Source organism: Isoptericola sp. NPDC055881 (genome assembly GCF_053615895.1).
Genome location: NZ_JBSHCR010000001.1, coordinates 1 through 112,347 on the forward strand (window position 1 = coordinate 1; position 112,347 = coordinate 112,347).

Consider the following 112,347-nt stretch of genomic DNA (forward strand, 5'->3'; position numbering starts at 1 on the left):
CGTTCTGAACGCTCAGAACGTGCGCAACCACCTGTTCGGCGCTCGCTAGAAGACGACGACGGCGACCAGCCCGGCCAGTCCCAGCACGGCCGTGCCCGCGCACATGAGGACGATGCGCCGACCGTGGCGGAGGCGCGGCTCGGTCGTGTCCAGGTGTCGCGACGTGTGGCGCCGGTGCCGCGCGGCGAACCACCACAACGGCGGCGTCAGCACCAGGGCGACCGCCGCCGCGATCGCGAACGACGACGGTCCGTCGACACCGGGCAGCGTCTGCCACGCCACCGCGCACGCGGCGGTGAACGACAGCAGCGTGCGCCGCCACGCGAGGGCCGTGCGCTCCACCTGCAGGCCCCGGTCACGTTCGGGGCCGACGAGCGGCGGATCGGGTCGGTCGGCGGTCATCGGTGCCTCAGTGCAGCAGCAGGGCGAGCAGGACGAGGACGCCGACGACGAAGATCGTCAGCACCAGGAGGAACCCGGTGCTCGCGCCGGGCAGCGGGCCGTGCTCGCGCATCGCCCGCTCGGACCGCGCCCACTCGACCGCCGCGGCGACCGGGACGACCGCGCCCGCCACGAGCAGGACGATCGACGCCGCGAGGCGCAGGTTCGGCTCCATCGGCAGGTCGAGCGCCTCGAGAGCCGTACCGCCGGCGATCAGCCCCAGGGCGGTGCGCAGCCACGCGAGGATCGTGCGCTCGTTGGCGAGGGAGAACCGCGGGTCGGGTTCCGTGCCCTTCTCGTAGACCCACCGGGGGAAGCGCTCGCGGCTCACGAGGCCCGAGCCTAGCGACCGACGTCGCCCGGGGCGCGGCGGGCTCCGGACCGCCGTCGGTGGTCGTGGCTAGCGTCGGTGCCATGACGACGGACTTCCTCGCCCTGCACCGTCCCGGCGACCCGCTGCTGCTGCCGAACGCCTGGGACGCGGGGTCCGCACGCATCCTGCAGTCCCTCGGATTCGCCGCCGTCGCGACGACGAGCAGCGGGTTCGCCGCGACGCTGGGCCGCCCCGACGGCGCCGCGACCCGTGACGAGACGCTCGCGCACGCCGCCGCCCTCGTGGCCGCCGTCGACGTGCCGGTGAGCGCCGACCTCGAGGACGGCTTCGCCGACGCGCCCGCCGACGTCTCGTCGGTCGTCGCCGCCGCCCGGGCCACCGGGCTCGCAGGATGCTCGATCGAGGACGCGACGGGCCGCGCGGACCAGCCCGTCCACGACCGGGGACTCGCCGTCGAGCGGGTCGCCGCTGCCGCCGAGGCGGCCGGAGACGTCGTGCTCACGGCCCGCTGCGAGAACCACCTCTACGGCCGTGACGACCTCGCCGACACGATCGCACGGCTGCAGGCGTACCAGGAGGCGGGCGCCGACGTGCTGTACGCGCCCGGGCTGCACGACCTCACGCAGGTCGCGACCGTCTGCCGGGAGGTGGACCGGCCCGTCAACGCGCTGCTCGTGGCCGGCGGCCCTCCGCCCGGCGAGCTCGCGGAGGCCGGCGTCGCGCGGATCTCCGTGGGCGGCACGCTCGCGTGGGTCGCCCTGTCCGCGCTGGTCGACGCGGCGCGGGAGCTCCAGGACGGCGGGACCGGCTTCCTCGACCGCACCGGTCCGGCGCGCGAGATCATGCCCCGGGCGTTTCGGAGCTGACTGGCCGGGCGACCGGCGGCGGCGCTTTTCCACAGGTTGTGCACCACGCCGCGGGGAGCGGCTCGCGCCTGGCTAGGATCGAACGCATGTTCGAGGACGGTGGGAGCGGCGGCGGTCGCGAGGGCCAGGGCGAGGCGCCCGACAGCCCCGCGCCGTGGGACCCCCTGCTCTCGCCCGTGGGCGAGCCGACGGTGCACGACGTGTCCGCCGCACTCGACGACCTGGCGACCCTCCAGGCGCGGATCGACGCCCTGGAGGGCGAGAAGCTCCTGGCCGTGGAGCGGGCACGACGGACAGCCGGGCAGTGCGAGACCGCCCTCCTCGCGGATGAGGAGGTCCAGGTGCTGCGTGCGGGCGCGGACCGCCGGCACCAGCTGGCCCGCCGCGCGTTCGTCGCCGACGTGGCCACCACGCTCCGCCTCGGAGAGCAGCAGGCGCAGCATCTCGTCGACACGGCACAGACCCTGACGTCCGCCGGGTCCGCCACCCTGCACGAGCTGTGCCGGGGCAAGATCGGTGCGGCGCACGCACGGGCGACGGCTGACGCCCTCGTCGACCTGCCCGACGCCCCCGCCCGGGCAGCCGTGCAAGCCGCCACGCTGCCGGAGGCAGCGACCTCGACCCTTACGCAGTTCCGCGCCCGCCTGCGCCGCGCTCGCGACCGCGCGCACCCCGAGCCGTTCACCGCGCGACACGACAAGGCTCTCGAGAAGCGCGCCGTGTTCGTCGACCCCGCAGCCGACGGCATGGCTTGGCTCAGCGCCTGCCTCCCCGCCACGACGGCCCACGCGGCATACGACCGACTCACGCGTGCAGGCCGCGCGGCGCGAGACGCCGGCGACCCACGCTCGCTCCCCCAGCTGCGCGCGGACGCCTACGCCGCGCTCCTGCTCGCCGGAGCCGACGACGTCGCACCTCCAGCCGCCCCCGCGACGGCCCCGCGCCCGGTCAAGGCGGCCGCCACCACGACAGCGGCGGTCGACGACGGCGGCGTCCCGGACCTTGCCGACCAGGCCCGCCGGATCACGCCCCGGGTCCACGTCACCGTCCCGGTGATGGCGCTGCTCGACCGGTCGACCGACCCCGCCGAGCTCGCCGGACACGGCCCGATCGACCCGCGGGTGGCGTCGTCCCTGACGGCGGCGGCACCGTCGCTGCGCCGCCTGCTCGTGGACCCCACGTCCGGCACGGTCCTCGCGACCGACCCGGGCACCTACACCGTCCCCGCGGCACTGCGGGCGTACCTGGAGGCCCGCGACGGGCGCTGCCGCTTCCCCGGCTGCACCCGCGCCGCCGAGCACTGCGACGTCGACCACACGGTCGCGTGGGCTGACGGCGGGCGCACCGTCGCGGACAACCTGGCCCACCTCTGCCGCCGGCACCACGTCCTGAAGCACCAGACGCGCTGGTCGGCGACCCAGGCGCCTGACGGCACGATGGTCTGGACGTCGCCCACCGGCCGCGTCACCCGTGACCCGGTGGCCGACCCCGTCGACCTCACCGGGCGAGAGCTCCGCCCGCCCGACGCTCCCGACCCACCCTGAGGAACGCCCGCAGCTCCACCGTGTTGACGACGAGCGCCGGACGAGGGCCCGGGAGGCACGGGCACACCCGCCTGCCTCGTGCTGCATCCGGAACGCCCCTGCCGACCGAAGAGCAGACGGGTGCACCCGCACCCGGCGGCCGCAGGGCCGTGCCTCGAAGACCACGAAGGAGTCGATGACGATGAAGCTTCGAACTGCTGCCCGGACCACCTGGGCCGCCGCGTGCGTGGCGACGCTCGGCCTGCTGGGGACGGCCGCCGCCACGACCGCGACGGCGGCCCCTGCCGCCGGGACGATCAGCGCGGGGACGATCAGCGCGGGCACCGGCGACGCGGGCACGAACAGCCTGGCTGCGGTCCTCGCCGCCGACGGCGACACGTTCGACCACAACTGGTACGACTTCGACGTGGTCGACCAGGCGGTCGCCGCCGTGCTGGCCGCGAAGCCGGACAGCCCGGTGGCGGTCCTCGCCGACGGCACGGTCCCCCTGACCGCGTTCCTGCCGAACGACCGCGCCTTCCAGCTCCTCGCGTTCGACCTGACGCACCGCTGGGAGCGCACCGAGCAGGGTGTGCTGACCCGGATCGCCGGGGCGGTGGGGATCGACGCGGTGGAGGCGGTGCTGCTGTACCACGTCGTCCCGGGCGCGACGATCGACTCCCGCCAGGCACTGCGGTCGGACGACGCCCGCCTGACGACCGCACTGGGGCCGACGTTCCGCGTCGACGTCCTGAGCCGGAGGGTGCCGCTCGTGCGTCTCGTGGACCAGGACCGCAACGACTTCAACCCGTTCCTGGTGCCGAGCAAGCTGGACATCAACAAGGGCAACCTGCAGATCGCGCACGGCATCACCGCCGTGCTCCGGCCGATCGACCTCTGACGCCCTGACCGAGGGCCCCGTCGGTGCGCCGGCGGGGCCCTCGGCACGCACGACGAACATCGGCCCGAGTGCATCCGTCCGTACCTCTGCGACCGAAGGAGGGGTGTCAGGACAGGGCGGTCCGGGCACCGGACGCCACGATCACGGGAGGGACCATGGAACGCACCGCACGACGGAACGTCGTCCTGGTGGGAGTCACCACCTTCGCCACCCTCGGACTGTGCGCGGTCGGGCTCGCCCCGGCCGTCGCCGCAGACGACGGTGCCCAGCTGTCCGTCATGCACGGCGTCCCGGACACACCGGTCGATGTGTGGGTGGACGGCGACCTCACGGTCGACGACTTCCAGCCCGGAGACATGGCCGGACCGCTGGACCTGCCGGCAGGTACGTACTCCGTCGCCATCACCGCCCCGGACGCCGAGGACGCGAGCGACCCGGTGATCGGGCCGGTGGACCTCGACCTCGAGGCGGGCGGCAACTACACCGCCGTGGCCCACCTGGACACCGACGGCAAACCCACGGCCACCCTCTTCACCAACGACACGTCGGCGACCAAGGCCGGAGACGGGCGCCTCACCGTCCGGCACGTCGCCGCCGCACCGGCCGTGGACGTGCTGGCCGGAGGCGAGGCCGTGATCAGCGGGCTGGAGAACCCTGACGAGAAGGTCCTCGACCTTCCCGCCGGCACCGTCTCGGCCTCCGTGGCCGCGGCCGGCACCACCGACCCCCTGCTCGGGCCGACGGACGTCAAGGTCGCCGACGGCGTCAACACGATCGTCTACGCGTGGGGCAGCCTCGATGACGACACGCTCGCCCTCGCCACCCAGACCGTCGACGGGCTCCACTCGGCGCCCCACGGCGTGCCTGCGGGGATGTCCGGGCTCGCTGCCGACGCGCTGGCGCCGAGCACCACCTTCAGCGCCGGCGCCCTGCTCGCGGGCAGCGCCATCGTCGGGCTGTTCCTCACCGTCGCCACCGTGATGCTGGTCAAGGCAGCGCGCGAGCACGCCCGCGAGCACGCGCACCGTCCCGGCGCGGCCCGTCGATGACGTCGCACGCCAGCTCCGCCGCGGCGCGGCAGGTCGGCACCATCGCCGGCCGCGCCGCGGCGGTCGTGCTCGCGGTGACGCTGTCCGCGTGCTCCGCGGCTGCCCCGACAGCAGCTCCCGAGACCACGGCCACCGGCAACTCGGCCACCGGCACCTCGCCGCAGGTCGCCGCTCCCGCACCGGCCCGCCACACCGGCGCCCGCACGAACGTGGTTCCCGTGCGGCCCGCGCAGGACGTGCCGCCCCCGACCCCACCGGCCCCGACCCGGGTCCAGATCCCCGACCTCGCCGTCGACCTCCCGGTCCAGGCGGTCGGTGTCGACGAGCAGGACAGCATGGAGCTGCCCGGGTCCGCGGACGTCGCGGGGTGGTACCGGTTCGGCGCGGCCCCGGCGAGCCCCGCGGGCGCGACGACCATCGCCGCGCACGTCGACGACGTGGACAGCGTGGGCCCGTTCGCCCGGCTGCGCCGTGCCACGCCGGGAACCGCGGTGCGGGTCCGCACCGCCGACGGCACCACGCACAACTACACAGTGGAACGGGTCCAGGCCACGGCCAAGTCCGACGTCGTGGCCGACCGTCTCTTCGACCGGACGGGACGCCCGCGGCTCCTGCTCGTCACCTGCGGCGGCGAGTGGGACGCCCGGGCCCACTCCTACTCGGACAACGTCGTCGTGACCGCGGTACCTCAGGGGTGACCGCGGCGACGTCCCGCCGCGGCGGGCCGCCTGCCAACCGCTGGCCTGCCGGGGTCCGCCGCCCTACGATCGGCCGTGTCCCCCCGCGGACAGCCAGCTCGCCGCGGAACCGGCCCGATCCCGAGGACATGCCCTGAACCGCGACGACGCGCAGCACGACGAGTCGGACGTCGCCGTGCGGCGTCTGGGGCAACGCTTCGCCGCCGGGGACGAGGCGGCACTCGCGGAGGCCTACCAGCGGTGGTCGTCGCTCGTCCACACGATGGCCCTGCGTTCGCTCGGCTCGCGCACGGACGCCGAGGACGTCACGCAACAGGTCTTCGTCTCCGCGTGGCGGGGACGCGACCGCTACGACCCGACGAGGTCCCGGCTGCCCGCCTGGTTGGTGGGGATCACCCGGCACGCCGTCGCCGACGCGCACGAGGCCCGGGCTCGTGTCCGCCGGTCGCAGGACGCCGCGGCCCGGCAGGTGGCTCCCGCGGCCCCGGGGCCGGACTCGCCCGTCGACCGCGTCGCCGACCGGATCGTGATCGACGACGAGCTGCGGCGGCTGGGCGACCCCGCCGGCACGATCTTGCGCCTGGCGTTCTTCCGAGGACTCACCCACACGCAGATCGCGCAGGAGCTGGGGCTCCCGCTCGGTACGGTCAAGAGTCACGTACGACGGAGCCTGCTGAGGCTCCGGGACCGATTGGAGGTGGACGATGCCGCACGTGGATGACGAGTCGTTGGCGCTCTACGCGCTCGGCGAGGACGTGCTCGAGCCGGACCAGCGCGCCCACCTCGACACCTGTCCCACCTGCGCGCGGACGGTGCAGGAGCTGTCCCGCGTCACCTCCGGCGCGCGGACGGCGGAGGGAGACCCCGAGCTCGTGCCTCCCGCGCCGGACGTCTGGTCGCGGATCCATGCGGAGCTGGCGCTCACGGACGTCCCGGCGGTGCTGCCACGGCAGGAGCCTCCGGGCGCAACGGCTCCCGGGACCGCCGGCGCGCCCGTCACCCCCGGCGCGCCGCAGGACGAGCTGGCGTCGCGCCGCGCGCGGCGATCCTGGATGCCCGTTCTCGTCGCGGCGTGCACGGCGCTGGTGCTGGGTCTGGTCGGCGGTGTGCTCTGGGAGCGGCGCACCCTGGAGCCGCCGGAGACGACGATCGCCAGCGCGGTGCTGGAGCCGCTGCCGGACTGGGCCGGCTCCTCGGGAGAGGCTGTCGTCCGGACGACGGGTGACGGGCGACGCGAGATCGTCGTCTCGGTGGACGCGCCGGCGCCTGCGGGCACGTACCGCGAGGTGTGGCTGCTCCGGCCGGACGTGAGCGGCCTGGTCAGCCTCGGTGTGCTGGAGGGCGACCACGGGCAGTTCGAGGTGCCTGAGGGTCTCGACCTCGCCGACTATCCCGTGGTGGACGTCTCCGAGGAGCAGCTCGACGGCGACCCGGCGCACTCGGGGGACTCGGTGGTCCGCGGGTCGCTCGCCATCTGACCGCCTGCCCGCCCCGGCGCCCGCCGGGCGCGGTCAGTCGAGCGGGTCCCGGGAGAGGGGGCAGGTCATGCAGTGGCCGCCACCGCGGCCCCGGCCGAGCTCCGCGCCGACGATGGTGATGACCTCCACCCCGGCGCGGCGGAGCGCGGCGTTGGTCTGGGTGTTGCGGTCGTAGGTGAACACGACGCCGGGCTCGAGGGCGACGGCGTTGTTGCCGGAGTCCCACTGCTGCCGCTCGGAGGCGTACACGTCGCCGGCGGTCTCGACGACGCGCAGTCGCGGGAGGCCGAGCGACCGTGCCACGACGTCGACGAACGGGGTGTCGCCCTCGTCCGTGACCTCGACGCCGGGTGCCTTGTCGGAGGGGCGCAGGGTGAACGCGTGGATGCCGTCGACGATCGTCGGGTGCACCGTGACGAGGTCACGGTCGGCGAACGTGAAGACGGTGTCGAGGTGCATCGCCGCACGAAGTCGCGGCATCCCCGCGACGACCACCTGCTCGGCGGCGCCGCCGTCGAACAGCGCCTTCGCGAGCTGGGTGATGCCCTGCCGCGACGTGCGCTCGCTCATCCCGACGAGGACGGTGCCGTGCCCGGCGGGCATGACGTCCCCGCCCTCGACGGTGGCCTGCGCCCAGTCCTCCTCGGGGTCGCCCCACCAGACGGTGGAGTCCCGGTACTCGGGGTGGAAGGAGTAGATCGCCTTCATCAGGAGGGTCTCGTCCTTGCGCACCGGCCAGAACAGGGGGTTGAGGGTGAGCCCGCCGTAGACCCAGCACGTGGTGTCGCGCGTGTACAGCGTGTTGGGCAGTGGCGGCAGCAGGTACTCGGGCGTGCCGGTGGACTCGCGCGCGAGGTTCACGTAGTCGCTGCGGTAGTCCGGGGGCAGGTCGTGGGTGGACAGGCCGCCGAGGAGGAACCGCGACAGCTCGCGGTCGGTGAGGGACTCCAGGTAGGCGCGCGTGCCCTCCACGAGCCCCAGGCCGACCCGGTTCGGCACGACCTTGCGGTCGAGCAGCCACGAGCGGGCCTCGGGGATCGCCATGGTCTGCGCCAGCAGGTCGTGCAGCTCGACGACCTCCACCCCGCGGTTGGTGAGCTTGTTGACGAAGTCGAGGTGGTCACGCTGCGCGGACTCCACCCACATGACGTCGTCGAACAGCAGGTCGTCCGAGTTGGTGGGGGTGAGGCGCTCGTGGGCGAGGCCGGGCGAGCAGACCAGCACCTTCCGCAGGCGGCCGACCTCCGAGTGGACGCCGTGGGCGGGGACGGCGGGCTGCGCGGACGGTGCGGGCGGTGCGGAGGTCATGGCGGAACCTTTCGGTCGGCGGTGCGGTCGGTCGATGGCTAGATGCCGATCCAGCCCGCGGCGAGGCCGATCACCGCGACCACGGCGATCGCCGTCACCACCACGAACATGAGGAGCTCGGCAGGGGTGAACACCTGACGGCCCTGCTCTCGACGCGTCATGCGGAACAGGATCGTGGCGGGGGCGTAGAAGATGAAGGAGACGAGCACGAGGCCGAACCCGGCCGCGAAGACGAGGAACGCGGTGTAGAGCACCGCCAGGACGGCGATCACCATGTCGCCGGCGAGGGTGGACGGCATCGCGCCGCCGTAGGTCTCGCGGGTGACGCGCAGCTTGAGGGCGTACAGCGCGGCGAGCAGGAACGGGATGAGGGTCATGACGGCGGTCATGTCGAGGGCGAAGTCGAACGCGTCCTCGGAGAAGTAGGTGAGGATCAGCACGACCTGCGACAGGGACGTGCTCAGGAGCAGCGCGTTGACCGGCACGTCCTGCGCCGTCTGCCGGGCGAGGAAGCGCGGCATATCGCGGTCCTTGGCGGCGACGAACAGCACCTCGGCCGCCATGAGCGTCCACGCCAGGTAGGCGCCGAGCACCGAGATGATCAGCCCGACGGCGACGAAGACGCTGCCCCACTCGCCCACGGCCGCCTCGAGCACCCCCGCCATCGACGGCTGGCGCAGTTCGGCGATCTCGCTCATCGGCAGGATGCCGTAGGACACGATCGTCACCGACGCGAAGACGGCGAGCACGCTCGCGAACCCGAGGATGGTGGCGCGTCCCACGTCCTCGCGGCGCTTCGCGTGGCGGGAGTAGACGCTGGCGCCCTCGACGCCGAGGAACACGAACACGGTCACCAGCATGGTGCCGCGCACCTGCTCGAACAGGTTGCCCGCGTAGTCCGCGCCGCCCCAGTTCTCCGCGAAGGCCTGCGGGTCGAAGGCGAAGAGGGCCAGCAGGACGAACACGATGATCGGGATGAGCTTGGCGACGGTGACGATCCGGTTGATCGCCGTCGCCTCCTTGACGCCGCGCCGCACCAGGAGGAAGAACAGCCACAGCCCGACGGTGCCGCACGCGATCGCGAGCAGCGTGTCCCCCTCGCCGAGGGCCGGCACCCACTGCCCGAGCGTGGACGTGATGAGCACCCAGTAGGTGACGTTCCCGACGCACGCGCTGGCCCAGTAGCCCGCCGCGGCGAAGAACCCCGTGTACTCGCCGAAGCCGGCCTTCGCGTAGGCGTAGACCCCGGCGTCGAGCTCGGGCTTGCGGATCGCCAGCCGCTGGAACACGTACGCGAGCATGAGCATGCCGGCGCCGGCGACGACCCACGCGACGAGCGCCCCGACGACGCCCGTCTCTGCCGCGAACCGGCTCGGCAGCGAGAACACGCCGGCGCCCACCATGGAACCGACGACCATCGCGGTGAGCGTCAGCAGCGACACCTTCGTCGTCCCCGGGGCAGCGCTGCCCGTCGTCGCGGTGCCTTCGTGCGCCATCCTCGATGTCCTCCTGGGATCGACCCGGCCGGACCTGCCCCGAGCGTCTCGAAGCGCTTGCCGCGACCGATCGTCGCACCGCAGCGGCGGGACCGCGCGGCGAAGGGCGGGCTCAGCCGTGCGCGAGGACCTCGAGCCCCACGACCGCCGCCCCGAGCGCCACCTCGGCCAGCAGGAGCAGCCACTTCTGCCAGGCCGGGACGGCGACACGCCGCACGGCGACGTAGCCGACGACCCCCAGGCTCACGAGGAGGGCGGTCGTCGACGCCGTGAGGGCGCCCTCCACCGTCCACGCACCACGGCCGGCGCACCACAGGAAGACCAGGGGCAGCACGACGACGCCCCCGGCGCTCGCGACCACGCCGACCATGTGCCGCCCTTCGGCCCGTGTGGGGAGCGCGCCGTGGACGACCACGTGGGAGACGAGCTCGGCGACGAGGACGGCGAGCAGCGTGCCGCCGACGGTGATGACCAGGGTGGTCGCCGCCTTGCCGGCCGTGAGCCCTTCGACGTGGCCGCGCAGCGCGAGCACCACGGCGAGCGCGGCGAACGTGACGTAGACGCGCTCCTTCAGCCGGGCGGCGCGCTGGTCGGGGGTGAGCTCGTCGCGCCGCTGCTGACGACGTCGGCGACGACGACGACGTGGGCTGGTGTCGGACTCACGGCTCATCGGCCGGCTCATCGGCGCCCCATGGTGGCACGGTAGGCCCGCGGCCGCGGGGGCGCTCAGCGGGCGGCGACGGCGCTCTCGACGACGCGGCGCCAGTCGCGGACCGCGCGTGCGAGGGCGAGCACGCGCTCCCGCCACGAGGCCCGGCGCGCGCGGATCCGGAACGTGGTGGCCGCGGCGGCGTCGGACACGACCTCGGCCACACGGTCGGGGGCGCAGGCGCCGTACTTGGCGCGGTAGGCGTCGTCGAGCAGGCCGTGCAGCTCCGGCTCCACCTCGGCGAGGACGACGGGTCGCTCGAGCACGCCGACCGAGCCGGCGACGCGCACGCGACCCTGGCCGGCGACGACGCCGGCGGGCCAGCGGGCTCCGGGGGCGGAGCGGACGAACAGGTCGCCGCCCACCTGCACGACCCAGGTCGGCAGGGCGGCCGCGCCGTCGACGACGATCTTGACGGTGCGGGCGGTGGCGACGGGGACGAGGTCCGGCAGGGTGGCGGCGGGTGAGTTCACAGCGGTGCTCCTTGCGGGACCGGCGGGCCCGGGTAGCACGCCGCACGGGACAACCGTGACGTGGGCCACGTCTATTCCCGGCGGCGCACGGCGGTGGTGGTGCGGTCGGGCCTCAGCACGGTCCTGGCGTGGTCCTGGCGTGCTCCCGGCGTGGTCCTGGTGTGGTCCGGTTGCGGTCCGGCCAGGGCCGGGTGACGGTGCTCCCAGGCCGATCCTGCACCCTCCCGGAGGCACGATGTCGTACTCACCGAAAGACCCGACGCCGACCACCACGTCCGCTCTCGCCGCGGCCCGTGCGCGCTACGCCCTGGACGACCGGGAGGACTACGACACCGCGCGCCGGGGCAAGGTCGCAGACGTCCCGGGAGGGCAGGTCCGGCTGGCCGACGGCACGGTGAGCTACGACGCGGGCGCGCTGGCCTTCCTCGACGACGACCACCAGGACGCGCCCGGCACGGTGGACGCCAGCCTGTGGCGGCAGTCCCAGCTGGTGCACGAGGCGGGCCTGTACCGGGTGGTCGACCGGATCCACCAGGTCCGCAACATCGACATCGGCAACCTCACCGTGGTGGAGGGCGACGCCGGGCTCGTCGTCATCGACTGCTCGTCGTCGGTCGAGGCGGCGACGACGGCGATGGCGCTGTACCGGGAGCACGTGGTGGACAAGCCGGTGGCCGCGGTGATCTACACCCACACGCACATCGACCACTACGGGGGCGTCAAGGGCGTGGTCGACGAGGCGGACGTCGTCGCGGGGCGGGTGCCGATCATCGCGCCCGGCACGGTCGCGAGCTTCGACAAGCACGCGATCGGCGAGAACGTCATCGCAGGGAACGCGATGAGCCGCCGCGCTGCCTACGCGTTCGGCAGCCTCCTGGAGCGCGACCCGCGCCAGGCGGTGTCGTGCGGCATCGGGTCCGCGACGGCCGACGGACCCACGGTCTCGTACATCTCCCCGACCGACCCGATCACCGAGACGGGCCAGCGCCGCGTCATCGAGGGTCTGACGTTCGAGTTCCTGTACGCGCCAGACACCGAGGCGCCGGAGGAGATGCACATCTGGATCCCCGAGCTCAAGGCCCTCACCTGCGCGGAGAACGCGAACCACACGCTGCACAACATCCAGACGCTGCGCGGCGCGCGCACCCGCGACGCCCGGAACTTCGCGCGGTACCTGGACGAGACGCTCGTGCGATGGGGCGACGAGGTCGAGGTGCACTACGGCCCGCACACGTGGCCGGTGTGGGGCAACGCCGAGGTGGTGGAGTTCCTCGAGTCGCAGCGCGACACCTACAAGTACCTGCACGACCAGGCGTTGCGGCTGGCCAACAAGGGGTTCACGCCGCTCGAAGCAGCCGAGGTCGTGGCCCTGCCCGAGGCGCTGGACCGGCGGTGGTTCAACCACGGCTACCACGGCACGCTGCACCACGACGTGCGCGCCGTGTTCACCAAGGAGCTAGGGATGTGGGACGGCGACCCGGTGTCCCTGCACCCGCACCCGCCGGTGGGCACGGCGGAGCGGTACGTGGCCGCGTTCGGCCGGGACGCGATCCTCGCGGAGGGCCGCCGGGCGGTCGACGCGGGCGACTACCGGTGGGCGGCGCAGGTGCTGCACCACCTCGTGTTCGCAGACCCGGACGACGCGGAGGCCAAGGACCTGCAGGCGGACGCCTACGAGCAGCTGGGCTACCAGGCGGAGGGCCCGCAGTGGCGCGGCATCTTCCTCACGGCGGCGCGCGAGCTGCGCGAGGGCGTGCTCGCGGCGCGGTTCGCGACGGCGAGCCCCGACTCGGTGAGCCACATGCCGGTGGACATCTTGTTCGACTTCGTCGCGGTGCACGTGATCGGCGAGAAGGCCGCCGACGTGGACCTGCGGTTCGACGTGGAGTTCACCGATCTGGGCGAGACGTGGTCGGCGTGGGTGCGGCGGGGCGTGCTCCACGCGCGGCAGGGCGCGAGCGCCGACGCGCCTCTCACGGTGCGTGCCCCGCGCCCGCTGGCTGCGGCCGCGCTGCTGCAGCCCGCAACGGCGGGTCGTCTCGCCGCGGCGGGGAAGATCACGCTGGACGGCGACGCCGCGGTGCTGGACGGGCTCGGCGAGGTTCTCGACGAGTTCGACCCGGACTTCCCGATCGTCACGCCCTGACGGTCACACCTGGCACACCTGTCACACCCGGCGCGACCGCGCGCGCCCGACCGCCTTCACCACCTCGACGAGGAGGAACACCACCACCGCGAGGCCGAGGGTCTTGCCCCACTCCGCCCAGCCGATCGCGGCGGACTCGAACCAGGTGTGCATGAAGGGCGCGTAGACGAACACGCACTGCAGAGCCACCAGCGAGACGGCCGAGATCCACACGACGCGGTTGCCGCGCAGGACGTCCACGGTGAGGCTCGACCTGTTCAGGAACCGGCAGCTGAAGAGGTAGGCGAGCTGGCCGAGCGCCAGCATCGTGACCGCGGAGGTCTGTGCCTGCGCCAGGGTGCCGCCCTGGGCGCGCTCGGCGTAGAAGACGAGCAGCGTGGCGCCGCCGATGAGCAGGGAGACCACGAGGATCCTGCGCACGAACGCGGCGTCGAGGATGGACGCCTTCGGGTCGCGGGGCGGGCGGGACATGATGTCCGGCTCAGCCTTCTCGTACGCGAGGCCGAGAGACAGGGTGACCGCGGTGATCATGTTGACCCACAGCACCTGCACGGGCGAGAGCGGCAGCGCGAGGCCGAACAGGACGGCGACGAGGATGACCAGGGACTGCGCCCCGTTGGTGGGCAGCAGGAACAGCACCGACTTGCGGATGTTGTCGTAGATCCGGCGCCCCTCTTCCACGGCGCGCTCGATGGTGGCGAAGTTGTCGTCGGCGAGCACCACCTCGGCGGCCTCCTTGGTCGCCTCGGTGCCCTTGATGCCCATGGCGACGCCGACGTCGGCCTGCGTGAGCGCGGGCGCGTCGTTGACGCCGTCGCCCGTCATCGCGACCACCTCGCCGTGCGACTGCAGCGCCGACACGATGCGGATCTTGTGCTCGGGGCTGGTGCGTGCGTACACGGAGACGTCCCGCACGACGGCGCGCAGCTCGTCCTTGCTCATCGCCTCCAGCTCGGCGCCGGTGAGGACCGGCGCGGCCGCGCCGTCGGCGCCCGGGGGGTCGACGATCCCCATCTCGCGGCCGATCGCGACGGCCGTCCCGGCGTGGTCGCCCGTGATCATCGTGACCCGCACCCCTGCGGCGCGGCACTCGGCGATGGCGTCGATCGCCTCGGGGCGCGGCGGGTCGACGATGCCGACCAGGCCGCACAGCTCCAGGCCGGTCTCCACGTCGGACGACGTCAGCGTGGCCGTGCCGGCGGCGCGGCGTGCGCGGGCGGCGGCGAGCACCCGCAGGCCGCGGCCGCCGATCTCGTCGATCTGCGCCTCCCAGAACGCGCGGTCGAGCGGCTGCGCGGACCCGTCCACCGCCGTCTGCGTGGTGCAGCGGTCGAGCACCCGGTCCGGTGCGCCCTTGACGTGCACGAGCAGCGCGCCGTCGGGGGCCTGGTCCAGCGTGGCCATGTACTTGGTCTCGGACTCGAACGGCACGACGGCCAGGCGCCGCCAGCCCTGCGTGTCGAAGCCTGCCTTCATCCCGAGGCTGCGCAGGGCGCCCTCGGTCGGCTCGCCGACGAGCCGCCAGCCGGCGTCGCCGTCCGCGTCACCGGGCACCACGCGGGCGTCGTTGCACAGCATCATGGCCGCGACGACGGCGGCGAGGTCGCCGTCGTCGGCCAGGTCCGCGTGCCGGCTCGACGCCCCCTCACCGAGGGTGATCTCGCCGGCCGGGGCGTATCCCGCGCCCTCGACGTCGTAGGTGCGGCCCGCGGTACGCACGGTGCGGGCCGTCATCTCGTTCTTCGTGAGCGTGCCCGTCTTGTCCGAGCAGATGGTGGTGACCGAGCCGAGCGTCTCGACGGCGGGCAGCTTGCGCGTGATGGCACGGCGGCGCGCCATCTGCTGCACGCCGAGCGCCAGGGTGATCGTCACCAGTGCAGGCAGACCTTCCGGCACCGCGGCCACGGCGAAGCCGATCGACGCGGACACCAGCTCCGGCACGGAGAAGTCGTGCACCACCCGGCCGATGACGACCATGACGACGGCCATCGCGAGGATGAGGCCCGCGAGCAGCTTGCCGAACCGGTCGAGCTGCCGGGTGAGCGGCGTCTCCAGGCTCGTGACCTCGGAGATCATCGTCTGGATGCGCCCGATCTCGGTGCGCTCGGCGGTGGCCGTCACCACCCCGACGCCCTGCCCGGCGGCCACGAGGGTGCCGGAGAACAGCATGCTGGTGCGGTCCCCCACCCCGGCGTCCGGGGCGACGGCGTCGACGCGTTTGCTCGCCGCGACGGACTCGCCCGTGAGCGCCGACTCCTCGACGCGCAGGTTGACCGCCTCCAGCAGGCGGACGTCGGCGGGGACGCGGTCCCCGGAGCGCACCCGCACCACGTCGCCGGGCACGACGTCGTCGGCGTCGACCTTGGCCCACGCGCCGTCCCGGCGCGCCTCGGCATGGACGGACAGCATCTGGCGGATGCCGTCGAGCGCGCTCTCGGCGCGCCCCTCCTGGATGAAGCCGATCGCCGCGTTGACCACCGCGACCAGCAGGATCACGGTGAAGTCGACCCAGTCGCCGAGGATCGCCTTGAGCACCGCGGCGACGAGCAGGATGTAGATGAGCACGTCGTCGAAGTGCACCAGGATCCGCTTCCACAGCGGGTCCTTCTGCGGCGGGGGCAGCCGGTTGGGCCCCACCTCCGCGAGGCGCGCCGCGGCGTCGGCGGCGGTCAGCCCGCCGTCGTCGGCCCGCAGCGCGGCGAGCACCTCCTGCGGGGGCGAGGCCCACGGCGTCGGCTCCGCGATGACGTCCTGGGCCTGGTCCATGCTGCCCATTCCACTCGCGTTGCCCCGGTCGCGCGCGTCAGGCGCCGAACTCCTGGGCCCGCAGCCAGGCGAGGTGGGAGTGCACCAGCGGCAGCACGGAGGCGCCCTCGCCGCTGGCGGACGCGACGCGCTTCATGGAGCCGGCGCGCACGTCGCCGACGGCGAAGACGCCGCGCAGGGTGGTCTCCAGGCTGGCCGGCGGACGGCCGTCGGCCCAGTCCTCCTGCGGCACGTCCCGGCCGGTGAGGACGAAGCCGTGGTCGTCGCGCGCGAGCCCGTCGGGCAGCCAGCCGCAGTCCGGCTCGGCACCGAGCAGGCAGAACAGGCCGTCCGCGTGCGTCTTCGAGCGCTCGCCGGTATCCAGGTCCTCCGTGATCAGCCACTGCAGGCGCCCGTCGCCCCCGCCGTCCGTGACGACGGTCCGCGGCCGCACCGCGATGGTCGGCGTCGCCGCAATCTCCCGCACCAGGTAGTCCGACATCGTCTCGGCGAGGCTGCCGCGGCGCACGAGGATCGTCACCGACCCGGCGAACTTCGCCAGGTGCACGGCCGCCTGGCCCGCCGAGTTGCCGCCGCCCACCACGACCACGTCCCGGTCCGCCATCTCCCGCGCCATCGAGCTCGCGGCGCCGTAGTAGACCCCCGCGCCCACGAGGTCGTCGAGGCCGGGCACGCCGAGCCGCCGGTACGAGACCCCCGTCGCGAGCACCACCGTGCGCGCGCACAGCTGCGCGCCGTCCACGTGCACGTGGTGGTGCTCGGGCTCGCCCGCGGGGCCCGGCTCGATCCGCGCCGCCGCGCGACCGGTGTAGAAGCGCGCCCCGAACCGGCCGGCCTGCACGCGCGACCGCTGCGCCAGCCGCATCCCGGAGATCCCGCGCGGGAAGCCCAGGTAGTTCCGGATCATCGAGCTCGACCCCGCCTGACCGCCGATGGCGTCGCGCTCCAGCACCACGGTCGACAGGCCCTCGGACGCCGCGTACACCGCGGCAGCGAGGCCCGCGGGGCCCGCGCCGACCACGGCGACGTCGGCGATCTCCCCGGGCGGGATGGAGTCGTAGCCGCCGTACATCGTCTCGGCGACGGCGGCCGGCGTCGCGCCCGACACCACGCGGCCGGCGAACGTGCGCACCACCGGCAGCGCCGCGTCGGGGTCCGCCTCCGCGAGGATCGCGCGCGCGTCCGCGTCGTCCGGCGCGATGACCCGGTTCGGGACGCCGAGCCGCTCCAGCAGGTCACGGATCGCGGCCGCCTCCCGGTCCCCCGGGGCGGCGACGATCTCGGTGGACGTCACGGTGGGGCGGGCCACGGACCAGCCCCACTCCGACAGCAGCTCCACGAGCGCCGTGTGGAACTCCTCGTCGCGCGCCCCCCGCGGGATGCCGACGAACGTGTCCATGTCGCGGCGCAGCAGGGCCGCGCGCATCTCGTCGAGGGCGTCCGCGTACTCGTCGCCCGAGATCAGCGCCACGCGCCGCGCGGTGGACACCACCGCGGGGACCTGGTGCAGCAGCTCGACGCCCGTCGAGTCCGGCAGCCGGCGCTCCGCAGCGATCATCGCGACCGGCACGCGTCCTGCCACCAGCTCACGCAGCCGGTCCAGCGCGGCGTCGGCCGACCCCACCAGCTCGATCCGGTAGTCACGGTCGTAGCGGGCACGGAACTCCTGCTCCACCTGCGCGGCGTGCGCGTCCGCGACGAGCAGGACGACCGGACGGTCGAGGGGGGTGTCGGGCATGCGGCCCAGGGTAGGGGGCGCACGACGTCCCGGCGCGGAGGCGCCGAGCACACATCTTGATCCGATCTTGAGCCGAACCGCAGGTCAACCCGAGGCGGGGTCCGCATGATCGGTGGTGCCGGTACACCCGACCAGCCCCGGAGCGCCCATGACCACCCCGCCGGACGAGCTGTGGTGTCCTGAGGACGCCTGGGAGCAGCTCGCCGCCGACCTGCACGGGGACCGCGCGGCCCTCGTGGGGTTCGCGACGTCGTGGATCCGGCTCCTCCCGGGCCGGACGGCCGCCCTGGGCGACGCCCTGCGCGACCGCAACCTCGACGCCGCGCACGACCTGCTGCTCACGTTGCGCAGCACGGCGACGATGCTCGGCGTGGCCGACCTCGCGACGGCCGCCACCCAGGCCCTGGAGGCGCTGGGCTCCGGGGGTGTGGACGCGGGCTGGGACCACCTCGAGGCGGTCGCCGCGGCGGCGGACGCGGGCGCCGTCGTGATCGCCGGGCTGATCGCTCAGGAAGGCTGGTCGAACCGGTAGCCGACGCCGCGCACCGTCCGGATCCAGCGGGGGGCCGCCGGGTCGTCCCCGAGCTTGCGGCGCAGGTTGGCCATGTGCACCTCGACGCTGCGCCGGTCCGGGTCGGCCACCCGGGTGCCGGTGTCGTACTCGTCGCCCCACAGGACGCGCACCAGCGCGTCCTTAGACAGCACGCGGCCCGGCGCGCCACCCAGGGCGGCGAGCAGGTCGAACTCGCTGCGCGTGAGGTGCACCTCCGTGCCCTCCACGACCACGGTGCGGCCCGCCACGTCGACCACGAGACCGTCGACGACGATCTCGTGCGCGACGGCGGCCGGCCCCGACGGCGCTCCCGTGGTGGCCGACGGCGCCTGGCCGGCGGGCTCGGACGGCACCGGCACGGTGCGCCGCGGACGGCGGAGCATCGCCTCGATGCGCGCTCGCAGCTCGCGAGGCCGGAACGGCTTGGTCTGGTAGTCGTCGGCGCCGGCGTCGAGGCCCATCAGAGCGTCGATCTCGTCCGCGCGCGCCGTGAGCATCACGACGTACGTGTCCGACACCGCCCGGATGCGCCGGCACACCTCGAACCCGTCGATGTCGGGCAGGCCCACGTCGAGCGTCGTCACGAGCGGGTCGGTGCGCCGCACCAGCTCGACGCCCTCCAGCCCGGAGGCGGCGGTCGACGTCGCAAAGCCGGCCTGGGTCAGCACCGCGTCCAGAAGGTCCCGGACGTCCGGGTCGTCCTCCACGATCACCGCGGTGCGCTCGGGGCTCGCCTTCGCCTCGCTCGGGGACGGGGAACCTGCGGGCATGGCGACACGGTAGCGGCGCCCCGCCCTCGACGCACCGCGCCACCCCGGAGCCCTTGCCCGCGGCGCCCGTACGACGCACCCTGGTCGGTGCCCCGCGCGTCGCATCCTGCGTGCTGACTTGATCCTCAAACGGGCGGTTTGAGGATCAAGTCAGCACCGACGATGCCCGGCGTGCGCCCGCCGACGACGAGGACCGCGACATGACCAGCACCACCACCAGCACCTGCGAGCACCTGGACCAGATCGTCCCCGTCCCTCCCGAGACGACCGGCGAGTGCCCCGAGTGCGTGGCCGACGGCGGCACGTGGGTGCACCTGCGCGCGTGCGTGCAGTGCGGGCACGTCGGGTGCTGCGACTCGTCGCCCGCCAAGCACGCGACGGCCCACTTCCACACCACCGCGCACCCGGTGATGCGGTCGGTCGAGCCGGGCGAGTACTGGGGCTGGTGCTTCGTGGACGAGCTGCTGATCCCCGGGCGGGCGATGCCCGCGCTGTAGCCGGCCGCTCGTCAGGACGCCGCGGCCGCCTCGTCGTCCTCCTCGTCGTCCCGGCCCGCGCCGCGCTGGCTGCCCTGGCTGCCCTGGCTGCTCTGCACGGCGTCGGCGGTGAGCAGGTCGGAGACCGCCTGCGACTCCGTCTGCAGCGTGTCCGCGTCGACGAGGTCGGAGGCGTCGTCGGACAGCGTCGCGGTCAGCGAGTCGAGGTAGTCCTGCGCGTCGCCGCTGTCGTAGATCGACGCCGTGAGGTCCTCCACGGCGGACTCGTAGGCCGCCTTGAGGTCGTCGTTCGCCAGGAACCGCGTGACCAGCGGGTTCTCCGTGCCACCGAACCCGCCGCCGAACCCGCCGCCCCCGCCGCCAGCGGGGCCGCCCTGCCCGCCGTCCGGCAGGTCTGCGCCGTCCGGAAGGTCCGCGCCGTCCGGCGGCTGCATCCCGTCCGGGGCGCCCGAGGGGCGCGCACCGTCCTGACCGGCCTGACCACCCTGCCCGCCGGGACGACCGCCCGCCCCGCCCATGCCGCCGCCGAGGCCGCCGTAGGAGAGGTTCTGGTCCCACGCGACGACCTCCATGAGGCCGGTGTCCGGGTCGTAGTGCAGGTAGGAGTTGTTGCCGGGGCCGTCGATGTCGTCGGAGTTCGCCACCAGGTCCTGCACGGCGAGGTACCGGGCGAAGGAGTCGACGTCGAGGTGGTCGCCCAGCTTCGCGGCGAACTCGGCGTCGGACGAGTCGTTCACGAACTCCAGGAACTCCGCGAGCGGTGCGTACGCCGCGTCGTCGTCGGTCGAGCCCTCGCTGTCGTACTTCGCCTCGAACGCCTCGGCGTAGTCCGCGAGGGTGTCACGCACCGACCAGTCGCCGTCCGCGTCCGCCTTGTACGTGATCCCGCCGTCCGGGTACGTGTCCTCGTTCCACAGGTCGTCGTCCGGCAGGTCGATCACGAGGCGCAGCGCCTCGTCGCTGCCGTTCACGCTGAACCGCGCGTAGGTGGCCTGCTCCGACGGCACGTCGGCCAGCTCCAGCACCTTGAGCGCCACCGCCTCGTTGAGCGACGACTCCGTGGTGTTGCCGCGCACCACGAAGGAGGCGCGGCCGTCGTGCTCCTGGCCGTCGACGTACTTGTCCAGGCGGATCAGCCACGGCAGGCCCGCCGGGTCGTCCGCCGACGCCGAGCCGTCGCCCTCGCCGAAGCCGCCGGGCGCCTGCCCGCCGCCCTGCTGCCCGTCCTGCTGAGCGTCCTGCTGAGCGGTCGTGCCCGTGCCCCCGAGCCCGCGCAGGCTGGAGTTGCCCTTGAGCCGCAGCCCGACGTCGTCGTACTCCTCGCCGTCGATGGTGACGGTGGCCTTGATCCAGTCCTTGTCGCCGGTGTCGGCGTAGGTGTCGAGCATCTGCTGGTAGTCGTCCTCGTCGTAGTCGACGGAGACGGTGTGCACGGAGCTCGTGTCGAAGAAGTCGCCCACGTCGTCGGCGGAGGCGGTCGCGTCGCACGCGGCGAGGGTGCCCGCGAGCGCCACGACCCCCGCCCCGGCGGCGAACGGACGACGGAGGAGGGACCGGCCGGGGGTGCGGCCGGGCGGCATGGTCAGGTCTCGACGCATCATGCCGCCCACGTCATCATCTCGGGCTGGGAGGGCCCTCGACGGGTGGTGTGAGCTCCATCGGGTGTACGGCCGGGCGCACGGTCGGTTGCACGGCCGGGTGCACGGTCGGGCGCACCCAGTCGCCGGTGACGTGATGGGTTCCGGGTCCGACGGTGCGGACCGGTCCGTCCAGGGGCAGGTCGAGGTGCGCGGTGGTGCCGGGCGGCACGTCGAGCTCCAGCTCGAAGGTTCCGCCGGACAGCGTCCACGCGACGCGGACCGGGCCGTAGGGGCTGTCCAGCCGGGCCGACGCGCTGGTGAGGTGCCCGGTCACCAGGGGGCGCACCAGGATCTCGCGGTAGCCGGGTGCGGCGGGCGCGATCCCGGCGACGCTGCGGTGCAGCCAGTCCGCGACGGCGCCGTAGGCGTAGTGGTTGAACGAGGTCATCTCGCTGGGGTTGATCGACCCGTCGGGCAGCAGCGAGTCCCAGCGTTCCCAGATCGTGGTGGCGCCCATGCTCACGGGGTAGAGCCAGGAGGGCACGGTGCGGGTCAGGAGCATCTCGTGCGCGAGATCGGGGTGGCCGGCCGCGCACAGCGCGTCGAGGACGACGGGCGTGCCGAGGAACCCGGTGCTGACATGGTGGCCCGCGTCGCGGACCAGCCGGGCCAGGCGTTCGCCTGCGCCGCGGCGCTGCGCGTCGGTGCCGAGCAGGTCCCAGACGAGCGCGAGGGCGTACACGGTCTGGCAGTCGCTGCGGACGGTGCCGTCCGCGTCCACGTACGCGTCGCGGAACGCGTGCGCGACGTCGTCGGCCAGCTGCGCGTAGCGCCGGGCGTCGGCGTCGTGGCCCAGCACCTGGGCGGTGCGGGCCAGGAGGTGGGCGCTGCGCGCCAGGTACGCGGTGGCGACGACGGCGGGGTCGGCCTTCGCTGCGGCGGAGTCGTGCGGCGGGGCGTCGGGGTCGAGCCAGTCGCCGAACTGGAAGCCGGTGTCCCACAGGAGGGAGTCGCCGGCCAGCGCCCGCGACTTCTCGACCCAGGCGCGCATGGAGCCGTACTGCCGTTCCAGCACGCCGACGTCGCCGTAGCGCTGGTACAGCGTCCACGGCACGTGCACGGCGGCGTCCGCCCAGCCGGCGGCGGGGGTCTGTCGGCCGTCTTCCGGGCCGGGGCCGCGGAGCTCGCGCACGACGTCGGGCACGACGAAGGGTACGCCGCCGTCGGCCTGCTGCTCCGCGGCGAGGTCCTGCAGCCAGGAGCCGAGGAAGCCGCCCACGTCGAACAGGAAGGCTGCGGTGGGGGCGAACACCTGGATGTCGCCGGTCCATCCGAGCCGTTCGTCCCGCTGCGGGCAGTCGGTGGGGACGTCGACGAAGTTGCCGCGCATGCCCCACACGACGTTCTCGTGCAGCCGGTTCACGTCCGGTGCGGAGCACTCGAACCATCCGGTGCGGCGCAGGTCGGAGCTGACGACCACGGCGTGCGCGTCGTCGGGGACGACGTCGGCGCCCGTGACCTCTGCGTACCGGAACCCGTGGAAGGTGTAGCGGGGTTCGAGCACCTGCTCGCCCCCGGCGAGGACGTAGGTGTCCGTCGCCCGGGCGGCGCGCAGGGGCCGCACGCCCAGCTCGCCGTCCTCGAGCACCTCGGCGTGCCGCACGGTCACGGTGTCGCCTCGCTCCCCCGTCACGCGCAGACGCACCCACCCGACGACGTTCTGGCCGAAGTCGAGGATCTGCCGCCCGGCGGGCGAGGTGCGGACCTCGCGCGCGGGGACGGTCGCGACCTCGCGCACGGGCGGCCCGGTCGGGGCCACCAGCCGCCCGGTGTCGGCGTCGAGCACGTCGACCGGGCCGTCGGCGACGGCGTCGGGCGCGAGCGGTCGCCGCAGGTCCGTCGTCTGGCCGTCGTACAGGTCGTCGGCGAGCACGCCCGTCGTCCCGGCCCGCCAGCTCTCGTCGGTGACCACGGTCTTGCGGCGTCCGTCCGCGTAGGTGATCTCGAGCTGGGCCAGGAGCGCGAGCCGGTCCCCGTAGGAGTCGCGCTGGTGGGTCCACGTCAGCTGTCCGCGGTACCACCCGTTCCCCAGACCGACGGCGAGGCGGTGCGCGCCCGGCGCACGCAGGTGCTCGGTGACGTCGTAGGTCTGGTAGCGCAGGCGTGCGTCGTACGCGGTCCATCCCGGGTCGAGCAGGTGGTCGCCCACGCGCCGCCCGCCGATCCACGCGTCGTAGACGCCGTGCGCCGTGACGTACAGCCGCGCGGACGCCACCGGGCCCGCCAGCTCCAGGTCGCGGGCCAGCACCACGGCCCCGCCGTCCAGCCCGCCGACGTCGCGCGGGCTCACGAACCGCGCCTCGACGTCCTCCGGCGCGAGCAGGCCCGCCTCGAGCTCGAGGGCGTCGCTCCACGGCGTCCACCCGACGTCGGTCTGGGCGCGGACCTCGACGCGGACCCGCTCCCGCGAGCGCAGGTCGCGGAACGGCCAGGGCACCAGCACCTGGTCAGGGCCCGTGGCGTGCCCCACCTCGGTCGCGCCGTCGGCGGTGCGCAGCCGCACCTCGTACCCGTGCTGCACCCCGCCGCCGCCGGTCCTCGTCCACGACAGGCGGGGGGCGGCGGTGCCGATCCCCACCTGCGGTGCGCCGTACTCGGCCACGAGTCGTTCGATGCGCATCTGCACGCCTCCTTGCGGGCCTGGCCCGCCGTCGGGATCGGGCCTCCGGGCCGCGCGAGGCCCCACAATGGACCCAGGATCAGAGATCATATTCATTCGACTGTTCATGCGGTCCGAGGACGGGAGCTGGCTTGACGGACGCGCTGTACGCCCAGGTGCACGAGGCGCTGCGGGCACGCATCGTCGGCGGCGGGCTCGCCGTCGGCGACCGGCTGCCGACGCAGGCGGAGCTCGTCGAGGAGTTCTCGGTCAGCGCCATCACCATCAAGCGTGCGCTCGACATGCTGCGCGACGAGGGCTTCGTGACGCGACGCCCCCGCATCGGGACGATCGTCGTCTCCACGACCCCTGCGGGCCCGCCCCAGGACGAGGCCGGCCGCCTGCCGCTGGTGGGCTACGTCGTGCCGGGGTTCGACGACGCGTTCGGGTCGCACCTGCTCGGCGGGCTGCTGGAGGCCTCCCGGGAGCGCGCGCACGTCGTGGTGGCGATGTCCCGCGGCGACTCCGACCTCGAGGAGCGCCTCATCGAGGAGCAGCTGGACCGCGGCATCGACGGGCTGGTGCTGCTGCCCACGTCCTCGCAGGCCATCCCCCAGAGCGTCGCCGCGCTCGTCGGGCGCGGGTTCCCCCTCGTCATCGTCGACCGGACCCTGACGGGCGTGCCCGTCAGCACCGTGACCTCCGACAACGTCACCGGCGGCCGGCTGGCGGCGGAGTACCTGTTCGGTCTCGGCCACACGCGGATCGCGCTCGTCCAGTCCCCCAACGCCGTGTCGACCCTCGACGAGCGGAAGCGCGGGGTGGTGGCGGCTCACGCCGCCCACCAGGTGCGCCTCGAGGAGACGCAGGTGTACTCCGGGGTCCGCTCCGTGGTGCCGGGCTCCTCGGTCACGCCCGAGGAGGACGTCGAGGGCCTGGTCGAGTTCCTCGGCACGCACCCCGACCTGACCGCGTGCGTCGTGACCGAGTACCACTCGGCGCGCCTCGTGCTCCAGGCCGCGCAGCGGCTGGGCCGGTCGGTGCCGGGCGACCTCTCCGTGATCTGCTTCGACGCGCCGCCGGAGTACGTGGACGCGGCGATCCCCCTCACCCACGTGCAGCAGGACCAGGACGCGATCGGGGCGCGCGCCTTCGAGCTGGTCGAGCGGCAGCTCGCCGAGCGGGGCGACGTCGCACAGGACACCGTGCCCGTGCGGATCATGGACGGCGGTTCCACCGCCCCCGCGCCCCGCTCGGCGAGCTCCTAGCCGGACCGGCCCGTCAGTCGCGGCGGGCACGCACCTCGAGCGCCATGACCGCGCTCAGCAGCGTCGAGTACCCCACCTGGGTCGGGGCGGCGCAGGCCCAGTCGTCACCGGCGCGCAGCACCACGCCGGCGCCCCGCAGGCTCTCGACGGCGGCGGCCGGGGCGCCGTCCGCGGGGGGCACGGCGTCGAACGGCACGACGCCGTGCGCCCACAGGGCGTCGGTGCTCGACCGGAGGAGGTCCTCCACCTCGGGGACGGCGCGCTCGTCGAGCAGCTCCGCCGCGTACCGGTACCAGACCCCCTTGAACAGGCCGACGTCGCCGCCCGCCGTGTCGGGCACGTCGTCGTCGACGAGCTCCCCCTCCCGCCGGAAGACGCCGCCCGTGGCGAGCTCGCGCACCGACGTCACGGCCGTGCGCTCGGCACGGTCCAGCCAGCCGCTGTCCCCGGTGGACCTGAACAGCTCGACGCAGGCCCCGATGTACAGGCCCTGGTTGTAGGTGAAGCGCCAGTGCGTGTCGACGTCCGTCCCGCCCTCGCGCCCCATCCCGTCCTCGACGAAGCCGTCGGGGCCGACCAGGTGCTCCTCCAGCCACGCGACCGTGGTCAGCGCGCGGTCGAGGTACGCCTCGTCCCCGGTGCGCCGCGTCAGCCGCGCGCCGAGGATCGCGAGCGGCCCGTTGGCCGGCGTGTTCTTGTAGTCGGGCTGCTGCTTGCGCCACGACAGCGACGGGCCGTGGACGTCGTTCCACCCGTGCTCCACGACGTGCTCCCACAGCGCGAGGACGTCCGCCTCGACGGCGGCCCGCTCGGCGTCGTCCGGGGTCGCCTCGGCGAGCCGCAGCAGGGCGAGGGCGTACCAGAGCATGTCGTCGAAGTAGTCGTTGAACAGGCTGCCGTCGTTGCGCTCCCGGATGTTCGCCGCCGTCGCGCGCGCCGCGTCCAGCCACGCCACCTCGCCGGTGCGGGAGAACGCGTCGAGCCGGCAGTCGACGACGTGCGCCAGCCACCAGTAGTTGAAGGTGGTGTCGTCCGGCCGCGGGTGCGCGTTGTGGAGCAGCTGCGGGGCCGCGGCGCCGTAGAGCAGGTCGACGCTGAGCTGCGCGACGTCGGCCCGCCCCGCCCAGGTCTGCAGCGGCGCGGTGTCGGGGACGGTCGTGGTCATCGGTTGGCCTCCAGGATGCGGTCGCCCTGCGCGGCAGCCTCGGCGAGGGCGGCGGGGCCGCCCAGGGTGCCGGACATGACCTCCTGCAGGGCGGGGATGAGGGCGAGCGTCTCGACGTCCGAGTACCCGGGCACCGGGGGGCGGACCTTCGCGACCTCGATGGTCTTCACCAACGGGCCGAAGCGGTCGTCCACGGTGTGCACCGCGCGCTGGGACGCCTCGACGTTCGCCGGGATGTTCTTGCTGATCTTCGCGAACGCGAGGCTGTTCGCCTGGTCCACGGCCCACCACTTCATGAGCTCCCACGCCCCCTCGGGGCAGGGGGCGTCGGTGGGGACGACGAGCCCGAAGCCGCCCATGGAGGCGCCCGAGTCGCCGTGCGGCCCGACGACCGCGGGCACGACGCCGTACTCGAGCCCGTCGACGGCGTCCCAGGTCGGCAGGTTCCAGGGGCCGTCGTACTTCATCGACACGATGCCCTGCGCGAAGGCGTCGATGCCGTCGGAGAAGCCCAGCTCGTAGACGCCGCGCCGGTGCAGCAGGTCGTCCCAGAACTCCAGGACCTCCAGCCCCTGCGGGGAGTCGAACGCCGTGTACCGCTCGGTCGGGTCGAGGAGCCGCCCGCCGGCCTGACCGAGCCACATCGAGAACAGACCCACGTCCTGGATCTCGAACCCGGCCCGCTTCAGCCGCCCGCCCTCACGGACCGTCAGGGCCTCCGCGGCGTCGGCCAGCTCGGCCCACGTCGTCGGCGGCCGGATGCCGGCGTCGTCGAGGTGCGCCTTGTTGTAGAAGATCGCGCGCGTGTCGACGATCAGGGGCAGGCCGAACGCCTTCCCCTCCACGCTCATCTCGCGCACCGCCTCGGCGTAGAAGTCGCCGAGGTCCACGCCGTCGCGCGCGGCCCACGAGTCGATCTGCTGCAGCGCGCCCCGGCGGCCGTACTTCGCGGTCTGCCACCGGTCCCACAGCACGAGGTCGGGCACGTTGCCCGACGCGATGCCGGTGAGCATCTTCTCCTCGAGCGCACCCTGGGGCACGTAGTGGAACACGAAGTCGGACTGGGCCGCGTTGAACGCGTCGAGCTGGGTCTGGATCTGCGCGGCCTGGTCACCGGACCAGCTGCCCCACATGGTGAGGCGGCGTGCCCCGTCGGCGGTGTACCGCGGCTGGTTCGGCGCCGCGCAGGAGGACAGGACGGCGGCGCCGGCGCCCAGGCCGAGCGCCCGCAGCACCGCGCGGCGGCTAACGAGCGTTGACATGGGAGACCCCCTCGATGATGTAGCGCTGCGCGAAGACGAACAGGAGCAGCACGGGCAGGCTGGTGAGGACGGTGCCCGCCATGAGCGGGCCGTAGTCGGTGGCGTAGTCCGTGACGAACGAGGCGAGGCCCACCTGGACCGTCCACATCTCCTGGACGTTGAGCACGATGAGCGGCCACATGAAGGCGTTCCACCCGGCCTGGAAGGTGAGGATCGCCAGCACGGCCGCCCCCGCCTTCGCCAGCGGAAGGTACACCTGGGTGAAGATGCGGAACTCGGACGCGCCGTCGATCCGCGCGGCCTCCCCCAGCTCGTCCGGGATCGACGAGAAGAACTGCCGCATGAAGAACACGGCGAACGCCCCCGCGGCCCCCGGCAGGATGATCGCCCAGTACGTGTTGAGGAGGCCGACGCCGCCCTGGCCAATGACGTTGTTGCCGCCGGCGAACGGGATGGCGCGCAGCACCAGGAACGACGGCACCATGGTGACGATGCCGGGCACCATCAGCGACCCCAGCAGCGTGACGAACAGCGCCCGGCGGCCCCGGAACGTCAGCTTGGCGAACGCGTACCCGGCGAGGGAGCCGAAGAACAGGTTCAGCACCACGCCGCCGACGGCGAGGACCATCGAGTTGAGGAAGTACCGGCCGAACGGCACCTCGGTGACCACGCGCTCGTAGTTCTCGAGGGTCACGGTCCGCGGGATAAGGTCCAGCGCGCCCGACAGGATGTCGCCCGCGGGCTTGAGGGACGTGACCAGGGTCCAGAACAGCGGGAAGACGGTGAGGATCGCCACGAGGACGACGGCGACCCACCAGGCGACCGCGGCGACGCGCTGTGCCGGCGTCTTGCGCGTGGTGTGGGTCGGGGCGGGCCGGGACGTCCCGGCGGCGAGGGCTCCGGCAGTGGTGCCCGCGACGGACAGGCCGGATGCGGTCTGCGCGCTCACGTGTTGTCCCTTCCCGTGATGCGGGCGTTGATCACCGCGAAGACGGCGATGATGAGGAACAGCACGAAGGAGATCGCGGACGCGTACCCCATCTCGAGGTTCCCGAAGCCCTGCGTGTAGATGTAGTAGACGAGCGTGATCGTCGAGTTGCCCGGTCCGCCCTTGGTGAGCACGTAGGCCTGGTCGAAGACCTGGAACGCGCCGATGACCAGCAGCGTCGAGACGAGGAACGTCGTGCGCGACAGGCTCGGCATGACGATGTAGCGCAGCTGCGTCCACCAGCCGGCGCCGTCGATGCGGGCCGCCTCGTACAGCTGTGGCGGGATGCCCTGCAGCCCGCCCAGGTAGATCATCATGTTGGTGCCGAACCCGGCCCAGACGCTCATGATGACGATGGCCGGCATCGCCCAGTGCGAGTCGTACAGCCAGGCGGGCCCGTCGATGCCGAACCAGCCGAGCGCGACGTTCACCATGCCGAACTGCGGGTTGAGCAGCCACAGCCAGATCGTCGCGGTCGCGACCGTCGACGACACGACCGGCACGTAGAAGAACGTGCGGAACAACGACGCGACGCGCACGTTCCGGTTGAGCAGCAGCGCGGTGGCGAGCGCGACGACGATGCCGAGCGGCACGAACAGCAGCGTGTAGTACGCCGTGTTCCGCAGCGCGATGGCGAAGTAGGGGTCGAGGAAGAGCCGCCGGTAGTTGTCGAGGCCCAGCCACTGCGAGTCACCGATGACCGAGTAGCTGGTGAAGCTCATGACGAGCGCCATGCCCGCCGGGACGAGCACGAAGACCGCGAAGAGAAGCATCGGCAGGGCGACGAACAGCCACCCCCACCGTTCCTGGATCCGCCACTGCCGTGAGGCGCGGCGGCGCTCGGGCTTGACGGGCGGTGGTGCCGCCTCGTCGCGCCCGAGCGGCGCCGTCGCCGCTGTCGTGACCGTCATGATGCTGACCGCCTCCTTTGCCGATCCGCGCGACCGCTCCTATGCGGTGCGCGTGAGCCTGTCCGTCGCCGCGCCGGGGACCCGGTGGCCGACGATGTCGAGCACGAGCTCGCAGAACATCGAGTCCGCCCAGCTGAACCACTCCCGGGTGAACTCCTCGGGACGGTCGACGTGGTACGACTCGCTCATCCGCCCGCGCGCCGCGTTGGCGGCGAGCATCGACGCGACGAGGGCGCGCTTCTCGGCCGGGTCCGTCGAGGTCAGGCCCCGGACCGCGGCGGAGATCGGCCAGACGTAGCGCGGCGGCGTGTGCGGGCTGCCGAGGCCGTCGCCCGTCGCGCCGCGCACGTAGGTGGGGTTGTCGTCGCTGAAGATGAAGCGCCGCGTCGCGACGTAGAGCGGGTCGTCGACGTCGATGCCGCCGGTCAGCGGCAGGGAGAGCAGGCTCGGCATGTTCGAGTCGTCCATGAGCAGCCGGTGGCCGAGGCCGTCGACCTCGTAGGCGAAGATCCGCCCGTGCTCGGGGTGGTCGACGACGCCGTGGCGGCGGGTCGCGTCGTCCAGCTCGGCCGCGAGCGCCTCGGCCCGGGCGGCGAGACCGGTGTCGTCGAGCGGCCCGCGGGCGAGGTCGGCGAGGTCGCGCAGGGACGCGGCGGCGAACAGGTTGCCGGGCACGTTGTAGTGGTAGACGCAGGCGTCGTCGCTGGGCCGGAACGCGCTCCAGGTCATGCCGGTGACGCCGACGGGCGACCCGTGGCCGTCGCGGACCAGCGTGTCGGTGGGCGGGCAGTCGTCGCGCTCGAACCGGTAGGTGGACCGTGCGTCGTGGTCCTGCTCGGTCCGGAGGGTGGTGATGACGAGCTCGGCGGCCTGGCGGAAGGTGTCGTCGAGGTGGTCCGTGCGGCCTGTGGCGAGCCACAGCTGGTGCGCGAGCTGGAGGGGAAAGGCGAGCGAGTCGACCTCGTACTTGCGCTCCCAGACCCAGGGCGTCATCGCCGTGCGGTCGGCCTGGTGGCCGGCGCCGTCGGGCGTGCGGTTGAAGGCGTTGGCGTACGGGTCGTGCAGGATCTGGCCGCTCTGCCTCCGCACGAGGGCGGCGACGACGTCGCCGAGCCCGGGGTCGAGGTCCAGCAGCGCCAGGTACGGGCGGACCTGTGCGGCGCAGTCGCGCAGCCACATCGCGGGGATGTCGCCGGTGAGCACGAACGCCGTGCCGTCGGGCTCGAGGACGACGGCGTCGCGCAGGGTGCGGCGCATCGCCTCGGCGAAGACGGCGGCTGTCGGGGCGTCGAACGCGTCGGCGACGCGGTCGGTCACCTCCTGCAGCACGCGGTCGTCGAGCATCGTGGGGCCACCCTGGTACATGAAAAGCCGCTCCATCGTTTAGGTATATCTAATAGGTGGAACATATCAGAGACACCGTCATGGTGACCAGCGACACACGAAGGGCCCGTGGCGCGCCTGCGCCACGGGCCCTTGCCGTGTCCTGTCCTGCCCGCTCGGGGGCCGGGCGCAGCGCCTACCGCGCGCCCGTGCCGTAGCGCCGACGGAACTTCTCGACGCGACCGGCGGTGTCGACCACGCGCGCGGCACCCGTCCAGAACGGGTGGCTGGCGCTCGAGATCTCGACGTCGACCACAGGGTAGGTGCGGCCGTCCTCCCACTCGATCGTGCGGGCGGGGCGGCCCGGGCCGGACGCGGCGTCCCCGGCCAGCGTGGAGCGCGTCAGGAACGCGGTGCCCGCGCTGGTGTCACGGAAGACGACCGGGCCGTAGGTGGGGTGGATGGCGTTCTTCATCAGCGGGCCTCCCTGAAGTCGACGTGGCGGCGGACCGTGGGGTCGTACTTGCGCAGGACGACGCGGTCCGGGTCGTTGCGCCGGTTCTTGCGGGTGACGTACGTGAAGCCCGTCCCCGCCGTGGAGCGGAGGGTGATGATCGGGCGGAGCTCGGTGCGGGATGCCATCCGGGACCTCCTGGTGCCTGTCGCGTTGAGAACGATTCTCAGCTGCCGTGGTCCACAACCGGCGGTGGGCGCCGATCATTCCCGGGATTCCCGTGAACATTCCCGGGAACACCGGCGGCCCGGGTCGGTGTTCCCCCACGGCCGGCGGGGAGGGAGCGTCGTACGCTCCTCGCGGACCGGCACCCCTCACGGACGGAGACACGCATGGCGGCACGCGCGCTGGCCGAACGCCTGCGCACCGAGTCGGGCGCGGCGCTGCTGCTGGCGGCCGTGACCCTGCTGGCCCTGGTGTGGGCCAACTCGCCGCTGTCCGGCGCGTACGAGCAGCTGTGGGCCCTGCCGGTCAACGTCGACATCGGCGACCTGCGCTTCGACCTCGACCTGCACCACTGGGTCAACGACGGCCTCATGGTGCTGTTCTTCTTCGTGGTCGGGCTCGAGGTGCGCCAGGAGCTCGCGATCGGCTCGCTGCGCCAGCGCAGCCAGCGCCTCGTGCCGCTCGTGGCGGGCACGCTCGGCGTGGTCGTGCCCGCGCTGGTCTTCCTCGCCGTCGCCGGGCGGTCCGACCCGCACGGCTGGGGCGTCGTCGTCGGGACGGACACGGCGTTCCTGCTCGGGGCGCTCGCCCTCGTCGGGCCGGCGATGTCGAGCCAGCTGCGCGTCTTCCTGCTCACCCTGTCGGTGGTGGACGACTTCCTCGCCGTCGGCATCATCGGCGTCGTCTACTCCGAGGACGTGCACCTCGCGCCGCTGCTGGTCGCGGTCCTCGCGCTCGGCGCGCTGTGGCTGCTGGGCCGGATGCGCGAGTGGCGCAGCTCGCCCTACGTGCTCGTCGTCGTCGTGCTGTGGGGCGCGACCGTCCAGGCCGGCGTCCACCCGTCCCTCGCCGGCATGCTCGCCGGGCTGCTGGTGCCCGCCGTCGCGACGCGGCGTGACGACGTCCTCCAGGCCAAGAGCCTGTTCCGCGACTACTGGCAGTCGCCCAGCGCGGCCGTCGCGCGCAACGCCCGCGCCGGGCTGGCCCGCTCCATCTCGGTCAACCACCGCCTGCACGACGTGCTGCGCGGCCCCGTGTCCCTCGTCGTCGTGCCCCTGTTCGCCCTCGCCAACGCGGGGATCGATCTGCGCGGCGGCGCGCTGGGGGCGGCCCTCGGCTCGGTGATCACGTGGGGCGTGGTGGCTGGCCTCGTCGTGGGCAAGCTCGTGGGCATCAGCCTCGGCACGTGGGGCGCGCTGCGCGCCCGCCTCGGCACCCTGCCCGACGGCGTCGGTCCGGGCAGCGTGCTGGGCGGCGCCGCGCTCTCGGGCATCGGCTTCACGGTGTCGCTGCTCGTGGTCGACCTCGCGTTCGACGGCACGCCCGCCGGCCAGGCGGCCACGGTCGGCATCCTCATCGCGATGGTGCTGTCCGCGTTGCTCGGCTGGGCGATCTTCACCGTGGCCCGCGTGCGGTACGGCGAGGCGAGCGCGGACCTCCCCGTGCTGCTCACCCCCGCCGTCGACGCCACGCGCGACCACGCGAAGGGCGACGTCGACGCCGCGCACACCGTGGTCGAGTACCTCGACTTCGAGTGCCCGTTCTGCGCCCGCGCCACCGGCATGGGCGCCGAGCTGCGCGCGCACTTCGGCGACCGGGTCCGATACGTCGTGCGGCACCTGCCGCTGGTGGACGTGCACCCGCACGCCTACCTCGCCGCCGTCGCCGCGGAGGCCGCCGAGCGGCAGGGCCGGTTCTGGGAGATGCACGACCGCCTGTTCGCGCACCAGTCCCGGCTGGAGCCCGACGACCTGCGCGAGCACGCCGCGGAGCTCGGCCTCGACCTCGAGCAGTTCGACGCGGACATGGCCGACGAGTCCCTGCACGCCCGCGTCCGTGCTGACGAGGCGAGCGCCCTGGCCTCCGGCGCGCGCGGCACGCCCACGTTCTTCCTCGACGGCGTCCGCCACCGCGGCCCGCACGACGCCCGCACGCTCATCGCCGCGCTCGAGGCACGGGAGGGCGACCCGGCGCTGCGCCGCCGGTCGTGACCGCCCTGGCACCGCGCGCGAGGATGCACGACCCCGCCCGACGGTGATTGCCTGGGGAACATGAGCGACTCCCCTGGACCCGGAACGCCCGCCCGCAACCCCTGGACCTGGCGGCTGGTCGTGCTCGGCGCGGTCGTGGTCGTCGCCCTGGTCGTCTGGCTGGTCGCCGGGGGTGACGGCGGTGGCGAGCCCGGCGCGTCGTCGACCGCGACGTCCGCCGCGACGTCGGCCGCGACGTCGACCCAAGGCGCGACCGGTCCCGGCTCGCCCACCGCCTCCCCCGCCGTCCCCGGCAGGCCGGCGGGGGCCGGCTGCCCCGCCACCGACGGCAGCACGCCCGCCGGGGCGGACACGCACGAGTCGGTGGACGTGGACGGCGACGGGGAGGCCGACACCGCCTGGCTCACCGGCGGCGCCGACCGCCGGTTCGGCATCACCACGGCGTCGGGGGCCACGTTCTCCGTGGCGCTCGGGTCGGCGAGCCCGCAGCGCGCGTCCGCCGTCGTGAACGTCGTCGCGGCGGGCGACGGCACCGCGCCCGTCGCGCTGGTCGACACCGGGCGCGGCACCCAGCTGTTCTCCGCCGCCGAGTGCGACCTCGCCGCGACGCAGAACCTCGCGGGGGACGACTACACGTTCGACAAGGGGTTCACGGGCTACGGCACGGGCGTCGGCTGCACCGACGTCGACGGGGTGCTGCACCTCGCCGGGCTCGAGGCCGCCACCGACGACGGCGACTCCTTCACCGTGACGCGCACCTTCGTCGACCTGGACGACGGCGCCGCGACCGCCGCGAACGGCGAGGTGACGACCGTGGCGCGCGACGCCAGGCCCGACGACCCGGTGGTCGTCACCGCGCAGGAGACGAGCTGCGGCGACCTGGTCGCCGGCAAGGACGGGCCGGTCGAACCGCAGTCCTGACCACAGTCCTGACCACAGTCCTGACCAAAGTCCTGACCGCGCGGACCCGTCGGGGCCTTGCGCCGTGTATCGACATCGATCAATATGAGGCCATGCCCGTCACCCCCACCGGCGCCCGGCCGTCCGCCCTGTTCGTCTGCGTCCACAACGCCGGCCGCTCCCAGATGGCCGCCGGCTTCCTGCGCGCCCTGTCCGGCGGCGCCGCCGAGGTCCGCTCGGCCGGCTCGATGCCCGCCGACCGCATCAACCCCGCCGCGGTGGAGGCGATGGCCGAGGTCGGCATCGACCTCACCACCGAGCAGCCGAAGGTCCTCACCACGGACGCCGTCCAGGCCTCCGACGTCGTCATCACCATGGGCTGCGGGGACGCCTGCCCGATCTTCCCCGGCAAGCGGTACGAGGACTGGGAGCTCGACGACCCCGCCGGCCAGGGCCTCGACGCCGTCCGGCCGATCCGCGACGAGATCGAGCGGCGGGTGCGCGACCTGCTCGCCTCCCTCGACATCGAGCCGGTCACGCTGCCCGGCGCCTGATCGCAGCACCCGCCCCCCGCACGAACCACGATGCCGGCCACGCCTCGAAGGCGTGGCCGGCATCGCCGTGCCCGGTCGTGCTCGGTCGGGCTCGGTCGGGCTCGGTCGCGCTCGGTCCTGGGAGGTCAGGCGTCCTCGCCGTCACCCGCACGCCCGTGCGCGACCCCGGAGGCGAACCCGACCCCGGCCGGGGCGCCCACGCCCAGCGTGACCAGCTGCGGCTCAGCCGGAGCCGTGCCGCAGCACGACCCGCCAGCCGCACCGTCGGCCTCCAGGGCAAGGTCGCTGGAGCACACCCCGGTAGCGGGAAGGTTCAGCTCGACCGCGTCCGCGGCCGCGCGGTCGCCCGCCAGGGCCGCCGCGACGGAGCGCACCTGCTCGTACCCGGTGGCCAGGAGGAACGTCGGGGCGCGGCCGTAGGACTTCATCCCCACGACGTAGAAGCCGTCGTCCGGGTGCGCGAGCACCTGCTCGCCGTGGGGCGGCACGGTGCCGCACGAGTGCTGGTTCGGGTCGATCAGCGGCGCCAGAGCACTCGGAGCCTCCACGATCGGGTCGAGGTCGAGGCGCACCTCCCGCAGCATGTCCAGGTCGGGGCGGAACCCGGTCGCGTTGACGATCGCGTGCACGTCCAGGGTCAGCGGCTCGTCCTTCGCCGTCCCGAGCACCCGCACGGTGCCCGCGCCCGGGTCACCCTCCGGCACGAGCTGCTCGATCGACACGCGGGTCAGCAGCCGGAGCCGGCCGGCGTCGACGGCCTCGCGCAGGCGGCTGCCCAAGAGCCCGCGGGCAGGCAGCTCGTCGTCCGTGCCGCCGCCGAAGAGGCGGCGGGCGGAACCGCCCCGGATCGCCCACGTGACGATGGTGCCCGGCGCCGACTCCGACAGCTCCACCAGGCTCAACAGCGTGTTCGCCGCGGAGTGGCCCATGCCGACCACCAGCGTGTGCCTCCCGGCGAACCGGTCGCGCGACGCCCCCAGCACGTCCGGCAGGGGGCCGGTGACGAAGGGCGCGGCCTCGGCCTCGCCGGCGGCGGGCAGCCCGCTGACGCCCAGCGGGTTCGACGTCGAGAACGTCCCCGAGGCGTCGACCACGGCACGGGCGAGGACGTCCGTGACGCGCCCGTGGGCGTCGACGGTGCGCACCCGGTACGGCCGGCGCTCGCGGCCGAGGGACCGGGTCTTGTCCGCGCCGTCGCGGGCGACCGCCAGGACCCGGGTGCCGGTCCGCAGGCGCGAGGCGATCGGCGAGGTGGCCGCGAGCGGGGCGAGGTACCCGTCCACGAGCTCGCGGCCCGTCGGCAGGGTGTCGGGGTCGGGCTCCGTCCACCCGGTCGGCGCGAGCAGGCGGCGCGCCGCGGCGTCGACGTCGTACCGCCACGGCGAGAACAGGCGCACGTGCCCCCACGACGCGACCGCCGCGCCGGGGGCCTCCCCCGCCTCCAGCACCAAAGGCTCCAGGCCGCGCTCCAGGAGGTGCGCCGCTGCCGCCAGCCCCACCGGGCCGGCGCCGATCACGACCACCGGCAGCTCGCTCCGAGCAACCTCGCTCATCACCACTCCTCACCTCGGGACCGCCGGTCCCGCCGGGACGTCACATCCGGACGTCGCATCGAGAAACATCGATATGGCGATCTTGGAGCACCTATCGACGAATGTCAATGTGTGGCAGGATCAGGGTATGACGACGCACGCGCCCCTGCCTCTCGCCTCCGTCGACGACGGCTGCTGCACGCCGGCCGTCGCGCGCGCCGTCGAGCCGGACGTGGCCCACGACCTGGCCCGGACGTTCAAGGCCCTCGCCGACCCGGCGCGCGTACAGCTCCTGGCCATCGTCGCCGCTCAGCCGGGCGCCGAGGCGTGCGTCTGCGACCTCACCGAGCCGGTCGGCCTCTCCCAGCCGACGGTCAGCCACCACCTGAAGATCCTCGTCGAGGCCGGCCTGCTCGAGCGCGAGCAGCGCGGTCGCTGGGCCTACTTCTCCCTCGTGCCGGACGCCGTCGCCGGTCTCGCCGCGTCGCTGTCCTCCGCCGTCCCGACGCCCGTCGGCTGAGGGGGCTACCGCCCGACGGCGTCCTCGCACGGGTCGGACGGTTCGATGAAGACCCGCAGCTCCTCGTCGTAGAGGCCGACCTGCCGCCCGAGCGACGACCCGTCCGCCAGCGGGAAGTACGCCATGAGGATCTGGTAGGAGGACCCTCCGTCGTCGACCTCCCCGGACACGGGGCCACCGATCGTCTCGAACTCCACGTCGGCGTGGGGGTCGACGTCGGACATCGCCTCCAGCTCGGTCCGCAGGCAGACCGGGGGCAGCTCGCCACCCCCGACGACCGCGTCGCTGTCGTCGCTGAGTACGGAGTAGGCGGTGACCTTCGCGAGCTCGTCCGGCGAGGCGTCGGCCACGGCGTGCAGGTACTCGACGGCGACCGCCACCCCCTCCGGCCCTGGGCTCGGCGCAGGAGGCGGTGGAGCGTTGGTGCACCCGGCGGTGAGAAGCACGCCAGCGGACAAGGCCAACCTGCAGACGGTACGGAGACGGTCCATGTGCGCGGATCCTAGGTACGTCCCGCCCCCTGCGCGTCCTGGATTGCAGGATTCGCAACGAGGTCGTGCCGGCGCGCCAGGGCGTCAGCGGCGGACGACGCGGCGCCGGGCGACGAACAGCACGGGCACGAGCAGCAGCGACAGCACCCCGCCGGCGAGCGCCAGGGTGGCGTAGCTCGACCCGGCCACCACCAGGCCGGACATCGCGCCGCCGCCCGCGCCCGCGAGGGCGATGAGGACGTCGACGGTGCCCTGCGTGCGGGCGCGCGTGGCGGGGGTGGTCGCGTCGACGATGAGCGCGGTGCCGGCGATGAGCCCGAAGTTCCAGCCGAGGCCGAGCAGCGCGAGGGCCAGGATCAGCAGCCCCATCGAGTCGGCGGGTGCGGCAGCGCCCGTGATCCCGGCCAGCAGCAGCGTGACGCCGGCCGCCGCGGCCATCGGCACACGCCCCACGCGGTCGACGAGGACGCCCGTGACCAGCGAGGGCAGGAACATCGCGGCCACGTGGACGCCGATGACGAGGCCGACGTCGCCCAGGTCGTGCCCGTGGCCGCGCATGTGCACCGGCGTCATCGTCATGATCGCGACCATCGCCACCTGGGTCACCACCATCACGGTCGCGCCGACGAGCACGCCCGTGGGGACCTCTCGGCGCGCCGGGGCCTCGCCTGCCGCGCCCACCGCGCTGTCCACCGGGCCCGCCGTCGTGCCCGCCGTCGCGCGGTCGGTGCGCGCGAGCTGCTGGGCGACGAGGAACGGGTCAGGACGCAGGAAGCCGAACAGCGTCGCCCCGGCGGCGAGGAAGGCGACCGCCGCGAGGAGGAACGGGCCGGCGAGCGCCGGGAGGCCGAGCGACGTGGCGAGCCCGCCCAGCGGCTCCACGAGGTTGGGTCCCGCGACCGCGCCGAGCGTCGTCGAGACCATGGCGACGCTCGCCGCGGTGGCGCGCCGGTCCGGCGCGGCCAGGTCGGTGCCGGCGTAGCGGGCCTGCAGGTTGGTCGACGTGCCCGCACCGTAGACGAACAGCGACACCAGCAGCAGCGGGACCGTGTCGAGCGCCGCGGCCGTGACCACGCCGACGGCACCCAGGCCGCCCGCCGCGAAGCCCAGGCCGAGGCCGACGCGCCGTCCGGCACGCTGGGTGATCCGCCCGACGAGGAAGGCCGCGAGCGCCGAGCCGAGCGTGAACAGCGCCGTCGGCAGGCCGGCGAGGCCGGCGCCGCCCAGCATCTGCTGCGCGAGGAGCGCGCCGACGGTGACTCCGGCAGCGAGCCCCGCGCCGCCGAGCACCTGGCTCACGACGACGACGGTCAGGGTGCGGCGCTGCAGCACGCGCAGCCCGTCAGGAGAGGGCAGCAACGGAGTCTCCCGTCGGTCGGCGGCACCCGCAGCGTAGCCCGCCCACCCACTGAGCCCCGCCGAACAGGTGGTTGTTCACGTTCTGAGTGTTCAGAACGTGTACAACCACCTGTTCGGCAGGGTCACGACGGGTCAGACGGCGGCGACGACGGCGGGCGGGTGGTCCCGGTCGGGCCAGGCGACGCCGAGGCGGCGCGTCGCGCGCGGCCGCAGCGGCACGTAGACGGGGTCGGCGGCGTCGGGCCGCTCGGGGCGCGGCAGCACGGCGACGCCCAGGCCGGCGGCGACGAGGCCGCGGATGGTGTCGACCTCGCTGGACTCGAAGGCGATCTCGACGTCGACGCCGTGCTCGTCGAGCATGCCCTCGACGACGCCGCGCAGCTCGGTGGTGCGGGAGAACGCGACGAAGCGCTCCCCCTGCAGGTCGGCGATGCCCACGCCCGCGCGGGCGGCCAGCCGGTGGGCGGGCGGGACGGCGACGCACAGGACCTGCTCGTGCAGCGGCCGCCACCCGGTGCGGCGGCCCGGGGGCGGCGGCGTGACGAGCGCGAGGTCCAGGACGTCGTCGTCGAGCCAGCCGAACAGGTCCTGGGCGAAGCCCTGCCGCAGCTCGAAGCGACGGCCGGGGTCGTCGCGGCGCAGGTCGGCCACGATGCGCGGCACCCACCAGCGGGCCACGGACTGGAGGAAGCCGAGGCGCACGGTCCGTGCGCCGAGGGCCTCCTGGCGCACGTGCCGGCGGGCCACCTCGATCTCGTCCAGCACCCGTGCCGCGTCGGCCCGGAAGCCGAGACCGGCGCGGTTGAGCGCGATGCGCCGCCCGTGGCGGCGGAACAGCTCGACGCCGAGCCCCGCCTCCAGCCGGGCCAGCGTCCGCGAGACGGTCGACTGGTCGACCCGCAGCAGCGCCGCGGTGTCGCGCGTGCTCTCCGTCTCGCACAGGGACAGGAACACCCGCAGCGTCTGCTCGTCCATCCGGCACCTCCCTCGTCAGATGCGATCTTCGCATCAGGTGCAGCATCCGCATCATTTTGCGCATCGACGCCGCAGGTGCACCGTGGATCGGTGACCACCGCCCCCGCCGTCCAGGCCCCGCCCCTGACCGGCCACCGCCCCGGGTCGCGGGCGTACCGCCGCACGCTCCTGGGGCTCATGGCCGGCGGGCTCGCGAACTTCTCCCTCCTCTACTACGTGCAGCCGCTGCTGCCGCAGGTCGCGGCCCACTACGACGTCTCCGCGGGCGCGTCGGCGCAGGTCCTGTCGGTGACGACGGCGGCGATGGCGGTGGCGCTGCTCGCCGTCGGGCCGGTGGCGGACCGGTTCGGCCGGGTCGAGGTGATGCGCTGGTCGCTGCTCGCGTCCGGCGTCCTGGGGCTCGCCAGCGCGTTCGCGCCGACGTGGGGCAGCCTCCTCGTGCTGCGCGGCCTCGCAGGGGTCGCGCTGGCGGGCCTGCCCGCCGTCGCGCTCGCCTACCTGCGCGAGGAGATGCACCCGGGCGCCCACGCGCGCGCCAACGCCGCGTACATCGCGGGGACGGCGGTGGGCGGCGCGGTCGGCCGGCTGGTACCCGGCCCGCTCGCGGCGCTCGGCGGCTGGACCCTGGCCACGGAGGTCCTCGGTGTCACGACGCTCCTCGCCGCCGGAGCCCTGTGGGTGCTGGTCCCCCGGCCCGTCCGGTTCACGCCGCGGCCGCTGCGCCTTGCCAGCGTGGTCACCGGCACGGCCTCCGCGCTGCGGGACCCGGTCGTGGCACTCCTGTGCGCGGTGGGGTTCGCCAGCATGGGGACGTTCGTGGGCGTCTACAACGCCGTCGCGTTCCGGCTGGAGGCGCCGCCGTTCTCGTTGGGAAGCGCCGTCACCCTGGTGTACCTGGCGTACCCGGTCGGCATCGTCACCCCGTCCGTGGCCCAGCTGCTCGCCCGACGGCGCGGCCGCGGCACGGCTGTGGTGACCGGCCTGCTGCTCCTCGTCGTCGGGGTGGCGCTGACCGCGCCGCCGTCGGTGACGACCGTCGTCGTCGGCCTCGGCGTCCTCACCGTCGGGTTCTTCTGCGCGCACTCGCTCGTCAGCGGGTGGGCGGTGGACCGCGCGCACCGGCAGGGCCGCGGCACGGCGCAGGCGTCCAGCGCCTACCTCTTCGCCTACTACGTCGGCAGCGCCGTCATGGGCGCCGTGACCACGCACGTCTGGGAGGACGCCGGGTGGGCCGGCGTCGTCGCCGTGTCCTGCGCCGCGACCGCCGTCGCGATCACGGCGGCGGTCGCCGCGGCCCGCCTGGACCGGGCGCCGGGTCAGCGCGGCCTGGTCGCCGACAGGTAGGTCGTCGAGACGTAGCCGGTGCGCCCACCGACGGTGACCTTCTGCCAGCCCTTCGACGCCGCTCCGACGTGCGTCACCTTCGTCCCGCGTGCCAGCCGGGTCAGCACGGTGGACGACGTCGACGGCTTCGAGCGCAGGTTGAGCGACGGGACGGTGACGTACGAGTACCGGGCCGCGGGCGTCGTCGTGCCCGGCGTGGCCGACGGCGCCTTGGCCGTCAGGTAGGCCGTCGCCACGTAGCCCGTGCGCGTGCCCGCCTTGACCTTCACCCAGCCCTTGGACGGCGCCGCCACCTGCGTCACCTTCGTCCCGCGCGCCAGCCGGGCCAGCACCGTCGACGACGTCGACGCGCTCGACCGCAGGTTGAGCGACGACGTGTTCACGTACGCCACCGTGGCCGTCGGCGTGGTGGGGGTGGTCGGCGTCGTCGGCTTCGGCGCGGTCGACGTCAGGTATGCCGCCCACACGTAGCCCGTGCGCGTGCCCGCCTTGATCCTGACCCAGCCCTTCGACGACGTCGCCACCTGCGTCACCTTCGTCCCGCGCGCCAGCCGGGCCAGCACGGTGGACGACGTCGACGCGCTCGAGCGCAGGTTGAGCGACGCGACGGCCACGTACGACGTCTTCGTGACCGGGGCCGTGGGGGTCGCCGGCGCCGTGGTCGCGGGCCGACGGGGGCTGACGTAGGACGCGGAGACCCACCCGGTGCGCGACCCGTACCGCACCTGTCGCCAGGTGCCGGAGGCGGCGCCCGGCTTCGCCGTGAGCATCCCCGCCCGGGGCACGACGGCGAGCACGGCCGTCGACGTCGAGGGGCCGGAGCGCAGGTTGACCTGGCTGGTCGCCCAGTAGGTGCACGACGTGGGCGTGCTGCGCACGGCGACGCGGGTCGCGGTGGCACGGAGGTCGACGCCGCGACCCTTGAGGTAGGTGAGCGGGTCGGTGTGCGTCGCGCCCGCGCCGTACGTGCCGTTCCACACCTCCAGGTGCAGGTGCGGTCCGGTGGCGGTGCCGCTGGAGCCGACGTCGGCGATGCGCTGCCCGGCTCGTACCCGCTGGCCCGCGTGCACGTACCGGTCGCCGTCGACGACGTGCCCGTACACCGACGAGACGGTGCGCCCGCCGATGGTGTGCCGCACCACCACCCACTGCCCGAAGCCGGGGGTGGCGCCGGCCCGCAGCACGACGCCGTCGGCGATCGCGCTCACCCGCACCCCCCGGCCGGCGCCCATGTCCTGGCCGAGGTGCCAGGTCGAGGCGCCCGCGACGGGCATGCACCGGGGGCCGTAGTACGACGACAGCGAGTAGGTCCGCGCCGGCAGCGGCGCGACGACGCCGGAGGCGGCGTCTGCGGGAGGGGCGAGCAGCGCCGAGCCTCCGACGAGGCCGAGCGAGAGCGCTCCGGCCACCACGACTGCGCCGAGGCGCTGCTGAACCGACGATGTCTTCACGAGCGCCCCCTGGCACCATTCCGATCACGATCGACGTGTCGGGTTGACATCGTCATCAGGAAGGTATGTCGAAACGGTTCGTTGCGCGCGGCGAACGTCTCCCTCGACCGCCGGACCCTGGCGGGGGCGATCCCTGAGCGACCCTGAGCCCGCCGTCCTCCCCTGGTCGTACGAGCGCCCCGCGCAGTTCCGCTCGGGGGTCGATGCCGGGACCACCGGGGCGTTCGTAGCGTGCTGGACATGACGCACCAGCCCTCCTCGCCGCCCCATCCCGACTTCCGTGCCGCCCTCGCGGACGTCGCCACCTCCTCCGCCCGCCGCTACCGCGGCGTCGGCGCGCTGGCCGTCGCCGCCGTCGTCGCCGTCACCACCTCCGCGTGCGGCGCCATCACCGAGGCCCTGCAGGACCGGAACGCCGGGCACACCAAGGAGTTCTCCTACGACAGCGGCGCCAGCGGCAAGGCGGCCGACGTGCTGCCCGCGTGGGTGCCGGACGACGCCTCCGACGTCCGCGGCGTCTTCCGCACCACGGGCGACGAGGTCATCCTCACGATGGACGCCGACCTGGCCGACCTGCCCGCCGCGTGCTCGGCCGTGGACGCCGACCACCCGCTCGTCGCCGTCCCGGCCCGCGACGGCCTGACGGTCGAGGACTACCGCGTGGACTCCACGCTCAGGGCGACCTGGTGGACGACGGGGCAGGAGCAGGAGGCCACCCGCCTCTGCGACGCCTGGTGGGTGGGCGCCCAGGACGGCGCCCTGTTCGCGTTCACGCCCGAGCTCAAGGCCGTCAAGATCGAGGACCAGCCCGACCCGGTCTGACGTGCAGGAGCCGGACGGTTCGCACACCGGTCCGGCTGCCGCCGCTGCGGGACTTCACCCGGCGCAGCGGTCGGCGGGAGCAGCGTGCGCCGCGCGCCGGACGGATGCTGGAGAGGTCCGGCACCCTCGTGCGGCTCCCCACGCCCGGGGACCGGCGGCGCGAAGGAGTGGAACGGCGATGGACACGACTCGGCGCGGGTTCTCCAGCTTCTCGGTGGACGACCTCGACGCAGCCAGCAGCTTCTATGCGGACACCCTCGGGCTCCGCGTCACGACCCTCGACGAGGGCATGGGCCTGGTGCTCCACCTCGGCACCGGCGCCCCGGTGTTCGTGTACCCGAAGGAGGACCACGCCCCCGCGGCGTTCACGGTCTTCCACCTGGCGGTGGACGACGTCGACCCGGTGGTGGACGACCTCGTCGCGAAGGGCGTGACCCTCGAGCGGTACGACGGGTTCGACCAGGACGAGAAGGGCGTCGCGCGCGGCTTCATGGAGGGCGGCGACGGCGCGTGGTTCACCGACCCCGCGGGCAACGTCATCGGACTCATGGACGGCGAGGGGGTGCGGCAGCTCCTCGACGAGCTGGGCAGCTGACCGGCTGCCGCACCGCCCCCGCCGGCGTCGTCACTCGACGGTGACGGACTTCGCCAGGTTGCGCGGCCGGTCCACGTCCTCCCCGAGGGCGACGGCGGCGTGGTAGCCGAGCAGCTGGGTGGGGATGGTCAGCAGGATCGGGTCCAGCTCCACCTCGTTGCGCGGCACCTCGATGCGCCGGGTCGCGGCGTCCCCGAGCTCCACGCCCGGGTGCGTGATCGCGACGACGGCGCCACCACGGGCGCGGATCTCCTGCGCGGCGGTGATGTTGCGCTCCAGCAGGTCGTCGGCGGGCATGATCGCGACCGTCGGCAGCTCGGGGCTGATGAGGGCCAGCGGACCGTGCTTGAGCTCGCTGGTCGGGTACGCCTCCGCGTGACGGTAGGTGATCTCCTTGAACTTCTGCGCGCCCTCGCGCGCCACCGGGTAGCCGCGCACCCGGCCGATGAAGAACAGGCTCGGCGCCTCGGAGAGCACCTTCGCGGCGCTCGCGAGGTCCTCCTCGTCGCCCAGGATCTGCGAGATCTGGCCCGGGATCGCCCGCAGGCCAGCGATGATCCGCTTGCCGTCCGCGAACGACAGGTCGCGCACCCGGCCCAGCGCGAGCGCGAGGAGGGCGAACCCGACGCCCATGTGCGTGAGCGCCTTCGTCGACGCCACCGCCACCTCGGGGCCGGCGTGCAGGTAGATCCCGCCGTCCACCTCGCGCGCGATGGAGGAGCCGACGGCGTTGACGAGCCCGACGACGGTGCCGCCCTTGCGCTGCACCTCGCGGACGGCGAACAGCGTGTCCGCGGTCTCGCCGGACTGGCTGACCACGACGTACAGGGTGCTCGGCTCGATGATCGGGTTGCGGTAGCGGAACTCGCTCGCGGGCTCCGCGTCCGCGGGGATGCGGGCGAGGTCCTCGATCATCGACGCGCCGAGCTGACCGACGTAGTAGGCGGAGCCGCAGCCGAGGATCTTCACGCGCGCGAACCGACGCAGCTGGCGCGGGTCCAGGTTGAGGCCGTCCAGCTTGGCCGTGCCGAACCGGTCGTCGAGGCGGCCGGACAGCATCCGCTCCACGGACTCGGGCTGCTCGTGGATCTCCTTGTGCATGAAGTGGGCGTGGCCGCCGAGCTCCAGCTCCTCCACGGTGAGGTCGATCGTGACGGCGTCGCGCGCCGTGTGCTCCTCGTCCGCGGTGAAGGTGCGGAAGCCGTCGGCGGTGACGGAGGCGAAGTCGCCGTCGTCCAGGAGCACCACCTGGCTCGTGTGCCGCACGATCGCCGCGGCGTCGGAGGCCACGAACATCTCGCCGTCGCCGACGCCGAGGAGCAGGGGCGAGCCGTTGCGCGCCACGACCACGCGGTCGGGGGCCTGGACGTCGACCACCGCGAGCGCGTACGTGCCGTCGATGTGCCCGACGGCGGCGCGCACGGCGTCCTCGAAGTCGAGCCCCTTGCCGTCCTGACCTGCGAGCTCGCGCGCGACCAGGTGCGCCACGACCTCGGTGTCGGTGTCGGAGGTGAGCTCGACGCCGTCGGCCGTGAGGCGGGAGCGCAGCGCGTGGAAGTTGTCGATGATGCCGTTGTGCACCACGTGCACCCGGCCGTCGTACGAGGTGTGCGGGTGCGCGTTGCGCTCGCTCGGCTCGCCGTGGGTGGCCCAGCGGGTGTGGCCGATGCCGACGGTGCCGGCCAGGCGCGCCGGCAGCGCGGCCTCGAGGTCGCGCACGCGGCCCTTGGCCCGCACGACGCGCGACGGGTGCGCCGTCGAGCGCGGGTTGAGCACGGCGATGCCCGCCGAGTCGTAGCCGCGGTACTCCAGGCGCGTGAGGCCCTCGACGAGGACGGGTGCAGCCTGCTGGGGGCCGACGTAGCCGACGATTCCGCACATGGGACGGGTGCTCCTAGCCGTTGAGGTGTTGCCGTGGATGTCTAGCCGTAGATGGTGCGCCGGACCTGGCGCTCGGTGAGCGCGGGCGCCGCCACGAGGCGGTCCCGCAGCTCGGCGACGATCAGCGCGTAGATCTCCTCGTTGCGGTGCCCGTAGGTGCGCAGCGACGCGTGCCGGCGACGCACGTAGTCCTCGACCGGTTCGCGGTACCAGGCGAGGACGTCCTCGACGACGCGAGCAGCCTCGGCCGGGGAGAGTCCCGTGGAGGTCGCGATGCGCGCGACGAGATCAGCGTCGGTCACCGGGACATCATGCGCGTCCTCGCCGCGACATGCCACATGGTGCCCGAATTCGGGCAGAATCGAGGGCGCTGACCGGAGGGCGCCGGCACGTGCGGGCCGCGAAGGCCTTGCAAGATCTGCACGACACACAGGATCTGAAACGTGACGTGCGGGTCTTGCACGACGCCCGCACCGCCTCGCGGAGCGACCTAACGTCACCGCCATGACGACAACGACGAGACCCCCGGCACAGCGCCTCGCCACCGTGACCATCGCGACCCTGGCCCTGTTCGGCCTGATGTTCGCCGGCACCGTGACGACGGCACAGCCCGCGGACGCGGCGACGACGTACACCATGGTGGACAAGAAGCTCCGCAACAAGCGATACATCCAGTACCGACAGGAGCTCGGGTCGTGCTCCGTCTCGAAGTCGGGATATCGCTGCAGGATCAGTCACACCGACGGGGCGACGCGAACGATTGGACTCTCTCTTGGCTCCACGCGTAGCTGGGTCGCCGGGCAGTTGCACATCGACAAGTCCCGGACCGTTTCTTCTTCCGTCGCCTGCACCTCGGGCAAGATGAAGAAGGGCCAGGTGCTCCGCGCCTACCCAGTCGGGAAGCTGTACTCCTACAGGATCCGCAAGCTCTCCGTCCCGGTCGGCTGGGGCGGCTGGTTCTCCTACACGACAAGCAAGACCAAGTGGGCATTCGATCCTCAGAAGAACGGGATTCACTGCCGGTGATGCGCATCTTGACTGCGCTCGTCATGACTGCGGCTGCCGGACTGACTCTCGCAGCCTGTACGACCGACAACCAGACCGAGGCACGCCCCTTGGACTACTTCCTCGGACGCACGCTCGACGTCGCCTGGGGCGACCTCTCCACCGAAGGCGACATCGAGGTACGGGAAATCGACATGACTGCCCGGTTCGGCGGCGAGCCGAGTTTTGGTGACGGTGGACGTGGCCAAGAGGCGTACGGCGAGTGGACCGTCCTCGCACTCTGTGCCGACGCCACCACGGTGGCCGATGCCCATGCCGTCGAGTTCGGGATCATCCCGACGACGCTCGCGACGACCGAGGTGGTGAAGGATGCGGAGGCCGGCAGGTACGACCACGACATCACCTGCCTCGGCCTGACGCACCGGCCTGCGTAGAGGCCGGTACGTCGCCGTCGTCGGCGCTACAGGCCGGCGACGGCGACGACCGTCGCCAGCCCCGCGACGAGGGCGACGCCGACGGCCGCGACCACGTGCACCCGCGGCCGGCGGCGCAGCACCGCGACGAATTCGCGCAGGTACGCGCTGGGGAAGAAGTAGCCCGCCGTCGGCGCACCCACGGCGTGGACGTCGAGGCCCAGGTCCATCGCCTCGAGGGCGGCTCGGGGGGCGTGGTAGTTGTTCGTGGCCAGGAGGTACGGGCCGGGCGTCCCGTGCGCGCGCAGCAGGGCGACGCCGAGCGTGAGGTTCTCCCGCGTGGTGCGCGCGCGGTCCTCCACGAGCACCTGGTCGGCGGGCACGCCGCGCGCGACCAGCCACTCCCCCATGACGGCGCCCTCCGGCCGGTCCTCGTCCACCCCCTGGCCGCCGGACGGCACGATCGGCACGGGCGAGCCGTCCGCGCCGAGGCGTCGGGCTGCGGCGACGCCCGCGGCGAGGCGGGCCGCGAGAAGGGGCGGCACCCGGCTGCCCACCACCTTCGAGCCGAGCACGATCACCCCGTGCGCCGGCACCCCTGCCGCGTACCGCCGGTACAGCAGCGTCTGCGCGACGAAGCCCAGGAACACGAACCCCAGCCAGGCCGTGGCCAGCACCAGCCCGACGACGAGCCCGAGCGCCCAGGGGACGTTCAGCACCACGGGCGCGACGACGACGAACGGCGCTGCCAGCATCGCCAGCCCGACGAGCAGCGACAGCAGGTTGCCGAGGCTGCGCCGTTCCCGGCGCACCATCGTCAGCCCGTTGACGACGAGGAACACGGGCAGCGCCAGGAGCCCGAGCGCGAGCACCCCGAAGAGCGCGAGAGCGAGCCAGCCCAGGACGGTCGCGCCCCCGGGCGCCAGCGTGACGAGCTGACCGACCAGCCCCGCCCCGGTGTACACGACGGCGATGGCGAGGAACCCGTTGCGCAGCCGACGTCGGTCGGCGCGCAGCGACAGGGCGAGCCAGCCGCCCCAGAAGGCGAAGGCCGCCACCGACAGCACGACGGACCAGACGGTGGCGTTGACCTCGGCACTCACGCCCGCAGGATAGGCGGGCGAGGGCAGAAAGGCCTGGTGGGCGCCATGGAGCCGTGCTCTGATGCCTCCATGACCTCGCGCATCTCGCACACGACGTTCGACGCCCACGACGCCTACGCCCAGTCCGAGTGGTGGAAGCAGGTGCTCGGCTACACGGACGTGCCCGGCGACCCCAACCTGCCCGGGCACGTGGAGTGCATGATCGTGCCGCCGGCCGACCACGCCGCCCCCGCCGAGAGCCACGGCCGCGTGCTGTTCATCGAGGTGCCGGAGCCGAAAGAGGTCAAGAACCGCCTGCACCTCGACCTGCGGCCCACGGACCGCACGCGCGACGAGGAGGTCGATCGCCTCCTCGCCCTCGGCGCCACGCAGGTCGCGGACCGCAGGACCCCCGAGGGCGGCTGGGTGGTGCTGGCCGACCCGGAGGGCAACGAGTTCTGCATCCTGCGCAGCGACGCCGAGCTCGCTGCCGCCGGAGACGCCTGAGCCGTCAGCGCCGGGCGGCCGGTGAACGGCGCGTGCTCAGCACCGTCGCGGTGAGCACGACCACCAGGCCCGCGAGCGGGACGACGAGCAGTCCCGCGCGGATGCTGGTGGCGTCGGCGACGACCCCCACGAGGGGCGGCGTCAGCAGGAAGCCGAGACGCATCAGCCAGGTGACGACCGTCAGGCCGGTGCCGGCGCGCAGCCCTGGCAGCTCGTCGGCCGCGTGCATCGCCGCCGGGACCACGGTGGCGACACCAAACCCGGCGGTGGCGAAGCCGGCCACCGTGCCGGGCACCGACGGGAACGCCAGCGCGAGGCCCATCCCCAGGACGACGAGCACGCCGCCGGCGCGCACGACGGCGCGCTGGCCGAAGCGGTCGACGAGGCGGTCCCCCGTCGCCCGGCCCACGAACTGGGCCGCCATGAACGCCACGAACGCGGAGGCCGCCACGGCGCCCGCGGCGCCGAGCGCGTCCGACAGGTAGACCGCGGCCCACGAGTTGCCGGCCTCCTCGACGACTGTGCCACCGATGGCGAGGAGGACGAACGCACCGAGCACCAGCGTCGTCCGGCCGGACGGACGGCCCACGACCGCCGACGGGCGCACCTCGTCGGAGGCACCGTCGAGACTCTCGGCACTGTCGGCACTGTCGGCGTCGACAGGTCCGTGGTCCGCGACCCGGCCGTCGACCCCGGGCAGGCAGAAGCGCAGCGCGACGACGGCGACGGCGCTGAACAGCGCGCCGGTGATCGCGAGGTGCACGCCGCGAGGCAGGTCGAGCGCGATGGCGCCCGCCGCCAACGCGCCGCCGACCACGCACCCCACCGACCACAGGGCGTGGAAGGAGTTGAAGATCGAGCGGCCGTAGCGGCGCTGCACCCGGAGCCCGTGCGCGTTCTGGCCCACGTCGGTCAGGGCGTCCATCGCCCCGGCGGCGAACAGGGCGCCGACGAACGCGGCGGTCGTCGGCGCGACGCCCGCGCACAGCACGCCCACGCTCGTGACGACCGTGCCGAGCACCGCCACCCGGGCGGAGCCGAGCCGGCGCACCAGCATCCCCGCGAACAGGCCGGAGGCGATCGCGCCCGCCGGGAAGGCGATCACGGCGAGCCCGTACACGGTGTTGCTCAGCGCCAGGTCGGCCTTGATCTGCGGGTAACGGGGCAGGAGGTTGGCGAACAGCGCGCCGTTGGTGAGGAACAGTGCGGCGACCGCGACGCGCGCACGGCGTGCCACCTGGTCCGGTCCGCGCATCGCGGCGGGGGTGCTCATGGGGTCGTCCGCGGGGGCGCGGGGGCCGGCCCGGGCCCGCTCACGACGCGCAGGACGGCGTCGCGGACGTCGGTGTCCACCGGCGGCTTGCTGTCCAGGGCGCGATGGATCGTCATGCCCTCGATCAGCGCGTCGAGGATGCGTGTCGTCGTGGGGTCGAAGTGGCGCTCGAGCGCCGCCCGGCTGCGCCGCATCCAGGTGGAGGTGAGGGTGCGGTAGGCAGGCTCGCGCGCCGCGAGCGTGTACAGCTCGTGGGTGAGGACGAGGTCGCGCGACGTGCCGAAGACGTCGTGCGTGATGAGCCGGACGACGGCGTCGACGGCGGCGTCGCGGTCCGCGGCCTCGACCATGCGCCGCTCGAACGTCGCCGCGAACTGCTCGGCGAACCGTCCGAACGCCTCGCGGAGCAGGTCCTCCATCCCGTCGAAGTGGTACGTCATCGAGCCGAGCGGCACGTCCGCCGCGGCGGCGACCCGCCGGTGCGAGGTGCCGGCGACGCCGTGCTCCGCGACGACGGCGAGGCACGCGTCGATGATCCGGTCCCGGCGCGCGGGGTCAGCCCGACGCGCCCGTCGGGGGGTCCCGTCGTCGTCAGGCACGCGCTGCCTCGTCGACCTCGGCGATGTCCCGCACGACGCGGGCGGGGTTCCCCACCGCCACGACGTTCGCCGGCACGTCGCGCGTGACGACCGACCCGGCGCCGATGACGGAGTTGTCGCCGATGGTGACGCCCGGGCAGACGATGACGCCGCCGCCGAGCCACACGTTGTCGCCGAGGGTGATGGGCCGCGCCGCCTCGAGCTTGTCCCGGCGGGGCGTGGGTTCCACGGGGTGCGTCGGGGTGAGGAGCTGCACGTTCGGACCGATCTGGCAGTCCTCGCCGATGACGATCGGCGCGACGTCGAGTGCGGTGAGGTGGTAGTTGACGAACGTGCGCGCGCCGACGTGGAGGTTCTCCCCGTAGTCGACGAACAGGGGCGGGCGGATCACGGCGTCGTCGCCGAGCGTGCCGAGCAGTTCCTCCAGGACCTCGCGGCCCCCCTCGGGATCGCGCGGCGCGGTGCGCGCAAAGTCGTCCTGGAGGCGTGCGGCACGGCGAGCACGACGCTCGATCTCCGGGTCGTCCGCGACGTAGAGGTCGCCCGCGAGCATGCGCTCGTGGTTGCTGCGCGGGTCGCCGGCGAAGTGGTCGGTCGTCATGCGAGGAGAGTAGCGCGCACTATGTACGTTCGTACACACACGGGTGCCGCCCCACCTGGGAGGTGGGGCGGCACACCGTGAGCCCGCGCGGCGCCGGCGGGTGCCGCACCTGGGTCGTGCGACGGTCAGGCGGGCGGCCCGCCTGCTGTCAGGCCGACTGCCGGCGGCGCCAGAGCAGGAGGCCGAGGCCCGCCGCCGTCAGGAGGACGGCCGCACCCACGGCAGGCAGGGTGTTCGCACCGGTCTGCGCGAGCTCTCCACCACCGGCCGGGGAGTCTGCCGGCACTGCCGGGGTGTCGGCAGCGGCCGCGGTCGGGACGATGGTCTCGGCCGCGACACCGCACTCGCCGCGGTACAGCTCGGTACCGTCAGCGCCGGTCACGACCTCCACGAACCCGTACGTGGTGTCCTCGGCGACCTTCGTGATCACGAGGTCGCTCGACCGCCCGGACTTCGCCAGGGCCGACTTGTCGTCGGTGCTCAGCACCGGCTCGGTGCACACCGGCGCACCGTCGGAGTCCCACGAGTACAGCTCGAAGTCGATCGTCGCGCCCTCGGGCAGGGTGCCCGTGGCGGTGTACTCGTCGTAGACCGTCGCCTCGTCGCCCACGACGACGTCACCGGAGGACTTCGCCTCCGTGGTCACCGTGAAGTCCCCCGGCGCCGACGGGGTCTCGGCAGCGGCCGCGGTCGGGACGATGGTCTCGGCCGCGACACCGCACTCGCCGCGGTACAGCTCGGTACCGTCAGCGCCGGTCACGACCTCCACGAACCCGTACGTGGTGTCCTCGGCGACCTTCGTGATCACGAGGTCGCTCGACCGCCCGGACTTCGCCAGGGCCGACTTGTCGTCGGTGCTCAGCACCGGCTCGGTGCACACCGGCGCACCGTCGGAGTCCCACGAGTACAGCTCGAAGTCGATCGTCGCGCCCTCGGGCAGGGTGCCCGTGGCGGTGTACTCGTCGTAGACCGTCGCCTCGTCGCCCACGACGACGTCACCGGAGGACTTCGCCTCCGTGGTCACCGTGAAGCCGGAGGACTCCGGCGTCACCACGAGCTGCTCGGTGGTGTCCGTGACGCTGGAGGTGAAGGGAGCGACACGGTCGTCACCGGAGAAGTGGGTGACGAACACGTACGTGCCCGGGACCTTGACCTCGTTGCCGGCCTCGTCGGTCTCGGTGACGACCTTGAAGTCGTTGCTCCCGGTCGTCGGTCGGAAACCGTCGACGGCAGGCACGTCGATCGAGCCGATCGTCGTCGCCGCGTCGAGGTTGTCGTCGGCGATCTCGACACCCTCGGGGAAGAAGTACAGCGTCTGGTCGAGCTGCTTCACGTCCGCGTCGAAACCAGCACCGCCGGCGAAGTCGCCGTGGTCGTCAGGGAACCCGTCGACCCACATGTCGTCGACGAGGTAGAGACCCGACTTCGTCTCCCGGAACGACGCCGAGGTGTTGACGTCGATCTGGTGCCGCACGCTGGTGGTCTCGTCGGCCAGGCCGTAGGAGTCCGACCAGTCCGAGCGGATGTACGACGCGGCGTCCCCCTGCACCTCCTCGGTGTCGACGACCTGCCACACGAACGTGACCATCCCCGCCTCGGACGCAGCGCCGAAGTCGGCCTCGAACGTGCCGGGGCCGTCCGCCGTGATCGTCGCGGTGTCGATCACCTGCGCGTCCGCGGGGACCTCGTCGGCCGGCGTCCCGACCGGCACGTCGCCGGCGCGGTACGCGGTCCCGGTGAACACGACGTCGACAGGCTTGCCGTCGACGTCCAGCCAGGAGTCGCCGTCCGTGGCCACCCGGACGGTGTCGATGAGGGACTCGCCCTGCTCGATGACCTTCTCCTTGACCTTCGTGGTGACCACGGGCTGGAAGTCCAGGCGCAGGTTCTTCGCGTCGGCCGTGTGGCTCACGGAGACGGGGCGCGAGGCCGCGGCCACGGCCTGGATCTTCGCGATGCCCGGGTCGCCGACCTCGAGGGTCGTGGCCGGCAGGCCCTCGGCCGTGACCGACGCGGTGACCTTCGCCCGGGCCGCGGTCGTGTGCAGACCGAACGCCGCGCCGGCCGTCGACGAGTCGACGGTCATGGTCCGCTCGCCGTTCGCGTCCCACACCACGGCGTCCGAGCCCGTGTCCAGGAACAGCTTGAGTCCCGGCACGTAGTGACCCGCGCGGGACTTCACCCCCACGCCGGTGAACGTGCCCGTCCGACCGTCGTCGGCCAGGTCGACCTGCCCGGTGGCCGTGTAGCCGCCGGCGTACTTCGCAGCCTCCGCCTTCAGCTCGTTCACCTTGTCCCACACCTGCGGGTAGTCCGCCCGGAGGACCTGCTCCCACGACGCGCGCCGCTCGTCGGCGGTGACCTCGTCGGTACCCATGTCCCACGACAGGTGAACCCAGGCGCCGAGGGCGGCGCGCGTGAGCTTGTCCGCCTCGTCCTGGTGCGTCGTGATCGCGTACGCCAGCTCCGGGTCCTGGAGCTGCCCCGCCGAGTTCACGGGCAGGTCGGGCGAGATGTACCCCGACTGGATGCACCAGAACAGGAACGACGACGGCACGTCCAGGCCGCCCGTGTTCTCCAGCGCGCCTGCCCAGGTGAGCCCGTCGCCGAGCACACCGTCAATCTGGATTCCTGGCCCCGTGGTCGCGGCCGACGCCGCCGGCGCCACCCCCACGCCCAGGCCGAGCGCCGCCAACCCGGCGACGGTCGACGCCGCCACGACGCGGCGTCCCCGGCGTGCCGGGGATACTTGCACTTGTCTCACAGAACACGCTCCGATCTCACAGGGACGAGGGACGTGGGACAGCCCCGCCCTGCCCGGCGTTGCAGCGCCGGGCAGGGCAACCCTCTTGTCGTCTAATACATACGATGGTACGGCACACGCGTACCGTCGTGTTGCACCCTGTGCGCAAGGGGTCCCCGGCGGCGTCCGACCGGTAAGAATGTCCCTGTGCCCAAGAAGATCGCGCCGCCCGCGGACCGGCCCGAAGAGGTCGAGGTGGCCATCACGGTCTTCGGGAACGAGGTCAAGAACGAGATCGTCCGGTGCCTCGCCGGGTTCCCGGAGGGCGCCTTCCTCGGCGACGTCGTGACGAGGACCGCTCTGCCGCGGAGCACCGTGGCGCCGCACCTGGCGGAGCTGGAGCAGCTCGGGGTCGTCGGCGCCGACATCCCGCCCGGCCAGCGGCAGGGGCGGTCCGTCCGGTACTCGGTGACGAGGGCGCGCGTCGCCGAGCTGCTCACCACCTGGGTCACGCACACGTTCGGCCCCGGTGCCGTCGGCTATTTCCTGGGCGGCGGCTACCTCGGCGACCACGACGACGCGCCCGGCACCGCCAAGGGCATGCCTCCTAACGTCCTGCCCTGAGCCTGGACATGCGTTGGTTCTGATCCGTACCACAGTAATGATGGCTGGCCCGCCCTCCAGCTGATTCGCGAGGCTAGGCTCGCATCCTGCGCGCACCCAGCGTTGCTCGGGATGGAGGCTCGTCGTGGTCGATGTCTGCGTGCTCGGAGTCAGCGTTCAGGGGCCGCCCCCAGTTGGTTGGGTGCACCTGAAGCTCGATCCCGGTGTGCTCGCGCTGTATGGGAAGAACGGCGTCGGCAAGACGCGCCTACTAGGCGCGCTCAGCGACGCGCTTACTGGTGTCGCGCGGGACGAGCGCATCGGACTCGTACACATGCGGACGCCGGACCCGGAGGAGATCCGCACTATCCCGGCCGATCGAGAGCCCACCGACTGGCCTTCACAGATCGAGACTGCGGCAGCGGCGCATCTGAAGGAATCTCGGGCCATGTCCATCGACAGGATCGTTCGCTGGCGGGACGAATACTTCGCTCGGAACCTCGAGAACGAAGCGCCGTGGAACGCGATCAGCGAGTTTGCCGAAGAGCTCGCTCAGGAGGAGTACTCCCCGACTAGTCTTGCCGAGTCCATCAAGGCTCAGGTCGAGCTCCTACGTCGTGACCGTCAGGGAGTCGACGACCTCCGGGAAGCGTGGGCTGCTCTGGCTGATGAGCTCTCCACGGGCGGATTGGTTACCCTCCGGGCGACCGGCACACGCCTCGAACCCCGGTGGGACGTTTACACCTCAGCCGATCCGGCCATGGTCACCGCCTGGGGTGTCGTCGCCGATGCTCATCGGCAGCACAACCTCACCGCCAGGCTGTTGAAGGCGACGCTGGCCGGCGACACCTCCGAGGACGTCATCCGCGATCTGCTGAACAGCCCGAACCGTTACGACCAGATGGGCATCACGTTCCCCTGGGCTGGCGATCTCACGTTCGACTCTGCACACTTCGAGGGCTTCCCCACCGGCTTCAAAGACGCCATCACGCGCGGCGTCGCCCCGGAGGCTTGGCCGGAGTGGGCGCCCCGGCCCTTCGTCAAGGTCGCGGAGACAGATTCCTTGCCCATTCGAGTGCTCACCGAGAACGACGCGATCGATGATGTCGACAGCGTCACCCGAGCCGCCCTTTCGGACGCTGGCGGATCAGACCTGGTGGACATCGCCGACGGGCAGGAGGTCAGCTTCTCGCCACCCGTGACCGCGCTGGTACGCCAGATCGAACAACGGAGCAACGAGATCGTGTCGCGGATCCTTCAGCCTGCCCCGGTGCTGCGGTTCGCCCCTCGGACGGTCGGCGACTGGTTCGTCGGCAAACTGCCCCAATGGGAACTGAGCGACGACGGCACCTCGTGGTTCGAACTAGCCGACGCCTCCCAAGCACAGGCAAGGTGGGTGCGGTTGGCAATATCAATTGGGACTGAGCAGCAAAGAGCGAACAGCCGACCAGTGGTCCTGCTCTCCGATGAGCCGGAGCTGGGTCTGCACTCGCAGGCACAGGCACGGTTGCCCACTGTGCTGGGTGCACTCGCATCCGACCTGAAGGCCGTCGTCGTAACGGCCACCCACTCGCCCGCACTTCTCGACTCAACGTCCACGCAGCCGGTCCACGTGATGCGCAGCGGCGCGTATGCGGCTATCCGGGAGGTGCCGCCAGCGGGTGACGCATTGGAGCGCAGCTGGGCAGCCGAGCAACTGGGGCTGACGCGCTCGGCGATGCTGCAGCGAATCCGCACATTTGTCCTAGTCGAAGGTCCTCACGATCGCCTCGTCCTTGAAGGCCTCCTCGGCGACGCTCTCCGGGACTCCGGTGCACTTGTGCTGCCGATCGGTGGAGCGAAGCAGCTACCGAAGATGGCGAGCGCCGAGTGGATCTGGGAACTGACCGACGCAAGCATCGTCGTCGTCCTCGATGGCATTGCGTCGAGGGCCGTCATACCGATCTGGGACAAGGTCCGCGAGCTCGCCGAGAGGGACGACGTCGAAGGTGCCATCCGGGCGCTGCAGCCGCTCAGTCGAATGCCTGGAACTGAGCCGGGATGGCTGCAGACGTTCCTCGCGAACGTGGCAAAGGCGGGACGCTGGGACCGGGTAATGCCGGCACCTCTGAGCGAGCCGGACATCATCTGTTATCTGCCACCCGATCGATTCGTGCCAGGGATGACATGGGACGACATCCTCGGCCGGTGGCGGCAATCTCGGCGCACCGCACCTGCAGGGCAGAAGCCCAGCCTCAAGCCGTTCATCATCGACAAGCTGCGCGGTCGCGCCTCGATGAAGGCGATCAAGGAGGCCATCGAGGACGCGGTTCCGACGCAGGAGATCCTCGAGCTGAGCGAGACAATCCGGTCTGTTTCACGACATGGCGGTGGTCCTTCCCGTGCGCGATAGCGGCGCTATTGAGCGCAGGTCGTGAGCCGTGACGAAGGCACGTCCTTGACTCATGCAGCGTCCGCCAACGTCGGCGACGTCGGTCCCACGTGCCGCCCAGCGCTTCGGACGCGTCTCGCTCAGAGCCGCTGACGGTAGAGGGCGAGTGGGGCCGCGCGCACCGGTCACGTCCGCCGAGTGCCCAGGCGCATCTCTCCGGTGATACCGGTGTCTACTCCACTCCGAACCCGCATCCCAGTTCACCGGAGCACCAGACCCTCTGGGACTGGCGTCAGCACCGGTGGCTGCCACTCGTGAAACGGCTTAGTGACCGAACTGTGCTTCCAGAACCACCCTGGGCCGCGCCGACCATCATCCACGCGGGGGCTTCTTGGGCTGCCGCTCTTCGACCCCCTTGAACGGACCTGGCGTCGTCTTCGACTGGACGTGATTGCCGTCGCCGTCGTACTTGTCGTAGCGGTCCGTTCGCTCGTTGTACTGCTGGTACCGGTCCCGCACTTGGCCGCGCCGGAAACCCTCGCCCGTGTTCTTTGCCACCGCACACCTCCCGTACTTCATTGCGTCAGTTGTGCGCGACTGAGCGACCCAAACCAAACGTACCGGTCAGTCCCCGCTTGTCCGCGCGTCGGCAGCGTAATGGTCTAGTGGGATGCACTCTTCTGGCCGGTCGGGTGAAGTTTCACTGGCTATCCCGGGGGGCGCGCACGCGGCGCCCGGTATCGACCTCCACCGAACCCGGGGTGATTCAGTCAGGAGACCCCCTAGGGGCCGGCCCAGAGCTCCGCCCGGTCGACCGGGACGACACGGCACGTGAGCTGCCGCAGGGCCACGGACCCTGACAGCGGCACCGCGGTCAGGCGGCACGGGAGGTGACCACCCTCCTCGAGGGCGAGCCGGACGACGATCGACGCCGGGGCGTCACCGATGTCGACCATGAAGCGGACGAGGCGCTCGTGGTCGTCCGGGTGGGCCAGGTCGGCCAGGTCGCCGGCTGGGGTGTCACGGAGGCCGAGGGCGGACCAGCCCTCCCCCGCCTGACGCTCGAACGTCCCGTACGTCACGTCCAGCACCATGAACGCGGCCGTGCTGTCGAGCCGGGGGATGTCCAGGACCTGCAGCTCGGGCCGCGGCTCGTGCAGCGCCGGCAGCCGCTCGTGGACCGGCGACGTCACCGCGTGGCTCATCCCCCGCATGAAGACGCGGCCGCCCGTGCCGTGCGCCGTCCGGCCCACGAGGCGCATCGCCCTCGACGCGCCGCTCCCGTCGACGATCGAGTACCCGAGGATCCGCAGGTCGTCCGTCGGAAACCGGACGCCCTGCTCGATGAGGTCCGCGAGCCGGAGCCTGCTCGCCGGCGCGAGCCTGCTCGCGAACCAGGCCGCCACGTCCCGCGGCACGGCCGGGTCCGCGACCGGGTCGCCGTAGATCCGCGCGAGGACCGGGTCCCAGTAGGCCTGCCGGGTCGCCGTCTCGCCCGGGGCGACCACCCACTCCCAGAGCCCGACCTCCGGCAGCGGCTCGCCCGGCTCACCCGGCGGCGTGACCAGCCCGAGCGCACCGACCACCACGCCGGAGAACGGCGCGCGCAGGATCCGGGTCGTGACCGAGAGCTCCACGCCGTCGAACCGGGCGCTCTCGCTGAGGTGGGTCCCGAGCGCCAGGCCGCGCGCCATCGACGGGTACAGCAGCCGCACGCCGAGCACGTCCAGCGCCGACCGGTGGCTCAGCCCCGCCACGTCCTGGTCCCCGACACGCAGGACACCGCCCGACTGCGCGTCGACGAGGACCCAGCGGCGCACGACCCCGAGCCGCCGCATCAGGAGCCGAGGCCGGCCGCGTCCGGCGTACCTGAGGTCATCGGGCGTGCTCCTGGCGTCGGGGGAAGAGGGACCCCACGATGGAACCATCCGCGGAGCGGGTCCGAGGAGGCCGTGCAAGGTTTGCAACACGGCCCGTTTTGTCCGTTCTCAGGTTGCCGCCACGGCGCCCCATGACGCAGTGTCACCGCGACCCTCACTCTCGAGCAGGGGAGCGGTCACGCCCGTCCCACGCCTCCCCGGGAGTGACCTGCCCCGTGCTCGACGTCCTCACCGCTGCCGTCGCAGCGACCCACACCCTGCGCGCGATCGCGGCGCACGCCGGCCCGGTCGCGGCCGCCGACCTCCTGCGCGCGCCGGGCACGTCCTTCGACGAGGTACGCGCCCTGGTCGGCGCAGGGATCGTCGAGACCCTGGCCGACGGACGGCTGCAGCTCTCCGCTCCCGCGCTGGCGCTGCTGCGGGACCAGCTCCGTGCCGTCGGCCGCGGCGTCCCGGCGGCGTCGGACGGCGGCACGCCGTCCTCGTGACCGGGTGCGCCGCGCGGCTACCTCCAGAGCTGCGGCGGGAGGAACGCCGGCTCGGCCGGCGCGGGCTCCTGGCCGGTGGCGGTCGCGCGGACGGGGACGGGGGCCGCGTCGTGCGCCCCCGCGGTCGCCTCGCGGCGCGGAGGCACGTCGTCCGCCGGGTTCGCCCCGGCCTCTGCGGCCTCCTGCGGCGCGAGCCCGAGGCGCGACTCGAGAGCGGCAGCCACGGCGTCGTAGATCGGGGTCGGCTCGGGTCGGTCACGTTCCATGCCGGCCAGTCTGGGACGTCGCGACCGCTCGGGCTCGTCGGGGCGGCGGAACGTTGCGCACGTCACGCCGTCGCACGACGAATGCCGTCGCGACCGCCGAAACTCAGCAAGATACGTCCTCGCGCCGCCAGATGCAGCGACCTTGCATCTTTTGCAAGTACCCCACCGGGCCGGCCCGGCCGCCCTACCGTCGAGGCATGTCAACCCACCCGCCGACCCTGACGGGCACCGCCCTCGACGACCTCTTCTCCGACTGCGGCAAGCGCCTCAGCGCCGGCGACGTCGCCCAGCTTCTCGGCATGACGCACCAGGGCGTCCTCACGTGGCTGCGCACCGGCGTGATACCTGGCTACAAGCTCGGCGGCACGTGGTTCGTCATGCGCGACGAGCTCAAGGCAGCCATGTACGCCGGGATGAACCACTCCGCCGGGGGCTACGCGTCCTGACCGGAGGCGCTCACCTCTCGCGCGGCCTCGGCGCGCTGCCGCACCAGCTGAACGATCCGCCCGAGGTTGAGCGTCCAGCCGACGCCGAAGACGTGCGGGCTGACCAGGTGGTCGCCCTCCGGGTCCCAGACGCGCTCGCGGACGCGTTCCATGGTGGGCATCCGGAACTCGTAGGGGACGAACCCGGCGACGGTGCCGTGCCAGGTGCGGTCCTCCTTGTCCTTGCGCAGCTCCTTGGAGATCGCGGCGACCACCAGGCCGACCACGACGAGCTGCATCAGCTTCGGGCCGCCCCGCTTCCTGCCGTGCTCCTCAGCGTGCTGGGTGTCGTGCTGCTTGCCCATCTCGGCCTCCGCTCGTCGACGTCCTCCCCCATCGTGCACCACGAGGGCCCCCGCGGTCAGCCGGTACCCGCGGCCGTCGCCGCCCCGCCCGTCCGCGGACGCGCGAGCAGCACGACGACCGCGACCACGGCGCACACCACCGCCGTGGTCAGCAGGCCCACGGCGAAGCTGGTCCCCGCGGCGACGAAGCCGACCACGAGCGACCCGAGCCCGGTGCCGGCGTCGAACCCGATGTTCCACACGGCGCTGGCCGTGGCGTGGTGCCGCGCCGGCACGGCGGCGAACGCGGCGACGAGCGTCAGGTTCTGCAGGCTGCCGTAGGCGACGCCGACGGCCGTCATCCCCAGCACGAGCAGCACCGGCCGGGCCCCGCCGTCGGCGATCGCCACCGCGCACACCGTCAGCCCGCCCGCGCAGACGACGAGGAGCGGCGCGAGGAAGACGCGCGGACCGTGCCGGTCGGCGAGGCCGCCCACGCCCCAGCGCGCCAGCGCGGTCGCCGCCGTGAACCCGAGCAGTCCGGCGACGGCGGCGCTCGTGCCTCCGGCGAACTGCGGGGCGAACGTCAGGAGCGCTCCGCCCGGCGTCGTCACCGCGAGGAGCACGAGCGACGGCAGGACCAGCGCCAGCAGGGTCCCGGCCGTCCCCGGTCCGGCGCCGGCACCAGCGTCGGAGCGGTCACCAAGTCCGGCATCGTGGGCCCGGGCGGCGGACGCCGCCGCGTCGAGCCGTCGCCCCAGCAGCGCCGCGAACGGCACCGCGAGCACCGGCAGCGCACCCAGCGCGAACACCACCCGGAAGTCGAGCGTCTCGGCGACCCATGCCGCGCCGGGCACCAGCACGAGCTGCGGGAACGCGATGGACAGCCCGTACAGGCCGATCGCCCGTCCGTGCCGCGGCCCGTCCACGAGCGCGGCGACGGCGGACGACCCGCACACGGTCAGCACGGCGAAGCCGGTGCCGCGCACCGCGGACAGCGCGAGGACCCAGCTCAGCTGGTCGGAGGCCATGAGCAGCAACGACGGCACACCCAGCAGCACGACGCCGGCCACCATCGTCGGCCGCCACCCCACGCGTCGCAGCAGCCACGGCACCGTGGTCTGCGTGAGGACGGTGGCCAGCATGAGCACGGCGTTGACCAGACCCGCGCCGCCCTCCCCCGCCCCGCCGCGCACCGCCCACAGCGGCACGGACGGCAGCAGCAGCGCGTACCCGGAGAATCCCAGCGCCGACATCGCCAGCAGCGGCCGGAACCCCGGGACGCGGGCGAGGGGCGGCGACGGGAGGGGGGCGGGACGGCGCATCGGGCGAACCTATCGCGCCCGTCCGGCGTGCCGGCCGGGGCATCGCGCCGCCCCCCGCTGGCCGAGGTCACGCCCCGACGAGCGCCTCCCCGAGGGGCGTGCGCACGTGGAGCACGCGCGGGCCCTCGCGGTGCGAGTCGACCAGCCGCGCCGCGCGCAGCAGCGACAGGTGGTGGGACGCCGTCGAGATCGCGAGCCCGCCGGCCGCCGCCACCTCGCTCGTGGACAGCGGCCCGGCCAGGGCCAGCAGCACCCCTGCGCGGCCGGCGCCGAGGAGCTCCACGAGCGCCCCGGACGTGCCCGGGCCGTCGTCGGCCCACCGTTCGGAGATCCCCAGCGCCGGGTAGAAGAGCGTGGGCTGGGCGGGCGGCTCGGTCACGACCGAGCATCGCGGCGCCATCACCGACGGCACGAGGACGAGGCCGCCGCCGGCGCAGTCGAGCTCCTCGCCGTGCAGCCGCAGGCGCACCTGCACGGCGTCGGGGGCCCACGTCACGGCCTCGTGCAGGGTGTCGACCATGGCCCCCAGCCCGTGGGTCGTGATCCGGCGCGAGCGCGCGCCGATGTCCGCGCGCAGCAGTCGTTCGAGCGGGGGCCAGAACGGGGCGAGGACCGCGTCCCACACCTGGCTCCAGGCGTCGGCGGCGAGCGCCCGGGACCGCTCGGGGTCGTCGGCGAGGGCCCGTAGCACCCGCTGCTCCGCACCCTCGGTGCGGTCCACGCGCTTGAGGAGGTCGACCCGCACCGGCCCGAGGTCGGCCTCCCGCAGCCGCGCCACCTCCTCGTCGGGGCCGAGGTCCCAGCCGGGCGTGGAGGTGAGGAAGTCGGGCATGTAGCCGTCGGGCCCGACGAGCAGGCGCAGCAGCTCGAACGCGCGCCCCGGCACCTGGCCGCGCGCCCGGCGCAGCCACCCCCACTGCAGGGGGTGGTACTGCGGCCGGCCGAGCACGCGCACCGCGTGCGCGAGCTCGTGGCCGGGCGAGATGCCGAAGCGGATCGCGGAGACGTCGTCGGGGGCGAGGCGGAACTCCACGACGTTCCGGCTGCGGTGGCGGGGCACGCCGCCACCGTAGCCGTCCGTCGTCCGTCACCTCAGCATGTCGTTGACCTGGTCGTTCACCTCCGTGAGCGTGGAGACGTCCCGGTCGCCGATGTAGATCTCGTCCATGATCGGCGTCATGATCGAGTCGATCGCGCCGAACTGCTCGGTCACCGGGAAGAACAGCGTCTGCTTCTTCTCCACCAGGTCCGTGAACACCGAGACGTCCAGGCCGCGCTCGCCGAAGGCCTTGATCGCGGCCTCGGTGCCGACGGGCCGGGCGGGGAAGACGACGCCGGCCTCTCCCACGATGCGCTGGCAGTCGTCCGACCCGAGGAACGCCACCCAGCGGGCTGCCTCCTCAGGATCCGGCGACTGGGCGCTGATCGAGTCGGCGAGCCCGTTGTACATGGACACCGGGTGGCCGACGGGACCGCTCGGCAGGGACGCGATGCCGAGGTCGACGCCCTCGAGGTTGGCGTAGGTGCCGAGCATCCACGACCCGTTCGCGGAGATCGCGGCCCGGCCGGAACCGAGGGCCTGCTGCGGGTTCGGCTCGGTGCCCACCTCTTCGTACGGCGCCATGAACCCCTTGTCCACCAGCCCGAACAGCCACTTCAGCGACGCCTGGACCCGCGGGTCGTCGAAGTGGTACTCGGTGCCCCACACGTCCTTGTCGGTGAACGTCCAGCCGGTCGCTCCCGCGAGCCAGGACCACGCCGTCTGCCCGGAGGTGCCCCCGGACCCGTTCGACGCGAGCCCGTACACGGCCACGTGGTCGGGGTCGAACCCCTTCTCGTCGCCGCGGACCCCGTTCTCGTCCACGCTCAGGTGGGCGAGGACCTTCTCGAAGCTGCCGCCGTCCTGCGGGTTCCAGTCGAGGCCGTCGAGGTCCGCCGGGCTCATCCCCGCGTCGGCGACCACGTTCTTGTCGTAGAACAGGGCGACGGTGTCGAAGTCCTTGGGCATGCCGTACTGGGCGCCGTCCTGCCCTACCCACAGGTCCGCGAGCCCCTCCTGGAAGCCGCCGTAGTCGACGTCGGCGGTGGCGTCCAGGGTGTTCAGGTCCCGCAGCAACCCGCGCTTGGCGAAGCCGGGGTACTGGGTGAGGTGGTCGGTGAACACGTCCGGACCGGCGCCGGCCACGAACCCTGCCGTGAGCTTGCGCCAGTAGTCGTTCCAGCCGTACTGGCTGATCCGCACCTTCAGGTCCGGGTTCTGCTCCTCGAAGGCGTCCGCGCACCGCTGGTACGCGGGCAGCTGGTTGGCGTCCCAGAGCCAGTAGTCCACGACGACGGAGTCGTCCGGGGAGCCGGGTGCCGCGCACCCGGCGACGACGAGGGTGCCGGCGGTCAGGGCCGCGGCCAGGGCCGCGGTCTTTCGACGTGTGTGCTGCACGGTGCGCCGCCTCACTTGATCCCGTTGAAGCCGATGGAGTTGACGATCCGTCTCGCGAAGACGACGAAGAGCAGGATCATCGGCAGCGCGGCCACCAGGGTCGCGGCCATCAGCCCGGCCCAGTCCGGCCCCGTCTGCGGGGTCTGCGCGTTGAAGTTCCCCAGGGCCACCGTGAGCACCCGCGAGTCGTCGGTGTAGGAGACCATCAGCGGCCAGAAGTAGTCGTTCCAGGAGCCGATGTAGGTGAGGATCGCGATGGTCGCGATCGGTGCCACCGACATCGGGACGATCACCGCGAAGAACACCCGGACCTTGCTGGCCCCGTCGATCAGCGCGGCCTCCTCCACCTCCGTGGAGACGTTCATGAAGAACTGCCGCAGGAAGAAGATGGCGAACGGGGTCATGAACAGCCCCGGCAGCATGATGCCGAGCAGCGTGTCGATGAGCCCCAGCTCGCGGACCAGGACGAAGTTCGGCAGCAGGGTGAAGATCGCGGGCACCATCAGCGACAGCAGGAAGACGCTGAACACCGCGTCGCGTCCCCGCCAGTGCAGCCGGGAGAACGCGTAGGCGGCCATCGCGGAGAAGAACACCTGGCAGGCGGTGACCACCGTGGCCACCACCACCGAGTTCCGCAGGTAGAGCCAGAAGTCGATGGACGCGCCGGACCCGCCCTGGGCGATCGCCTCCTCGGTGCTCTGGAGCCCGAAGACCCGCTCGAAGCCGCCCCAGCTGAAGCCGACCGGCAGCAGGGAGGTGGAGTTCGCGTACAGGGCCCCGTTGCTGGACAGGGCCGTGCGCAGCATCCAGTAGAAGGGGAACAGGGTGACGAGCAGCAGCAGGATCATCACCGCCCAGGCCAGCACCCGGCCGATGCTGGGCGGGCGGCGGCGCCGGCGCCGCTCCGTCCCGTCGGGCGGGGCGAGGACGCCGGTGGTCAGGGGTTCGACGGGTGCCGTCGTGGTCTCGGTCATGGGTGCCGCCTCCCTAGCTCAGGTCCGTCTGGCCGGCCCGCGTCATGCGGTACTGGAAGAAGGTGACGACCACCAGGATCAGCAGCAGCGCGACGCTCAGCGCGGACGCGTAGCCGAAGTCGAACTGCCCGAACGCCTTGTCGTAGATGTAGAGCTGCAGCACCCGGCTGGCGTCCACCGGACCTCCGTCGGTCGTGACGGCCACGGTGTCGAAGACCTGGAACGAGCCGATCACCGAGATGATCAGCACCAGGCCGAGGATGGGTCGCAGCAACGGCAGTGTGATGCCGAAGAACATCCGCGGCTCGGAGGCGCCGTCCACCCGGGCCGCCTCGTAGGTGCTCTGCGGGATGGTCTGGAGCCCGGCGAAGATCAGCAGGGCGGTGTAGCCCATGTGCCGCCAGACGTTCACCACCGCGATGGTCGGGATGGCCCAGGCCTCGGAGGTGAAGAAGCCGATCCGGTCCAGCCCCATCCACTCCAGGACCTGGTTGCCGATGCCCAGCTGGTAGTCGAGGATCCACAGGAACACGAGGGCCGCGACCACGTTCGAGACGAGGTACGGCGCCAGCACGAGCGAGCGCAGCAGCGTGGAGCGGCTGAGCCGCTGCATGAGCACCGCGAGGACCAGGGCCACGACGGTCTGCAACCCGATGTTGATCACGACGTACAGCAGCGTGACGCGGACCGCGTTCCAGAACACCGGGTCCGCCACCATGGCGCGGTAGTTGTCCAGGCCGACGAACTCGGCGGGGCTGAGCAGGTCCCAGGAGGTGAAGCTCAGCCAGACGCCGCGGACCAGCGGCCAGAAGTAGAAGACCAGCAGGCCGATCGTGGCCGGCAGGATGAACAGCAGGGCGAGGCGCGTGTCGTCGCGGCGGCGCCTCCCCTGCGCTCGTCGGGGTGCCGGCGGGGGTGGTGCGGTCGGGGCCGCCGGTGCTGTCGGGGCGGTCGGGGCAGACATCGATGTACCTCCTTGCGTCGTTGCAAGCGGTGCTCGGGACGGCCCGGCGTCGTCGACGACGCCGGGCCGGTGGTGCTCAGCCGGTGCGCGGGCTCTCAGTCCCGCGCGGGCCCGCTCCCGAAGTCCGGGATGGGCAGTCGCTCGCCGCCCGCGAGCGCCGAGGCGTGCGCCACGATGCCGGGGGCGGTGAACAGCGCGGACCGCCAGGCGTCCACGGGCGGGTGCTCGCCGCTGACCACGCCGCGCACGAAGTCGTCGGCGAGGAAGTGGTGCGCGCCCTCGTGGCCGTTCGGCGCGTCGGCGTAGGTGGCGGGCAGCCGCGTCCGGTCGTGGACCGGTGCAGACCCGGACGTGAACGCCTCGCGCAGCGCCGGGTCCACGTCGGCGAGGTCCGCCTCGTCGGCGCCGCCGCGGACGGGGACGAAGTCGGCGGAGAGGTCCGTGGAGGTCTCCTTGTCGTTCCAGACGCTCTGGTGGGCGAGCTGTTCGAAGCTGGCCTCGGTGCCGAAGAAGCGGAACCGGGACTCCCGGATGTGGGAGGGGTAGCCCACCCGGCGCATCTCGTTGGTGCGCATCGCGCCGCCGTCGGACAGCTCGAACAGCGCCGTGGCGTTGGAGAAGCTGTTCCCGAACTGGCTGACCTCGCGGTCGAACACGCCGTCGCCGCGCTGGTCCTCGACGCCGATGCAGCTCACGCTGACGGCGCGGGTGGGCAGAGCGCCGAGGACGCCGCCGATCGCGTGCGTCGGGTAGAGCATGGGCGGGTAGCTGGCGGTGGCCTTCCAGTTCTCCCCGCCGCTGTACTGGTAGGCGGCGTAGAACCCGAGGTCCATGTCGTGGACGTAGTCGCCCTCGGCGTAGAACACCTGGCCGAGGGCGCCTTCGCGCACCTTCTGCCGGATGAAGACGGTGGCGGGGTTGTAGTAGCTCGTCTCGCCCATCATGTAGGTGAGCCCGGTGCGTTCGACGGCGGCGATGATCGCCTCGATGTCGGTGAGCTCGGTGGCCATCGGCACCGCCGAGTAGACGTGCTTGCCCGCCTCCAGCGCGGCGAGCACGAGCGGCGCGTGCGTCCACCGCTGGGTGAAGATCGCGACCGCGTCGACGTCCGAGTCGAGCATCTCCTCGAAGCTGTCGACGACGGTGGCGCGCTCGTAGCGGTCCGCCAGCGCCTTGGCCCGCTCGGGGACGAGGTCGGTGATCGTGAGCCGGTCGACGTTGGGGTGCAGGTCCCAGAGCGTCGCGAAGCTGCGGGAGAACTGGCCGGCGCCGACGATGCCGATGCTGATCGACCCGGCGTCCGGGGTGAGCGGGGCGGTCGGGTCGAGGGGAAGTGCGGACAACGGTGCCTCCTGGTGTGGCGGGTGTGTCAGGTGCCGTGCGTCAGGTGCTGGGTGGTCAGGTGCTGGGTGGTCAGGTGCGGGTGCCGCGTGCCGGTCCGGCGGGTGCGGGCGGGTCGACGAGCATCCACTGGCAGGCGACGACCGCCGCGCCGCGGGCCCACTCGTCGAACCCGGACGAGAAGGCCACGACCGTCGGTGGGGTGGCGTTCGGGTCGAGGTGCTGGGCGACGGCGGCGTCCATGGCGGTCCGGGCGTGGGCGAGCATCCCGAGCCCGTCGCCGGCGAGGATCACCGCGGGCAGACCGAGGATGTTCACGAGCTGGGCGACCAGCACCCCCAGGGCGTGGCCGGCGTCGTGGAAGACGCGCAGGGCGACCGGGTCGCCCTCGTCCGCGAGCGCGATGGCGGTCTCGAGGTCGACGTCGGACCGGCCGTGCGGCACGCCGACGGCCTGGGTGATGGCCGCCGTGGTGAGGAACGCCGAGGCGCAGCCGCGATGTCCGTGCCCGCACAGCGGGCCGGAGTCGGAGACGCGCACGTGCCCGATCCTGCCCACCCGGCCCGTCGGCCCGGCGAGCACCCGGTCGTCGAGGACGATGCCCAGGCCCACGCCGACGCCGACGGTCAGGACCGCGAGGTCGCTCATCCCGCGGCCCGGGCCGGACCACTGGACCCCGGCGGTCAGCGCGCGGGCGTCCTCGCTGAGCACGGTGGGGATCCCGGTGGCCTCCTCCAGGACGCCGGCCAGCGGCACCTGGTCCCAGCCGAGGAACGGGTTGGCGCGCACGGTGTCGTCGAACCGGGACATCTGGCCGGCCAGGCCGATCCCGAGCGCCTCGATCTCGTGCTGGCCGGCGAGTTCCTTCACCAGTTCAACAATCTGCCGGACGACGGTGGCCTGCTCGACGTCGGCCAGGGGACGGTGCCGCGAGGCCTCGACGCGCCCGGTGGCGTCCGTGCGGACCGCGTACACCTCGTCCGAGGTGACCTTGACGCCGAGGAACCGGTGGCGCGCGGCGCGCAGCGCGAGGGGGGCGCCCGGCCGGCCGGGGCTCTCCGCGGCGGGGGCGGTGTCCTCACTGATCAGGCCTGCGGCCAGCAGCGGCTGCGTGATCTTGGTGAGGCTGGCCGGGGAGCGCTCGAGTCGCCGGGCGAGCTCCGCGCGGGACAGCGGGCCGGCCAGCAGGAGGGTGCGCACCACCGCTCGGGCGGAAGGCCCGAGCGAGCCGAGGCGAGGGACGTCTGCGCGGCGCTGCACCCTCGTACCCTGGCGCCCATTCCTTCACCGTGTCAATGAATAGCGCCTGACCTTTCGACGCACGTCGAAACGCTCGTCCCGCGCCGGCACCGTCACGAGGCTGGTCCCGTCGCAGCACGGCCCGCGACGTCGACCGACCGAAGGAGCACACCCATGACCGCGGTGGTCACCGCCGACACGATCCGCATCCCCGGCTCGCGCACGCTCCGCTTCGAGGGGCGGCAGCACGGCTCGGGCGTCTCGTTCTTCCTCGTCACGAACGACCCGGGCCAGGGCCCGGACCTGCACCGCCACCCCTACACGGAGACGTGGTCGGTGCTGGAGGGGGAGGCGACGATCCGCATCGACGACCGCACGGTCGTCGCCCGCGCCGGCGACACCGCCGTCGTCGGACCGGACGTGTGGCACGGCTTCACCAACACGGGCGCCGGAGTGCTGCGCATGATGTGCATCCACGCCTCTGCCACGATGATCCAGCAGGACAAGCAGGACGAGACCATGCACGACGAGACGGAGGCCCACTGATGTCGTTCCAGGCATACCTCGACAACGTCGAGACCCGCACGGGCCTCACGCCCCGCCAGCTCGTCGACGCCGCCGCCGAGCAGGGGTTCGGGCCGGACAGCAAGACGATGCCGGTGATCACCTGGCTCAAGGAGACCTACGGGATCGGCCACGGCCACGCCCAGGCGGTGGCGCACGTGATCATCAAGGGCGACCGGATCCCCTCCAAGCACGTCGGGTCCGGCGGGTCGCACAGCGACGCGAGCGACCGGCTGTGGCTCGACGGCAAGGACACCCGTCCCGCGGACTGGTGACGACGCGGGACGGCGGCGGCCGGGCGGCTCAGTCGCCCGGCCACTCCCCCGTCCACCGCTCGAAGGCGCGCGCCCCGCCGCGGTCGATGACCGCCTTCACGACGGAGAAGATCGCGCCCTGCAGCAACGCGGCGAGCACGACCTCCCGGAAGCGGTACTCGGACTGCAGGGGCGTGGGCGCGTCGTCGGGATGGCCGGGCGCGACGCGCTTGTACACCTGCTTGAAGACCTGACCTGCCACGATCCCGCCGACGATCGAGCTCACGATCCCCACCGGCCGGTACAGGATCTTGGCGGCCTTGCCGCCGCTCTTCTCGGTGCGGTCGATGTCCTTGCTCATGGTCCGACGCTAGGCCCGGCACGCTGATCCCGCAGGACTCCCGACGCCCCGACCGTGGCCGGCGCGCCCGGACGGCCACCTCCTGCCGTGACCGTTTCGTGACTTGTCGCTGGTGGTGAGGTACCTTCGGCGCGGCGGTCCAGGCAACAAGAGAGGTCGCATGTCACCCCAGGTTCTTCGGGACACCGCGCGGCGCGGCGCCCCCTGCTCCCCGCGCGCGGACGAGCGGTCACGATGACGACCATCCACCCCGCGCCTGCCGCGGCCCCGCCCACGCGGACGTACCCCAGCCGTCGCGACCCCGGCCGCGGTGGTCGCAGCCGCTCCGTCGCCGCCCCCGCCGGGCCCCCCGCGGCGGAGACCCCGCTGCCCCGGCTGACGCCGGCACCTCGACCCGTGCGGCTCCCCGCACCTGCCCCGCACCCCGAGCCCGTGCGACCTCCCGAGCCGGTCCGGTCCGCCGAGCCCGTCCGGTCCGCCGAGCCCGTCCGGCCCGCCGAGCCCGTCCTGCCCCCGGCACCCGCGCCCGTCTTCCCGCACGCCCACGTGTTCGGGTCGGCCCGCGCGGCGGACGCCGGTCGCCCCGCCGGCCGCGCCCCCGCACGCGCTACGACGCGCAAGCCGGCCCGCAAGGCCCGTACGCCGAGCCGCTGGACGAGCCTCGGCGTCGGGCTGACGGTCGCCGTCGCCACGACGACGACGCTCACCGCCATCGCGCCCCAGGCCGGTGCCCCCGAGACGGACGACCAGCCCACGACGGGCGCGCTCGAGTCGATCACCGAAGCGGCGGCCGCCGCCGTCGACGGCCGCGACGACGCTGCCTCGCGCAGCGGGGCACGGACCTCCGGGGCGAAGGCCGGCGTGCAGGCCGGCGCGGTGAAGAAGACGGTGAAGGGCGGCGCGCAGATCACCGTCTCGGACAAGGCGACGATGTCGGTCGAGACCCTCGACGGCGGCGAGATCGAGGAAGCACCCCCGGTGCTGCCCGGGTGCTCCGGCGTGGCGACCGGGGCGGGCAGCAACGGCCTGATCGCCGCCACCGAGCTCTGCACCCTGTGGGACGGGCACACGCAGGTCCGCGCGGACGCGGCCGTGGCGCTCGCCCAGCTCAACGAGGCCTACCAGGCCGCGTGGGGCGAGCCGATGTGCATCACGGACGGCTTCCGCTCCTACTCCCAGCAGGTCGCGACCAAGGCCGCCAAGGGCTACCTCGCCGCCCCGCCCGGCACGTCCAACCACGGCTGGGGCCTCGCCGTCGACATCTGCCCCGAGACGTACGCGGGCGCCCGGTGGGCCTGGCTGGCCGCGAACGCCCCCACGTACGGGTGGGACAACCCCGACTGGGCCCGGCCGGGCGGCTCGAAGTACGAGCCCTGGCACTGGGAGTGGACGGACGCCGTCGCGCAGATGGGCTGACCGCCCTCAGCACGACACCGAGCAGCACACCGAGCACACGAAGGGCCTCCGGCCCGGGGACGTCCCCGGGCCGGAGGCCCTCGTCGTGGCGCCCGAGCGTCAGATGCGCGAGCTCGGGGTGGTCGTGCCGCCGGCGACCTTGGTGGTCGGCGCGATCGACAGGCGGTACTTGTACCGGTGCGACGTCGTGAACTTGTAGGTCTTGAGACCCTCGCTGTTCAGCGTGACGGTCTTGCGGGTCTTCCAGCCGCTGGAGGTCTTGTACTGGATCTTGACCTTGGCGTAGGAGTACGCGTTCCAGCCGCTCGGCGTGTACCGGCGGATGCCGATCTTCACGGTCTTGTGGCTGCCGCTCGCCGTCACGCGGATCGCGTTGTGGTACTTGAGCTTGCCGTCGATCGCGGACCGCATCTTGAACGCGCCGCCCGTGTAGGCGCCGTCCCGGACGAGGACGTCCTTCGCGGTGGTGCCGTAGGTGTCGACGAGGGCGCGGATGTTCTTCACCTTGAAGTCGCCACGGCCCCACCGGTTCTTGGCGACGATGTAGCCGTCCAGGCTCTTGTAGTTCTGGGACGCGACGACACCCAGCTTGACCCGGGACGCCACCCGGTGGCTGCCCCGGTACACGTCGGCGTAGATGTCCGCCCACCAGTACTCGCCCCAGGCGCTGACGTCACCGACCTTCACGGCCGTCCGCACGTCGTAGTACTTGGTCGCGGAGTTGGTCGCGATGCTCCCGTTGGACGGCGTGACCTTGATGGAGGTCACGTTGATCGGCGGGGCGGTCGCGGCCGACGCCGGCACGACGGCGGTGCCGAGCAGCAGCGACGCGGCCGCCACCGTGGTGACCGCGAGCTTGGACAGAAGGCGCATGAGGAACCTTTCGGGTGATGGAGGGGCTGCGCGGATCGTATTCAGGCGGGCGGGACGTGTGCCCGTCGAAATCAGTCGTGGCGCGAAATTTCACCCGCTGGCCGACTGATGGACGCCACCGGCGCCTGCCGGTGCCCCCTGTCCGATGTCCGTAGGCAGGTCTACGTTCAGGGCCATGACCTTCACCCACCCCCAGGGCACGCGCGGCGCGCGACAGCCGCGCGGCCCCGTCCTCGCCTGGATCAACCGCAGGATGGCGAGCCGGATCCGTCGCAAGGGCGGCCGCGCCGGGGGCGGGGACGCGATCGTCCTCACGACGATCGGCCGCAAGAGCGGCCAGGAGCGGCCCGTGCCGGTCGCCTCGTTCCCGAGCGACGACGGCGGCTGGTTCGTGGTGGCGTCGGCGGCGGGCGCTGCGAGCAACCCCGCGTGGTACCTCAACCTTGCGGCCCACCCCGATCGCGTGACGGTCGAGACCGCCGGCGAGAAGCTCGCCGTCTCGGCCACCGAGCTGCACGGCGCCGAGCGCGCGGCCGCCTGGGAGCGGATCACGGCGACGGCACCCGGGTTCGCCGGCTACGCCCAGAAGACGGACCGGGAGCTCCCGGTCATCCTGCTGACGCGACGCTGATCGGGCGGCCCGCCGGTGGGCGGGCCGCCGTCAGATCGCGGCGAGCGCGCGGTCGAGGTCGTCGACCTGGACGTCCGCGCCCTCGAGCCCGACGGACAGCCGGACCAGCCCTGCCGGGAGCCCGTCCGCCCGCAGCCGTTCTGCGTTGTCCGCCCGCACGGGCGAGCTGACCAGGCTCTCGTAGCCGCCCCAGCTCACGCCGATGCGGAACACCCGCAGGGCGTCGACGAACCGTGACACGGCGTCGAACGTGCCGTCCCGCAGCTCGAGGCTGAGCAGCCCGGAGAATCCCCTGAGCTGCGGACGGACGAGCTCGGCGTCCGGGCCGGGGTCGGCGTACGGGTGGTGCACGGCGGCCACCGCAGCCTGCCGCTGCAGGTGCTCGACGACGCGCAAGGCGTTCTCCTGGTGCTGCGCCATCCGCACGGGCAGGGTGCGCAGCCCGCGCAGGACCAGCGACGCCTCCATCGCCGACATCACGGACCCGAAGAGCTGGTGCCCGCGGTAGAAGACCTCACGGACCAGCTCGGCCGAGCCGACCACCGCTCCCCCGGTGACGTCGGAGTGCCCGCCCACGTACTTCGTGAGCGAGTGGATCACGAGGTCGACGCCGAGCTCGAGCGGCTTCTGGAACAGCGGCGTCGACCAGGTGTTGTCGATCGCGGTGCGGATCCCGCGGCTGCGGGCGAGCGCCGTCAGCGCGCGGAGGTCCACGAGCCGCATGAGCATCGTGCCGGGGCTCTCCACGTACACCAGGGCCGTGTTGTCCCGCAGGTGCTCCGCGAGGTCGGCACGCGGGTCGGTCACGACCGAGTGCTCGACGCCGAACCGCTCCAGGTGCCGCGCGAGCTCCAGGGTGGGGCCGTAGACGTTGTTGACGAACAGCACGTGGTCGCCGGCGCTCAGCAGCCCGCCGAGCACCGCGCCGACCGCGCCCATCCCGGAGCCGAAGCACTTGGCCGCCTCGCCCCGCTCCAGCAGGGCGAGCTGCCGCTCGAGGAACGCGACGGTCGGGTTGGTGCCGCGGCTGTAGACGAAGTTCTCGTGCTCGGCCGCCTGCTGCCGCACGAACTCCCCGAACGTGGGCTTGGTGAACAGGCTGGTCTGGAAGACCGGCGGTGCGACGGCCCCGGGCTCGCCGCCCGGACCGTCCCAGGCGGCCGCGCAGATCTCCCGGTCCAGGGCGTCGACGGTCACCGCTCCCCCGTCACGGCGCGCCGGATCCGCTCGACCGGGACCTTGGGCTCGCGCCCGGCGGTCAGGAGGCCGTTGGTCTCCTGCATCGTGTCGGTGAGCTGCGTCCAGCAGGACCCGGCGAGGAAGCTGCTCGCCCGGACGGCGTCGTAGAGCGCCGTGATCCGCGCGACCCAGTCGTCGCCGTCCTGCGCGGCCGTGTAGCCCCAGCCGTCCGCGCGCACGTCGCCGGTCTGGTAGTTGACGCCGCCGAACTCGGTGAGCATCACCGGCTGCCCGGCGTCGGCCCAGCCGCCGACGAGCTGGCGGCGCCCGGACGGGGCGATGCCGGTGACGATCCGCTCGCGCGCGGCGTCGTCGGCGTAGGTGCCGGCGAGGACCGCGCCGTCCCCCTCGTAGTCGTGCACGGTGAGGATGTCGGTGTTCTGCTGCTCCCACCCGTCGTTGGAGATCACGGGGCGGGAGGGGTCGAGGGCGCGCGTGAGGTCGGTCAGCGCCCGGGAGTACGCCTGCTGCGCCGGGTCGTCGGCGACGTGCTGCACGCCCCACGACTCGTTGAACGGCACCCACGTGACGATGGAGGGGTGCGAGACGTCACGGTCGACGGCCTCCATCCACTCGCGGGTCAGCCGCTGCACCGCCGTGGGCGAGAACTCGTACGCCCCGGGGGTCTCGCCCCACACGAGGATGCCGAGCCGGTCCGCCCAGTACAGGAAGCGGGGGTCCTCGATCTTCTGGTGGATGCGGCAGGCGTTGAACCCGAGCTCCTTGACGAGCTCGGCCTCGCGGCGCAGGGCGTCCGCCGAGGGGGCCGTCAGGTGGCTGTCGGGCCAGTAGCCCTGGTTGAGCACCGAGCGCACGTCGTAGGGGTAGCCGTTGAGGAGGAACGCCCCGCGGGCGACGCCGAGGCTCCGCACGCCCAGGTAGGACGAGACCGCGTCGAGGGTCGCACCGTCGGCGTCGTGCAGGGACACGACGGCGTCCACGAGGCGGGGACGCTCGGGCGACCAGGTGAGCTCGTCCTCCGCCTGGCCGTTGCGCTGCCGGGCGATCGGGACGCTGAGGTCCACGACGGACGACGCCCGGGCGGTCGTGACCTCCACGGTGCCGAGGTCCTCGTCGCGCTCGTCGAACCGGAGCGCGACACGCACCCGCGTCCCTGCGGGCACCGCACCGCGCAGCCGGACGGTGAGGTCGACGGCGGCCGGCCCGGCGGGGAGCCAGCGCAGGTGGTCGATGCTCGTGGTGGGTACCGCCTCCAGCCACACGGTCTGCCAGATGCCGGTGGTCCGGCGGTACCAGATGGCGTGGGCGTCCTCGTGCCAGTCCTGCTTGCCGCGCGGCTGGGTGAGGTCGTGGGGGTCGTCCTCGGCGCGGACCACCAGCTGGTGCTCGGCGTCGTCCGCGACGTGCGCGGTGAGGTCGAGGGTGAAGGGGGTGTGGCCGCCCTCGTGCTCGCCGACGAGCGCGCCGTCGACCCACACGGACGCGCGGTAGTCGACCGCACCGAGGTGCAGCAGGACGCGCGGGGCGGCGGCGGACCGGCCGGCGGCCTCGAGGTCGGCCGGGCGGATCGTGCGCGCGTACCAGACGACCGGGTGGAAGCCGGGCTCCGCGACGCCCGACGCGGGCGACTCCGGCGGGAACGGCACGGTGATGTCGCGGCTGGCGCCGAGGCCGGACGCCCAGCCGGAGGCGAGGCCCTCGTCGGCGTCGTCGTGCCGGAAGGCCCACACCCCGTCGAGCGAGGCCCACCCGGCGCGCATCAGCTGCGGCCGGGGGTAGGTGCCGTCCTGGCGGGAGGCGAGCGGGAGGCGGTCGAGCGCGGGGCCGGCGGTGGCTGCCGCGAGGGTCGTCGTGTCCACGGCGCGACTATACAGCGCTGTAAACCGTGCTGCTCGGACGCTACGGTGATCCCCGTGAAGAGAGTGACGCTCCAGGACGTCGCGGCGCACGCGGGCGTGTCGATGAAGACGGTGTCCAACGTCGTGCGCGACTACCAGCACGTCAGCCCGGGGATGCGCGAACGGGTGCGGGCCGCGATCGACGAGCTCGGCTACCGGCCCAACCTGCGCGGCCGCAGCCTCGCCACCGGCCGGTCGAGCATGCTCGCCCTCGCGTTCCCCGACCTGCGCCGACCGTACTTCGCGGAGCTGGCGCACGTCTTCGCCCGCGTCTGCGAGGCGCGCGGCTACCGGCTGCTGCTCGAGGAGACCGGGGGCACCCCGGAGGGCGAGCGCGCCGTCCTGCGCGACCGCGAGGCCGGCATCGTCGACGGCGTGGTGGTGCACCCGCAGGCGCTGCGCGCCACCGACCTGGAGGCGTTCCGGGAGGACACCCCCCTCGTCTTCCTCGGCGAGGACCCCCAGCCGTCGGGCGCCGACCAGGTCGCCATCGACAACGAGGCGGCCGCCGCGGACGCCGTCGCGCACCTCGTGGGGCTCGGGCGCCGCCGGATCGGCTTCCTCGGTCACGAGACGGGACCGTGGTCGTACACGTCGGCGCTGCGGCTCGACGGGTACCGGGCGGGGCTGGAACGCGCGGGCCACGCCTACGACGCGTCCCTGCTCGTGGCCCGTGGCGAGGGCGACGCGATCGGTGCGGAGGAGGCGCTGGGGGCGGCGCTCGACGCCGGCCTCGTCGTCGACGGGCTGCTGTGCCGCGACGACCTCGCGGCGATCGGCGCGCTCCGCGCCCTGCGTGTCCGCGGCTACGACGTGCCGGGCGACGTCGCCGTCGTCGGGTGGGACGCCACCGTCCTGACCGCGAGCACCGTCCCGAGCCTCACCAGCGTCGCCCCGGACACGCACGCGCTCGCGACCCGGGCGCTCGACCTGCTCCTCGAACGCATCGACGGGCTCACCACGCCCGGCCGGCACGTCACCGTCGGCCACCAGCTCCTGGTCCGCGAGAGCGCCCCCGAGCCTGCTCGCGAACCCGGCAGCGAGCCCGGTCCTCGCTGAGGCGTACCCCTCGGCCAGGACCGGGCCGTCTGCTCAGGCCGGCGCGTCCACCACGGTCGCGAGGAGCTCCACGACGGCGTCGCGCACGTCCTCGTGCAGGTCCACCGTGCCCAGCTCGGCGATCCGCTCCACGGTGCTGCGCCCGCTGCTGACGACCTCCCACGCGTCGAGCTTCGCCGGGTTCGCCGTCTGCGCCTGCTCCAGCACGGCGCGGACGGCCTCCCGGGGGTCGACGCCCACGCGCAGCGGCGCACCGACCCGCACGACGGCGCCGGTGGCGGACGGCGCGGTGAACGACACGCTCCACCGGCCGTCCTCGCCCGTCACCGGCACGACGACGCCGTCCACCGTGACCTCCGCGCCGGGGAGCAGCGCGAGGAAGGTGATCGTCCACGTGCGGCTCGCGGGCACGACGTCGGCGCGTCCCGCGACGGCGCCCACCCGCAGCTCGCGGCGGTCGTCGTCCCAGTGCAGCGACGTCGTCGCCGCGGACCCGTCCGTCGCCTCGCGGTCGTCCTCGGCGTCCTCGGCCAGGTCGAACCGGCCGGACGCGCCCGGCGCGACGAGCACCTCGAGCGCCTCCGGGTTGCGCGTCGCGTCCCGCTCGGTCGCGGCGGCCAGCGGCAGGATGCCGCCCGCGCGCAGCAGCACCGGCACCGAGTCGATCGACCGGTGCAGCTCGACGTGGCGGTCACCCGCGTAGACGGCGCCGGTGAAGACGTCCGTCCACCGGCCGACCGGCAGCCACGCCCGGGTGCGGCTGAGCAGCGAGACACCGCTGCGGGGCGTCACGACGGGGGCCACGAGCAGCTCGGACCCGAAGGCGTACTCGTTCGGCACCCCGTACGCCTCGCGGCGGTGCGGCTCCAGGTGGTACATGGGCCGGACGAGCGGCGTGCCGTCCGCCGCCCGGTGGTTCATCGTGTGCAGGTACGGGACCAGACGGTGCCGGAGCCGCAGCGCGTCGCCCATCGCCTGCCGGTGCTCCGCGGGGAAGACCCACGGCTCCTTGCGGATGAACGGGTTGTTCGCCGAGTGCAGCCGCATGATCGGCGAGAAGACGCCGTACTGCACCCACCGCGTCGCCAGCTCGTCGTCACGCACGCCGCGCGTGTGCCCGCCGATGTCGTGGCTCCACCAGCAGTAGCCGATGTTGGACGCCGTCGCCGTGAACTCGGGCTGGAAGGCCAGGGACTCCCAGGAGATCACCGCGTCCCCGGAGAACCCGACGGCGTAACGGTGGCTGCCGGGCCCCGCGTAGCGGGAGAACGTCATGCCCGGCTCGCCGTGACGTGCGGCGTCGAGGTGGTGGAAGTGGTTGAGCAGCCACAGCGGGTCCACGCCGCGCAGGCCCGACGTGCGGCCCTGCTGCCAGTCGATCCACCAGAAGTCCACGCCCTGCTCCTCGAGGGGGTGGTGCAGCAGCTCGAAGTAGGCGCGCAGGAAGTCCGGGTCAGTCGGGTCGAACGACACCGGCTGCCCGGACGCGGGGTCGACCCCGGTCGCCGCCGCGACCTGCGGGTAGGCGTCCTCGAAAGCGCGCACGCCGTCGGCCGGGTGCAGGTTCAGCGTGGTGCGCATGCCGCGCTCGTGGAGCGCACCCAGGAACGCCGCCGGGTCCGGGAAGAGCGTCGGCTCCCACGAGTACCCGGTCCAGCCGCTGCCGTGCTCCGGCGGCACCGAGCCCACGCGGTGCCAGTCCATGTCGATGACGGCGACCGAGAAGGGGACGTCCTCCTCGTCGAACCGGTCCATCAGCTGGAGGTACGACTCCGCGGAGTACGGGTGGTACCGGCTCCACCAGTTGCCCAGCGCCCAGCGCGGCAGCCGCATCGGGGAGCCGGAGACGGCGTAGAGCTCGCGGACCGCCCGCGCGTAGTCGCGGCCGTGCGCGAAGACGTACAGGTCGTGGCGCGTCCCGGTCCGGGTGCCGATCCAGCCGTCGTCGGTGAACAGGAACGACTCCGAGTCGTCCACCACCGTGATCCCGTCGGGGGACACGACGCCCGGCTCGAGGTCGGTCCGCCCGTCCACCTCGTCCAGCGTCCGCGCGGTGCCGCCCAGGTCGTGCGTCGGCTCGCCGTAGCGCCACCGCCCGTGGTCCGAGCCCACCAGCTCGACGACGAGCCCGTGCGCGGACGGCTCCAGGCCGTCGTAGCGCAGCCGCGCCCGCGCCGTCGTGATCTCGATGCCGTCGCCGAGCGGCCGGGCCGAGAACTCCGCCGCCCCGAGGTCGCGACGGATCGCGAACGTCGACGCGCGGTCCTCGAAGCCGCCGTCGGACGACCACTCGAGGCGGAAGAGGCAGTCGCTCAGCACGGTGACGCGCCAGTGCTCGCCCCGGACCTGCTGCTCCGCGCGGGCCTGCGGCGCCGCGTCGGGCAGGGGACGGACCACGGGCAGGGCCTGCTGCGTGGCGATGGTGTCGGTCAACGGAACTCCTCGGGTGGTGCGGTGCGGGCGGGGCTCGGTGCTGGCCGAGTGCGGGCCGAGTGCGGGACTAGTGCTTGACGGCGCCCTGGGTGATGCCGCTGATCACCCAGCGCTGGGCGAACAGGTAGACCACGATCGTGGGCGCCATCGCCATGAGGTAGGACGCGAACGCGACGTTGTAGTTGGTGCCGAACTGGCTCTGGAAGGCCTCCTGCACCACGGGCAACGTCTGCATCGTCGGGTCCGACGTGATCATCGACGGCAGCATGTAGTCGTTCCACGACGCCAGGAAGGCGAAGATCCCGACCGTGGCGTTCATCGGACCCAGGAGTGGCAGGATGATCCGCCAGAAGATCTGGCCCGTCGTGGCGCCGTCGATCCGCGCGCTCTCCTCCAGCTCGATCGGGATCGACCGCAGGTACGCCGAGTAGAGCAGGATGCTGAACGCGAGCTGGAACAGCGCGTGCAGGATGCCCACGCCGACCGGGCTGTCGAGCCCGAGGAACGCGGTGAGCTTGATCTCGGTGAGCGCGATGACCGGGAACGGCAGGAACATCGCGGCGAGCATGTAGATGAACGACCACCGGAAGAAGCGGTGGTGCCAGTACCGCACGATCGCGTACGAGGCGAGGGAGCTCAGCAGCAGCGTCAGGACGACGGCGATGGCGGCCACGAGGACCGAGAACCCGAACGCCGCGGGGAAGTCGGTGATGCGCCATGCCTCGGCGAAGTTGGCCGTGTCGAACGGCGCCGGGAGCGAGAAGGCGTTGCCGTCCGCCGCCTGGCCGTCCGTCTTGAAGGCCATCGACACGGTGACGTAGAGGGGCAGGATCACCGTCAGGGACGCGAGGATCAGCAGGACGGTGAGCGTCCAGCTGGTGCGCGTCCGGCGTCGGGGCCGGCGCGGACGCCGGGACGACGGGTCCGCGGGGCGCCGGAGCCGGACGGGTGCGGGGGCTGCTGCGGTGGTCACAGGCGGACGCTCCTTCCTCGGGTGATCGCGAGCTGGACGATCGAGATGATCACGGTGATGACGAAGAAGACCGTCGCGTTGGCCATCTGGTAGGCGTACTCGCCGCTGGAGAAGCCGCCGAAGATCGTCATCGCGACGCTGCTCGTCGCCGAGCCGGGGCCGCCCCCGGTGAGCCCGACGATGACGTCGTAGACGCCCAGGTAGCCCTTGACGCCGAGCACCGTGTTGATGAGCACGAAGCCGCTGATGAGCGGCAGGGTGATGGACCGGAACTGCCGCCACGAGCCGGCGCCGTCGAGCGAGCTCGCCTCGTACAGCTCGGTGGGGATGGCGGTGAGGCCGGCCGTGTAGACCAGCAGCGCGCCGGGGATCGTCTGCCAGGCGGACACGATGACGATCGACAGCCAGGCGAGGTCGGGGTTGCCGAGGATGCTGTCCTCCAGCGGCCCGAATCCGACCGCCGTGGCGAGCGCGGGGAGCGAGTTCGAGAACAGGAAGTTGAACACGAACGCCACCACGATCCCCGAGACCACCATGGGGATGACGAACACGGTGCGCAGCGGGCTCGTGAAGCGGATCTTGCGCGAGAGCCCGATGGCGAGGGTGAGGGCGATCGTCTGCGCGAGCACCACGGTGACCGCGGCGAAGCCGAGCGTGAACCGGTAGGAGTCGAGGATCGCCGGGTCGCCGAACATCGCCGTGTAGTTGCGCAGGCCGATGAACGACCAGCCCCCGAAGCCGACGTAGTCGGTGAGGCTGTAGAAGATGCCGACCAGCGCGGGCGCCACCACGAAGACGGTGAAGAGCACCAGCGCCGGGACGACGAAGAGGTACGCGATCGCCTCGGGCTTGCGGCCGCGGCCTGACCGGCCGGCGGGGGCCCTGCCCGCGGAGCCGGCGGGTGCCGCCGCGGGGGCGACGGCCGGGATGGACGTCTGTGCTGTCACGCTCGTTCCTTTCCGCGCCGGGGCGACGTCGTCCCGGTCATTGGGTCGCCCCACGGCTGGCGAGCCGGCGCCAGTCGTCGTCGAGCTTCTGCAGCATCGGCTCGAAGCCGCCGGTGCGGATCGCCGTCTGCAGGTAGTTGCCGAGGGGGATGGACAACGGGATGAACGTCCCCGCGCCCTGGTAGAACCGGCCGGCGTCGACGTAGGGCTGGAGGCCCGCGACGCGCTCGTCCTCCTGCGGCGGGGCGTCGCGCAGCGGCGAGTAGTAGAGGTTCTTGGCGTTGTAGGTGTTGACCACCTCGGGACGCATGAGGAACTCGACGAGCTCTTCCGCCTCGGTCCGGTGCGAGGTCGCGACCGGGATGTACAGGGAGAGGTCGACGTTGACGCGGGCCTTGCGGTCGTCCGGCTGGTCCGTGACGGGCAGCGCGAAGGTGCCGATCTCGAGGTCCTCGTCGACGAGCGCGATCTGGCTCAGCGCCCACGGGCCCTGCAGGTACATGGCCGCCTGGCCCTTGCCGAACGCGAGGTTGCCGTCGGCGTAGTCGCGCACCGCGTGGTCGGGGTTGAAGAAGGTGGAGATCGTCTTGGCGCGCTCCATCGGCACGGCGAGCGTCTTCTCGAAGGAGACGTCCGAGTCCGGGCCGACGTCCGTGCCGAGCTCGTTCATGCGGCGGAAGAACTCGGCGGTGTCGACGAGGCTGCCCACCGAGTAGTCGAACAGGCCCTGCCAGAGGGTCCAGGTGTCCCGGTCGGTCGCGTAGATCGGCGTGATGCCGGCCTTCTGGAGCTCGGTGCAGACGTCCACGAACTCGGTCCACGTGGTGGGCACGGGCAGATCATGGTCGGCGAAGATCCGCTTGTTGTAGATGACGCCCGCGGCCGCGAGCGAGTAGGGCAGCACGCTCGTGCGCCCCGGGTACGTCGCGTACTGGGTGGCGAGCGTGGCGACGTCGTCGCGGATCTTGGACGCGGAGGGAAGGTTCGAGATGTCGCTCATCTGCCCGCGGGAGATGTAGCGCGCGAGCTCCAGGTTGCAGTTGAAGCAGCCCACGTCCGCCGGCTCGCCGCGGACGAACTGCGGCGCGATGATCCCCGTGCCGTCGTGGACCACCTTGATGCCCGGGTTCTCGGCCTCGAACTTCTTCAGCAGGGCGACGAAGTAGTCCTTGACCTCCTGCTTCTGCAGGAAGAACCGGGTCGTCGTCGGCCCTCCGCCGTCGGACGGCGCGCACCCTGCGAGCCCGGACACCCCGAGCGTCAGCGCTCCGGACGCACCCGCGAGGAACGAGCGTCGGCTCATCCTTCCCGGGGGTCCGGCAGTCGTCTTCGATCCCACGTGACGTCTCCTTCGACCACGATGACTTCCCGTCTCGGCGACGGGCCCGACCGAACATACAGCGCTGTAAATTGCGGGTCAAGCATGCCCGGGCAGACAGTTCCGGGGAGTACCGTCAGACCGCCAGGTCCGCGATCGCGCGGCGGAGCAGGGCGACGGACTCCGCCCCACCGTGGCCCTCGTCCAGCACGACCAGCTCGCTCCCCGGCCACGCGCGGTGCAGCTCCCATGCCGTGACCACCGGCGAGGAGATGTCCCGACGGCCGTGGATCAGCACCCCGGGGATCCCGTGCAGGCGGTCCATCCGGCCGAGGATCTCGTCGCCGCCGAACCCCGCGTGCGACCAGTAGTGCGTGACCAGGGTGGCGAGCACGTCCCGTGCCGGGAAGGTGTGCCACCGAGGGTCGGGCTCCCAGCCCGGCCCGAGCGAGACGTGGGTGTCCTCCCACCGGCCCCACGCCGCGGCGGCGCGGGCCCGCACCTCGGGGTCCGGGTCGCGCAGGGTGCGGGCGTACGCGTCCACCACCCGCTCCCCCGGGGCGCGCTCCACCGCGCCCGCGAAGGCCTCCCACTCCTCCGGGAAGACGCGGCCCATCGCCTCGGTGACCCACTCCACCTCCGCCGTCGACGTTGTCACCACCGCGAACAGCGCGATGCCGACCACTCGCTCCGGGTGGGCCTGCGCGTACGCGAGGGCGAGCGTGCTCCCCCACGACGCGCCCGTCACCGTCCACCGCTCGATCCCCAGGTGCCGGCGCAACGCCTCGATGTCGTCGATCTGCGCGGCCGTCGTGTTCCCGTCCAGCAGGTCCAGCCGCTCCGTCACCAGCGGCCGGCTGCGGCCGCAGCCACGCTGGTCGAACGTGATCGACCGGTGCCGCTCCGGGTCGATGCGGCGGCGGTGCCCCGCCCCCGCCCCGCTGCCCGGGCCGCCGTGCAGGGACAGCACCGGCGCACCGTCCGGGTGGCCCGCGACCTCGTAGTACAGCTCGTTCTCGTCGTCGACGCGCAGGTGTCCGGACCGCACCGGGATCTCAGCAGGCATCCGGGGAGACTACCGACGGGACGACGACTCCGGTCCGGCCGACACCCGGACGGTCGCGGTCAGAGCAGGAGCAGGTTGAGCGCCGCGAGCGCGACGAGCACCGTGACCAGGCGCTCGAAGAGGCGCTGGTCGACGTGCCCGATGACCTTGCGCCCGATCCACGTCCCGACGAGCACGACCGGCGCGAGCACCGCCCACAGGGCGACCGTGTCGGCGCGCACGATCCCGACGCCGACGGCGACCGGCAGCTTGATGACGTTGACGGTGAAGAAGAACCACGCCGTCGTGCCCAGGAACCGCCACTTCTCGTAGCCGGCCGCGAGGAGGTACAGGCTCATCGGCGGGCCGCCGGCATTGGCGACCATCGTCGTGAACCCGGCGAGGCCGCCGTAGCCGAGCGTGGCGGTGCGCGTGTCGGCGCGCAGCCGGTCGCGCCACAGGTTGAGCACCAGGAGGGCGAGCAGGATCGCGCCGATCGTGCGGCGCATGACCTCGTCGCTGACCAGGTTGAGGAAGACGGCGCCGAGCGCCACGCCGACGAGCACCGGGGCGAGGAGGCGCCCGATGACCCGGAAGTCGGCGTGCCGGCGGTACGCCCAGATGGCGACGAGGTCGCCGGTCACGAGCAGCAGGAGGACGGCGCCGGTGGAGTCCTTGGCGGGGATGACGAGCGCCATGAGCGCCGCGGCGATCATGCCCAGGCCGCCGAGCGCCGTCTTCGAGAATCCGACGAGCAGCGCGACCAGGGCGGCGACGGCCCAGCCCGTCCACGGCAGTCCGGCGATCAGCGGGGCGGGTTCGAGCACCGGGGAAGCGTAGTCGCGGTGGCGGCCGGGAGCGTGCGGGCGTTCATCGCACGCGGTAGGACGCGGCGTCCACGGACGACCGGGTGCGGTGCGATGAGTCCGCCGACCACCCGGGGTCTACGTCTCGTCCGCCCCTCGTCCGAGCCAGGAGACACGATGCGACTGCTTCTCACGTCCGGAGGCGTCCGGAACACCACCATCCGCGACGCGCTGGTCGACCTTCTCGGTCGGCCCGTCTCCGAATGCAGCGCCCTGTGCATCCCCACCGCGCTGTACGGGCACCCCGCCGTCGGGCCGGGACCGAACGTGCGCGGGTTCATCTCCGGCACGAGCGACGACATGACCGGACTGGGCTGGAAGTCCGTCGGCGTGCTCGAGCTGACCGCCCTCCCGAGCATCGACGAGGACCTGTGGGTGCCGAAGGTCCGCGACGCCGACGTCCTGCTCGTCTCCGGCGGCGACTCCCTGTACCTGCACCACTGGATGCGCGAGTCCGGCCTCGCCGACCTCCTGCCCGAGCTGACCGACACCGTCTGGGTGGGCATGAGCGCCGGAAGCATGGTGCTGACGCCGCGCATCGGGCAGTACTTCGTCGAGTGGACGCCGCCGTCGGGCGACGACACCACCCTCGGCGTCGTCGACTTCTCGATCTTCCCGCACCTCGACCACCCGATGCTGCCTTACAACACCATGCCCGCCGCCGAGAAGTGGGCCGCCGGGCTCGGCAACCCGGCGTACGTCATCGACGACGACACCGCCATCACCGTCGTCGACGGCGAGGTGGGTGTCGTCACCGAAGGGCACTGGACGTACCTCGGCGGTTGAGCGGCACGACGACGTCAGACCGTCTCGGCGCGCTTCTTCCTGGCGAACCGCGCGGGCAGGTCGGGCCCGTCCCACACCTGGATCGCGCGCCAGACGGACGCGGCGATCGGCACGGCGAGGACGGCTCCGGTGATGCCGGCCAGGACCGTGCCCGCCGTGAGGGCGAACAGGATGACCAGGGGGTGCAGGCGCAGCGTCCGCCCCATGACGACCGGCTGGAGCAGGTCGCCCTCGAGCTGGTTCACGACGATGACGATCGCCACCACGACGAGCGCCTCGACCGGTCCGACGGCCACCAGGGCGACCAAGGCCGCGAGGATGCCGGCCAGCGTGGCCCCGACCAGGGGGATGAACGCGAGCAGGAAGACCAGCACGGACAGCGGGATGACGAGGGGCACGCCCACGATCGCGAGCCCGATCCCGATGCCGACCGCGTCGACCACCGCCACGATCGCCGTCCCGCGGACGTAGCCGCCCAGCGTGCGGATCGTCGCCGCGCCGACCCGCTGCCCCCGCTCGTACCGGTGCCCCTCGAACGGGCGGAGCAGGAACTCCCACATGGCCGGGCCGTCCTTCAGGAAGAAGAACAGGACGACGATCATGATGAAGAAGCCCGCGACGAAGTCGGCGGTCTGCGAGACGCCCGCGATGGCGCCCGAGCCCACGGCGTCAGACTGCAGCAGCCCCACGGCGGACTCGCGCACGGAGGCGATCTGCTCGTCCGAGACGTCGAAGGGCAGGTCCTGCACGTACGTCTGCAGGGAGTCGAAGCCGTCGAGCGCCTGGCTCTGCAGCTCGTCCCACTGGTTCGCCACCGCCCGCACGACGAGCCACACGATCCCCGCCAGGAGCGCGACGAGCGTCAGGAGCGAGATCCACGTCGCGAGGAGCGACGGCAGACCGCGGCGGCGCAGGAGTGCGACCAACGGCGAGATGGCCGCCGCCAGCACGAGCGCGATGAGGACGGGGATCACGACCAGGGTCAGGCGGGTGCCCACGAACACCAGGACGCCGACGACCGCGATGATCGCGAGGAGCTGCAGCGAGCGCGTCCCCACGCGGCCGAAGCCGTCCGACCAGAGCCGGGAGGCGCCCCCTGCCGCCGGCGCGTCGGGACCCGCCGGTGGCCGCGCCTCCGCGACGGTCACCTCGCCGGCCGGACGGACCGGGTGCCGCGTGCGGCGACCGAACATCGCTCTCCTCCTCCGCTGGGTCCGGCGGGCGCCGGGACTGCGACGCTATGGCCCAGCGGCGCTGGTCGCGCGGCGACGACGGCCCGCCCTCGGGCCGGGCGGCCACAGGGCCACGACAATGGTGGCGACTTCGAGAGTCGTTCCGACCAGGATGACGGGCATGGATGAGGTCGCGGTCGTCGTCGCCCACCGCCAGCGCGCGACCCTGCGCGTCGGCGACGTGTTCCTGAAGGTCGACGGCGACCCGGCGCACGCCGAGACCGAGGTGCGGGCGATGGCCCTGGCTCCGGTCCCGACCCCCGAGATCCTCTGGCACCGGCCGCCCGCGCTCGCGATCGCCGCCGTGCCCGGCACCGCGCTGGGCCGCCTCGGTGAACCGTCGGTCGCGTCCTCAGCGGCGTGGGCGGCGGCGGGTGCGGCCGTCCGCAGGCTGCACGAGGCGCCGTTGCCGCCATGGCCGGGGCGTCGGCTCGACGACGTCGCGGCGGAGCTCGACGCCGAGTGCGCCTGGCTGCTCGCCCACGCCGTCCTGCCCGCCGACGTGATCCGGTGCAACCGCGAGATCGCCGAGGCTGCCCTGCGCCCGTGGGCGCCGGTGTTCATCCACGGGGACCTGCAGCTCACCCACGTGTTCGTCGACGGCGCTGAGGTGACCGGGGTGATCGACTGGTCCGAGGCCGCCCCCGGCGACGCCATGTTCGACCTCGCCATCCTGACGCTCGGTCACGAGGAACGCCTCGACGACCTGTTCGCCGGCTACGGTCCCGGCGCCGATCGTGACGTGATCCGCGCCTGGTGGTCGCTGCGCAGCCTCGTCGCGGCGCGCTGGCTCATCGAGCACGGCTTCGACCCCGACGCACCGGGGTGCGAGTTCGACGTCCTCCGAGCCCGCATGCAGGACACCTAGGACGCGTCGCGGTCCCGTTGCTGAGGGGCGTGGTACGCCATCATGCGGATCGAGACGAGAACCCCAGGGATCACGGCGCCGAGCTTGGCCGCGTACCGGGCCGGAGGATCGCTCGGGAACCATCGGGCGTACTCCTCGTTCATCCCGGCGAAGTCGTCCGGGTCCACCAGCAGCACTCCCACCTCGACGACGTCGTCGAGCGTCGCGCCGGCGGCGTCGAGGACCTCGCGACAGTTGGTCAACGCCTGGCGGGTCTGCTCCTGGATCGTCGGGCCGGCAAGAGCGCCCGTCGAGACGTCGACGCCCACCAGCCCCGACACGATGACGAACGGACCGGCCTTCACCGCCTGGGAGAACAACGGTGAACCGGGAGCCGTGGTCGTGCTGACAGGCTCGCGCATGCTCTCCAGCCTGCGCGCGGCCTGGGCGGTTGTCCAGACTGGAGGGGCGACAGAGCGACGAGGACGATCGACGCGCGGCGACGAGGACGAGGGCGGCAGTCGTCACCGCCCCTTGTCCACAGGTGTCGACGACCGTCAGGACTGCATGTCCACGAACCGCGAGTAGTGGCCCTGGAACGCGACGGTGATGGTGTCGGTCGGGCCGTTACGGTGCTTGGCGACGATCAGGTCGGCCTCGCCCGCACGGGGGGACTCCTTCTCGTAGGCGTCCTCGCGGTGCAGCAGGATCACCATGTCCGCGTCCTGCTCAATCGAGCCAGACTCACGCAGGTCGGACATCGCGGGTTTCTTGTCCTGGCGCTGCTCGGGACCACGGTTCAGCTGCGACAGGGCGATGACAGGGACGCCGATCTCCTTCGCGAGGAGCTTGAGCGCACGCGAGAACTCGGAGACCTCCTGCTGGCGCGACTCGACCTTCTTGCCGGAGGTCATCAGCTGCAGGTAGTCGATGACGACGAGCTTGAGGTCGTGCTTCTGCTTGAGCCGGCGGCACTTGGCGCGGATCTCGGTGAGCGACATGTTCGGCGAGTCGTCGATGAACATCGGCGCCTCGGACACCTTGCCCATCACCTTCGCGACCTTCTGCCAGTCGTCCTCGCCCATGGAGCCGTTGCGCAGCTTCTGCAGGTGCACGCGCGCCTCGGCGGAGAGCAGACGCATCGTGATCTCGTTGCGGCTCATCTCCAGCGAGAAGACGACGGACGCCTGCTGGTGCTTGATTGACGCAGCCCTGGCAATGTCAATTGCCAGCGTTGACTTGCCCATTGCAGGCCGGGCGGCGATGACGATCATCTGCCCGGGGTGCAGGCCGTTGGTGAGGCGGTCGAGGTCGGCGAAGCCGGTGGGCACGCCCACCATGCCCTCGCCGCGGTTCCCCGCAGCCTCGATCTCGTCCATCGTGCCGCCGATGATCTCGGAGAGCGGCAGGTAGTCCTCGGAGGTCTTGCGCTCGGTGACGGCGTAGATCTCGGCCTGTGCGGTGTTGACGATGCCCTCGACGTCGCCGCCGTCGGTCGCGTAGCCGAGCTGCACGATCTTGGTGCCGGCCTCGACGAGGCGGCGCAGCACCGCGCGCTCCTGGACGATGCGCGCGTAGTAGCCCGCGTTGGCGGCGGTGGGGACGCCGGCCATGAGGTCGTGGATGTACGGGGCGCCGCCGACGCGGGCCAGCTCGCCGCGCTTGGTGAGCTCCGCGACCACCGTGATGGCGTCAGCGGGCTCGCCGCGGCCGTACAGGTCGATGATCGCGTCGTAGACCGCCTCGTGCGCGGGGCGGTAGAAGTCGTTGCCGCGGATCTGCTCGACGACGTCGGCGATCGCGTCCTTGGAGAGCAGCATGCCGCCGAGCACGCTCATCTCGGCGGCGACGTCCTGAGGAGGGGTGCGGTCGAAGGTGGCGCCGGACGACGCCCCCTGATAGCCCGCTTCGAGCTCCTCGATCGACATGCTCACCCCGCTCCCCCGCCGCTGCCGGCATCCGGTCCGTCACCGGACATCGACTCCCGCTGTCAGGTCCACGTTCTACCGTGGGGCACTGACACCGCGGACGACGCTAGGCGCGCCCACGACCCTGCGCAACGGCCACTGTGGACACACCTGTGGACAGTGCTGTGGACAGGGGGGTCGTGCCTGTGCACGGGCGGTGGACAGGCATGTGCACAACTGGGGATATCGGCTGTGTACAACTTCTGGCAGGCCGCTGACCTGCGGCTTCGCTACCCTCAGGCTGTGGAGGAAAAGAAAGTTGGGTGACGTGCACCGCACCCCCGATCCGGACCCCGGACACCCTGGCGCCACCCCTTCTTCACCGACGCCTCCCGACGGTCACACACCGGACGACGTCCCCCAGACCGTTGTCCACAGGGCCGACCGGCGCCGGATCGACCGTGACATCCTCGCCCTCGCGCTGCCCGCGCTCGGCGCCCTCGTCGCGGAGCCGCTGTTCGTCCTCGTCGACAGCGCCGTCGTCGGCCACCTCGGCACGGACCAGCTCGCCGGACTGTCGGTCGCCTCGACCCTGCTGGTCACCCTCGTGGGGCTGTGCGTGTTCCTCGCCTACGCCACCACCGCCGCCGTCGCCCGGCTCGTCGGCGCAGGCCGCACGCGCGACGCGCTGCAGTCCGGCATCGACGGCATGTGGCTCGCCCTCGGCCTCGGCGTCGTGCTCGCGGCCCTTCTCGCCGTCGGCGCGCACTGGGCGGTCGGGGCGATGGGCGCCGGGCGCGACGTCGCGGAGTACGCGGCCACGTACCTGCGCTGGTCGGTGATCGGGCTGCCCGGGATGCTCGTCGTCCTGGCGTCGACCGGCGTGCTGCGCGGTCTGCAGGACACGCGGACGCCGCTGTGGGTCGCGTCGACGGGAGCGGTCGTGAACGCGATCCTGTCGGTCGTGCTGGTGTACGGCGCGGGGCTGGGCATCGCAGGCTCGGCCATCGGCACCGCCGCGACCCAGCTCGGCATGGCGGCGGTGCTCACGATCGTGGTGGTGCGGGGCGCGCGACGCCACCACGCGTCGCTGCGCCCGCACCACGCCGGCATCTGGGCGAACGCCCGAGCGGGGGCACCGCTCTTCGTCCGGACGGCGTCGCTGCGACTGGCGATCCTGCTGACGGTGGCCGTGGCGACCAGCCTGGGGGCGGCGGCGCTGGCCGGCTACCAGGTCGTCAACAGCCTGTGGGGGCTGGCGGCGTTCGCGCTCGACGCCCTCGCGATCGCGGGTCAGGCCCTGGTGGGTCATGGGCTCGGCTCGGGCGACGTCGACCGGGTGCGGGCGGTGCTGCGCCGCTCCCTGCAGTGGGGCGTCGGCGCGGGCGTCGTCCTCGGCGTCGTGTTCGCCGTGTCCGGGTGGTGGGTCGCGCCGCTGTTCACGTCCGACCCCGACGTGCGCGTCGCGATCACCGCCGGTCTGGTCGTGACCGGCGTCCTGATGCCGATGGCGGGCTGGGTGTTCGTGCTCGACGGCGTCCTCATCGGGGCCGGTGACGGCCGGTTCCTGGCGTGGGCGGGCATGCTCACGCTCGTCGTCTACGTGCCCTTCGCCCTCGCCGTACGGGCATGGGCACCCGACGGCGCGATCGGGCTCGCGTGGCTCTGGGGCGCGTTCGCCGGCGTCTTCATGCTGGCTCGCGCCCTGACGACCGGGCTGCGAGCGCGGGGGGACCGCTGGATGGTGACGGGCGCCTGACGTCGCCGGACCGTCATGGACGTGTCGACGGACGGGCGGGCAGGGGCGGCACCTACCAGGCGAGGCCGTCCAGATGGTTGTGGCCGGACAGCAGGCGCGCGACGCGGACCCGCGCCGCGGCACGGCCGTCGGGCAGCGGGTGGTGCGCGGCCAGGCTGAGCTCCCCGTACATGTCGTAGAAGTTCAGGCGCTCGCGCAGGTGCTCGCGCTCGAACAGCTCCGGATATGCGCCGTGCAGCCATCCGGGGACCTCCGCCAGCGTGGTCTCGTCGAGCCCTCGGGCGTCCGGCGTGGGCGGGAACTCTCGAGCTCTCGCGCACCACCGGAGGATGGTGTCGAGCTCGACGTCGGCCGGCTGGGCCACCGCCTCCGCGAAGTCGATCAGGCCGGTGACGCGTCCTCGGTCGACGATCAGGTTCGATCCGTGCAGGTCGCCGTGGACGAGGACGTGCCGGTCGGCGGCGAACAGGGCCAGCCGCTCCCGGACCCACGCGTCGACGTCCGCGAGCAGGCGCGGGTCGTGGTCGGGCTGCCGCCGGGCAGCCTCGACCTGCCGGAGGGTCGCACCGACCACGGGCGGGTGGAACGCCGGCCACGGGCCGCCGGAGAGCGCACCGGTCAACCAGGGCGGCATCAGGTCGGCGGGAGCGGCGACGCGGTGGAGCGCGCGCAACGCCGAGCCGAGGCTCTCGATGATCGACCGGCGCGTCCGCAGGTCCGCCGTGGGCCACGCGTCGTACAGGGACCGGCCGGGCAGACGTTCGGAGACCGCCCACGGCCCGTCAGGGCCGTCGCCGTGGGCGAGGTGCCGGGCGTGCGGCACCTCGCTGCCGGCGAGCAGGTCGACGATCCTCGCCTCGTGGCGATAGGCGTCGCGGAACCGCTCGTCGGTGTTCAGCCGGACGACGACGGCTTCACCGACCCACGCCGTGCTCACCCAGCCGGCCTTGCGCACGAATCGTCCCGTCGCCGGGAGACCGGCCGCCTCCAGGATCCGCAGCAGCACCGGATCGAGGGGCGGCCCGTCGCCGACGGCGGCAGCCCTCGTCATGCCTGGGCGTACTGCGGGTCGTCCGGGTCGTCGCGGTCGGCCCAGCTCCCGACGACCGGGAACTCGGCCACACGCAGGCGGGCAAGGCCGTAGGGCACGAGGGTGACGTCGTCTCCTGCGCCCCGCTCCAGCAGCGGGCTGGGAGGCGGGGGCGGCGCGTCCACGCCCTGTGCCCGCCACTCGGTGGCCCGGGCTCCCGGCGCGTGCACCTTGACCGGCGATCCCTCGCCGGGCCGTGGGCCCGTCAGCCCCCACGGGACCTCCCGTACGGCAGTGCGCTCCACCTCCCACGACGCGGCGTGCGCGACGTCCGCCAGAGCCTTGTTCCACGACGTGCGGCGGTGGACCTCCCACTCGCCGAGGCCGGGCGCTCCCGGCACCTCGACCCAGTTCTCGCCCAGCGGGTGCACCATCGACAGCGGCCCGAGGAACACGGCAGCGGCCTGGCGCGCCCGGCGCACGACGCGCGGGGCCATCGGCAGCACGAGACGCACGTCCGCGCCGCCCGCCCACGAGCGCCGCACGGTCACGTACCCGTCCACCGGCACGACGTCGACAGCCTCTCCGTCCACAGTGAGGTCGAACGTCGTCGCCCAGCCGGGCACCCGCAGCTGCAGGTCGAAAGGCTCGACGCGCTCCGTGTCGACGACGACGCCGATCGTCTCCTCGAACGGGTAGGCGGTCTCGACGGAGACGGTCACCGGGTCGCCGCCGACGTCGGTGCGCACCACCGCAGGCGCGTATGCGACCGCGCGCAGGCCGCCGTCGTCGGCCCGCATCCACAGGTTCCGCACGAACTTCGGCCATCCCTGGTGGAAGTTCGCCGTGCAGCACCCGAAGTGCGGCTCGAGGCCGAACAGGTTCGCGTCGTCGGAGGAGAACGACCAGTCACGGCGTGCCACCGACACCTCGAGCTGGGTCGCCTGCTGGTGGTACTGGTGCGCCAGCATGCGCGGGTCGCACGACGCGGGCAGCAGGTTGAAGGCCAGCGACTCCAGCCGGTCGCCCTGCACGCCGTCGCCGAACGTGGCGGCGAGCACCCCGCAGGTGAACATCATCTCGACGACCTGGCAGGTCTCGATGCCGGCCGCCGCCTCCGGGCCACCGAGCCACTCGTCGCCCGAGAACCAGCCGTGCGCCTGCCCGTGCCAGCGGTCGAGGTTCGCGAACGAGCGCTCCGTGGCGGCCCGGTGCGCGTCGTCGCCGTCGCGCACCCAGTCGACCGCACCCTTCTTGAGGCCCATGGCGACGTTCGGCCCGTGGATGCGGTGCGAGAAGACGCGCGCCGCCCCGGTGATGAGGTCGCCGCCGAGGTAGTCGTCCCACTGGATCGTCTGGACGTCGAGAAGGTCAACGAGGTCGAGCAGCCACTCCTCGCCCGTGCGGTGGTGCAACCACCACACGGACAGGGCGTTGTCGGCGCCGCGCGCCCTGCCCCACGAACGCAGCGGACGGCCCGGGAGGTGCTCCAGCTGATGGCGGAAGTACCGCTGCAGGAACGGCACGACACGCTCGTCGCCCGTGGCGTCCGCGTGCTGGGTGAGGACCTTGAGGGCGACCATGCGCGGCCACCAGTCGTCGTTCGTCGTCGGGCCGAAGAAGCCGTCCTCCCGCTGGGAGGCGAGGATCGCCTCGACCCAGGGCTGCACCTGCGCGAGCAGCGCCTCGTCCTCGAGCACGTGGGCCAGCGGCAGCAGGCCGTCGAGGTAGTACGGGCCGCGCTCCCAGTCCTCCCCCTCGGCGCCGCCGCGCCAGGCGTTGGTCGGACCGACGTCGGGCCAGATCTTCTCGAGCTGGCCGGTCAGGCCGTCGGCCTGGAGGCGGAGCTGGTCGCGCAGCCAGCCGCGCGGGGTGATCGCGCCGAGAGGCAGCTCGCGCCCGGCGGGGGCCCGCGACGTGGTGCCCGACGGCGTGGCAGGAGTGTTCACGGTGGAACCTTTCACTTGATCGAACCCCCGATGAGGCCCTTGGTGTAGTAGCGCTGGAGCGCGAGGAAGAGGATGACGACGGGGACGGTCGCGACGCAGGCGGTCGCCGTGAGGAGACCTGGGTCGACGATCTGCACGCCCGGGATCTTGAACGACGTCGTGATGTTCGTGAGCGCAAGGGGCAACGTGTACTTGTCCTCGCTCGACAGGAAGACCACGGAGCTCAGCAGGTCGTTCCACCCCGCCATGAAGCCGAACAGGCAGACCGTGACGACACCCGGCCACGCGAGAGGCACCATGACGGACCGCAGGAGCCGGCCGAGGCCGGCGCCGTCGAGCTGCGCCGCCTCCTCCAGCTCCACGGGGATGCCGTCGAGCGTGTTGCGCATCACGAACACGGAGAACGGCAGCTGGAGCGTGACCAGGACGAGGACGACGCCTGTGAGCGAGTCCAGCAGGCCCAGCTTGCCGAGCACGATCGACAGCGGGGTGAGGAGGCCTTGGTACGGCACCACCATCGGCCCGAGGAGGACGACGAAGACCAGCGCCGCGAGCGGGAACCGCAGGCGGGAGAGCGCGTACCCCGCGAGCGTGGCGACGAGCCCGGTCAACAGCGCCACGCTGATCGCGACGACGAAGGAGTTGCGCACGTAGGTCGTGATGCCGACGGACGGGTCGAAGATCCGCGCGTAGTTCGCTGCCGTGAGGTCGAGCAGCGACCCCCAGCCGATCCCGTCGGCGTCCGCGGACGGCGGGAGGAACGAGCGCAGCGCGATGTACAGGACGGGCGCGAGGGACGCGAGCGCCAGGACGGTACCGCCGACCAGGTAGGTGGCCGAGGACAGCGATCGGTGGCCGCCGCCCGCCCTCGGCTCGCTCCCTCGACGGACGGGGGCGCCGGCGCCTGTAGTGGTCCGGGTGAGCGTGGTCATGACTGCGCCTCCCCGCCACCCGCCCGCAGGGCGCGCAGCTGGATCACGGCGAGCGCGAGGATGATCGCCGTGATGATCATCGACAGCGCCGCCCCGTAGCCGAGGTTGTACCGCACGAACGACTGCGCGTACGTGTACATCACGGCCGTGGTGGTGGCGCCGCTCGGGCCGCCCTTGGTGAGCACGAAGAACTGGTCGAACACGAGCAGGGTGCCCGACACCGCGAGGATGAGGCACAGCGCGAACTGCCGGCGGATGAGCGGGAACGTCACGGACACCTCCCGGCGCCACCAGCCCGCCCCGTCGATCTTCGCCGCGTCGTACACCTCACCGGGAACCGCCTGCATGCCGGCCATCAGCAGGATCATCGCGACGCCCATGCCCTTCCAGACCGTCAGCGCGACGATGGCCCAGAACGCGCGCGTCGGGTCCGTGAACCAGGCGGTCTGCCCGTCGGACAGGCCGAGCGACCGGAAGAGCACGTTCAGCACCCCCGTGCCCGGCATGAGCATCACGGAAGCCATGTAGGCGGCCGCCGTGAAGCCGATGACGACCGGCACGAAGAACGCGGTGCGAACGAACGACACCACACGTCCTTCGCCGCGCACCATGACCGCCGCGGCGTAGGAGACCAGCAGCGACAGCGGCACGAGGGCGACGGTGAAGAGCACGGAGAACAGGAGGGCGCGCGCGAAGGTGTCGTCACCGAGCGCCCGCGCGTAGTTCGCCAGGCCGGCGGGACGCACCTGGCCCAGCAGGGGCCAGTCGGCGAACGACATGACCACGAGCAGGACGAGCGGGACCACGAAGAAGACGAGGGAGAGCAGCAGAGCCGGGGAGACCAGCAGCAGGCCGAGCGCCGCCCTGCGGCCGGCGGCCCGGCGGCGTCCGACGCCGGGCCGCGGCAGAGCGCGCGTCACGGGAGCGTGTGCGACGACCATCGGAGATCGCCTCAGCCCACCTGGTTGTACGCGTCGGCGATGAGCTGGTCCGCCTGCTGCGTCGCCTTCTCGAGCGCGGCCTTCGGGTCGGCGCCCTGGAAGATCGCCGCCTGCGAGTTCTGCGCCCACGGACCGTTGGGGTCGTTGATGGTCGCGAAGTAGGCGATCGACTTCGGGAGCTTCCCGACGGCCAGCGAACCGACCCGGTTCGTCGACCACTCGTCCTCGGCGAGGTCGTCGGCGAGCTTCAGGTCGGGCGCGATCCAGCCGGCCTCGCCGTTGATCGTCGCCGCCTCGCGGTCGGTGACGAGCCACTCGAGGAGCGTCCAGGCCTCGTCCGGGTGCTCCGAGCCGAGCGGGATGGCGGCCTGGTTGCCGCCCAGGAACGACGCGAGCTCGCCGTCGCTGCCGGGGATGCCCGCCGCGGAGCCGAACTCGTCCTCGTGCCCGGCGAACACGTTGGCGCCGGTGAACATGATGCCCACCTTGCCCGCGAGGGCGTTCTGGCTGCCGACGTTGCCCGGGTCCTGGTTGGGCTCGTCGGTCGGCTGCATCAGCCCCGACTCCCACATGTCCTGGTACCAGGACACCATGCCGACCATCGCCGGGTCGTCGAAGGTGCTCGTCTGGTCCGGTCCCGCCTCGGTGAAGACGTCCCCGCCGTCCGCCCACCCGCTCGGGAACCCCGTGAACGCCTGCCCGACGCCGCCGATCGTCGAGAAGCCCGTGATGTCGTCGCCCAGCGCCTGGATCTTCTCGGCGTAGGCCTTGACCTGGGCAAGGTCCTTCGGCGGTGTGTCGGGGTCGAGCCCCGCCTCGGTGAAGAGCTTCTTGTTCCAGAACATCTGCGAGCCCGTGAGGGCCACCGGCAGGGAGTACACGGCGTCGTCGAGCGTGCCGATGTCGACCCCCGCCGTGGCGACGTCGGAGAGGTTCGGCAGCCCGTTCGCCTTGTCCGTGATGTCGAGGAGCTGTCCCTGCGTCGCCAGCAGGGGCGCGTTGATGATGTCGAAGTCGATGAGGTCCGGCACCGAGCCGGCGCGGATGGAGTTCGCGAACTTCGTCAGGTACTGGTCGTTGTTGACCAGGGTGACGTCGACCGCGATGTCAGGGTGCGCCTTCTCGAAGGCCGCCACCTGCTTGTCGAGGGAGTTGTCGCCGTCGCGGGCCCACACGTCGAGCGTGACGGGCCCGCCGTCGCCGGCACCGTCGTCCGCGCCGCACGCGGCGAGCACGGGGGTGGCAGCCAGGGCGGTGACCACGAGCAGGGCCAGCCTGCGTCGCCGGAGGGAAGGCTTCATCGTCGATCTCCTTCGTCGGGAGACGTGCGGCAACTGTGCCGCGCGTTTCCGGCAAACTATTCCGTTGGTTGCCGTGCTGTCAACGGCACAGGCGGCCCAACCTGCCCTATGATGCGGAAACGTTGCCGTCATGAGGGTCGGCAGAGCGAGGGAAGGACGGGCATGGCGCACGGACGCGTGACGTTGGCGCAGGTCGCCGAGTCCAGCGGTGTCTCGGTCGGGACGGTCTCCAAGGCGCTCAACGGCCGCGGTCAGCTGAGCGACGACACCCGACGGCGGGTCCTCGACGCCGCCGCGGCGCTCGGCTTCGAGCCGGGTCCTGACGCGCGCGCCCAGGCGGAAGGGCGTTCGTTCATCGTGGGCGTGCTCTCGACCGACTCCTACGGCCGGTTCACCATCCCGATCCTCACCGGCGCGGAGGACACCTTTGGCGCCGGTGAGATCTCGATGCTCCTCGCCGAGAGCCGGGGCGACCCGATCCGCGAGCGGCACTATGTCCAGACGCTTCGCAGCCGTCACGTCGACGGCATCATCGTCGCCGGCCGCACCAGCGACGCGCGGACGTCGATCACGTCGCTCCTCGGCGTCCCCGCGGTGTACGCGCTGTCGCCGTCCCAGGACCCGGACGACGTCTCCGTGGTCCCGGACGACGCCGGCGGCGCCGCCCGGGCGATCGCGCACCTCGTGGGCACCGGCCGTCGTCGCATCGCCGTCGTCGTCGGCCCCCGGCGCCACACGGCGAGCAACCACCGCGTCGAGGGCGCGACCCGTGCCCTCGGCGAGCTCGGGGCCGAGCTCGCCGGGGGCGAGGTGCTGTACGGCGAGTGGACCGAGCGGTGGGGCTACGAGGCGGCGCGCCGGCTCCTCGAGACCACCACGTTCGACGGCGTCTTCTGCGCGAACGACCAGATCGCGCGCGGCGTCCTCGAGTGCCTGCGCGAGAACGGCGTCGACGCGCCCGGCGCCGTGGGCGTCGTCGGCGTCGACAACTGGGACGTCATCGTCGAGGCCGCCCGGCCCAGCATCACCTCGGTGGACCTCAACCTGCGGGCGGTCGGCCGCCGCGCGGCCGAGCTGCTCGTCCGCAAGATCGGCGGGGAGGACGTACCGGGCGGCGTCGAGCTCGTCGACTGCATCCTCGTGCCCCGGCTGTCGACCTGATCGCCCAGGCCGCCGTCAGGCGCGACCACGCCGGCCGGTGCCGCGGCGGCGCCTGGCCCGGTCCACGACGAGGTACCCGGCCGCGACCACGGCCGGCACCCCCGAGACGAGCTGGAGCAGCAGCGGCGGACCGGGCACGTCCGGCAGCTCGGGCCACCACGCGGTGAGCTCCTGGAACCTCGGGACCGCCGCGATCACCTGGGGCGTGACCAGCAGGAACGCGACGGCGACGTTGACGAGCACCCCGACCACCAGCGCGGTCCACGCGACCAGCCGGAGCCCTAGCCCCGGGCTGTCGTACCGACTCTCGTCGACCTCGGCCATCGTTCCCTCCTCCCGACGCCGCACCGTGCGGCGTCTCGTTCGACGCTAGGCATGCGCGTGCCCGCGACCCATCCCGCCTGCTGCCGTCTCCGCGGTGGTGCAGGCGCTACCTTTGCCGCCGTCGGGCGCCGCCGACGAGGGCCGTCGCCTACGGTGGGCGGGACGACGAGGGGGCGGAGTGGTGCGGAGGAACGCGGCGGGGGCCATCACCGGCAGACGGCTGCTCCCGGCCGTCGAGACGATCGGCGGCGGGCTCGTCACCCAGGCTCTGGCCTTCGTCGCCACGCTCGTCTTCCTGCTGGTGGCCCTCACCTCCCTGGTCGGCGTCGGGCTGCTCGCCTGGCCGGCCACAACCGCTCTCCTGCGCCGTGTCGGCACGCTGGAGCGGTCCCGGCTGGCGCGTGCCGGCGTCACCGTCGTCTCCCCCTACGGCCTGGCCCCGGCGAGCGGGTCCCCGGTGCGCGGCACCGCACGGACGACCGTGCTCCGCGACCCCGCGACGCGCCGTGACCTCGCCTGGTGCGTGGCTCACGGGACCGTCGGCCTCCTGCTCAGCGTCCTGGTCCTCGTCATGGTCGTCCTCGCGCTGCGCGACCTGACCTTCGTGCTGTGGTGGCGGCTGATCCCCGCCGGCGAGGCCGGGACCGCCCTCGGCCACCCCGTGACCACCTGGGGCGGAGCCCTCGCCGTCCTCGCGGGAGGAGCCGCCTGGTGCGTCGCGGTGGTCGCCGTGGCCCCCGCCGTCGCCGCCCTCGAGGTACGTCTCGCCCGGTCGCTCCTCACGCCCTCCCCCTCCGTCGACGCCTCGCTCCGGGTGGCGGAGCTGACCCGCTCCCGGGCGGCGGCGCTCGACGCCCACACCGCGGAGCTCGAACGGATCGAGCGCGCGCTGCACGACGGCGCGCAGAGCCGCGTCGTCGGCGTCAGCGTCATGCTCGGGGTGGCGCACCGCCGCGTCGCCGCGCTCGCGCCCGGGGCGGACGTGGGCCCCGCCCTCGACGCCCTCGGCGCGGCGCAGACGGCCGCCGAGGAGGCCCTCGACCAGCTGCGCACCGTGGTGCGCGGCATCCGGCCGCCCGTGCTCGCGGAGCGTGGGATCGAGGGCGCCCTCGCGGGGCTCGCCGCGTCGACCGACGTCCCGTGCCGCGTCACGGCCGCGGTGGCGACGCCCCTCCCCGCGGCCGTCGAGTCCGCGCTGTACCACGTCGCGGCTGAGGGCCTGGCCAACGTCTCCCGGCACGCCTCGGCCACGTCGTGCTCCGTCGACCTCGCGCCCGCCACCCGGGACGGGGCGCCCGTGGCGCGTCTCGTCATCGAGGACGACGGCGTCGGCGGTGCCACGGTCGGGGGCGGTCACGCCGGCGGCACGGGGCTGCGCGGCATCGCCGCGCGCGTCCGGGCCCTCGACGGCTCGATGCGGGTCACGAGCCCTCCGGGCGGCCCCACGCGGCTGGAGGTGGAGGTGCCGTGCGCGTCCTGATCGCCGAGGACGACACCCTCCTGCGCGAGGGCCTGCGGATGCTGCTCGACGGCGAACGGCACGACGTCGTCGCCGCGGTCGGCGACGGCGAGGCCCTGCTGGGCGCCCTGCGCCGCGAGCTGGCCGCGGGGCGCACCGTGGACGTGGCCGTCCTCGACGTCCGCATGCCGCCGACCCACACGGACGAGGGGATCCGGACCGCCGTCGCCGCCCGTGCGCTCCGGCCCGGCATCGGTCTCCTCGTCCTGTCCGCGTACGTCGAGCAGGCCTTCGTGACCGACCTGCTCCACGACCGTTCCGGGGGTCTCGGCTACCTGCTGAAGGAGCGGGTCGGGCGGGTCGACGACTTCCTGGCGAGCTTCGCCCGGGTCGCGGCCGGGGGGACGGCGGTCGACCCCGAGGTGGTCGCGCAGCTGCTCGTGCTGCGCTCGCGCGGCGACCCCCTCGCCCCGCTCACGCCCCGGGAGCTGGAGGTGCTCGGCCTCATGGCCGAGGGCCTCGGGAATGCCGCGATCGCCGCGCGCCTCGTCGTCTCGGCCGGCGCCGTGCACAAGCACGTCCGCTCGATCTTCGCGAAGCTCGGGCTCGCCCCTGACGACGACGCCGACCGCCGGGTCATGGCCGTGCTGCGCTACCTCGCGGCCCGGCGCTGAGACGCACGTCGGCCCGGCCCCCTCGCAGGGGACCGGGCCGACGTGCGTCAGGTGTCAGGCGTTCAGCCGGCGACGACCTTGACGGAGATCTTCGCGGAGACCTCGGGGTGCAGGCGCACCGACACGGTGTACTCACCGGTCGTCTTGATCGGCTGGCCGATCTCGATCTTGCGCTTGTCCACCTGCTGGCCGGAGGCGGCGACCGCGTCGGCGATGTCACCGGTGGTGACGGCACCGAACAGACGGCCGGACTCACCGGCGTGCGCCGTGACGACGACCGTCTTCGCGTTGAGCGAGTCGGCCACCGCCTTGGCCTCGTCCAGCGTGGCGATCTCGCGGGCCTTGCGAGCCTTGCGGATCGCGGAGACCTGCGACTCGGCGCCCTTGGTCCACGGGGTGGCCAGACGGCGCGGGATGAGGAAGTTCCGGGCGTACCCGTCCTTCACCTCGACGACGTCGCCGGGCTCACCAAGACCGGTGACCTCGTGGGTCAGGATCAGCTTCGACATGATTCAGTGATCCTTCCGGTCAGCGGGCCGAGGACGAGTACGGCAGCAGCGCCATCTCACGGGCGTTCTTCACGGCACGGGCGATCTGGCGCTGCTCCTGGACGGAGACGCCGGTCACGCGACGCGCGCGGATCTTGCCGCGGTCGGAGATGAACTTGCGCAGCAGCGCGGTGTCCTTGTAGTCGACGGACTCGATCTTGGCCGTCTTGAGCGGGTTGGCCTTCTTCTTGGGCTTGCGCACCACAGGCTTCGCCATGGTGTTGCTCCTTCTCAGGTGCAGTCCTCACGTCACGCCGGCCGCGAGGCCGACGTCGGAGGACAGGTGATCTGGGGACAGGCGTCGATCAGAACGGGGGCTCGTCCGAGAACCCGCCACCGGAGGAGGCGGGACCGGCCGTGGCCCACGGGTCGTTGCTCTGACCGCCGCCGGAAGAACCGAAGCCTCCGCCGGGCTGGCCGCCACCCTGGGGGCCGCCGTAGCCGCCCCCCTGGTTGCCGCCGCCACCGCCGAAGCCGCCGCCGCCACCGGAACGCTGGGCGCGGGTGACCTTCGCCGAGGCGTACCTCAGCGACGGGCCGACCTCGTCGACCTGCAGCTCCACGACGGTGCGCTTCTCCCCCTCGCGGGTCTCGTACGAGCGCTGCGTCAGACGGCCCTGCACGATGACGCGCATGCCCTTCGTCAGCGTCTCGGCCACGTTCTCCGCGGCCTCGCGCCAGACCGAGCAGGCGAGGAACAGCGCCTCGCCGTCCTTCCACTCGTTGGTCTGACGATCGAACGTGCGCGGCGTGGACGCGATGCGGAAGTTGGCGACGGCAGCCCCTGACGGGGTGAAGCGCAGCTCCGGGTCCGCGACCAGGTTTCCGACGACCGTGATGACGGTCTCACCAGCCATGCCAAGCTCCTTCGTTCGTCCGAGAGTCGTGAGGGGATCCCATCACGGGGCGCCGACATCCCGAGGGACGCCGCCCGCGACGGGGGCAGAGATTCGGTTCAGGTCTCAGCGGGCGTCGGTGCGCAGGATCTTGGTGCGCAGCACGGCCTCGTTCAGGCCGAGCTGGCGGTCCAGCTCCTTCGCGGTGTCCGGCGTCGACGTGAAGTCGACGACGGCGTAGATGCCCTCGGAACGCTTGTTGATGTCGTACGCCATGCGGCGACGACCCCAGATGTCGACCTTGTCGACGGAGCCACCCTCGGTCGAGATGACCGACAGGTACTTCTCCAGCGACGGGGCCACGGTGCGCTCCTCGACCTCCGGGTCCAGGATCACCATCAGCTCGTACTGACGCATGTGTTCAACCCACCTCCTCTGGTCTCAGCGGTCACGGTCGTTCCGTGACAGGAGGGTTCATTCGTGCGTCGGCCGCACCCCACCCCGGAACGGTCCGAGACGGTGGGCACAGCCAGTCGACCAGGATACCCGCTGGTGCGGGCGTCCCGGAAATCGGTCAGTTGTCGTCGATCCCGCCGAGGAGGCCGTCGCCACCGTCGTCGGTGGGCGTCGAGGTCGGCGTCGGGGTCGGGGTCGTCTGGTTCCCGTTGCCGTTCCCGTTGCCGTTCCCGTTGTCCTGCGGTCCCTTGGACACGACGATCGTCACGGTCGACCCGGGGTCGACGCTGGTGCCGGAGCCCGGGTACATGGCGATGACCTGGCCCACGGCCTGGTCGCTGAACTCCTCCTGCACCTTCGCCTTCAGCTGGCCTCCGTTGAGCGCCTGCTCCGCGGTGGTGCGGGGCATCCCCACGACGTTCGGCACCACGACCTGAGCGGGCTGGTCCGGCTGACCGGTCGAGACGACGAGCGTGATGGTGGTGCCCTTCGGCACCTCCTGGCCCGCCCCCGAGTACTGCAGCACGGTGCCCTTCGGGTCGTCGCTGTTCTGCGCCTGGGTGCGCACCTTCAGCCCCAGCTTCTCCAGCTGTGTCGTGACCGCCGCGACGTCCTGCCCGATGAGGTTGTCCGGGACGGTGACCGTCTCCTCCTCCGTCTCGGAGGGGGTGGGCGTCGGCGTGTACGTGGGCTGCGGCGGCACGTACTCGGGGAACTCCTCGACGTCCATGCCGTCGGTCGCGACCTCCATGAAGTCGGTCCACGCGCGCACCGGCCAGGAACCACCGGTGATCTCCGGGTAGTCGCCGAACGGGTGGATCTGGTCCTGGCCACCCATCTTCCCGGCCTCGAGGTCCAGGGTCGTGTACTGGCGCAGGCCGACGACGGTGGTGAGCTGCGGGACGAAGCCCGCGAACCACGCCGACTTGTTGTCGTTCGACGTGCCGGTCTTGCCGGCGACGGGGCGGCCGAGCTCCTGGGCGGGCTCGCCGGAGCCCTCCTCCACGACCTTGGTCATCGCGTACGTCGCGGCCGTGATGGCGTCCGCGTCGAACTCCTTCTTCTGCTCCGTCGGCCCCTTGTAGACGACGCTGCCGTCCAGGGTGGTCACCTTCGACACGACGTGAGGCGTCGTGCGGTAGCCGCCCGCCGCGATCGTCGAGTACGCCCGGGCCAGGTCGATCGGGTAGACGTCAGCCGTGCCGAGCACGTTCGACGGCACCGGGTCGATCTGCGTGCTCTCCCGGATCCCGGCGCGGTGCGCGACCTCCGCCGTCTTCTTCGGGCCGATCTCGATGTTGAGCGCCCCGTAGACCGAGTTCACCGAGTTCGCCGTCGCCTTGGTGAGGTCGATCTGCCCGTAGCTGTACCCGCCGAAGTTCTGCGGCTCCCACACCTCCCCGGAATCCGGGTCCTTGTAGTAGAACGGCGAGTTGCCGTCGTACTTCTCGTCGAGGGTGTGCCCCTCCTCGAGCGCGCCGATGAGCGTGAACGGCTTGAAGGTCGACCCGGCCTGCACCGTGTCCTGGGTGGCCGTGTTGAGCGACTGCTTGACGTAGTCCGGCCCGCCGTACAGCGCCTTCACGGCGCCGGTCTGCGGGTCCATCGACACGAGCGACATGCGGGTCTTCTTGCTCGCCTTGCCGTAGGGGCCGTCCTCGTGCAGCGACTTCTCGACGTCGACCGCGGCGTTCTGCAGCTTCTGGTCGATCGTCGTGGTGATCTTCAGGCCGCGGGTGTCGAGGTCCTCCTCGGAGAACGGGCCGTCGGGGTTGCTGTCGGTGCGGATGAGCTCCTTGCGCACCGCGGCGAGCAGGTACCCCTTCTGCCCGCCCCAGGTGTTCGTCGCTTCCTTCTTCTTCTGGAACTTGGGGAACTTCGCCTTCGCGTGCTCGTCCGCCGTGATGTAGCCCTGCTCGTACATCCGGTTGATGCCGCGTTCCCAGCGGATCTTCGCCTGCTTCTCGTTGACGGACGGGTCCCAGTTGTTCGGCGAGGGGATGATGCCGGCGAGCAGCGCGGCCTCGGACGGCGTGAGGTCCTTGGCGTCCTTGTCGAAGTACTCCTGCGACGCCGCCTGGATGCCGTAGGTGCTCCGGCCCCAGTAGATGGTGTTGAGGTAGTTCTCCAGCACCTCTTCCTTGGGCTGCGTCTGGGCCACCTTGAGCGCGATGATCGCCTCGCGGGCCTTGCCGGCGTACGACTTCGTGGTGTCGATGTAGTACCGCTCCACGTACTGCTGCGTCAGCGTGGACGCGCCCTGCGTGGTGCCGCTCGTGAGGTTCGTGTAGGCCGCGCGGGCGATGCCCTTGACGTCGACGCCGCTGTTGGTCCAGAACGTCTTGTCCTCGGACGCGACGACGGCGTTGCCGACGTACGGCGGGAGGTCGGCGAGCTTGACGAGCTCGCGCTTCTGCTCGCCGTACGTGCCCATGGGCTTGCCGTTCGACCAGTAGACGGTCGTGGCCTGGTCGTTGACCGCGGAGAGGTTGTCCGGGATCGTCGTCGTGCTCCACGCGGCCACGAACAGGCCGGCGCCGAGCGCCACGCCGGTGAGGCCGGTGCCGAGCACGATGCGCCACGAGGGCAGCCAGCGCTGCACCGGGCCCTTGTTCGGGCGCGGGTAGTTCCAGAAGCGACGTCTCCTCGCCACGTCAAGCCTTTCGTCGTGCGGGACCGGCAGCGCTCTCGATGGGCGCACGCCGGCCTGCGGACCACAGGGAACACTAGGCGATGCCGAACGGCCGACGGGAGTCCCCGCGGCCTGGGGCGACGGTTTGCGCCGACCGTCCCCACCCCTCTGGCCTGCGCTTCGCGGAACCTTCACAACTCGCCGGACGCGCCGCCGGGACGCCTGGCGTTGCACGACCATGTCGACGAGTCCTATTCTCGCGATGTATCGACTCGATACGTCGTGACGACGGGTCGGCAGGGACGGACAATCGGACAGGGAGGGGAACCCTCGTGCGCAGCAGGTCTGTGGTGCTCGAGACGGCCATCCTCGGCCTGCTCAACTCCGCCCCGCTGCACGGGTACGAGCTGCGCAAGCGGCTCAACCTGCTGCTCGGCTCGTTCCGCGCGTTCTCCTACGGCACCCTCTACCCGGCGCTGAAGTCTCTCGTCGCCCGCGGCCTCATCGAGACCACCGAGCGCGAGGCCCCCGCGGCCGCGGTCCGGACGCCAGGGACCCGACAGCCCGGTGCCAGGTCTTCGGGCAAGGCACCGCTGTCGGGTCGGCGCGGGCGGATCGTGTACCGGCTGACCGCGGACGGCAAGGAGCATCTCCAGACCGTCCTCGCGTCGTCGGGCCCGGCCGCCTGGGAGGACGAGAACTTCGACGTCCGCTTCGCGTTCTTCGCGCAGACGGACGCCGAGACCCGCATCCGCATCCTCGAAGGCCGGCGCACCCGGCTCACCGAGCGGCTGGAGGCGGTCCGAGAGTCCGCCGCACGCACCCGCGAGCGGCTCGACGAGTACACCCTCGAGCTGCAGCGCCACGGGCTCGAACAGGTCGAGCGCGAGGTGCGCTGGCTCGACGGACTCATCACCACGGAACGCGACCGTGCTCTCGGCCGCGCCCGCGACCACAGCGCCGGGGTGCAGGACGCCCCGGCCCAGAGAAACAAGGAGCGAGGATGACCTCCGTCCGCGTTGCCATCGTCGGTGTCGGAAACTGTGCATCGTCCCTGATCCAGGGCGTGCACTTCTACCGTGACGCCGACCCCACCGACACCGTCCCCGGCCTCATGCACGTGCAGCTCGGCGACTACCACGTCCGGGACCTGGAGTTCGTGGCGGCGTTCGACGTCGACGCGAAGAAGGTCGGGTTCGACCTCGCCGAGGCGATCCACGCCTCGGAGAACAACACCATCAAGTTCGCCGACGTGCCGCCCACGGGCGTCGTCGTCCAGCGCGGCCACACGCTCGACGGCCTCGGCGACTACTACTCGGCCACGATCGACGAGTCGGACGCCGAGCCGGTCGACGTCGTGCAGGCCCTCAAGGACGCGAAGGTCGACGTCCTCGTCTCCTACCTGCCCGTGGGCTCCGAGGAGGCGGACAAGTTCTACGCGCAGTGCGCCATCGACGCGAAGGTCGCCTTCGTCAACGCGCTGCCCGTCTTCATCGCCTCCGACCCCGAGTGGGCCAAGAAGTTCGAGGACGCCGGCGTGCCGATCGTCGGCGACGACATCAAGTCGCAGGTCGGCGCCACGATCACGCACCGCGTGCTCGCGAAGCTCTTCGAGGACCGCGGCGTCGTGCTCGACCGCACGTACCAGCTGAACGTCGGCGGCAACATGGACTTCAAGAACATGCTGCAGCGCGACCGCCTCGAGTCGAAGAAGGTCTCGAAGACGCAGGCGGTGACCTCCAACCTCACCGGCGCGCTCGGCGGCAAGAAGGAGGACCGCAACGTCCACATCGGCCCGTCGGACTACGTCGCGTGGCTCGACGACCGCAAGTGGGCGTACGTCCGCCTCGAGGGCCGTGCGTTCGGCGAGGTGCCCCTGAACCTGGAGTACAAGCTCGAGGTGTGGGACTCCCCCAACTCGGCCGGCATCATCATCGACGCCGTCCGTGCGGCCAAGATCGCGCTGGACCGCGGCGTCGGCGGCCCGATCCTCTCGGCGTCGACCTACTTCATGAAGTCCCCGCCCGTGCAGATGGAGGACACCGCGGGCCGCGCCCAGCTCGAGGCGTTCATCAAGGGCGACGTCGAGCGCTGACCGCGGCGTCCGGCTCTCGGACGGCACGACCGCACGACCACGGAGCCGGGCACCGCACGCGGTGCCCGGCTCCGTCGCGTCCGCGCTCAGCCGGCGAGGCGCACGACCTCGCCGCCGGCGGCGGCGGACTCCTGGGCGGCCGCGACCACGCGCAGGGTCCGCAGGCCGGCCCGGCCGTCCGGGCCCGGCGTCGTCCCCGTGCGGACGCAGTCCAGGAAGTGCTCCAGCATCAGCCGGTCCAGGTTCTCGCCGAACCCGAGCCAGGCCTGGCGCGTCCCGCCCGCCACGAGGCCGCCGACGTGCGCGCCGAACGGGTCGATCTCGACCGTCCCGCCCGTGCCCACGAGCTGCAGGGTGAGGCCGCCCCAGGTCGCCGCGCCGTCCGGCACGGACCAGGAGCAGTCGATCGTGACCTCCGCGCCGCCGGCGTACGTGAGGCTCACCAGCCCGCCGGTCTCGGCGCGCACCCGCGGGTCGTCCCCGTGCAGCACGCGGTTGGTCACGGCGCGGACGGCGACCGCCTCCTCGCCGAGCAGGGCGTCGAGCAGGTCGGCGACGTGGACCACGTGGTCCGCGAGCGCCCCGCCGCCGGCCAGCTCCGGGTCGGTGAACCATGCGCGGCCCGCCGGGACCTTGCCGTTGTTCGTGCCCGTGCCTCCCAGGACGGTGCCGAGGGTCCCCGCCGCGACGAGGTCGCGCAGCGTGGCGAACTCGGGGCTGAACCGCACGGGATAGGCGGTCATGAGGCGCACGCCGGCGGCGTCGCACGCCTCGACCATCGCCTCGGCGTCCTCGACGCGGGTGGCCAGCGGCTTCTCGCACAGCACGTGCGCACCGGCGGCGGCAGCGGCGAGCACGACGTCCCGGTGGCGGGCGTTCTCCGCGCAGACGATCACCGCGTCGGGGCCCCATGCGAGCGCCTCGGCGTACGTGTCGACGTAGGGGGCGCCGTGCTGCGCGGCGAACTCGGGGCCGCGCAGCTCGTCGTCGGGGGCGGTGGCGGAGTCCGGGTCGGCGGTGAGGAGCTCGACATCGGGCCGGTCGCGCAGGAGGGCGATGTACGACGCGGCGTGCACGTGCGCGAACGACAGGACGGCGACGCGTAGGGCGCGGGCCTCCCCGGCGGTCGGGGCGTGGGCGGTGCGGGCGGTCATGCTCGGCTCCCGGTGGTCGCGAGGGCGGCGGTGGTGGGTGCGGGCACGGGGGCGTCCCCGAGCTCGCGCGCCCGGGCGGCGGTGTCGACGGCGACGGGCCGGCCGGAGGCGATCGAGGCCAGGGCGGCCTCGGCGAGGTCGACGGCGATGACGCCGTCGACGGCGCTGACCCGCGGGCGACGCGGGTCGTCGGCGGCCAGGGTGGTCGGCGACGCCGCGAACGCCGTCGCGAGCTCCCGGATCTCCGTGAGGTAGGGGCTCTCCCCCGCGGCGGGTGCGGGCCGGTCCTGGCCGCCGGTCGGGACGGGAGGCAGGTCGGCGCGGACGCCGCCGGCCGACGCGGAGTCGAAGCTCAGCACCCCGGCGTCGCCGGCGACGTGGAACGACGTCCGGAACGTCGTGTGCGGCGCGCCCCACAGTCCGCGCACGTGGGTGATCGCACCGCCCGCGTGCGTGAGCACCACGTGCGCCAGGGTGTGCGGACGGCCGTCCTCCTGCAGGGACCGCCGCGTCGCGTAGACGGTGGTGACCTCGCCCGCGACCCACCGGGCGAGGTCGAGGTCGTGGACCATGAGGTCGAGGACGACCCCGCCGGAGAGGGCGTCGTCGGCGAACCACGGCGACCAGGCGGGGAACGTGCCGCCGCGGGCGAAGCGGAGGACGGCGGGCGTCCCGATCTCGCCCGCCTGCACGGCGGCCCGCATCAGCGCGTACTCGGGGAAGAACCGCACGACGTGCCCGGGGTAGAGCTGGCGGTCGGCGGCGCGCGCCGCCTCCAGGAGCGCGACCGCGTCGGCCGAGGTGCGGCCCAGGGGCTTCTCGCAGAGCACGTGGCGGCCGGCGGCGAACGCCGCGGAGGCCACCTCGAGGTGCGTGGGCGTCGGGGTGACGACGTCGACGACGTCGACGACGTCGAGGAGCTCGGCGAGCGTGGCGACCGCACGCCCGCCGTGCGCGGCGGCGAGCTCGGCCGCGCCGTCGACCGAGTGGACGACCACGTCGGCGCCGAGGGCGCGCCACGCCGGGGCGTGGGCCCGTGCGATGCCGCCGGCGCCGACGAGGCCGACGGTGAGGGTGGGGGAAGGCTCTGCGGCAGTCATCGTGCTCCTACTTGAGTCCGGAGTGGGCGAGGCCGTCGATCACGCGGCGTTGCATGACGACGAAGAGCAGGAGGATCGGCGCCATCGCGAGGACGCTGGCCGCCATCATCACCGTGTAGTCGGTGGTGGTGCGCCCGGCGAACGTCGCGATCCCCGCCGCGAGGGGCATGCTCTCTGCCCTGGTCGAGACCACGAGGGGCCACAGGAGGTCGTTCCACGACCAGAGCACGGTGATGATCGTCAACGCCCCGAGGCTGGGGCCTGCGAGCGGCAGCATCACGCGGGTGAAGACCTGGAACGGGTTGGCGCCGTCGAGGCGGGCCGCCTCCTCGAGCGAGTCCGGCACGCCCTTGAAGAACTGCATCATGAGGAAGGTGCCGAAGGCGCTAAAGACGCCCGGGGCGGCGATGCCTGCCACGGTGTTCAACCAGCCGAGCTCGTTGATGATCTGGTACTGCGGGATGAGGTACACCTGCGACGGCACCATGAGGATCGACAGCACGAGCGCCAGCAGCACCCCGCGCAGCGGGAACCGCATGCGGGCGAACGCGTAGCCCGCCATCGAGCACAGCACGAGCTGGCCGACGGTGCGCACCGCGGTGATGGAGACCGAGACCCAGAACTCCTGGAGGAACGGGAGCTTGGAGAACACCTCGGCGTAGTTGCCCCACTGGAGCTCCCCCGGCCAGAAGACCGGGGGCACGCTCATCACCTGGGCGTTCGTGGACAGGGACGTGAGCAGCTGCCAGACGAACGGGAACACCATGACCGCGCCGCCGACGGCGAGGAGCACGTGGGCCCACGTGTTGGACCCGTGGCGCGACGTGCGGCGCCGGGGCGGCCGGAGCGTGGCCGCCGACGGGAGCGGTGCTGCCGTGAGGGTCGTGTCAGGCATAGGTGACCCACCTCCTCTGCATGCGGAACTGGAGCAGGGTGACGGCGCCGACGATGAGCAGGATCACCATCGCGATGGCGGCCGCGAAGCCCTTGTCGTTGCGCAGGAACGCCTCGTTGTAGAAGAGGTACACGAGCGACTGCGTCTGCTGGATCGCGGGGTTCGCCTGGCCCATCAGGGCGTACAGCAGGTCGAAGAGCTGGAACCCGTTGATGACCGTGATGACGGTGACGAAGAAGATGCTCGGCGTCAGCAGCGGGGCGGTGACCGACCGGAACTGCCGCCAGGGTGTCGCGCCGTCCAGCGACGCCGCTTCGTAGAGCTCCGGCGGGATGTTCTTGAGGCCCGCGGACAGGATGATGATCGCGAAGCCGAGCGACGTCCACAGGCCGACGACGGACACCGCCACCAGGGCGAAGCCGGGCGTCGACGTCCAGGCCGGCCCGTCGATGCCGACCAGCCCGAGCGCCCAGTTGAGGATCCCGAAGTCGCCGTTGAAGATGAGGCGCCACACCATCGCGACGGCGGTGGGCATCGCGACGTACGGCATGAAGTACAGCACCCGGTAGAACGCGGTGAACCGCATGCCGGGGCGGTTGAGCAGGCTCGCGACGAACATCGCGACCGGGATGCCCAGCAGCACGATGCCGGTGTAGACGAGGGTGTTGACGACGGCCGTGCCCAGGTCGGGGTCGCGGGCGAGACGGGCGTAGTTCTCCGTGCCCACCCACGTCTGGCCGCCGAAGGCGCCCCACTCGGTGAAGCTGAAGTACCCGGTCTGGATGATCGGCCACAGGTAGAACAGCACGACACCGAACATCGTGGGGAGCACGAACAGGACGGGCCACCAGCCGTCGTGCCCCCGCTGCGGCCCGCGCGGCGCGGGCCTCCTGGGCGGGGTCGGCGGGGTGGCCCCCCGGGCGGGCGAGGCGACGCCGTCGCCCGCCCGGGAGGTGTGGTCGACGGACGTCATTCCTTCGCGAGCTCCTCGTTCATGGAGTCGGCCAGCTCCTTGGCGACCTCCTCGACGGGCCGCTCGCCGGAGAACGCCTGGGGCAGCAGCTCGTTCTCGAGCGCGTTCCAGGCCGCCGTGTTCTGCGAGATCGGGTACGGGAAGGACATCTCGTCGGCGGAGTCCAGGAAGACCTGGATCCCGAAGCTGGGCACGGAGTCGACGAACGCCTGCTGCGTCCCGGTGTACGCCGGGTTCGCCACGCCCATCTCCGCCTGCGTGCGCTGCGCCTCCTCGGACCCGAGGTAGGCGAGGAAGGCGTTGGCCGCCTCCTGGTGCTCGCTGTCCGCGGCGACGACGTTCGCCAGGCCGTGGATCACGGTGGCGCGCTGCTCGGGACCCTTCGGCAGGCGCACGATCCCGAAGTCGTCCTTGTTCGGCGAGTCCTTCATCTCCCCGACGGACCAGTTGCCGGACCAGAACATGGCGGCCTTGCCGGAGTTGAACCACACGTTCGGCTTGGTGTCCGAGAGCTGCTGGACGTTCGGCGACGCGCCGTCGGCGATGAGGTCGGCCCACAGCTGGAGCCCCTCGATCGACGCAGGGTCGTCGTAGCCCGACGTCGTGCCGTCGTCCGAGATGACGTGGCCACCGGCCTGCAGG

Annotated in this window: 108 protein-coding genes (1 of these 108 only partly in view); 38 read left to right on the plus strand and 70 right to left on the minus strand. The window is 72.7% G+C overall.

The window, feature by feature from the left end:
* Positions 1-45: 45 nt before the first annotated feature.
* Positions 46-402: a DUF202 domain-containing protein gene (locus tag ACWGKI_RS00005; RefSeq protein ID WP_380240462.1), complete on the minus strand. Its 357-nt coding sequence runs from the start codon at positions 400-402 to the stop codon at positions 46-48.
* A gap of 7 nt (positions 403-409) precedes the next feature.
* Positions 410-772, minus strand: coding sequence for a YidH family protein (locus ACWGKI_RS00010; protein WP_452183643.1), 363 nt, complete (start codon positions 770-772; stop codon positions 410-412).
* An 83-nt stretch (positions 773-855) separates the two neighbouring features.
* Here ACWGKI_RS00010 and ACWGKI_RS00015 point away from each other — a divergent pair, with 83 nt between their 5' ends.
* The 7 genes from ACWGKI_RS00015 to ACWGKI_RS00045 all read left to right on the plus strand — a co-directional run bounded on the left by ACWGKI_RS00015 (position 856) and on the right by ACWGKI_RS00045 (position 7,290).
* The gene (locus ACWGKI_RS00015; RefSeq protein ID WP_452183644.1) at positions 856-1,641 is read left to right on the plus strand and encodes an isocitrate lyase/PEP mutase family protein; all 786 of its coding nucleotides are present in this window, start codon (positions 856-858) and stop codon (positions 1,639-1,641) included.
* Positions 1,642-1,727: 86 nt separating this feature from the next.
* Complete coding sequence (locus ACWGKI_RS00020) at positions 1,728-3,185, plus strand: HNH endonuclease signature motif containing protein (protein WP_452183646.1); 1,458 nt, start codon at positions 1,728-1,730, stop codon at positions 3,183-3,185.
* Between the two features lie 181 nt (positions 3,186-3,366).
* On the plus strand, positions 3,367-4,065 hold the full coding sequence (locus ACWGKI_RS00025; protein WP_452183648.1) for a fasciclin domain-containing protein: 699 nt from the start codon (positions 3,367-3,369) through the stop codon (positions 4,063-4,065).
* Between the two features lie 155 nt (positions 4,066-4,220).
* Positions 4,221-5,114, plus strand: coding sequence for a DUF4397 domain-containing protein (locus ACWGKI_RS00030; protein ID WP_452183650.1), 894 nt, complete (start codon positions 4,221-4,223; stop codon positions 5,112-5,114).
* Positions 5,111-5,812 (plus strand): class F sortase, encoded by a 702-nt coding sequence (locus ACWGKI_RS00035; RefSeq protein WP_452183652.1) that lies wholly within the window; start codon positions 5,111-5,113, stop codon positions 5,810-5,812. The genes ACWGKI_RS00030 and ACWGKI_RS00035 overlap by 4 nt, the downstream gene beginning before the upstream one ends.
* Positions 5,813-5,987: 175 nt before the next feature.
* Positions 5,988-6,533 carry an RNA polymerase sigma factor gene (locus tag ACWGKI_RS00040; protein ID WP_452183654.1) on the plus strand — a complete coding sequence of 182 codons (546 nt, stop codon included), beginning with the start codon at positions 5,988-5,990 and terminating at the stop codon, positions 6,531-6,533.
* On the plus strand, positions 6,517-7,290 hold the full coding sequence (locus ACWGKI_RS00045; RefSeq protein WP_452183656.1) for an anti-sigma factor: 774 nt from the start codon (positions 6,517-6,519) through the stop codon (positions 7,288-7,290). The genes ACWGKI_RS00040 and ACWGKI_RS00045 overlap by 17 nt, the downstream gene beginning before the upstream one ends.
* Positions 7,291-7,323: 33 nt before the next feature.
* On the opposite strand, the gene ACWGKI_RS00050 is transcribed toward ACWGKI_RS00045, so the two are convergent.
* The 4 genes from ACWGKI_RS00050 to ACWGKI_RS00065 form a co-directional block, all read right to left on the minus strand.
* Positions 7,324-8,598, minus strand: coding sequence for an arginine deiminase (locus ACWGKI_RS00050; protein WP_452183658.1), 1,275 nt, complete (start codon positions 8,596-8,598; stop codon positions 7,324-7,326).
* A 38-nt stretch (positions 8,599-8,636) separates the two neighbouring features.
* Positions 8,637-10,094 (minus strand): basic amino acid/polyamine antiporter, encoded by a 1,458-nt coding sequence (locus tag ACWGKI_RS00055; RefSeq protein ID WP_452183660.1) that lies wholly within the window; start codon positions 10,092-10,094, stop codon positions 8,637-8,639.
* Positions 10,095-10,206: 112 nt separating this feature from the next.
* The gene (locus tag ACWGKI_RS00060) at positions 10,207-10,764 is read right to left on the minus strand and encodes a hypothetical protein (protein ID WP_452183661.1); all 558 of its coding nucleotides are present in this window, start codon (positions 10,762-10,764) and stop codon (positions 10,207-10,209) included.
* Positions 10,765-10,820: 56 nt separating this feature from the next.
* Positions 10,821-11,276 (minus strand): DUF2255 family protein, encoded by a 456-nt coding sequence (locus tag ACWGKI_RS00065; protein WP_452183663.1) that lies wholly within the window; start codon positions 11,274-11,276, stop codon positions 10,821-10,823.
* Between the two features lie 235 nt (positions 11,277-11,511).
* On the opposite strand from ACWGKI_RS00065, the gene ACWGKI_RS00070 reads away from it, so the two are divergent.
* Positions 11,512-13,422, plus strand: coding sequence for an alkyl/aryl-sulfatase (locus tag ACWGKI_RS00070; protein WP_452183665.1), 1,911 nt, complete (start codon positions 11,512-11,514; stop codon positions 13,420-13,422).
* 21 nt (positions 13,423-13,443) lie between these two features.
* On the opposite strand, the gene ACWGKI_RS00075 is transcribed toward ACWGKI_RS00070, so the two are convergent.
* Entirely contained in the window at positions 13,444-16,188 is a 2,745-nt protein-coding gene (locus tag ACWGKI_RS00075) for a cation-translocating P-type ATPase (RefSeq protein WP_452183667.1), read from the minus strand.
* A gap of 37 nt (positions 16,189-16,225) precedes the next feature.
* Positions 16,226-17,926: an FAD-dependent oxidoreductase gene (locus tag ACWGKI_RS00080; protein ID WP_452183670.1), complete on the minus strand. Its 1,701-nt coding sequence runs from the start codon at positions 17,924-17,926 to the stop codon at positions 16,226-16,228.
* A gap of 148 nt (positions 17,927-18,074) precedes the next feature.
* On the opposite strand from ACWGKI_RS00080, the gene ACWGKI_RS00085 reads away from it, so the two are divergent.
* Positions 18,075-18,458, plus strand: a complete 384-nt coding sequence (locus tag ACWGKI_RS00085; RefSeq protein ID WP_380240505.1) for a hypothetical protein — start codon at positions 18,075-18,077, stop codon at positions 18,456-18,458.
* Here ACWGKI_RS00085 and ACWGKI_RS00090 read toward each other — a convergent pair.
* Positions 18,434-19,249 carry a response regulator transcription factor gene (locus ACWGKI_RS00090; protein ID WP_452183672.1) on the minus strand — a complete coding sequence of 272 codons (816 nt, stop codon included), beginning with the start codon at positions 19,247-19,249 and terminating at the stop codon, positions 18,434-18,436. The genes ACWGKI_RS00085 and ACWGKI_RS00090 overlap by 25 nt on opposite strands.
* A 200-nt stretch (positions 19,250-19,449) precedes the next feature.
* Here ACWGKI_RS00090 and ACWGKI_RS00095 point away from each other — a divergent pair, with 200 nt between their 5' ends.
* Positions 19,450-19,746, plus strand: coding sequence for a UBP-type zinc finger domain-containing protein (locus ACWGKI_RS00095; protein ID WP_380240509.1), 297 nt, complete (start codon positions 19,450-19,452; stop codon positions 19,744-19,746).
* 11 nt (positions 19,747-19,757) lie between these two features.
* Here ACWGKI_RS00095 and ACWGKI_RS00100 read toward each other — a convergent pair whose 3' ends face one another.
* Positions 19,758-21,347 carry a CotH kinase family protein gene (locus ACWGKI_RS00100; protein ID WP_452183674.1) on the minus strand — a complete coding sequence of 530 codons (1,590 nt, stop codon included), beginning with the start codon at positions 21,345-21,347 and terminating at the stop codon, positions 19,758-19,760.
* 13 nt (positions 21,348-21,360) lie between these two features.
* Entirely contained in the window at positions 21,361-24,006 is a 2,646-nt protein-coding gene (locus ACWGKI_RS00105; RefSeq protein ID WP_452183676.1) for a family 78 glycoside hydrolase catalytic domain, read from the minus strand.
* Positions 24,007-24,137: 131 nt separating this feature from the next.
* Here ACWGKI_RS00105 and ACWGKI_RS00110 point away from each other — a divergent pair, with 131 nt between their 5' ends.
* Entirely contained in the window at positions 24,138-25,253 is a 1,116-nt protein-coding gene (locus ACWGKI_RS00110; RefSeq protein ID WP_380240515.1) for a GntR family transcriptional regulator, read from the plus strand.
* 13 nt (positions 25,254-25,266) lie between these two features.
* Here the strand turns inward: ACWGKI_RS00110 and ACWGKI_RS00115 are convergent, their stop codons facing one another.
* From ACWGKI_RS00115 to rpmG, 7 genes are all read right to left on the minus strand, one after another.
* Positions 25,267-26,418 carry a glycoside hydrolase family 76 protein gene (locus tag ACWGKI_RS00115; protein WP_452183678.1) on the minus strand — a complete coding sequence of 384 codons (1,152 nt, stop codon included), beginning with the start codon at positions 26,416-26,418 and terminating at the stop codon, positions 25,267-25,269.
* Positions 26,415-27,680 (minus strand): ABC transporter substrate-binding protein, encoded by a 1,266-nt coding sequence (locus ACWGKI_RS00120; protein ID WP_452183680.1) that lies wholly within the window; start codon positions 27,678-27,680, stop codon positions 26,415-26,417. Before ACWGKI_RS00120 ends, ACWGKI_RS00115 begins: the two co-directional genes overlap by 4 nt.
* A complete protein-coding gene (locus tag ACWGKI_RS00125; RefSeq protein ID WP_452183682.1) occupies positions 27,664-28,629 on the minus strand; it encodes a carbohydrate ABC transporter permease in 966 nt (321 codons plus the stop codon). The genes ACWGKI_RS00120 and ACWGKI_RS00125 overlap by 17 nt, the downstream gene beginning before the upstream one ends.
* The gene (locus ACWGKI_RS00130; protein WP_452183684.1) at positions 28,626-29,579 is read right to left on the minus strand and encodes a carbohydrate ABC transporter permease; all 954 of its coding nucleotides are present in this window, start codon (positions 29,577-29,579) and stop codon (positions 28,626-28,628) included. The genes ACWGKI_RS00125 and ACWGKI_RS00130 overlap by 4 nt, the downstream gene beginning before the upstream one ends.
* A 39-nt stretch (positions 29,580-29,618) precedes the next feature.
* Positions 29,619-30,959: a glycoside hydrolase family 125 protein gene (locus ACWGKI_RS00135; protein ID WP_452183686.1), complete on the minus strand. Its 1,341-nt coding sequence runs from the start codon at positions 30,957-30,959 to the stop codon at positions 29,619-29,621.
* Positions 30,960-31,098: 139 nt separating this feature from the next.
* Positions 31,099-31,377, minus strand: a complete 279-nt coding sequence (locus ACWGKI_RS00140; protein WP_452183688.1) for a type B 50S ribosomal protein L31 — start codon at positions 31,375-31,377, stop codon at positions 31,099-31,101.
* Complete coding sequence (rpmG, locus tag ACWGKI_RS00145; RefSeq protein ID WP_380245496.1) at positions 31,377-31,544, minus strand: 50S ribosomal protein L33; 168 nt, start codon at positions 31,542-31,544, stop codon at positions 31,377-31,379. Before rpmG ends, ACWGKI_RS00140 begins: the two co-directional genes overlap by 1 nt.
* 204 nt (positions 31,545-31,748) lie before the next feature.
* Between rpmG and nhaA the strand changes: the two genes are divergently transcribed.
* The 3 genes from nhaA (at position 31,749) to ACWGKI_RS00160 (ending at position 35,026) form a co-directional block, all read left to right on the plus strand.
* Positions 31,749-33,572: a Na+/H+ antiporter NhaA gene (gene nhaA / locus ACWGKI_RS00150; RefSeq protein ID WP_452183691.1), complete on the plus strand. Its 1,824-nt coding sequence runs from the start codon at positions 31,749-31,751 to the stop codon at positions 33,570-33,572.
* A 60-nt stretch (positions 33,573-33,632) separates the two neighbouring features.
* Positions 33,633-34,493, plus strand: a complete 861-nt coding sequence (locus ACWGKI_RS00155) for a hypothetical protein (RefSeq protein WP_452183693.1) — start codon at positions 33,633-33,635, stop codon at positions 34,491-34,493.
* A 92-nt stretch (positions 34,494-34,585) separates the two neighbouring features.
* Positions 34,586-35,026, plus strand: a complete 441-nt coding sequence (locus ACWGKI_RS00160) for an arsenate reductase ArsC (RefSeq protein ID WP_452183695.1) — start codon at positions 34,586-34,588, stop codon at positions 35,024-35,026.
* A 125-nt stretch (positions 35,027-35,151) separates the two neighbouring features.
* Here the strand turns inward: ACWGKI_RS00160 and ACWGKI_RS00165 are convergent, their stop codons facing one another.
* Positions 35,152-36,579: an FAD-dependent oxidoreductase gene (locus ACWGKI_RS00165; protein ID WP_452183697.1), complete on the minus strand. Its 1,428-nt coding sequence runs from the start codon at positions 36,577-36,579 to the stop codon at positions 35,152-35,154.
* Positions 36,580-36,706: 127 nt separating this feature from the next.
* On the opposite strand from ACWGKI_RS00165, the gene ACWGKI_RS00170 reads away from it, so the two are divergent.
* Positions 36,707-37,078 (plus strand): ArsR/SmtB family transcription factor, encoded by a 372-nt coding sequence (locus tag ACWGKI_RS00170; RefSeq protein WP_452183699.1) that lies wholly within the window; start codon positions 36,707-36,709, stop codon positions 37,076-37,078.
* 5 nt (positions 37,079-37,083) lie between these two features.
* On the opposite strand, the gene ACWGKI_RS00175 is transcribed toward ACWGKI_RS00170, so the two are convergent.
* The 3 genes from ACWGKI_RS00175 to ACWGKI_RS00185 all read right to left on the minus strand — a co-directional run bounded on the left by ACWGKI_RS00175 (position 37,084) and on the right by ACWGKI_RS00185 (position 39,903).
* Positions 37,084-37,458, minus strand: a complete 375-nt coding sequence (locus ACWGKI_RS00175; RefSeq protein ID WP_452183701.1) for a hypothetical protein — start codon at positions 37,456-37,458, stop codon at positions 37,084-37,086.
* A gap of 195 nt (positions 37,459-37,653) precedes the next feature.
* On the minus strand, positions 37,654-38,928 hold the full coding sequence (locus ACWGKI_RS00180) for an MFS transporter (protein WP_452183703.1): 1,275 nt from the start codon (positions 38,926-38,928) through the stop codon (positions 37,654-37,656).
* Positions 38,929-39,060: 132 nt separating this feature from the next.
* Positions 39,061-39,903, minus strand: a complete 843-nt coding sequence (locus tag ACWGKI_RS00185) for a LysR family transcriptional regulator (protein WP_452183705.1) — start codon at positions 39,901-39,903, stop codon at positions 39,061-39,063.
* A 90-nt stretch (positions 39,904-39,993) separates the two neighbouring features.
* Here ACWGKI_RS00185 and ACWGKI_RS00190 point away from each other — a divergent pair, with 90 nt between their 5' ends.
* Positions 39,994-41,247, plus strand: a complete 1,254-nt coding sequence (locus ACWGKI_RS00190) for an MFS transporter (protein WP_452183707.1) — start codon at positions 39,994-39,996, stop codon at positions 41,245-41,247.
* Here the strand turns inward: ACWGKI_RS00190 and ACWGKI_RS00195 are convergent.
* Positions 41,220-42,698 carry an SH3 domain-containing protein gene (locus ACWGKI_RS00195; protein WP_452183709.1) on the minus strand — a complete coding sequence of 493 codons (1,479 nt, stop codon included), beginning with the start codon at positions 42,696-42,698 and terminating at the stop codon, positions 41,220-41,222. The two genes, ACWGKI_RS00190 and ACWGKI_RS00195, sit on opposite strands and share 28 nt — an antisense overlap.
* A 240-nt stretch (positions 42,699-42,938) precedes the next feature.
* On the opposite strand from ACWGKI_RS00195, the gene ACWGKI_RS00200 reads away from it, so the two are divergent.
* Entirely contained in the window at positions 42,939-43,520 is a 582-nt protein-coding gene (locus tag ACWGKI_RS00200) for a hypothetical protein (protein WP_452183711.1), read from the plus strand.
* 178 nt (positions 43,521-43,698) lie between these two features.
* A complete protein-coding gene (locus ACWGKI_RS00205; RefSeq protein WP_380244495.1) occupies positions 43,699-44,115 on the plus strand; it encodes a VOC family protein in 417 nt (138 codons plus the stop codon).
* A 30-nt stretch (positions 44,116-44,145) separates the two neighbouring features.
* On the opposite strand, the gene glmS is transcribed toward ACWGKI_RS00205, so the two are convergent.
* Complete coding sequence (glmS, locus tag ACWGKI_RS00210; protein WP_380244496.1) at positions 44,146-45,996, minus strand: glutamine--fructose-6-phosphate transaminase (isomerizing); 1,851 nt, start codon at positions 45,994-45,996, stop codon at positions 44,146-44,148.
* 41 nt (positions 45,997-46,037) lie between these two features.
* Positions 46,038-46,298, minus strand: a complete 261-nt coding sequence (locus tag ACWGKI_RS00215) for a hypothetical protein (protein ID WP_380244497.1) — start codon at positions 46,296-46,298, stop codon at positions 46,038-46,040.
* Between the two features lie 202 nt (positions 46,299-46,500).
* Between ACWGKI_RS00215 and ACWGKI_RS00220 the strand changes: the two genes are divergently transcribed.
* Positions 46,501-47,022, plus strand: coding sequence for a hypothetical protein (locus ACWGKI_RS00220; protein WP_452183714.1), 522 nt, complete (start codon positions 46,501-46,503; stop codon positions 47,020-47,022).
* Positions 47,022-47,435, plus strand: coding sequence for a hypothetical protein (locus ACWGKI_RS00225; RefSeq protein WP_452183716.1), 414 nt, complete (start codon positions 47,022-47,024; stop codon positions 47,433-47,435). The genes ACWGKI_RS00220 and ACWGKI_RS00225 overlap by 1 nt, the downstream gene beginning before the upstream one ends.
* Positions 47,436-47,461: 26 nt before the next feature.
* Here ACWGKI_RS00225 and ACWGKI_RS00230 read toward each other — a convergent pair whose 3' ends face one another.
* Entirely contained in the window at positions 47,462-48,517 is a 1,056-nt protein-coding gene (locus tag ACWGKI_RS00230) for a YdcF family protein (protein WP_452183718.1), read from the minus strand.
* Between the two features lie 69 nt (positions 48,518-48,586).
* On the opposite strand from ACWGKI_RS00230, the gene ACWGKI_RS00235 reads away from it, so the two are divergent.
* The gene (locus ACWGKI_RS00235) at positions 48,587-49,003 is read left to right on the plus strand and encodes a VOC family protein (protein WP_452183720.1); all 417 of its coding nucleotides are present in this window, start codon (positions 48,587-48,589) and stop codon (positions 49,001-49,003) included.
* Positions 49,004-49,007: 4 nt separating this feature from the next.
* Here ACWGKI_RS00235 and ACWGKI_RS00240 read toward each other — a convergent pair whose 3' ends face one another.
* The 4 genes from ACWGKI_RS00240 to ACWGKI_RS00255 form a co-directional block, all read right to left on the minus strand.
* Entirely contained in the window at positions 49,008-50,276 is a 1,269-nt protein-coding gene (locus ACWGKI_RS00240; RefSeq protein WP_452183722.1) for an MFS transporter, read from the minus strand.
* Positions 50,273-50,875, minus strand: coding sequence for a TetR/AcrR family transcriptional regulator (locus ACWGKI_RS00245; protein ID WP_452183724.1), 603 nt, complete (start codon positions 50,873-50,875; stop codon positions 50,273-50,275). Before ACWGKI_RS00245 ends, ACWGKI_RS00240 begins: the two co-directional genes overlap by 4 nt.
* Positions 50,868-51,476: a sugar O-acetyltransferase gene (locus tag ACWGKI_RS00250; protein ID WP_452183726.1), complete on the minus strand. Its 609-nt coding sequence runs from the start codon at positions 51,474-51,476 to the stop codon at positions 50,868-50,870. The genes ACWGKI_RS00245 and ACWGKI_RS00250 overlap by 8 nt, the downstream gene beginning before the upstream one ends.
* 148 nt (positions 51,477-51,624) lie before the next feature.
* Positions 51,625-54,195, minus strand: a complete 2,571-nt coding sequence (locus ACWGKI_RS00255; protein WP_452183728.1) for an LPXTG cell wall anchor domain-containing protein — start codon at positions 54,193-54,195, stop codon at positions 51,625-51,627.
* 231 nt (positions 54,196-54,426) lie between these two features.
* Between ACWGKI_RS00255 and ACWGKI_RS00260 the strand changes: the two genes are divergently transcribed.
* Both ACWGKI_RS00260 and ACWGKI_RS00265 read left to right on the plus strand, forming a co-directional pair.
* Positions 54,427-54,843, plus strand: a complete 417-nt coding sequence (locus tag ACWGKI_RS00260; protein WP_452183730.1) for an ArsR/SmtB family transcription factor — start codon at positions 54,427-54,429, stop codon at positions 54,841-54,843.
* 181 nt (positions 54,844-55,024) lie between these two features.
* On the plus strand, positions 55,025-57,214 hold the full coding sequence (locus tag ACWGKI_RS00265) for an AAA family ATPase (protein ID WP_452183732.1): 2,190 nt from the start codon (positions 55,025-55,027) through the stop codon (positions 57,212-57,214).
* A gap of 351 nt (positions 57,215-57,565) precedes the next feature.
* Here the strand turns inward: ACWGKI_RS00265 and ACWGKI_RS00270 are convergent, their stop codons facing one another.
* Complete coding sequence (locus ACWGKI_RS00270; RefSeq protein WP_452183734.1) at positions 57,566-57,751, minus strand: hypothetical protein; 186 nt, start codon at positions 57,749-57,751, stop codon at positions 57,566-57,568.
* A gap of 224 nt (positions 57,752-57,975) precedes the next feature.
* Positions 57,976-59,031: a hypothetical protein gene (locus ACWGKI_RS00275; protein WP_452183736.1), complete on the minus strand. Its 1,056-nt coding sequence runs from the start codon at positions 59,029-59,031 to the stop codon at positions 57,976-57,978.
* Between the two features lie 257 nt (positions 59,032-59,288).
* Here ACWGKI_RS00275 and ACWGKI_RS00280 point away from each other — a divergent pair, with 257 nt between their 5' ends.
* Complete coding sequence (locus tag ACWGKI_RS00280) at positions 59,289-59,561, plus strand: hypothetical protein (protein WP_452183738.1); 273 nt, start codon at positions 59,289-59,291, stop codon at positions 59,559-59,561.
* Between the two features lie 17 nt (positions 59,562-59,578).
* Here ACWGKI_RS00280 and ACWGKI_RS00285 read toward each other — a convergent pair whose 3' ends face one another.
* Positions 59,579-59,827, minus strand: a complete 249-nt coding sequence (locus ACWGKI_RS00285; protein ID WP_452183740.1) for a hypothetical protein — start codon at positions 59,825-59,827, stop codon at positions 59,579-59,581.
* A 197-nt stretch (positions 59,828-60,024) separates the two neighbouring features.
* Here ACWGKI_RS00285 and ACWGKI_RS00290 point away from each other — a divergent pair, with 197 nt between their 5' ends.
* Positions 60,025-60,273: a helix-turn-helix domain-containing protein gene (locus tag ACWGKI_RS00290; RefSeq protein WP_452183741.1), complete on the plus strand. Its 249-nt coding sequence runs from the start codon at positions 60,025-60,027 to the stop codon at positions 60,271-60,273.
* On the opposite strand, the gene ACWGKI_RS00295 is transcribed toward ACWGKI_RS00290, so the two are convergent.
* The 8 genes from ACWGKI_RS00295 to ACWGKI_RS00330 all read right to left on the minus strand — a co-directional run bounded on the left by ACWGKI_RS00295 (position 60,261) and on the right by ACWGKI_RS00330 (position 68,897).
* A complete protein-coding gene (locus ACWGKI_RS00295; RefSeq protein ID WP_380243925.1) occupies positions 60,261-60,617 on the minus strand; it encodes a DUF5808 domain-containing protein in 357 nt (118 codons plus the stop codon). The genes ACWGKI_RS00290 and ACWGKI_RS00295 overlap by 13 nt on opposite strands.
* A 56-nt stretch (positions 60,618-60,673) precedes the next feature.
* Positions 60,674-61,921, minus strand: coding sequence for an MFS transporter (locus ACWGKI_RS00300; protein WP_452183743.1), 1,248 nt, complete (start codon positions 61,919-61,921; stop codon positions 60,674-60,676).
* Between the two features lie 67 nt (positions 61,922-61,988).
* The gene (locus ACWGKI_RS00305) at positions 61,989-62,981 is read right to left on the minus strand and encodes an ArsR/SmtB family transcription factor (protein WP_452183745.1); all 993 of its coding nucleotides are present in this window, start codon (positions 62,979-62,981) and stop codon (positions 61,989-61,991) included.
* Positions 62,982-63,008: 27 nt separating this feature from the next.
* Positions 63,009-64,358, minus strand: coding sequence for an ABC transporter substrate-binding protein (locus ACWGKI_RS00310; protein WP_380243922.1), 1,350 nt, complete (start codon positions 64,356-64,358; stop codon positions 63,009-63,011).
* Between the two features lie 11 nt (positions 64,359-64,369).
* A complete protein-coding gene (locus ACWGKI_RS00315; protein ID WP_380243921.1) occupies positions 64,370-65,332 on the minus strand; it encodes a carbohydrate ABC transporter permease in 963 nt (320 codons plus the stop codon).
* Between the two features lie 13 nt (positions 65,333-65,345).
* Positions 65,346-66,296 carry a carbohydrate ABC transporter permease gene (locus ACWGKI_RS00320; RefSeq protein WP_452183748.1) on the minus strand — a complete coding sequence of 317 codons (951 nt, stop codon included), beginning with the start codon at positions 66,294-66,296 and terminating at the stop codon, positions 65,346-65,348.
* A 95-nt stretch (positions 66,297-66,391) separates the two neighbouring features.
* Complete coding sequence (locus ACWGKI_RS00325; RefSeq protein ID WP_452183750.1) at positions 66,392-67,639, minus strand: Gfo/Idh/MocA family protein; 1,248 nt, start codon at positions 67,637-67,639, stop codon at positions 66,392-66,394.
* A gap of 70 nt (positions 67,640-67,709) precedes the next feature.
* Entirely contained in the window at positions 67,710-68,897 is a 1,188-nt protein-coding gene (locus tag ACWGKI_RS00330; RefSeq protein WP_452183752.1) for an ROK family protein, read from the minus strand.
* 153 nt (positions 68,898-69,050) lie between these two features.
* On the opposite strand from ACWGKI_RS00330, the gene ACWGKI_RS00335 reads away from it, so the two are divergent.
* Positions 69,051-69,422 carry a cupin domain-containing protein gene (locus ACWGKI_RS00335; RefSeq protein WP_452183754.1) on the plus strand — a complete coding sequence of 124 codons (372 nt, stop codon included), beginning with the start codon at positions 69,051-69,053 and terminating at the stop codon, positions 69,420-69,422.
* Positions 69,422-69,715: a DUF4287 domain-containing protein gene (locus tag ACWGKI_RS00340; RefSeq protein ID WP_380243916.1), complete on the plus strand. Its 294-nt coding sequence runs from the start codon at positions 69,422-69,424 to the stop codon at positions 69,713-69,715. Before ACWGKI_RS00335 ends, ACWGKI_RS00340 begins: the two co-directional genes overlap by 1 nt.
* A gap of 28 nt (positions 69,716-69,743) precedes the next feature.
* Here the strand turns inward: ACWGKI_RS00340 and ACWGKI_RS00345 are convergent, their stop codons facing one another.
* On the minus strand, positions 69,744-70,055 hold the full coding sequence (locus ACWGKI_RS00345; RefSeq protein ID WP_380243915.1) for a DUF4235 domain-containing protein: 312 nt from the start codon (positions 70,053-70,055) through the stop codon (positions 69,744-69,746).
* Between the two features lie 234 nt (positions 70,056-70,289).
* Between ACWGKI_RS00345 and ACWGKI_RS00350 the strand changes: the two genes are divergently transcribed.
* A complete protein-coding gene (locus ACWGKI_RS00350) occupies positions 70,290-71,471 on the plus strand; it encodes a M15 family metallopeptidase (RefSeq protein ID WP_452183756.1) in 1,182 nt (393 codons plus the stop codon).
* 99 nt (positions 71,472-71,570) lie between these two features.
* On the opposite strand, the gene ACWGKI_RS00355 is transcribed toward ACWGKI_RS00350, so the two are convergent.
* Entirely contained in the window at positions 71,571-72,344 is a 774-nt protein-coding gene (locus ACWGKI_RS00355; protein WP_380243913.1) for a hypothetical protein, read from the minus strand.
* A gap of 175 nt (positions 72,345-72,519) precedes the next feature.
* On the opposite strand from ACWGKI_RS00355, the gene ACWGKI_RS00360 reads away from it, so the two are divergent.
* Positions 72,520-72,975, plus strand: coding sequence for a nitroreductase/quinone reductase family protein (locus tag ACWGKI_RS00360; protein WP_452183759.1), 456 nt, complete (start codon positions 72,520-72,522; stop codon positions 72,973-72,975).
* Positions 72,976-73,005: 30 nt separating this feature from the next.
* Here ACWGKI_RS00360 and ACWGKI_RS00365 read toward each other — a convergent pair whose 3' ends face one another.
* Both ACWGKI_RS00365 and ACWGKI_RS00370 read right to left on the minus strand, forming a co-directional pair.
* A complete protein-coding gene (locus ACWGKI_RS00365) occupies positions 73,006-74,172 on the minus strand; it encodes a trans-sulfuration enzyme family protein (protein WP_452183761.1) in 1,167 nt (388 codons plus the stop codon).
* The gene (locus ACWGKI_RS00370) at positions 74,169-76,034 is read right to left on the minus strand and encodes a glycoside hydrolase family 2 protein (protein ID WP_452183763.1); all 1,866 of its coding nucleotides are present in this window, start codon (positions 76,032-76,034) and stop codon (positions 74,169-74,171) included. Before ACWGKI_RS00370 ends, ACWGKI_RS00365 begins: the two co-directional genes overlap by 4 nt.
* Positions 76,035-76,088: 54 nt before the next feature.
* On the opposite strand from ACWGKI_RS00370, the gene ACWGKI_RS00375 reads away from it, so the two are divergent.
* Positions 76,089-77,132 (plus strand): LacI family DNA-binding transcriptional regulator, encoded by a 1,044-nt coding sequence (locus tag ACWGKI_RS00375; RefSeq protein ID WP_452183765.1) that lies wholly within the window; start codon positions 76,089-76,091, stop codon positions 77,130-77,132.
* 33 nt (positions 77,133-77,165) lie between these two features.
* Here the strand turns inward: ACWGKI_RS00375 and ACWGKI_RS00380 are convergent, their stop codons facing one another.
* From ACWGKI_RS00380 to ACWGKI_RS00405, 6 genes are all read right to left on the minus strand, one after another.
* Positions 77,166-79,565: a TIM-barrel domain-containing protein gene (locus ACWGKI_RS00380; RefSeq protein ID WP_452183767.1), complete on the minus strand. Its 2,400-nt coding sequence runs from the start codon at positions 79,563-79,565 to the stop codon at positions 77,166-77,168.
* A gap of 67 nt (positions 79,566-79,632) precedes the next feature.
* Positions 79,633-80,538: a carbohydrate ABC transporter permease gene (locus ACWGKI_RS00385; protein ID WP_452183769.1), complete on the minus strand. Its 906-nt coding sequence runs from the start codon at positions 80,536-80,538 to the stop codon at positions 79,633-79,635.
* Complete coding sequence (locus ACWGKI_RS00390; protein ID WP_380243937.1) at positions 80,535-81,485, minus strand: carbohydrate ABC transporter permease; 951 nt, start codon at positions 81,483-81,485, stop codon at positions 80,535-80,537. The genes ACWGKI_RS00385 and ACWGKI_RS00390 overlap by 4 nt, the downstream gene beginning before the upstream one ends.
* A gap of 37 nt (positions 81,486-81,522) precedes the next feature.
* Positions 81,523-82,788 carry an ABC transporter substrate-binding protein gene (locus tag ACWGKI_RS00395; protein WP_452183771.1) on the minus strand — a complete coding sequence of 422 codons (1,266 nt, stop codon included), beginning with the start codon at positions 82,786-82,788 and terminating at the stop codon, positions 81,523-81,525.
* A gap of 151 nt (positions 82,789-82,939) precedes the next feature.
* Positions 82,940-83,869, minus strand: a complete 930-nt coding sequence (locus ACWGKI_RS00400; protein WP_452183773.1) for an alpha/beta fold hydrolase — start codon at positions 83,867-83,869, stop codon at positions 82,940-82,942.
* A gap of 59 nt (positions 83,870-83,928) precedes the next feature.
* Complete coding sequence (locus ACWGKI_RS00405) at positions 83,929-84,675, minus strand: sulfite exporter TauE/SafE family protein (protein ID WP_380243940.1); 747 nt, start codon at positions 84,673-84,675, stop codon at positions 83,929-83,931.
* A gap of 156 nt (positions 84,676-84,831) precedes the next feature.
* Here ACWGKI_RS00405 and ACWGKI_RS00410 point away from each other — a divergent pair, with 156 nt between their 5' ends.
* Positions 84,832-85,500, plus strand: a complete 669-nt coding sequence (locus ACWGKI_RS00410; RefSeq protein WP_452183776.1) for a Type 1 glutamine amidotransferase-like domain-containing protein — start codon at positions 84,832-84,834, stop codon at positions 85,498-85,500.
* Between the two features lie 14 nt (positions 85,501-85,514).
* Here ACWGKI_RS00410 and ACWGKI_RS00415 read toward each other — a convergent pair whose 3' ends face one another.
* Positions 85,515-86,693, minus strand: a complete 1,179-nt coding sequence (locus ACWGKI_RS00415; protein ID WP_452183778.1) for an AI-2E family transporter — start codon at positions 86,691-86,693, stop codon at positions 85,515-85,517.
* A 160-nt stretch (positions 86,694-86,853) separates the two neighbouring features.
* Here ACWGKI_RS00415 and ACWGKI_RS00420 point away from each other — a divergent pair, with 160 nt between their 5' ends.
* Positions 86,854-87,600 carry a phosphotransferase family protein gene (locus tag ACWGKI_RS00420; protein ID WP_452183780.1) on the plus strand — a complete coding sequence of 249 codons (747 nt, stop codon included), beginning with the start codon at positions 86,854-86,856 and terminating at the stop codon, positions 87,598-87,600.
* Here ACWGKI_RS00420 and ACWGKI_RS00425 read toward each other — a convergent pair.
* Together ACWGKI_RS00425 and dnaB are read right to left on the minus strand one after the other, a co-directional pair.
* Positions 87,597-88,001 (minus strand): RidA family protein, encoded by a 405-nt coding sequence (locus ACWGKI_RS00425; protein WP_452183782.1) that lies wholly within the window; start codon positions 87,999-88,001, stop codon positions 87,597-87,599. The two genes, ACWGKI_RS00420 and ACWGKI_RS00425, sit on opposite strands and share 4 nt — an antisense overlap.
* A gap of 135 nt (positions 88,002-88,136) precedes the next feature.
* Complete coding sequence (gene dnaB, locus ACWGKI_RS00430) at positions 88,137-89,507, minus strand: replicative DNA helicase (protein ID WP_380243945.1); 1,371 nt, start codon at positions 89,505-89,507, stop codon at positions 88,137-88,139.
* A gap of 433 nt (positions 89,508-89,940) precedes the next feature.
* Here dnaB and ACWGKI_RS00435 point away from each other — a divergent pair, with 433 nt between their 5' ends.
* Positions 89,941-91,245 (plus strand): MATE family efflux transporter, encoded by a 1,305-nt coding sequence (locus tag ACWGKI_RS00435; protein WP_452183855.1) that lies wholly within the window; start codon positions 89,941-89,943, stop codon positions 91,243-91,245.
* A 52-nt stretch (positions 91,246-91,297) separates the two neighbouring features.
* On the opposite strand, the gene ACWGKI_RS00440 is transcribed toward ACWGKI_RS00435, so the two are convergent.
* From ACWGKI_RS00440 to ACWGKI_RS00460, 5 genes are read right to left on the minus strand one after another with little or no spacing between them, the layout of a single operon-like run.
* Entirely contained in the window at positions 91,298-92,296 is a 999-nt protein-coding gene (locus ACWGKI_RS00440) for a phosphotransferase family protein (RefSeq protein ID WP_452183784.1), read from the minus strand.
* On the minus strand, positions 92,293-94,224 hold the full coding sequence (locus ACWGKI_RS00445; protein WP_452183786.1) for a beta-L-arabinofuranosidase domain-containing protein: 1,932 nt from the start codon (positions 94,222-94,224) through the stop codon (positions 92,293-92,295). The genes ACWGKI_RS00440 and ACWGKI_RS00445 overlap by 4 nt, the downstream gene beginning before the upstream one ends.
* A gap of 11 nt (positions 94,225-94,235) precedes the next feature.
* Entirely contained in the window at positions 94,236-95,156 is a 921-nt protein-coding gene (locus ACWGKI_RS00450) for a carbohydrate ABC transporter permease (protein ID WP_452183788.1), read from the minus strand.
* Entirely contained in the window at positions 95,153-96,097 is a 945-nt protein-coding gene (locus tag ACWGKI_RS00455) for a carbohydrate ABC transporter permease (RefSeq protein ID WP_452183790.1), read from the minus strand. The genes ACWGKI_RS00450 and ACWGKI_RS00455 overlap by 4 nt, the downstream gene beginning before the upstream one ends.
* Before the next feature lie 11 nt (positions 96,098-96,108).
* On the minus strand, positions 96,109-97,398 hold the full coding sequence (locus ACWGKI_RS00460) for an ABC transporter substrate-binding protein (protein ID WP_452183792.1): 1,290 nt from the start codon (positions 97,396-97,398) through the stop codon (positions 96,109-96,111).
* A gap of 162 nt (positions 97,399-97,560) precedes the next feature.
* Between ACWGKI_RS00460 and ACWGKI_RS00465 the strand changes: the two genes are divergently transcribed.
* Entirely contained in the window at positions 97,561-98,559 is a 999-nt protein-coding gene (locus ACWGKI_RS00465) for a LacI family DNA-binding transcriptional regulator (RefSeq protein ID WP_452183794.1), read from the plus strand.
* A gap of 15 nt (positions 98,560-98,574) precedes the next feature.
* Here ACWGKI_RS00465 and ACWGKI_RS00470 read toward each other — a convergent pair whose 3' ends face one another.
* On the minus strand, positions 98,575-98,883 hold the full coding sequence (locus tag ACWGKI_RS00470) for a hypothetical protein (RefSeq protein ID WP_452183796.1): 309 nt from the start codon (positions 98,881-98,883) through the stop codon (positions 98,575-98,577).
* 181 nt (positions 98,884-99,064) lie between these two features.
* Between ACWGKI_RS00470 and ACWGKI_RS00475 the strand changes: the two genes are divergently transcribed.
* Entirely contained in the window at positions 99,065-100,363 is a 1,299-nt protein-coding gene (locus ACWGKI_RS00475) for a sensor histidine kinase (RefSeq protein ID WP_452183798.1), read from the plus strand.
* Entirely contained in the window at positions 100,351-101,016 is a 666-nt protein-coding gene (locus ACWGKI_RS00480; protein WP_380243998.1) for a LuxR C-terminal-related transcriptional regulator, read from the plus strand. The genes ACWGKI_RS00475 and ACWGKI_RS00480 overlap by 13 nt, the downstream gene beginning before the upstream one ends.
* Positions 101,017-101,078: 62 nt before the next feature.
* Here ACWGKI_RS00480 and rplI read toward each other — a convergent pair whose 3' ends face one another.
* The 5 genes from rplI to ACWGKI_RS00505 all read right to left on the minus strand — a co-directional run bounded on the left by rplI (position 101,079) and on the right by ACWGKI_RS00505 (position 105,509).
* Positions 101,079-101,525 (minus strand): 50S ribosomal protein L9, encoded by a 447-nt coding sequence (gene rplI / locus ACWGKI_RS00485; RefSeq protein ID WP_380243997.1) that lies wholly within the window; start codon positions 101,523-101,525, stop codon positions 101,079-101,081.
* Positions 101,526-101,544: 19 nt separating this feature from the next.
* Positions 101,545-101,781 (minus strand): 30S ribosomal protein S18, encoded by a 237-nt coding sequence (gene rpsR / locus ACWGKI_RS00490; protein ID WP_100422261.1) that lies wholly within the window; start codon positions 101,779-101,781, stop codon positions 101,545-101,547.
* A gap of 88 nt (positions 101,782-101,869) precedes the next feature.
* Positions 101,870-102,421 carry a single-stranded DNA-binding protein gene (locus ACWGKI_RS00495; protein ID WP_380243996.1) on the minus strand — a complete coding sequence of 184 codons (552 nt, stop codon included), beginning with the start codon at positions 102,419-102,421 and terminating at the stop codon, positions 101,870-101,872.
* A gap of 105 nt (positions 102,422-102,526) precedes the next feature.
* On the minus strand, positions 102,527-102,817 hold the full coding sequence (rpsF, locus tag ACWGKI_RS00500; protein WP_380243995.1) for a 30S ribosomal protein S6: 291 nt from the start codon (positions 102,815-102,817) through the stop codon (positions 102,527-102,529).
* A gap of 157 nt (positions 102,818-102,974) precedes the next feature.
* Positions 102,975-105,509, minus strand: a complete 2,535-nt coding sequence (locus ACWGKI_RS00505; RefSeq protein ID WP_452183801.1) for a transglycosylase domain-containing protein — start codon at positions 105,507-105,509, stop codon at positions 102,975-102,977.
* A 311-nt stretch (positions 105,510-105,820) separates the two neighbouring features.
* On the opposite strand from ACWGKI_RS00505, the gene ACWGKI_RS00510 reads away from it, so the two are divergent.
* On the plus strand, positions 105,821-106,495 hold the full coding sequence (locus ACWGKI_RS00510) for a PadR family transcriptional regulator (RefSeq protein ID WP_380243993.1): 675 nt from the start codon (positions 105,821-105,823) through the stop codon (positions 106,493-106,495).
* Complete coding sequence (locus ACWGKI_RS00515) at positions 106,492-107,583, plus strand: inositol-3-phosphate synthase (RefSeq protein ID WP_452183803.1); 1,092 nt, start codon at positions 106,492-106,494, stop codon at positions 107,581-107,583. Before ACWGKI_RS00510 ends, ACWGKI_RS00515 begins: the two co-directional genes overlap by 4 nt.
* Before the next feature lie 86 nt (positions 107,584-107,669).
* Here the strand turns inward: ACWGKI_RS00515 and ACWGKI_RS00520 are convergent, their stop codons facing one another.
* The 5 genes in view from ACWGKI_RS00520 to ACWGKI_RS00540 are tightly spaced (at most 7 nt apart) and all read right to left on the minus strand, a layout consistent with a single transcriptional unit that may run on beyond the window.
* Complete coding sequence (locus tag ACWGKI_RS00520) at positions 107,670-108,737, minus strand: Gfo/Idh/MocA family protein (protein ID WP_452183805.1); 1,068 nt, start codon at positions 108,735-108,737, stop codon at positions 107,670-107,672.
* Positions 108,734-109,837 carry a Gfo/Idh/MocA family protein gene (locus ACWGKI_RS00525; protein WP_452183807.1) on the minus strand — a complete coding sequence of 368 codons (1,104 nt, stop codon included), beginning with the start codon at positions 109,835-109,837 and terminating at the stop codon, positions 108,734-108,736. Before ACWGKI_RS00525 ends, ACWGKI_RS00520 begins: the two co-directional genes overlap by 4 nt.
* Positions 109,838-109,844: 7 nt before the next feature.
* The gene (locus ACWGKI_RS00530; RefSeq protein WP_452183809.1) at positions 109,845-110,732 is read right to left on the minus strand and encodes a carbohydrate ABC transporter permease; all 888 of its coding nucleotides are present in this window, start codon (positions 110,730-110,732) and stop codon (positions 109,845-109,847) included.
* Complete coding sequence (locus ACWGKI_RS00535) at positions 110,725-111,705, minus strand: carbohydrate ABC transporter permease (protein ID WP_452183811.1); 981 nt, start codon at positions 111,703-111,705, stop codon at positions 110,725-110,727. The genes ACWGKI_RS00530 and ACWGKI_RS00535 overlap by 8 nt, the downstream gene beginning before the upstream one ends.
* Positions 111,702-112,347, minus strand: partial view of an ABC transporter substrate-binding protein gene (locus ACWGKI_RS00540; protein ID WP_452183813.1) — the end only. 656 nt of this gene lie beyond the right edge of the window; the window shows 646 of its 1,302 coding nt (coding positions 657-1,302); the start codon falls outside the window, past its right edge; it ends in the stop codon at positions 111,702-111,704. Before ACWGKI_RS00540 ends, ACWGKI_RS00535 begins: the two co-directional genes overlap by 4 nt.

Excerpts from the sequence above, each read along its gene's own strand:
- ACWGKI_RS00115 (WP_452183678.1), bottom strand. The coding sequence starts at position 26,418 with ATGACCACGACCGTCCCCGACACCGCGCCGCTGCAGACCTGGGCGGGG.
- ACWGKI_RS00345 (WP_380243915.1), bottom strand. The coding sequence starts at position 70,055 with ATGAGCAAGGACATCGACCGCACCGAGAAGAGCGGCGGCAAGGCCGCC.
- ACWGKI_RS00240 (WP_452183722.1), bottom strand. The coding sequence starts at position 50,276 with ATGAGCACCCCCGCCGCGATGCGCGGACCGGACCAGGTGGCACGCCGT.
- rpsR (WP_100422261.1), bottom strand. The coding sequence starts at position 101,781 with ATGGCGAAGCCTGTGGTGCGCAAGCCCAAGAAGAAGGCCAACCCGCTC.
- ACWGKI_RS00005 (WP_380240462.1), bottom strand. The coding sequence starts at position 402 with ATGACCGCCGACCGACCCGATCCGCCGCTCGTCGGCCCCGAACGTGAC.
- ACWGKI_RS00440 (WP_452183784.1), bottom strand. The coding sequence starts at position 92,296 with ATGACGAGGGCTGCCGCCGTCGGCGACGGGCCGCCCCTCGATCCGGTG.
- ACWGKI_RS00200 (WP_452183711.1), top strand. The coding sequence starts at position 42,939 with ATGACGCACCAGCCCTCCTCGCCGCCCCATCCCGACTTCCGTGCCGCC.
- ACWGKI_RS00290 (WP_452183741.1), top strand. The coding sequence starts at position 60,025 with ATGTCAACCCACCCGCCGACCCTGACGGGCACCGCCCTCGACGACCTC.
- ACWGKI_RS00340 (WP_380243916.1), top strand. The coding sequence starts at position 69,422 with ATGTCGTTCCAGGCATACCTCGACAACGTCGAGACCCGCACGGGCCTC.
- ACWGKI_RS00355 (WP_380243913.1), bottom strand. The coding sequence starts at position 72,344 with ATGCGCCTTCTGTCCAAGCTCGCGGTCACCACGGTGGCGGCCGCGTCG.
- ACWGKI_RS00055 (WP_452183660.1), bottom strand. The coding sequence starts at position 10,094 with ATGGCGCACGAAGGCACCGCGACGACGGGCAGCGCTGCCCCGGGGACG.
- ACWGKI_RS00075 (WP_452183667.1), bottom strand. The coding sequence starts at position 16,188 with ATGGACCAGGCCCAGGACGTCATCGCGGAGCCGACGCCGTGGGCCTCG.
- ACWGKI_RS00300 (WP_452183743.1), bottom strand. The coding sequence starts at position 61,921 with ATGCGCCGTCCCGCCCCCCTCCCGTCGCCGCCCCTCGCCCGCGTCCCG.
- ACWGKI_RS00520 (WP_452183805.1), bottom strand. The coding sequence starts at position 108,737 with ATGACCGCCCGCACCGCCCACGCCCCGACCGCCGGGGAGGCCCGCGCC.
- ACWGKI_RS00080 (WP_452183670.1), bottom strand. The coding sequence starts at position 17,926 with ATGCCCGACACCCCCCTCGACCGTCCGGTCGTCCTGCTCGTCGCGGAC.
- ACWGKI_RS00025 (WP_452183648.1), top strand. The coding sequence starts at position 3,367 with ATGAAGCTTCGAACTGCTGCCCGGACCACCTGGGCCGCCGCGTGCGTG.
- ACWGKI_RS00015 (WP_452183644.1), top strand. The coding sequence starts at position 856 with ATGACGACGGACTTCCTCGCCCTGCACCGTCCCGGCGACCCGCTGCTG.
- ACWGKI_RS00400 (WP_452183773.1), bottom strand. The coding sequence starts at position 83,869 with ATGCCTGCTGAGATCCCGGTGCGGTCCGGACACCTGCGCGTCGACGAC.
- ACWGKI_RS00410 (WP_452183776.1), top strand. The coding sequence starts at position 84,832 with ATGCGACTGCTTCTCACGTCCGGAGGCGTCCGGAACACCACCATCCGC.
- ACWGKI_RS00045 (WP_452183656.1), top strand. The coding sequence starts at position 6,517 with ATGCCGCACGTGGATGACGAGTCGTTGGCGCTCTACGCGCTCGGCGAG.
- ACWGKI_RS00425 (WP_452183782.1), bottom strand. The coding sequence starts at position 88,001 with ATGCGCGAGCCTGTCAGCACGACCACGGCTCCCGGTTCACCGTTGTTC.
- ACWGKI_RS00525 (WP_452183807.1), bottom strand. The coding sequence starts at position 109,837 with ATGACTGCCGCAGAGCCTTCCCCCACCCTCACCGTCGGCCTCGTCGGC.
- dnaB (WP_380243945.1), bottom strand. The coding sequence starts at position 89,507 with ATGTCGATCGAGGAGCTCGAAGCGGGCTATCAGGGGGCGTCGTCCGGC.
- ACWGKI_RS00275 (WP_452183736.1), bottom strand. The coding sequence starts at position 59,031 with ATGCGGCGGCTCGGGGTCGTGCGCCGCTGGGTCCTCGTCGACGCGCAG.
- ACWGKI_RS00130 (WP_452183684.1), bottom strand. The coding sequence starts at position 29,579 with ATGACGGTCACGACAGCGGCGACGGCGCCGCTCGGGCGCGACGAGGCG.
- ACWGKI_RS00470 (WP_452183796.1), bottom strand. The coding sequence starts at position 98,883 with ATGGCCGAGGTCGACGAGAGTCGGTACGACAGCCCGGGGCTAGGGCTC.
- rplI (WP_380243997.1), bottom strand. The coding sequence starts at position 101,525 with ATGTCGAAGCTGATCCTGACCCACGAGGTCACCGGTCTTGGTGAGCCC.
- ACWGKI_RS00315 (WP_380243921.1), bottom strand. The coding sequence starts at position 65,332 with ATGACCGAGACCACGACGGCACCCGTCGAACCCCTGACCACCGGCGTC.
- glmS (WP_380244496.1), bottom strand. The coding sequence starts at position 45,996 with ATGTGCGGAATCGTCGGCTACGTCGGCCCCCAGCAGGCTGCACCCGTC.
- ACWGKI_RS00530 (WP_452183809.1), bottom strand. The coding sequence starts at position 110,732 with ATGCCTGACACGACCCTCACGGCAGCACCGCTCCCGTCGGCGGCCACG.
- ACWGKI_RS00020 (WP_452183646.1), top strand. The coding sequence starts at position 1,728 with ATGTTCGAGGACGGTGGGAGCGGCGGCGGTCGCGAGGGCCAGGGCGAG.
- ACWGKI_RS00420 (WP_452183780.1), top strand. The coding sequence starts at position 86,854 with ATGGATGAGGTCGCGGTCGTCGTCGCCCACCGCCAGCGCGCGACCCTG.
- ACWGKI_RS00105 (WP_452183676.1), bottom strand. The coding sequence starts at position 24,006 with ATGCGCATCGAACGACTCGTGGCCGAGTACGGCGCACCGCAGGTGGGG.
- ACWGKI_RS00360 (WP_452183759.1), top strand. The coding sequence starts at position 72,520 with ATGACCTTCACCCACCCCCAGGGCACGCGCGGCGCGCGACAGCCGCGC.
- ACWGKI_RS00285 (WP_452183740.1), bottom strand. The coding sequence starts at position 59,827 with ATGGAACGTGACCGACCCGAGCCGACCCCGATCTACGACGCCGTGGCT.
- ACWGKI_RS00320 (WP_452183748.1), bottom strand. The coding sequence starts at position 66,296 with ATGTCTGCCCCGACCGCCCCGACAGCACCGGCGGCCCCGACCGCACCA.
- ACWGKI_RS00395 (WP_452183771.1), bottom strand. The coding sequence starts at position 82,788 with ATGAGCCGACGCTCGTTCCTCGCGGGTGCGTCCGGAGCGCTGACGCTC.
- ACWGKI_RS00235 (WP_452183720.1), top strand. The coding sequence starts at position 48,587 with ATGACCTCGCGCATCTCGCACACGACGTTCGACGCCCACGACGCCTAC.
- ACWGKI_RS00120 (WP_452183680.1), bottom strand. The coding sequence starts at position 27,680 with ATGTCAACGCTCGTTAGCCGCCGCGCGGTGCTGCGGGCGCTCGGCCTG.
- ACWGKI_RS00155 (WP_452183693.1), top strand. The coding sequence starts at position 33,633 with ATGAGCGACTCCCCTGGACCCGGAACGCCCGCCCGCAACCCCTGGACC.
- nhaA (WP_452183691.1), top strand. The coding sequence starts at position 31,749 with ATGGCGGCACGCGCGCTGGCCGAACGCCTGCGCACCGAGTCGGGCGCG.
- ACWGKI_RS00495 (WP_380243996.1), bottom strand. The coding sequence starts at position 102,421 with ATGGCTGGTGAGACCGTCATCACGGTCGTCGGAAACCTGGTCGCGGAC.
- ACWGKI_RS00465 (WP_452183794.1), top strand. The coding sequence starts at position 97,561 with ATGGCGCACGGACGCGTGACGTTGGCGCAGGTCGCCGAGTCCAGCGGT.
- ACWGKI_RS00220 (WP_452183714.1), top strand. The coding sequence starts at position 46,501 with ATGACGACAACGACGAGACCCCCGGCACAGCGCCTCGCCACCGTGACC.
- ACWGKI_RS00135 (WP_452183686.1), bottom strand. The coding sequence starts at position 30,959 with ATGGAGCGGCTTTTCATGTACCAGGGTGGCCCCACGATGCTCGACGAC.
- ACWGKI_RS00160 (WP_452183695.1), top strand. The coding sequence starts at position 34,586 with ATGCCCGTCACCCCCACCGGCGCCCGGCCGTCCGCCCTGTTCGTCTGC.
- ACWGKI_RS00170 (WP_452183699.1), top strand. The coding sequence starts at position 36,707 with ATGACGACGCACGCGCCCCTGCCTCTCGCCTCCGTCGACGACGGCTGC.
- ACWGKI_RS00085 (WP_380240505.1), top strand. The coding sequence starts at position 18,075 with ATGACCACCCCGCCGGACGAGCTGTGGTGTCCTGAGGACGCCTGGGAG.
- ACWGKI_RS00295 (WP_380243925.1), bottom strand. The coding sequence starts at position 60,617 with ATGGGCAAGCAGCACGACACCCAGCACGCTGAGGAGCACGGCAGGAAG.
- ACWGKI_RS00030 (WP_452183650.1), top strand. The coding sequence starts at position 4,221 with ATGGAACGCACCGCACGACGGAACGTCGTCCTGGTGGGAGTCACCACC.
- rpsF (WP_380243995.1), bottom strand. The coding sequence starts at position 102,817 with ATGCGTCAGTACGAGCTGATGGTGATCCTGGACCCGGAGGTCGAGGAG.
- ACWGKI_RS00250 (WP_452183726.1), bottom strand. The coding sequence starts at position 51,476 with ATGACGACCGACCACTTCGCCGGCGACCCGCGCAGCAACCACGAGCGC.
- ACWGKI_RS00100 (WP_452183674.1), bottom strand. The coding sequence starts at position 21,347 with ATGATGCGTCGAGACCTGACCATGCCGCCCGGCCGCACCCCCGGCCGG.
- ACWGKI_RS00455 (WP_452183790.1), bottom strand. The coding sequence starts at position 96,097 with ATGGTCGTCGCACACGCTCCCGTGACGCGCGCTCTGCCGCGGCCCGGC.
- ACWGKI_RS00070 (WP_452183665.1), top strand. The coding sequence starts at position 11,512 with ATGTCGTACTCACCGAAAGACCCGACGCCGACCACCACGTCCGCTCTC.
- ACWGKI_RS00515 (WP_452183803.1), top strand. The coding sequence starts at position 106,492 with ATGACCTCCGTCCGCGTTGCCATCGTCGGTGTCGGAAACTGTGCATCG.
- rpmG (WP_380245496.1), bottom strand. The coding sequence starts at position 31,544 with ATGGCATCCCGCACCGAGCTCCGCCCGATCATCACCCTCCGCTCCACG.
- ACWGKI_RS00205 (WP_380244495.1), top strand. The coding sequence starts at position 43,699 with ATGGACACGACTCGGCGCGGGTTCTCCAGCTTCTCGGTGGACGACCTC.
- ACWGKI_RS00165 (WP_452183697.1), bottom strand. The coding sequence starts at position 36,579 with ATGAGCGAGGTTGCTCGGAGCGAGCTGCCGGTGGTCGTGATCGGCGCC.
- ACWGKI_RS00350 (WP_452183756.1), top strand. The coding sequence starts at position 70,290 with ATGACGACCATCCACCCCGCGCCTGCCGCGGCCCCGCCCACGCGGACG.
- ACWGKI_RS00415 (WP_452183778.1), bottom strand. The coding sequence starts at position 86,693 with ATGTTCGGTCGCCGCACGCGGCACCCGGTCCGTCCGGCCGGCGAGGTG.
- ACWGKI_RS00035 (WP_452183652.1), top strand. The coding sequence starts at position 5,111 with ATGACGTCGCACGCCAGCTCCGCCGCGGCGCGGCAGGTCGGCACCATC.
- ACWGKI_RS00450 (WP_452183788.1), bottom strand. The coding sequence starts at position 95,156 with ATGACCACGCTCACCCGGACCACTACAGGCGCCGGCGCCCCCGTCCGT.
- ACWGKI_RS00140 (WP_452183688.1), bottom strand. The coding sequence starts at position 31,377 with ATGAAGAACGCCATCCACCCCACCTACGGCCCGGTCGTCTTCCGTGAC.
- ACWGKI_RS00090 (WP_452183672.1), bottom strand. The coding sequence starts at position 19,249 with ATGCCCGCAGGTTCCCCGTCCCCGAGCGAGGCGAAGGCGAGCCCCGAG.
- ACWGKI_RS00335 (WP_452183754.1), top strand. The coding sequence starts at position 69,051 with ATGACCGCGGTGGTCACCGCCGACACGATCCGCATCCCCGGCTCGCGC.
- ACWGKI_RS00460 (WP_452183792.1), bottom strand. The coding sequence starts at position 97,398 with ATGAAGCCTTCCCTCCGGCGACGCAGGCTGGCCCTGCTCGTGGTCACC.
- ACWGKI_RS00535 (WP_452183811.1), bottom strand. The coding sequence starts at position 111,705 with ATGACGTCCGTCGACCACACCTCCCGGGCGGGCGACGGCGTCGCCTCG.
- ACWGKI_RS00185 (WP_452183705.1), bottom strand. The coding sequence starts at position 39,903 with ATGGACGAGCAGACGCTGCGGGTGTTCCTGTCCCTGTGCGAGACGGAG.
- ACWGKI_RS00050 (WP_452183658.1), bottom strand. The coding sequence starts at position 8,598 with ATGACCTCCGCACCGCCCGCACCGTCCGCGCAGCCCGCCGTCCCCGCC.
- ACWGKI_RS00095 (WP_380240509.1), top strand. The coding sequence starts at position 19,450 with ATGACCAGCACCACCACCAGCACCTGCGAGCACCTGGACCAGATCGTC.
- ACWGKI_RS00225 (WP_452183716.1), top strand. The coding sequence starts at position 47,022 with ATGCGCATCTTGACTGCGCTCGTCATGACTGCGGCTGCCGGACTGACT.
- ACWGKI_RS00060 (WP_452183661.1), bottom strand. The coding sequence starts at position 10,764 with ATGAGCCGTGAGTCCGACACCAGCCCACGTCGTCGTCGTCGCCGACGT.